At 62.5% G+C, this 112,727-nt stretch carries 114 protein-coding genes, 3 tRNA genes and 1 riboswitch (2 of these 118 only partly in view); of the genes, 61 read left to right on the top strand and 56 right to left on the bottom strand.

The features are described 5' to 3' along the window. The 4 genes from F7R11_RS06840 to F7R11_RS06825 form a co-directional block, all read left to right on the top strand. Window positions 1-341: the final stretch of a glutamine--tRNA ligase/YqeY domain fusion protein gene (locus tag F7R11_RS06840; protein WP_064802171.1), read on the top strand. 1,402 nt of this gene lie to the left of the window's left edge; only the last 341 of its 1,743 coding nucleotides appear in the window; its start codon lies beyond the left edge, outside the window; it ends in the stop codon at window positions 339-341. 55 nt (window positions 342-396) lie between these two features. Next, complete coding sequence (locus tag F7R11_RS06835; protein ID WP_064802169.1) at window positions 397-960, top strand: YceI family protein; 564 nt, start codon at window positions 397-399, stop codon at window positions 958-960. 32 nt (window positions 961-992) lie between these two features. Then, window positions 993-1,214 carry an RNA-binding S4 domain-containing protein gene (locus F7R11_RS06830; protein WP_021195183.1) on the top strand — a complete coding sequence of 74 codons (222 nt, stop codon included), beginning with the start codon at window positions 993-995 and terminating at the stop codon, window positions 1,212-1,214. Window positions 1,215-1,284: 70 nt separating this feature from the next. Beyond that, window positions 1,285-1,668 (top strand): MAPEG family protein, encoded by a 384-nt coding sequence (locus F7R11_RS06825; protein WP_021195184.1) that lies wholly within the window; start codon window positions 1,285-1,287, stop codon window positions 1,666-1,668. Between the two features lie 55 nt (window positions 1,669-1,723). Here the strand turns inward: F7R11_RS06825 and F7R11_RS06820 are convergent, their stop codons facing one another. Together F7R11_RS06820 and F7R11_RS06815 are read right to left on the bottom strand one after the other, a co-directional pair. Next, window positions 1,724-3,055 (bottom strand): DUF3999 domain-containing protein, encoded by a 1,332-nt coding sequence (locus F7R11_RS06820; protein WP_064802167.1) that lies wholly within the window; start codon window positions 3,053-3,055, stop codon window positions 1,724-1,726. Beyond that, window positions 3,052-5,898, bottom strand: a complete 2,847-nt coding sequence (locus F7R11_RS06815; RefSeq protein ID WP_064802165.1) for a DUF2339 domain-containing protein — start codon at window positions 5,896-5,898, stop codon at window positions 3,052-3,054. The genes F7R11_RS06820 and F7R11_RS06815 overlap by 4 nt, the downstream gene beginning before the upstream one ends. Before the next feature lie 204 nt (window positions 5,899-6,102). Here F7R11_RS06815 and F7R11_RS06810 point away from each other — a divergent pair, with 204 nt between their 5' ends. The 5 genes from F7R11_RS06810 to F7R11_RS06790 all read left to right on the top strand — a co-directional run bounded on the left by F7R11_RS06810 (window position 6,103) and on the right by F7R11_RS06790 (window position 8,848). Further along, the gene (locus F7R11_RS06810) at window positions 6,103-6,651 is read left to right on the top strand and encodes a YaeQ family protein (RefSeq protein WP_048931840.1); all 549 of its coding nucleotides are present in this window, start codon (window positions 6,103-6,105) and stop codon (window positions 6,649-6,651) included. A gap of 38 nt (window positions 6,652-6,689) precedes the next feature. Beyond that, window positions 6,690-7,043 carry an FKBP-type peptidyl-prolyl cis-trans isomerase gene (locus F7R11_RS06805; RefSeq protein ID WP_021195188.1) on the top strand — a complete coding sequence of 118 codons (354 nt, stop codon included), beginning with the start codon at window positions 6,690-6,692 and terminating at the stop codon, window positions 7,041-7,043. A gap of 64 nt (window positions 7,044-7,107) precedes the next feature. Then, window positions 7,108-7,183 (top strand) — tRNA-Cys (locus F7R11_RS06800). A 136-nt stretch (window positions 7,184-7,319) separates the two neighbouring features. Then, a complete protein-coding gene (locus F7R11_RS06795; protein WP_021195189.1) occupies window positions 7,320-8,048 on the top strand; it encodes a gamma-glutamylcyclotransferase in 729 nt (242 codons plus the stop codon). An 11-nt stretch (window positions 8,049-8,059) separates the two neighbouring features. Next, window positions 8,060-8,848, top strand: a complete 789-nt coding sequence (locus F7R11_RS06790) for an ankyrin repeat domain-containing protein (protein WP_064802164.1) — start codon at window positions 8,060-8,062, stop codon at window positions 8,846-8,848. A gap of 39 nt (window positions 8,849-8,887) precedes the next feature. Here F7R11_RS06790 and F7R11_RS06785 read toward each other — a convergent pair whose 3' ends face one another. Continuing rightward, window positions 8,888-10,594 carry a long-chain fatty acid--CoA ligase gene (locus tag F7R11_RS06785; protein ID WP_064802162.1) on the bottom strand — a complete coding sequence of 569 codons (1,707 nt, stop codon included), beginning with the start codon at window positions 10,592-10,594 and terminating at the stop codon, window positions 8,888-8,890. Window positions 10,595-10,793: 199 nt separating this feature from the next. Here F7R11_RS06785 and trxA point away from each other — a divergent pair, with 199 nt between their 5' ends. The 4 genes from trxA (at window position 10,794) to F7R11_RS06765 (ending at window position 13,243) form a co-directional block, all read left to right on the top strand. Then, window positions 10,794-11,639, top strand: coding sequence for a thioredoxin (trxA, locus tag F7R11_RS06780; RefSeq protein WP_064802160.1), 846 nt, complete (start codon window positions 10,794-10,796; stop codon window positions 11,637-11,639). Window positions 11,640-11,641: 2 nt separating this feature from the next. Further along, a complete protein-coding gene (locus F7R11_RS06775; protein WP_064802158.1) occupies window positions 11,642-12,307 on the top strand; it encodes a DsbA family protein in 666 nt (221 codons plus the stop codon). A gap of 94 nt (window positions 12,308-12,401) precedes the next feature. After that, entirely contained in the window at window positions 12,402-12,818 is a 417-nt protein-coding gene (locus F7R11_RS06770; RefSeq protein WP_064802156.1) for a bacteriohemerythrin, read from the top strand. Window positions 12,819-12,919: 101 nt separating this feature from the next. Beyond that, window positions 12,920-13,243: a thioredoxin family protein gene (locus F7R11_RS06765; protein ID WP_064802154.1), complete on the top strand. Its 324-nt coding sequence runs from the start codon at window positions 12,920-12,922 to the stop codon at window positions 13,241-13,243. A 6-nt stretch (window positions 13,244-13,249) separates the two neighbouring features. Here the strand turns inward: F7R11_RS06765 and tcdA are convergent, their stop codons facing one another. After that, on the bottom strand, window positions 13,250-14,152 hold the full coding sequence (gene tcdA, locus F7R11_RS06760) for a tRNA cyclic N6-threonylcarbamoyladenosine(37) synthase TcdA (RefSeq protein WP_064802152.1): 903 nt from the start codon (window positions 14,150-14,152) through the stop codon (window positions 13,250-13,252). Between the two features lie 83 nt (window positions 14,153-14,235). Between tcdA and F7R11_RS06755 the strand changes: the two genes are divergently transcribed. Next, complete coding sequence (locus F7R11_RS06755) at window positions 14,236-16,494, top strand: AsmA family protein (protein WP_064802150.1); 2,259 nt, start codon at window positions 14,236-14,238, stop codon at window positions 16,492-16,494. A 1-nt stretch (window position 16,495) separates the two neighbouring features. Here F7R11_RS06755 and F7R11_RS06750 read toward each other — a convergent pair whose 3' ends face one another. Genes F7R11_RS06750 through F7R11_RS06740 form a run of 3 tightly spaced genes read right to left on the bottom strand, consistent with a single transcriptional unit; the run spans window position 16,496 to window position 19,870 of the window. Continuing rightward, the gene (locus F7R11_RS06750; protein WP_064802148.1) at window positions 16,496-17,764 is read right to left on the bottom strand and encodes a c-type cytochrome; all 1,269 of its coding nucleotides are present in this window, start codon (window positions 17,762-17,764) and stop codon (window positions 16,496-16,498) included. Window position 17,765: 1 nt separating this feature from the next. Next, window positions 17,766-19,376, bottom strand: a complete 1,611-nt coding sequence (locus F7R11_RS06745; protein ID WP_064802146.1) for a GMC family oxidoreductase — start codon at window positions 19,374-19,376, stop codon at window positions 17,766-17,768. After that, the gene (locus tag F7R11_RS06740; protein WP_064802143.1) at window positions 19,376-19,870 is read right to left on the bottom strand and encodes a sugar dehydrogenase complex small subunit; all 495 of its coding nucleotides are present in this window, start codon (window positions 19,868-19,870) and stop codon (window positions 19,376-19,378) included. Before F7R11_RS06740 ends, F7R11_RS06745 begins: the two co-directional genes overlap by 1 nt. A gap of 204 nt (window positions 19,871-20,074) precedes the next feature. On the opposite strand from F7R11_RS06740, the gene pdxH reads away from it, so the two are divergent. The 3 genes from pdxH (at window position 20,075) to F7R11_RS06725 (ending at window position 23,244) form a co-directional block, all read left to right on the top strand. Then, entirely contained in the window at window positions 20,075-20,713 is a 639-nt protein-coding gene (gene pdxH / locus F7R11_RS06735) for a pyridoxamine 5'-phosphate oxidase (RefSeq protein ID WP_064802140.1), read from the top strand. Between the two features lie 220 nt (window positions 20,714-20,933). Further along, a complete protein-coding gene (locus tag F7R11_RS06730) occupies window positions 20,934-22,154 on the top strand; it encodes an SAM-dependent methyltransferase (RefSeq protein ID WP_064802138.1) in 1,221 nt (406 codons plus the stop codon). A gap of 4 nt (window positions 22,155-22,158) precedes the next feature. Then, the gene (locus F7R11_RS06725) at window positions 22,159-23,244 is read left to right on the top strand and encodes a DUF72 domain-containing protein (protein ID WP_064802137.1); all 1,086 of its coding nucleotides are present in this window, start codon (window positions 22,159-22,161) and stop codon (window positions 23,242-23,244) included. A 13-nt stretch (window positions 23,245-23,257) separates the two neighbouring features. Here the strand turns inward: F7R11_RS06725 and msrA are convergent, their stop codons facing one another. Beyond that, window positions 23,258-23,824 carry a peptide-methionine (S)-S-oxide reductase MsrA gene (msrA, locus tag F7R11_RS06720; protein ID WP_064802134.1) on the bottom strand — a complete coding sequence of 189 codons (567 nt, stop codon included), beginning with the start codon at window positions 23,822-23,824 and terminating at the stop codon, window positions 23,258-23,260. A gap of 68 nt (window positions 23,825-23,892) precedes the next feature. Then, window positions 23,893-24,765 carry a class A beta-lactamase gene (gene bla / locus F7R11_RS06715; RefSeq protein WP_064802132.1) on the bottom strand — a complete coding sequence of 291 codons (873 nt, stop codon included), beginning with the start codon at window positions 24,763-24,765 and terminating at the stop codon, window positions 23,893-23,895. Window positions 24,766-25,141: 376 nt separating this feature from the next. Here bla and F7R11_RS06710 point away from each other — a divergent pair, with 376 nt between their 5' ends. Then, window positions 25,142-25,720, top strand: a complete 579-nt coding sequence (locus F7R11_RS06710) for a flavin reductase family protein (RefSeq protein ID WP_021195206.1) — start codon at window positions 25,142-25,144, stop codon at window positions 25,718-25,720. Here the strand turns inward: F7R11_RS06710 and F7R11_RS06705 are convergent. Then, entirely contained in the window at window positions 25,717-26,247 is a 531-nt protein-coding gene (locus F7R11_RS06705; RefSeq protein WP_064802130.1) for an Lrp/AsnC family transcriptional regulator, read from the bottom strand. The genes F7R11_RS06710 and F7R11_RS06705 overlap by 4 nt on opposite strands. A 148-nt stretch (window positions 26,248-26,395) precedes the next feature. On the opposite strand from F7R11_RS06705, the gene kynB reads away from it, so the two are divergent. The 3 genes from kynB to kynA are packed head-to-tail and all read left to right on the top strand — an operon-like array spanning window position 26,396 to window position 29,208. Further along, window positions 26,396-27,025: an arylformamidase gene (kynB, locus tag F7R11_RS06700; protein WP_064802128.1), complete on the top strand. Its 630-nt coding sequence runs from the start codon at window positions 26,396-26,398 to the stop codon at window positions 27,023-27,025. Window positions 27,026-27,059: 34 nt separating this feature from the next. Continuing rightward, the gene (gene kynU, locus F7R11_RS06695; RefSeq protein ID WP_064802126.1) at window positions 27,060-28,313 is read left to right on the top strand and encodes a kynureninase; all 1,254 of its coding nucleotides are present in this window, start codon (window positions 27,060-27,062) and stop codon (window positions 28,311-28,313) included. Between the two features lies 1 nt (window position 28,314). Beyond that, the gene (gene kynA / locus F7R11_RS06690; protein WP_021195210.1) at window positions 28,315-29,208 is read left to right on the top strand and encodes a tryptophan 2,3-dioxygenase; all 894 of its coding nucleotides are present in this window, start codon (window positions 28,315-28,317) and stop codon (window positions 29,206-29,208) included. A 284-nt stretch (window positions 29,209-29,492) separates the two neighbouring features. On the opposite strand, the gene F7R11_RS06685 is transcribed toward kynA, so the two are convergent. After that, the gene (locus F7R11_RS06685; RefSeq protein WP_064802124.1) at window positions 29,493-30,323 is read right to left on the bottom strand and encodes an IclR family transcriptional regulator; all 831 of its coding nucleotides are present in this window, start codon (window positions 30,321-30,323) and stop codon (window positions 29,493-29,495) included. 103 nt (window positions 30,324-30,426) lie between these two features. Here F7R11_RS06685 and F7R11_RS06680 point away from each other — a divergent pair, with 103 nt between their 5' ends. Both F7R11_RS06680 and F7R11_RS06675 read left to right on the top strand, forming a co-directional pair. Then, window positions 30,427-31,620 (top strand): acyl-CoA dehydrogenase, encoded by a 1,194-nt coding sequence (locus F7R11_RS06680; RefSeq protein WP_064802122.1) that lies wholly within the window; start codon window positions 30,427-30,429, stop codon window positions 31,618-31,620. A 443-nt stretch (window positions 31,621-32,063) separates the two neighbouring features. Continuing rightward, window positions 32,064-33,455: an NCS2 family permease gene (locus F7R11_RS06675; RefSeq protein WP_064802120.1), complete on the top strand. Its 1,392-nt coding sequence runs from the start codon at window positions 32,064-32,066 to the stop codon at window positions 33,453-33,455. A 150-nt stretch (window positions 33,456-33,605) separates the two neighbouring features. Here F7R11_RS06675 and F7R11_RS06670 read toward each other — a convergent pair whose 3' ends face one another. Continuing rightward, complete coding sequence (locus F7R11_RS06670; RefSeq protein WP_031329446.1) at window positions 33,606-34,244, bottom strand: peroxiredoxin; 639 nt, start codon at window positions 34,242-34,244, stop codon at window positions 33,606-33,608. A gap of 280 nt (window positions 34,245-34,524) precedes the next feature. On the opposite strand from F7R11_RS06670, the gene F7R11_RS06665 reads away from it, so the two are divergent. The 3 genes from F7R11_RS06665 to F7R11_RS06655 all read left to right on the top strand — a co-directional run bounded on the left by F7R11_RS06665 (window position 34,525) and on the right by F7R11_RS06655 (window position 35,897). Continuing rightward, window positions 34,525-34,851: an ElaB/YgaM/YqjD family protein gene (locus F7R11_RS06665; protein WP_021195215.1), complete on the top strand. Its 327-nt coding sequence runs from the start codon at window positions 34,525-34,527 to the stop codon at window positions 34,849-34,851. Between the two features lie 141 nt (window positions 34,852-34,992). Continuing rightward, complete coding sequence (locus F7R11_RS06660) at window positions 34,993-35,370, top strand: phage holin family protein (RefSeq protein ID WP_021195216.1); 378 nt, start codon at window positions 34,993-34,995, stop codon at window positions 35,368-35,370. After that, window positions 35,367-35,897, top strand: coding sequence for a DUF3318 domain-containing protein (locus F7R11_RS06655; protein WP_064802118.1), 531 nt, complete (start codon window positions 35,367-35,369; stop codon window positions 35,895-35,897). Before F7R11_RS06660 ends, F7R11_RS06655 begins: the two co-directional genes overlap by 4 nt. Window positions 35,898-35,955: 58 nt before the next feature. Here the strand turns inward: F7R11_RS06655 and F7R11_RS06650 are convergent, their stop codons facing one another. Then, window positions 35,956-36,330 carry a hypothetical protein gene (locus F7R11_RS06650; RefSeq protein ID WP_021195218.1) on the bottom strand — a complete coding sequence of 125 codons (375 nt, stop codon included), beginning with the start codon at window positions 36,328-36,330 and terminating at the stop codon, window positions 35,956-35,958. Window positions 36,331-36,641: 311 nt separating this feature from the next. Here F7R11_RS06650 and F7R11_RS06645 point away from each other — a divergent pair, with 311 nt between their 5' ends. Genes F7R11_RS06645 through F7R11_RS06635 form a run of 3 tightly spaced genes read left to right on the top strand, consistent with a single transcriptional unit; the run spans window position 36,642 to window position 38,586 of the window. Then, window positions 36,642-37,316: an ABC transporter ATP-binding protein gene (locus F7R11_RS06645; protein ID WP_064802116.1), complete on the top strand. Its 675-nt coding sequence runs from the start codon at window positions 36,642-36,644 to the stop codon at window positions 37,314-37,316. Beyond that, window positions 37,313-38,122 (top strand): ABC transporter permease, encoded by an 810-nt coding sequence (locus F7R11_RS06640; RefSeq protein WP_064802114.1) that lies wholly within the window; start codon window positions 37,313-37,315, stop codon window positions 38,120-38,122. Before F7R11_RS06645 ends, F7R11_RS06640 begins: the two co-directional genes overlap by 4 nt. A gap of 2 nt (window positions 38,123-38,124) precedes the next feature. Beyond that, window positions 38,125-38,586: an NUDIX domain-containing protein gene (locus tag F7R11_RS06635; RefSeq protein ID WP_064802111.1), complete on the top strand. Its 462-nt coding sequence runs from the start codon at window positions 38,125-38,127 to the stop codon at window positions 38,584-38,586. Here the strand turns inward: F7R11_RS06635 and F7R11_RS06630 are convergent. The 14 genes from F7R11_RS06630 to ydfG form a co-directional block, all read right to left on the bottom strand. Then, window positions 38,583-39,497 (bottom strand): TauD/TfdA dioxygenase family protein, encoded by a 915-nt coding sequence (locus F7R11_RS06630; protein WP_064802109.1) that lies wholly within the window; start codon window positions 39,495-39,497, stop codon window positions 38,583-38,585. The genes F7R11_RS06635 and F7R11_RS06630 overlap by 4 nt on opposite strands. 102 nt (window positions 39,498-39,599) lie before the next feature. Next, the gene (locus tag F7R11_RS06625) at window positions 39,600-40,766 is read right to left on the bottom strand and encodes an acyl-CoA dehydrogenase family protein (protein WP_064802107.1); all 1,167 of its coding nucleotides are present in this window, start codon (window positions 40,764-40,766) and stop codon (window positions 39,600-39,602) included. A 118-nt stretch (window positions 40,767-40,884) separates the two neighbouring features. Continuing rightward, complete coding sequence (locus tag F7R11_RS06620) at window positions 40,885-41,376, bottom strand: nucleoside 2-deoxyribosyltransferase (RefSeq protein ID WP_064802105.1); 492 nt, start codon at window positions 41,374-41,376, stop codon at window positions 40,885-40,887. Between the two features lie 98 nt (window positions 41,377-41,474). After that, window positions 41,475-41,550 (bottom strand) — tRNA-Lys (locus tag F7R11_RS06615). 47 nt (window positions 41,551-41,597) lie between these two features. After that, window positions 41,598-42,713: a YeeE/YedE family protein gene (locus F7R11_RS06610; protein ID WP_064802102.1), complete on the bottom strand. Its 1,116-nt coding sequence runs from the start codon at window positions 42,711-42,713 to the stop codon at window positions 41,598-41,600. A 4-nt stretch (window positions 42,714-42,717) separates the two neighbouring features. After that, window positions 42,718-43,392, bottom strand: coding sequence for a 7-cyano-7-deazaguanine synthase QueC (gene queC, locus F7R11_RS06605; RefSeq protein WP_064802100.1), 675 nt, complete (start codon window positions 43,390-43,392; stop codon window positions 42,718-42,720). A 166-nt stretch (window positions 43,393-43,558) separates the two neighbouring features. Next, the gene (gene ybgF, locus F7R11_RS06600) at window positions 43,559-44,344 is read right to left on the bottom strand and encodes a tol-pal system protein YbgF (RefSeq protein WP_064802092.1); all 786 of its coding nucleotides are present in this window, start codon (window positions 44,342-44,344) and stop codon (window positions 43,559-43,561) included. Window positions 44,345-44,682: 338 nt separating this feature from the next. Next, window positions 44,683-45,201 carry a peptidoglycan-associated lipoprotein Pal gene (gene pal, locus F7R11_RS06595; protein WP_021195228.1) on the bottom strand — a complete coding sequence of 173 codons (519 nt, stop codon included), beginning with the start codon at window positions 45,199-45,201 and terminating at the stop codon, window positions 44,683-44,685. Window positions 45,202-45,230: 29 nt separating this feature from the next. Continuing rightward, window positions 45,231-46,532: a Tol-Pal system beta propeller repeat protein TolB gene (tolB, locus tag F7R11_RS06590; RefSeq protein ID WP_021195229.1), complete on the bottom strand. Its 1,302-nt coding sequence runs from the start codon at window positions 46,530-46,532 to the stop codon at window positions 45,231-45,233. A gap of 56 nt (window positions 46,533-46,588) precedes the next feature. Continuing rightward, complete coding sequence (tolA, locus tag F7R11_RS06585) at window positions 46,589-47,626, bottom strand: cell envelope integrity protein TolA (protein WP_064802090.1); 1,038 nt, start codon at window positions 47,624-47,626, stop codon at window positions 46,589-46,591. A gap of 37 nt (window positions 47,627-47,663) precedes the next feature. Beyond that, the gene (gene tolR, locus F7R11_RS06580) at window positions 47,664-48,098 is read right to left on the bottom strand and encodes a protein TolR (protein ID WP_048935074.1); all 435 of its coding nucleotides are present in this window, start codon (window positions 48,096-48,098) and stop codon (window positions 47,664-47,666) included. An 18-nt stretch (window positions 48,099-48,116) separates the two neighbouring features. After that, the gene (gene tolQ, locus F7R11_RS06575; RefSeq protein ID WP_021195232.1) at window positions 48,117-48,809 is read right to left on the bottom strand and encodes a protein TolQ; all 693 of its coding nucleotides are present in this window, start codon (window positions 48,807-48,809) and stop codon (window positions 48,117-48,119) included. Next, window positions 48,806-49,210 (bottom strand): tol-pal system-associated acyl-CoA thioesterase, encoded by a 405-nt coding sequence (gene ybgC / locus F7R11_RS06570; protein WP_021195233.1) that lies wholly within the window; start codon window positions 49,208-49,210, stop codon window positions 48,806-48,808. The genes tolQ and ybgC overlap by 4 nt, the downstream gene beginning before the upstream one ends. A gap of 90 nt (window positions 49,211-49,300) precedes the next feature. Further along, window positions 49,301-50,053 (bottom strand): bifunctional NADP-dependent 3-hydroxy acid dehydrogenase/3-hydroxypropionate dehydrogenase YdfG, encoded by a 753-nt coding sequence (ydfG, locus tag F7R11_RS06565; protein ID WP_064802088.1) that lies wholly within the window; start codon window positions 50,051-50,053, stop codon window positions 49,301-49,303. Window positions 50,054-50,192: 139 nt separating this feature from the next. Then, a riboswitch (ZMP/ZTP riboswitch) is annotated at window positions 50,193-50,328 on the top strand. Between the two features lie 136 nt (window positions 50,329-50,464). On the opposite strand from ydfG, the gene glyA reads away from it, so the two are divergent. After that, the gene (gene glyA, locus F7R11_RS06560) at window positions 50,465-51,712 is read left to right on the top strand and encodes a serine hydroxymethyltransferase (RefSeq protein ID WP_064802086.1); all 1,248 of its coding nucleotides are present in this window, start codon (window positions 50,465-50,467) and stop codon (window positions 51,710-51,712) included. Window positions 51,713-51,842: 130 nt separating this feature from the next. After that, a complete protein-coding gene (gene nrdR, locus F7R11_RS06555) occupies window positions 51,843-52,307 on the top strand; it encodes a transcriptional regulator NrdR (RefSeq protein WP_064802084.1) in 465 nt (154 codons plus the stop codon). Between the two features lie 27 nt (window positions 52,308-52,334). On the opposite strand, the gene F7R11_RS06550 is transcribed toward nrdR, so the two are convergent. The 6 genes from F7R11_RS06550 to F7R11_RS06525 are packed head-to-tail and all read right to left on the bottom strand — an operon-like array spanning window position 52,335 to window position 58,899. Further along, complete coding sequence (locus tag F7R11_RS06550) at window positions 52,335-52,817, bottom strand: type IV pilin protein (protein WP_082932787.1); 483 nt, start codon at window positions 52,815-52,817, stop codon at window positions 52,335-52,337. 2 nt (window positions 52,818-52,819) lie between these two features. After that, on the bottom strand, window positions 52,820-56,269 hold the full coding sequence (locus F7R11_RS06545; protein WP_104577547.1) for a PilC/PilY family type IV pilus protein: 3,450 nt from the start codon (window positions 56,267-56,269) through the stop codon (window positions 52,820-52,822). Beyond that, the gene (locus tag F7R11_RS06540; RefSeq protein WP_064802080.1) at window positions 56,269-56,859 is read right to left on the bottom strand and encodes a pilus assembly PilX family protein; all 591 of its coding nucleotides are present in this window, start codon (window positions 56,857-56,859) and stop codon (window positions 56,269-56,271) included. The genes F7R11_RS06545 and F7R11_RS06540 overlap by 1 nt, the downstream gene beginning before the upstream one ends. Beyond that, window positions 56,856-57,596, bottom strand: a complete 741-nt coding sequence (locus F7R11_RS06535) for a PilW family protein (RefSeq protein WP_064802078.1) — start codon at window positions 57,594-57,596, stop codon at window positions 56,856-56,858. The genes F7R11_RS06540 and F7R11_RS06535 overlap by 4 nt, the downstream gene beginning before the upstream one ends. Beyond that, window positions 57,593-58,156, bottom strand: a complete 564-nt coding sequence (gene pilV / locus F7R11_RS06530) for a type IV pilus modification protein PilV (RefSeq protein WP_064802076.1) — start codon at window positions 58,154-58,156, stop codon at window positions 57,593-57,595. Before pilV ends, F7R11_RS06535 begins: the two co-directional genes overlap by 4 nt. Further along, window positions 58,147-58,899: a GspH/FimT family pseudopilin gene (locus F7R11_RS06525; protein ID WP_082932786.1), complete on the bottom strand. Its 753-nt coding sequence runs from the start codon at window positions 58,897-58,899 to the stop codon at window positions 58,147-58,149. Before F7R11_RS06525 ends, pilV begins: the two co-directional genes overlap by 10 nt. 441 nt (window positions 58,900-59,340) lie before the next feature. Here F7R11_RS06525 and F7R11_RS06520 point away from each other — a divergent pair, with 441 nt between their 5' ends. The 12 genes from F7R11_RS06520 (at window position 59,341) to F7R11_RS06465 (ending at window position 69,214) form a co-directional block, all read left to right on the top strand. After that, window positions 59,341-59,535: a prepilin-type N-terminal cleavage/methylation domain-containing protein gene (locus tag F7R11_RS06520; RefSeq protein WP_064802074.1), complete on the top strand. Its 195-nt coding sequence runs from the start codon at window positions 59,341-59,343 to the stop codon at window positions 59,533-59,535. A gap of 1 nt (window position 59,536) precedes the next feature. After that, entirely contained in the window at window positions 59,537-60,481 is a 945-nt protein-coding gene (locus F7R11_RS06515; RefSeq protein WP_064802071.1) for a PilW family protein, read from the top strand. Continuing rightward, the gene (locus F7R11_RS06510) at window positions 60,475-61,086 is read left to right on the top strand and encodes a pilus assembly PilX family protein (RefSeq protein WP_064802069.1); all 612 of its coding nucleotides are present in this window, start codon (window positions 60,475-60,477) and stop codon (window positions 61,084-61,086) included. The genes F7R11_RS06515 and F7R11_RS06510 overlap by 7 nt, the downstream gene beginning before the upstream one ends. Further along, window positions 61,083-62,891 (top strand): pilus assembly protein, encoded by a 1,809-nt coding sequence (locus F7R11_RS06505; protein ID WP_064802066.1) that lies wholly within the window; start codon window positions 61,083-61,085, stop codon window positions 62,889-62,891. Before F7R11_RS06510 ends, F7R11_RS06505 begins: the two co-directional genes overlap by 4 nt. Continuing rightward, on the top strand, window positions 62,891-63,289 hold the full coding sequence (locus F7R11_RS06500) for a prepilin-type N-terminal cleavage/methylation domain-containing protein (RefSeq protein ID WP_064802064.1): 399 nt from the start codon (window positions 62,891-62,893) through the stop codon (window positions 63,287-63,289). Before F7R11_RS06505 ends, F7R11_RS06500 begins: the two co-directional genes overlap by 1 nt. Continuing rightward, a complete protein-coding gene (locus F7R11_RS06495) occupies window positions 63,277-63,861 on the top strand; it encodes a GspH/FimT family pseudopilin (RefSeq protein ID WP_231973163.1) in 585 nt (194 codons plus the stop codon). Before F7R11_RS06500 ends, F7R11_RS06495 begins: the two co-directional genes overlap by 13 nt. 24 nt (window positions 63,862-63,885) lie before the next feature. Continuing rightward, a complete protein-coding gene (gene ribD / locus F7R11_RS06490; RefSeq protein WP_064802062.1) occupies window positions 63,886-64,998 on the top strand; it encodes a bifunctional diaminohydroxyphosphoribosylaminopyrimidine deaminase/5-amino-6-(5-phosphoribosylamino)uracil reductase RibD in 1,113 nt (370 codons plus the stop codon). A gap of 5 nt (window positions 64,999-65,003) precedes the next feature. Further along, window positions 65,004-65,639, top strand: coding sequence for a riboflavin synthase (locus tag F7R11_RS06485; protein WP_064802060.1), 636 nt, complete (start codon window positions 65,004-65,006; stop codon window positions 65,637-65,639). Between the two features lie 117 nt (window positions 65,640-65,756). Continuing rightward, the gene (gene ribBA, locus F7R11_RS06480) at window positions 65,757-66,887 is read left to right on the top strand and encodes a bifunctional 3,4-dihydroxy-2-butanone-4-phosphate synthase/GTP cyclohydrolase II (protein WP_021195251.1); all 1,131 of its coding nucleotides are present in this window, start codon (window positions 65,757-65,759) and stop codon (window positions 66,885-66,887) included. Window positions 66,888-66,989: 102 nt separating this feature from the next. Continuing rightward, a complete protein-coding gene (gene ribH / locus F7R11_RS06475; RefSeq protein WP_021195252.1) occupies window positions 66,990-67,484 on the top strand; it encodes a 6,7-dimethyl-8-ribityllumazine synthase in 495 nt (164 codons plus the stop codon). A 29-nt stretch (window positions 67,485-67,513) separates the two neighbouring features. Continuing rightward, on the top strand, window positions 67,514-67,981 hold the full coding sequence (nusB, locus tag F7R11_RS06470; RefSeq protein ID WP_039597640.1) for a transcription antitermination factor NusB: 468 nt from the start codon (window positions 67,514-67,516) through the stop codon (window positions 67,979-67,981). A gap of 48 nt (window positions 67,982-68,029) precedes the next feature. Further along, window positions 68,030-69,214, top strand: coding sequence for a pyridoxal phosphate-dependent aminotransferase (locus F7R11_RS06465; RefSeq protein ID WP_064802058.1), 1,185 nt, complete (start codon window positions 68,030-68,032; stop codon window positions 69,212-69,214). A 92-nt stretch (window positions 69,215-69,306) separates the two neighbouring features. Here F7R11_RS06465 and F7R11_RS06460 read toward each other — a convergent pair whose 3' ends face one another. Next, window positions 69,307-70,497: a lytic transglycosylase domain-containing protein gene (locus F7R11_RS06460; protein WP_064802057.1), complete on the bottom strand. Its 1,191-nt coding sequence runs from the start codon at window positions 70,495-70,497 to the stop codon at window positions 69,307-69,309. Window positions 70,498-71,035: 538 nt separating this feature from the next. Here F7R11_RS06460 and ubiD point away from each other — a divergent pair. From ubiD to F7R11_RS06430, 6 genes are all read left to right on the top strand, one after another. Further along, a complete protein-coding gene (ubiD, locus tag F7R11_RS06455) occupies window positions 71,036-72,547 on the top strand; it encodes a 4-hydroxy-3-polyprenylbenzoate decarboxylase (protein WP_031329456.1) in 1,512 nt (503 codons plus the stop codon). Window positions 72,548-72,670: 123 nt separating this feature from the next. Then, complete coding sequence (locus tag F7R11_RS06450) at window positions 72,671-74,179, top strand: NAD-dependent succinate-semialdehyde dehydrogenase (RefSeq protein WP_064802055.1); 1,509 nt, start codon at window positions 72,671-72,673, stop codon at window positions 74,177-74,179. A 77-nt stretch (window positions 74,180-74,256) separates the two neighbouring features. Continuing rightward, window positions 74,257-76,311 (top strand): acetoacetate--CoA ligase, encoded by a 2,055-nt coding sequence (locus tag F7R11_RS06445; protein ID WP_064802053.1) that lies wholly within the window; start codon window positions 74,257-74,259, stop codon window positions 76,309-76,311. Window positions 76,312-76,439: 128 nt separating this feature from the next. Next, window positions 76,440-77,195, top strand: a complete 756-nt coding sequence (locus F7R11_RS06440; protein WP_064802051.1) for a hypothetical protein — start codon at window positions 76,440-76,442, stop codon at window positions 77,193-77,195. 128 nt (window positions 77,196-77,323) lie between these two features. Further along, on the top strand, window positions 77,324-78,175 hold the full coding sequence (locus tag F7R11_RS06435) for a hypothetical protein (protein WP_151180515.1): 852 nt from the start codon (window positions 77,324-77,326) through the stop codon (window positions 78,173-78,175). 91 nt (window positions 78,176-78,266) lie between these two features. After that, the gene (locus tag F7R11_RS06430) at window positions 78,267-78,863 is read left to right on the top strand and encodes a ParB-like protein (RefSeq protein WP_064802047.1); all 597 of its coding nucleotides are present in this window, start codon (window positions 78,267-78,269) and stop codon (window positions 78,861-78,863) included. Window positions 78,864-78,922: 59 nt separating this feature from the next. Here F7R11_RS06430 and F7R11_RS06425 read toward each other — a convergent pair whose 3' ends face one another. Then, on the bottom strand, window positions 78,923-80,128 hold the full coding sequence (locus F7R11_RS06425; protein WP_064802045.1) for an aromatic amino acid transaminase: 1,206 nt from the start codon (window positions 80,126-80,128) through the stop codon (window positions 78,923-78,925). 33 nt (window positions 80,129-80,161) lie between these two features. Further along, window positions 80,162-81,088, bottom strand: a complete 927-nt coding sequence (locus F7R11_RS06420; protein WP_082932785.1) for a DMT family transporter — start codon at window positions 81,086-81,088, stop codon at window positions 80,162-80,164. Between the two features lie 125 nt (window positions 81,089-81,213). Between F7R11_RS06420 and F7R11_RS06415 the strand changes: the two genes are divergently transcribed. The 3 genes from F7R11_RS06415 to F7R11_RS06405 all read left to right on the top strand — a co-directional run bounded on the left by F7R11_RS06415 (window position 81,214) and on the right by F7R11_RS06405 (window position 83,534). Then, a complete protein-coding gene (locus F7R11_RS06415) occupies window positions 81,214-81,720 on the top strand; it encodes an Lrp/AsnC family transcriptional regulator (RefSeq protein ID WP_021195264.1) in 507 nt (168 codons plus the stop codon). Window positions 81,721-81,844: 124 nt separating this feature from the next. After that, window positions 81,845-82,621 (top strand): TylF/MycF/NovP-related O-methyltransferase, encoded by a 777-nt coding sequence (locus F7R11_RS06410; protein WP_167317169.1) that lies wholly within the window; start codon window positions 81,845-81,847, stop codon window positions 82,619-82,621. A 16-nt stretch (window positions 82,622-82,637) separates the two neighbouring features. Next, window positions 82,638-83,534, top strand: a complete 897-nt coding sequence (locus tag F7R11_RS06405) for a phytanoyl-CoA dioxygenase family protein (RefSeq protein ID WP_151180514.1) — start codon at window positions 82,638-82,640, stop codon at window positions 83,532-83,534. Window positions 83,535-83,895: 361 nt separating this feature from the next. On the opposite strand, the gene F7R11_RS06400 is transcribed toward F7R11_RS06405, so the two are convergent. The 6 genes from F7R11_RS06400 to F7R11_RS06375 form a co-directional block, all read right to left on the bottom strand. Continuing rightward, the gene (locus tag F7R11_RS06400; protein WP_064802041.1) at window positions 83,896-84,888 is read right to left on the bottom strand and encodes an aromatic ring-hydroxylating oxygenase subunit alpha; all 993 of its coding nucleotides are present in this window, start codon (window positions 84,886-84,888) and stop codon (window positions 83,896-83,898) included. 110 nt (window positions 84,889-84,998) lie between these two features. Continuing rightward, complete coding sequence (locus F7R11_RS06395) at window positions 84,999-85,628, bottom strand: acetyltransferase (protein WP_082932783.1); 630 nt, start codon at window positions 85,626-85,628, stop codon at window positions 84,999-85,001. Beyond that, a complete protein-coding gene (locus tag F7R11_RS06390) occupies window positions 85,628-86,392 on the bottom strand; it encodes an SDR family NAD(P)-dependent oxidoreductase (protein ID WP_390624362.1) in 765 nt (254 codons plus the stop codon). The genes F7R11_RS06395 and F7R11_RS06390 overlap by 1 nt, the downstream gene beginning before the upstream one ends. Then, window positions 86,385-87,449, bottom strand: coding sequence for a ketoacyl-ACP synthase III (locus F7R11_RS06385; RefSeq protein ID WP_064802036.1), 1,065 nt, complete (start codon window positions 87,447-87,449; stop codon window positions 86,385-86,387). Before F7R11_RS06385 ends, F7R11_RS06390 begins: the two co-directional genes overlap by 8 nt. Further along, the gene (locus F7R11_RS06380) at window positions 87,446-87,667 is read right to left on the bottom strand and encodes an acyl carrier protein (RefSeq protein ID WP_064802035.1); all 222 of its coding nucleotides are present in this window, start codon (window positions 87,665-87,667) and stop codon (window positions 87,446-87,448) included. Before F7R11_RS06380 ends, F7R11_RS06385 begins: the two co-directional genes overlap by 4 nt. 31 nt (window positions 87,668-87,698) lie before the next feature. Then, window positions 87,699-88,709, bottom strand: coding sequence for a 3-oxoacyl-ACP synthase III family protein (locus tag F7R11_RS06375; RefSeq protein ID WP_064802032.1), 1,011 nt, complete (start codon window positions 88,707-88,709; stop codon window positions 87,699-87,701). A gap of 343 nt (window positions 88,710-89,052) precedes the next feature. Here F7R11_RS06375 and F7R11_RS06370 point away from each other — a divergent pair. The 4 genes from F7R11_RS06370 to trmB all read left to right on the top strand — a co-directional run bounded on the left by F7R11_RS06370 (window position 89,053) and on the right by trmB (window position 91,502). Then, window positions 89,053-89,126: transfer RNA gene (locus tag F7R11_RS06370), tRNA-Gly, on the top strand. Window positions 89,127-89,284: 158 nt separating this feature from the next. Then, window positions 89,285-89,605 carry a metalloregulator ArsR/SmtB family transcription factor gene (locus F7R11_RS06365; protein ID WP_064802030.1) on the top strand — a complete coding sequence of 107 codons (321 nt, stop codon included), beginning with the start codon at window positions 89,285-89,287 and terminating at the stop codon, window positions 89,603-89,605. Between the two features lie 76 nt (window positions 89,606-89,681). Then, on the top strand, window positions 89,682-90,686 hold the full coding sequence (locus F7R11_RS06360) for an acyl-CoA desaturase (RefSeq protein WP_231973161.1): 1,005 nt from the start codon (window positions 89,682-89,684) through the stop codon (window positions 90,684-90,686). Window positions 90,687-90,752: 66 nt separating this feature from the next. Continuing rightward, window positions 90,753-91,502, top strand: a complete 750-nt coding sequence (gene trmB, locus F7R11_RS06355; protein WP_064802028.1) for a tRNA (guanosine(46)-N7)-methyltransferase TrmB — start codon at window positions 90,753-90,755, stop codon at window positions 91,500-91,502. A 27-nt stretch (window positions 91,503-91,529) separates the two neighbouring features. Here trmB and F7R11_RS06350 read toward each other — a convergent pair whose 3' ends face one another. The 4 genes from F7R11_RS06350 to F7R11_RS06335 form a co-directional block, all read right to left on the bottom strand. Further along, window positions 91,530-92,642: an NADH:flavin oxidoreductase/NADH oxidase gene (locus tag F7R11_RS06350; protein WP_064802026.1), complete on the bottom strand. Its 1,113-nt coding sequence runs from the start codon at window positions 92,640-92,642 to the stop codon at window positions 91,530-91,532. 114 nt (window positions 92,643-92,756) lie between these two features. Next, a complete protein-coding gene (locus F7R11_RS06345) occupies window positions 92,757-93,638 on the bottom strand; it encodes an undecaprenyl-diphosphate phosphatase (RefSeq protein WP_021196793.1) in 882 nt (293 codons plus the stop codon). 64 nt (window positions 93,639-93,702) lie between these two features. Beyond that, window positions 93,703-94,296: a DUF1439 domain-containing protein gene (locus F7R11_RS06340; protein ID WP_064802024.1), complete on the bottom strand. Its 594-nt coding sequence runs from the start codon at window positions 94,294-94,296 to the stop codon at window positions 93,703-93,705. Window positions 94,297-94,302: 6 nt separating this feature from the next. Then, a complete protein-coding gene (locus tag F7R11_RS06335) occupies window positions 94,303-94,560 on the bottom strand; it encodes a YkgJ family cysteine cluster protein (RefSeq protein WP_064802022.1) in 258 nt (85 codons plus the stop codon). 193 nt (window positions 94,561-94,753) lie between these two features. Here F7R11_RS06335 and F7R11_RS06330 point away from each other — a divergent pair, with 193 nt between their 5' ends. The 4 genes from F7R11_RS06330 (at window position 94,754) to F7R11_RS06315 (ending at window position 98,187) form a co-directional block, all read left to right on the top strand. Next, entirely contained in the window at window positions 94,754-95,497 is a 744-nt protein-coding gene (locus F7R11_RS06330) for a TetR/AcrR family transcriptional regulator (RefSeq protein WP_064802020.1), read from the top strand. Between the two features lie 95 nt (window positions 95,498-95,592). Beyond that, window positions 95,593-96,243: a protein-L-isoaspartate O-methyltransferase family protein gene (locus F7R11_RS06325; protein ID WP_064806189.1), complete on the top strand. Its 651-nt coding sequence runs from the start codon at window positions 95,593-95,595 to the stop codon at window positions 96,241-96,243. 26 nt (window positions 96,244-96,269) lie between these two features. After that, window positions 96,270-96,602 carry a rhodanese-like domain-containing protein gene (locus F7R11_RS06320; protein WP_064802018.1) on the top strand — a complete coding sequence of 111 codons (333 nt, stop codon included), beginning with the start codon at window positions 96,270-96,272 and terminating at the stop codon, window positions 96,600-96,602. Window positions 96,603-96,708: 106 nt separating this feature from the next. Beyond that, the gene (locus F7R11_RS06315) at window positions 96,709-98,187 is read left to right on the top strand and encodes a TolC family outer membrane protein (protein WP_064802016.1); all 1,479 of its coding nucleotides are present in this window, start codon (window positions 96,709-96,711) and stop codon (window positions 98,185-98,187) included. Here the strand turns inward: F7R11_RS06315 and F7R11_RS06310 are convergent, their stop codons facing one another. The 4 genes from F7R11_RS06310 to F7R11_RS06295 all read right to left on the bottom strand — a co-directional run bounded on the left by F7R11_RS06310 (window position 98,188) and on the right by F7R11_RS06295 (window position 102,784). Then, entirely contained in the window at window positions 98,188-98,916 is a 729-nt protein-coding gene (locus F7R11_RS06310; protein WP_064802014.1) for an META domain-containing protein, read from the bottom strand. It abuts the gene before it with no gap. A 112-nt stretch (window positions 98,917-99,028) separates the two neighbouring features. Then, window positions 99,029-100,354: a lipid IV(A) 3-deoxy-D-manno-octulosonic acid transferase gene (gene waaA, locus F7R11_RS06305; protein WP_064802012.1), complete on the bottom strand. Its 1,326-nt coding sequence runs from the start codon at window positions 100,352-100,354 to the stop codon at window positions 99,029-99,031. After that, the gene (waaC, locus tag F7R11_RS06300; RefSeq protein WP_064802009.1) at window positions 100,354-101,352 is read right to left on the bottom strand and encodes a lipopolysaccharide heptosyltransferase I; all 999 of its coding nucleotides are present in this window, start codon (window positions 101,350-101,352) and stop codon (window positions 100,354-100,356) included. Before waaC ends, waaA begins: the two co-directional genes overlap by 1 nt. Before the next feature lie 43 nt (window positions 101,353-101,395). Continuing rightward, the gene (locus tag F7R11_RS06295; protein WP_064802006.1) at window positions 101,396-102,784 is read right to left on the bottom strand and encodes a phosphomannomutase/phosphoglucomutase; all 1,389 of its coding nucleotides are present in this window, start codon (window positions 102,782-102,784) and stop codon (window positions 101,396-101,398) included. A gap of 479 nt (window positions 102,785-103,263) precedes the next feature. On the opposite strand from F7R11_RS06295, the gene F7R11_RS06290 reads away from it, so the two are divergent. Next, window positions 103,264-104,127, top strand: a complete 864-nt coding sequence (locus F7R11_RS06290) for a GumC domain-containing protein (RefSeq protein ID WP_151180512.1) — start codon at window positions 103,264-103,266, stop codon at window positions 104,125-104,127. Here the strand turns inward: F7R11_RS06290 and F7R11_RS06285 are convergent. From F7R11_RS06285 to F7R11_RS06260, 6 genes are all read right to left on the bottom strand, one after another. After that, a complete protein-coding gene (locus F7R11_RS06285; protein WP_151180511.1) occupies window positions 104,124-107,252 on the bottom strand; it encodes a glycoside hydrolase family 78 protein in 3,129 nt (1,042 codons plus the stop codon). The genes F7R11_RS06290 and F7R11_RS06285 overlap by 4 nt on opposite strands. Window positions 107,253-107,562: 310 nt before the next feature. Further along, window positions 107,563-109,515, bottom strand: coding sequence for a polysaccharide biosynthesis protein (locus tag F7R11_RS06280; protein WP_104577544.1), 1,953 nt, complete (start codon window positions 109,513-109,515; stop codon window positions 107,563-107,565). Then, window positions 109,512-110,687: a DegT/DnrJ/EryC1/StrS family aminotransferase gene (locus tag F7R11_RS06275; protein WP_064802002.1), complete on the bottom strand. Its 1,176-nt coding sequence runs from the start codon at window positions 110,685-110,687 to the stop codon at window positions 109,512-109,514. The genes F7R11_RS06280 and F7R11_RS06275 overlap by 4 nt, the downstream gene beginning before the upstream one ends. 51 nt (window positions 110,688-110,738) lie before the next feature. Next, window positions 110,739-111,368: an acetyltransferase gene (locus tag F7R11_RS06270; protein ID WP_082932780.1), complete on the bottom strand. Its 630-nt coding sequence runs from the start codon at window positions 111,366-111,368 to the stop codon at window positions 110,739-110,741. Next, window positions 111,365-111,958 carry a sugar transferase gene (locus F7R11_RS06265; RefSeq protein ID WP_064801998.1) on the bottom strand — a complete coding sequence of 198 codons (594 nt, stop codon included), beginning with the start codon at window positions 111,956-111,958 and terminating at the stop codon, window positions 111,365-111,367. The genes F7R11_RS06270 and F7R11_RS06265 overlap by 4 nt, the downstream gene beginning before the upstream one ends. Further along, on the bottom strand, window positions 111,955-112,727 hold the 3' portion of the coding sequence (locus F7R11_RS06260; RefSeq protein ID WP_064801996.1) for a glycosyltransferase family 4 protein. Its footprint extends 346 nt past the window's final position; 773 of the gene's 1,119 nt are visible here — the last part of the coding sequence; its start codon lies off the right edge, out of view; it ends in the stop codon at window positions 111,955-111,957. The genes F7R11_RS06265 and F7R11_RS06260 overlap by 4 nt, the downstream gene beginning before the upstream one ends.

Genomic DNA, 112,727 nt, shown 5'->3' with positions numbered 1-112,727 from the left:
ACACCAAGAGTGGCACGCCGGGTGCTGACAGCGTGAAGGTGAAGGGCAACATCCATTGGGTGAGCGCCGCACACGCGCTGGAAGCTGAAGTGCGCCTGTACGACCGCCTGTTCAGCGACCCGCAGCCGGACTCGGGCGACAAGAACTTCCTGGATGCGCTCAACCCGGACTCGAAGAAGATCGTCACGGCCTACCTGGAGCCGACGCTGGCAACCGCCAAGCCGGAAGACCGCTTCCAGTTCGAGCGCCATGGCTACTTCGTGGCTGACCGTATCGACTCGCAACCGGGCAAGCCCGTGTTCAACCGCGTGGTCGGCCTGAAGGACAGCTGGGGCAAGTAAAGATCGGGGCAAAGGCAGGCCCATGCCTGCGTGGGCCTCTGCACAAGGAGGCAACATGCGTGCATGGTTTCTGATGCTGACAGGGGTGCTATGCACCTCTGCCTTTGCCGCGCCGTTCACGCCAGACCTGGCGCATACGTCGGTGGTCTTCGGCACGTCGCACTTCGATCGGTCTACGGTGCGTGGCCGCTTCGACAAGATCGACGGCGCCATCGACTTTGACGAGGCGACCAACCAAGGCGGTATCGATTTCACCATCGACGCTGCCTCCGTCAGTACGCGTCTGCCGGTGCTGGATGGTGTGCTGAAATCCGAGCAGTTTCTGGATGCCGCGCAGTTTCCGATCATCCGCCTGCGCAGCGATCGCTTTGTCGTACAGGACGGCAAGCTCGTCGCCATCGAAGGCAAGCTGACGCTGCGGGGAGTGACCCAACCGGTGCGATTAGATGTGCGCCGCTTCAACTGCGGCGACATGAAGCTGGCCGGCACCACACGCCACGTCTGCGGTGGCGATTTTCACCTCGCCATCGCCCGCAGCGCCTTCGGCATGACGCGGTTCCTGCCCGACGTGGGCGACCGCGTCGACCTCGACATCAGCGTGGAAGCCACCCCGCAATAAGTGACGCAATTCGCCACGCCATCCTTTCTGTTATGCCCAACATCGATTTCGCTCTGAACACCGAATACATCGAGCTGCACAAGCTGCTCAAGCTGACCGGCGTGGTCGACAGCGGCGGCGCCGGCAAGGCGGTCGTTGCCGATGGCGGTGTCACCGTCGACGGCCAGCCGGAATCGCGCAAGACCGCCAAGATCCGCGCGGGCCAGGTGGTCATGCTGGGTGACATCCGCATCGCCGTGCACGAGGCCGACTAGCACTTCTGGTGTTTGAAAACGCCGCCTGTGCTACGGTGCGGCACCTTCACAACTGTCCAGGAGACTGACCATGCCGATCGCCCTCTGGTGCGTTCTGGTGGCGGCGGTATTGCCGATCGTGTGCGTTGGCATTGCCAAAGCCAGCGGCCCGCGTTATGACAACCGCAACCCGCGCGCATGGCTCGCGCAGCAAACCGGTGTGGCAGGCCGCGCCGGTGCTGCGCAGCAAAACCACTTTGAAGCGTTTCCGTTCTTTGCGGTGGCCGTGCTGGTGGCTATCCTGGGCGGCGGCATGATCGACCGCGTCAACCTGCTCGCCATCGCATTCGTCGTGGCGCGCGTGCTGTACACGATCTGCTATCTGGCCGACTGGGCGGCATTGCGCTCGCTGATGTGGTTTACAGGCGTTGGCCTGTGCGTAGCGCTGTTTGTACAACCTGCCTTCGCGCACTGACGCTCCCATCTGCACGCAATAAAAAACGGCGCCTCGGTGGCGCCGTTTTACTTGGCTACTGCGATGCCCCTGGCGGCGTCGCCGACGTGCGGAACAACCGCCACGCCATGCCGCCCAGCACAACCACCGCTGCAACGAGCGCGCCCCACAGTACCCACTGACGCGTCCTGCCGCCAGGGGGCTCGGCCGTCATCGCATCGGAAGGCGAATCACTCATCGCCCCCAGCTGTGCAGGTGCAATTGCAGGCGAAGCACCCGCCAGCAGATCCGCCCGAGCGATTGGGTTGCCACGCGCCACCTCCCCTACCGCCACCACAAACGGCACGTTGCCGCGCGCCGCGTAGGTGACAGTGGCTGGACGCCAGCCGATCGCCAATTGCGGCGCGCCCGAACCCAAGCCGCCGCTGCGTGTGTCGACCTGCAGGCGCCAGTAACGCTCGCCGGTGGCTGGCACGCTGATCGCCGCGTTCTCCTGTTCGCCCTGCCCGCCAGCACCGGCCAGGCGGAACAGCCGTGTCGACGTGACCGGCCGCCACTGCGCCTGCGCATCCGCACGCGCATACAGCGTAGCCTGCACGACGGTATTGGCCTGCGGTAGGTGAATCTTCACGCGTTCCACCGGGAACGCACCGCCGGTATCGAACTGGTAGTCACCGGCGGCAGGTGTCTGCACCGGTGCCAGCCCCGTGCGCCACTGGATGGCGCTGTCCGCCGGCAACGGCGACGCACCGGCCGCCAGTTCCGCGCGCACGCTCTCAGGCACGGGCGGCTTGCCCTGCCACATCAGCCGCAGATATTTCGCGCGCAGCCCAGTGAACTCGATGCGATCCTGCACCAGCGTGCTGCCCTGGTTGGACAGACGGAACAGCGTCGCCTGGCCCACCGGGTTCCAGTGCTGCAGGTCGTCGCTGGTCTGCACGGTCACACCACTCTGAAATTCGGCAGCGGGCAAACCGACGACCAGCGCCGTCAGCGTGTCGTGCAACTGGCTCAGGTCGACCAGCCACGCGCGTGCCGATTCCTGCGCTGGCGGCGTACCGGTAGCACGCAACACGCCATCGGCGCCGAGCACGACACCAGCGGCCCCCGGCTTCTGCGCTTCGTCGATGGGCGTGGCAAACCAGCGCACATCCTGCAACGTGCGCGCCTGTGGCGCCGGATCGCGCGGAATCTCGATGGTGAACGGCACAGGCTCGCCGTCGCCATTGAGAACGCGCAGGTCGGTCAGGCCGCTGTCGCCGATGCTGCGCGCGTGGGCATACACGTCTTCGCTGAGCGTGACAGCGTAGTACGGCGCGCCGGGCGTGCCGGTCAGCGCGAAACGCTCGGCCCAGGCCGGCGCAGACAGCAGCGACGCCACGGCAATCGCAACAACAACCTTCTTCACACAACCTCCTTGGCCTCGGCGTCACCCGGCGTTTTGCCCTTGGGCGGCAGCGGCGACAGATAGCCGATCAACAGCAGCAACACGCCAATGCCGATGAACGAAACGATGCGCTCCACCCCCGTCACACGCGACAGGTCGAACAGGAACAGCTTGATCACCGTCACACCGAGCAGTGCCGCGCCGGTAAACCACAACGCACGACTGACGCGCCGCGTGGCAAACACCATCACGCCCAGCGCCAGCACCGTCCAGAACATCGACAACGACGCCTGCACCAGCATCGAGTCCCCCAGGTCGTCCAACGTGTACGGAATATGCGCCCAGTGGTGCAGCGTGCGCAGCAGTACCGCATTGGCCCAGATGAACAGCGTGGCGCCGACCGCGTAACCGATCACCATCGGCTCGGGCACGAGCTTCTGCAATGCCACGCGGCGCATCCACAGCGTGATGGCCAGGAAAACCAGCAACTGCGCCACATCCAGCGGATTGAGGATGGGCAGATAGAACAGCGGCGCGGCATCGCCGTTGCTGGCAGCGCTGACCACGCTCCACAGCCACAGCAGTGCAGCCAGTGGCGCAGCGCCCCACAGCAGATAGGCACGTTCGAAGCGGGCGATCGGCCAGCGGATGCGCCAGCCTGCGCCGGCCAGCAAGGCGAGCAATGCGCCGTAGCCATAGGCCCAGGCGGCAAAGCTCCATGTGCCTTCCGGCACGTAGGCGTCCAGGCGCCAGTAGCCCTCGGTGGCCAACATGCCGCAGATCAACCAAAACAGCACCGTATGCAGCGGCGCGAGGATGGCATCCCCAACATCGCGCTGCTGACGGCGCAGTAGCACGAAGGCCAACACGATCGATGCAATCCACACCGCCCCACCCCAGCTGGCCAGCGGCGACGGCGCCCAGTGTTCGATCGCCAACAATGCGATCAACGCAAGCGCGGGCGACAACGCCAGCGCAGGCCACTCCGCCAGCGCCCAGTCGAGCTTGCGGCGCAGGCCGTGCGCACCCCATGCGCTCAGCGCGGCAAAGGCGGCGTAGAGCGGAATGTCCGGCCGATCGACCGCCTTGGTGCCAAGGCGCCATGCATAGCGGTCGATCTCATCGCCGCCACTGCCAAGCCACCACAGCAAGCCCCACACCGACGCAGCCATGCCGAGCGCAGGTGCCACCTTCAGCCAATCGCGCGCCTCGGCCTTGCCGTGCAGGCGCCAGCCGCTGAAGATGCCCGCCGCCGCGATCAACACCCCGCCGATGTAGTGGCTGTTGAGCACCGGCCATTGCAGCGACGCCGACCACTCGAACAGCATTCCCAATACAAAGGCCACACCCGCCGCCAGTTGCAGCAACAAGCCGGCCGCCAGTGCCAGGCGACGCTTCTGGCGCACGCTGGCCCACACCACAGCGGCGCCTTCCACCGCCCAGACCGCACTGGTCGTGCGCCCATCGAAGGCCAGCGGAATCGCCAGCGTGATGAAGATCACGCCCAGCGCGAACATCGATTCAAACAGCAGCCCCAGGCGCGCACGCTTGCCCGCCAGCCACGCGGCAATGCCCAGATAGAACGCCGCCAGCGCTGCGGCACTCCACGCCATCGCAAACGGAATGTGGTGCACCAGCGCGGCCTGCAGGCCCATCGCCACCAGCGGTGTGCCGAACACCAGCGTGCCGTCTACGTAATGCTTGAGGCTGACTTGGCGGCGCAGCGCGTACAGCAGCGCAATGCCCACATACATCAGGAAGAACAAGATCAGGAACGGCTCGGTGCTCTTGAGCAGTGACGGTTCATAGCGCAGCGCACCCCAAGCCGTGGCAATGCCAAAGGTGAACACGAAGCCCAGCAGATTCAGCGCGCGCCATGCACGGAACCAGGCGATGGTGAAGATGCCCGCGTTCAGCAGCGCGTAGTAGCTAAACAGCGCCACATGGCTGCCCTGCCCCGTCGAAATCAGGATCGGCGCCAGGAAACCACCCGCGCTGCCGGTAAAGGCCAACGCCGGTGCGTTCTGCTTGACGGCCAACCCCGCTGCCAACGCACAGATCAGCACCAGCAGCGGAAACGCCATCCCCGGCGTCAGTAACGGCACCATGCGTGTTGCCGCAAAGACAGTCAGGTACAGCACCCCGACCCCGCCGCCCTGCAACACCAGCGCATAGCCGGGGCGCTTGTCGCGCAGGCGCCAGCCAATACCCAGAAGCACGATCGCCCCGACCGCCACACCCGCAAGGCGGAACTCGACCGGCAACAGGCTGTTGTCAGCCGCGTACTTGAGCAGAAAGGCCACGCCAAAGAACAGGATCAGGATGCCGACCCGCACCACGCTGTTGCCGCCCAGCAGCCAGTCGCGTGCAGCGCCAACCGCGCGTTCCACCCAATCGGGTTCGTGGGGAATCAGCGTGGGTTGAGCAACAGGCGGAGCAACCGGCACCGGCTGCGACACTGCAGGTACCTCCACCGGTGGCAACGATTCGGCCACGATAGGCTCCGGCACCGCTTCCGGCACGGGCGCCACCGTGGGCTCGACGGCCCCCGGCACTTCTGGCACTTCCGGCACTGGCGTTGCGAACGACTGCCCCTTCATCTCCGCGATCTGGCGGCGCAGCAGCGCCACCTCGTGCTCCAACCGCGTCACGCGCTCATTGATCGGCACGGCCAGCGGCACCTGCGCCGGTGCATTGCCCTGGGGGACATCCGGCGTCTTGGCCCATTGCGAACTGGCCCGCTTGTCCATGACCAGGATCAGCGAAGCTAACCCGACGCCGATCAGCGCGCCAAAAAACGCGCCAACCACACCCCCTGAGAAGGCCCCGAACACCAGGCCCACGATTCCGAAAATCCAACGCATCGTTCTGATTGTCCTGTTGGTATTGGAAAATGCGCGCGCATTCCCTGCGCCCTGGGCAACCCGACACCTGCCCAAGATGCACGCACCGCTTGCGTATACCGCAATCCGGCCCCGAATGGAATCGATCAAGTCTCAGAATGCTATGAGGATCGTGTCATCAAGCCGTGCGACAATGCGCGCTTTGCTGAAAAACCCGCTGTCCGAATGGCCCTCAAATCCACGATCTACAAGGTCGATCTACAGATCGCCGACATGGATCGCCACTACTACGGCAACCACGCGCTGACCGTCGCCCGCCACCCGAGCGAGAACGACGAGCGCATGATGGTGCGCGTGCTCGCCTTTGCGCGCCACGCCAGTGAAACGCTCGCCTTCACGCGCGGCCTGTCCGAACCCGATGAACCCGAACTCTGGCAACGCGACCTGACCGACGCCATCGAGCTCTGGATCGACCTCGGCAACCCCGACGACACCCGGGTGCGCAAGGCCAGCAACCGCGCCGAGCAGGTCGCTGTGTATACGTATAGCGGCAATGCCAGCCGTGTGTGGTGGCAACAGATCGAAACCAAGGTGGCCCGCTTTGCCAACCTGTCGGTCTACGAAGTGGCACCCGACACCGTGGCGGCACTGGCCGGCATGGTGGAACGCACCATGCGTCTGCAGGTCACCATCCAGGATGGCGACATCTGGATCGCCAACGACGCGGACAACGTCCACGTCCAGCTTGAAACGCTCAAGGCCGCGCAAGCCTGAGTTTGTCTCCCACCCCGTCATTACCCACGAGGCTCACCATGACCATCGAAACCACTGCAAGCGGTCTGCAATATGAAGACGTCGTCGTCGGCGACGGCGCTGAGGCCACGGCTGGCAAGCATGTCACCGTGCATTACACCGGCTGGCTGTACGACAACGGCCAGGCTGGCAAGAAGTTCGACTCCAGCAAGGACCGCAACGACCCGTTCGCTTTCCCGCTGGGCGCCGGCCACGTCATCAAGGGCTGGGACGAAGGCGTGCAAGGCATGAAGGTCGGGGGCAAGCGCAATCTGATCATCCCGGCAAGCCTCGGCTACGGTGCACGTGGCGCCGGCGGCGTGATCCCCCCGAACGCAACATTGCTTTTCGAAGTTGAACTGCTGAACGTCTGATCCTGCGATAGAATCCGCACCCGGCTTGCGATGCATCACACGACGCATCGCAACCGCCTCCCCCGGCGGGGTGGCAGAGTGGTCAATGCTGCGGCTTGCAAAGCCGTATAAGACGGTTCAATTCCGTTCCCCCGCCTCCAGTTTTCCGGCCTCGACATCGTTACCGTTGCGGCCGCGCCATAGTCAAACGTTCCCCAAGCCTCGCAACGCCCTGTTTCCGGGCCATCGGCTGTCCACTCGCGTGACCACTCGTAACGATTGCTCTATGCTTGCGACATGGCCGTCACCCGAGAGGATCTCGAACAGAACCGGTTGCGCGCCGCCCTGGGTGATTCACCCGTCGCGTCGTCGTTGCTAACCGAGGCTGCGCTGGAAGCGTCGCTTGCATCGACGCTCGCGCGGTTGTCGAGTTCGCCCTGCGAATGCCAGGACGCCTGGGTGTTCGGTTACGGCTCCCTCATCTGGAACCCCATGATCTTCCACACCGAAGCGGCGCCCGCCACGGTGCATGGATACCACCGCGGCTTCTACCTCTATTCCCGCATCAACCGCGGCACCTGGGACAACCCGGGGCTGGTGCTCGGCCTGGACCGTGGCGGCAGTTGCCGGGGCGTGGCCTTCCGTGTGCCGCGCGACCATGCCGAGCACGAATTCCGCGTGCTGTGGCGCCGCGAAATGCTGACCGGCGCCTACCAGCCGCGCTGGCTGCCCACCGAGATCAACGGCAAACGCGTCTTCGCACTCGCCTTTGTCATGAACCGTGCGCATGAAGCCTATGCCGGCCGCCTGCCCGATGAGCGCGTAGTCGGCTGCCTGCGCGATGCGGTGGGCCTGTATGGGCCGGCACGTGAATATCTGCAACGCACGCTGATCGGCCTGGCCAGCAACGGGCTGCACGATCCGTATCTGGACCGCCTGTGGACACGCCTGCAAGCCATGGACGCCGCCAACGCGCCCGTCGCCGGCGAGCCTGCAGAGCAGCCCGACCCTTACCTCAGCGCCTGAGCCCGCCTGCCATGCTCCTTGCCCGCCATCCCGCGCTCAACCAGCTGATCGGCGTCATGCTGGGGCTCGCGCTGGCAGTGGGCGACATGGCCAACGCCTGGCAGGAGCAGCATCTGCCGACGCTGCACGTGGCTGCCAGTACGAGCACCAAAGCCACGCCCGGTGCCGCGCCCGCCACGCGCCCAGCCCATCGCAGCGACCCTGCCACGCGTGACCGGGACCTGATTGCCGCCGCCCAAACCGGCAACACGATGGCCATCCAAGCGCTGTTGGCCGACGGCGCCAGCCTCAAGGCGCGCGACGCCGACGGCCGCACCGCGCTCATCGCCGCTGTGTCTGCACACATGGGTGCGGCGGCCCGTCTGCTCATCCAGGCCGGCGCCGACGTCAACGTGCAGGACAATGCCCAGAACAGCGCCTTCCTGCTCGCCGCGAGCCAGGGCGATGCGGAAACCGTACGTCTGGCGCTCTCGCACGGTGCCAACCTGCGCGCCACCAACGCCGAGGGCGACACCGCGCTGATCCCGGCTGCACGCCGTGGCTATGTGGAAGTGGTGAATGAACTGGCGAAAGCCGGTGTACCGCCCGATGCCACCAACAACCTGGGCCTGACGGCGCTGATCGAAGCCGTGGCCATGGGTGATGGCAGCGACAAGTACGAAAAGATCGTGCAGCTCCTGCTCGACGCCGGCGCCGATCCGAACATGCCCGACCGGGCCGGCGTCACGCCGATGCGGCATGCGCGCCAGCGCGGCTTCCACGGTATCGGCGCGTTGCTGTTCAAGGCACGCGGGCATTGAAAAAGGGGCCACTCGGGCCCCTTCTTCCGCTTCTTCGACTCAGGCTACCGCCGGTTTCTCGGCCGCCGCGTTCTTCGCGTTTTCCTGCTCCTGCAGCGTGCGCCACATCACCTTGCCTGTGCCGGACTTGGGCAACGCATCGACAAACTCCACCACACGCGGGTACTTGTACGCGGCCATGTTGTCGCGCGCCCAGTTGATGATGTCGTCTTCCGTGGTCTTGCCCTTGGCATGCGCCTTGAGCACCACCACCGCCTTGACCGACTCGCCGCGATACGCATCCCGCGTACCGATGATGCAGGCCTCCTGCACATCCGGATGCTTGTACAGCAGGCTTTCCACCTCGGCCGGCCAGACCTTGAAGCCCGAGGCGTTGATCATGCGCTTCAAGCGGTCTGTGAGGAAGAAATAGCCGTCTTCATCCATCTTGCCCAAGTCGCCCGTGCGGAAAAAGGTCTTGCCCTCGAACTCGATGAAGACTTCGGCAGTGGCCTGCGGCTTGCCCCAGTAGCCGAGGAAGACCTGCGGGCCGCTGACGATGATCTCGCCCACCTCGCCAATCGGCAACTCCTGCAACGTCTGCGGATCGACGATGCGTGCATCGGTGTTGAACACGGGAATGCCCAGGCACTGCTGCTTGGCCCGGTCGGCCGGATTGCTGTGCGTGGGCGCGATGGTTTCCGACAGGCCGTAGCCTTCCTGGTACGCCAGGTTGAAATCCTTCAGCAGGCGCTCGGCCACGGCCTGAGGCATCGCCGCGCCGCCGCCGCCGATATAGGCGAGGCTCGACAGGTCGAACTCCGCCAGCTGGGGGCTCGCCAGGAAGTCGATCACCATGGTCGGGATGTTCGTCCAGTGCGTGATCTTGTAGCGCGAGATCAACCGCCCCGCCACTTCGCGATCCCAGCGCGGCAGCATCACCACCGTGGAGCCCATGTAGATCGGCGCGTTCATCCCGTACTGCATGCCCGTCACGTGGAACAGCGGGATGATCGACAGGCTCACGCCCTCCTTCGTCCCATTCGACCACATCGAACCGCCGACGATGTTGTGCATCACCGTGCGGTGCGGGTGCATGCAGCCCTTCGGGAACCCGGTGGTGCCCGACGTGTAAGGCATCACGGCCAAGTCGTCCGGCCCGGCGGTGTGCGGGCCCGGCACGAGGCGCTGGGCGATCACATCGTTCCAGGCAACGGCGCCCGGCTGCGGCGGATGCTCGGCCGTGATCCACGCGGGCGGTGCATCTTCGGGGTATTCGTAGGTGGCCGGCAGCGCGTCAGCGTAGGACGTGACCAGCAGATGCTTCGTGCGTTGCGCTTCCGGCAGCTCGGCGTTGGAGGTCGTCACGTTGACGGCCAGATCGGCGCTGCAGATGACCGTGGCGGCGCCCGCATCGGTGATGTAGTGCTTGAACTCTTCCGGCCGGTTCATCGGGTTGACCGGCACGACCACCGCATCGGCACGCAGGATGCCGTAGTACGCGGCCATGAACTGCGGGCAGTTCTGCATGTACAGCAACACACGATCGCCCTTCTGCACGCCGGCCACCTGCTGCAGCCAGCCGGCCACGGCCACCGCATCGTCATGCAGCTCGCGGAAGGTGGTGTGGCGACCGTAGAAGATGATCGCGTCCTTGTCCGGATAGCGTCGCGCAGACACTTCCAGGTTGTACCAAAGGCTGGTTTGGGGCGACGTGATGTTGTGCGGCATACGTCGGGGCCAGAACTGGAAGTGCGGTCGTGTCATGCCATGTCTCCGAGAATCTGTGTGTTGTTTTTACCGGATGGTATCCGAACGATCGTTCTATTTTCAACCGTTGTCAGGACAGCCATTTTTAAGAACGCAAAAAACAGCCTGGAAGCGGCCCCAGGCACCCCCAAGTAGAATGCTCGACACACCGCCGGCAAACGCTGCCGGCCGCACTTTTCCCAGGAGAATCCCGCCGATGAGCGACGTCACCTCGCAAAGTTTCGCGCAGGAAGTGATCGAAACATCTCGCCAAGTCCCGGTACTGGTCGATTTCTGGGCGCCGTGGTGCGGGCCCTGCCGCACGCTGGGCCCGATGCTGGAAAAGCTCGAAGCCGAATACGCCGGCAAGTGGAAGCTCGCCAAGGTCAATTCGGATGAGAACCCCGAGCTGTCGGCGCACTTCAACGTGCGCAGCATTCCGTACGTGGTCGCCTTTGTGGACGGCAAGCCGGTCGACCAGTTTGTCGGCGTGCTGTCCGAAGGGCAGTTGCGCGGGTTTCTCGACCGCGTGATCCCGCAGCCGGCCGACGTGGCCTACCGCGAAGGGCTGGCCGCGCGCCAGGCCGGCGAGATCGCCCATGCACGCGAGGCGTTCCAGAATGCGTTGGCGTTCGACCCCGGCTTCGATGCGGCACGCTTTGAGCTGGTCAGCCTGCTGCTCGACAGCGGGGACGTGCGCGCCGCGCAGGGAGAGTTCGAGTTGCTCTCGCCCAAGGCGCCGCAGGACGCGCGCTACGGCCCGCTGCAAACGCGCCTGAAGGCCACGGAACGCGCCGATGCGCTGCCCGATGCCAACGCGCTGCGCCTGCGCATCGAGAGCGAACCGGACAACCTGCAGGCCCGCCTGGACCTGGCCGAGCAGTACATCGCGCAGCAGAACTACGAAGCCGCGCTTGAACAACTGATTGCCATCGTCGAGCGCGACCGCACCTTCCGCGACGACATTGCGCGCAAGACCATGGTGTCGGTGTTCGACATGATGTGCGATGCGCCGCAGGCGGTGTCGCACTGGCGCCGCCAGCTGGCCTCCAAACTGAACTGACCATGCGCCTCATCTACGTTGCTGATCCGATGTGCTCGTGGTGCTACGGTTTCGGCCCGCAGCTTGCCGATTTGCGTAAGCGGCTGGGCGAGCTGCTTGGCGCACCGGTGCCGGTCACGCTCATCACCGGTGGACTCCGCCCCGGCCAGCGCGAGCCCATGGCGGCCGACAAGCGCGACGAGATCCTCCACCACTGGCACGCCGTGGCCGAGCGCAGCGGCATGCCCTTCGACCAGTCGCCTGAGGTGGCCATGCGTCGCGATGGTTTCGTCTACGACACCGAGCCCGCCTGCCGCGTCGCGGTGCTGGCTCGCGAGCATTGGGGTGAAGACGACGAACGCGTGCTCACCCTCTTCCATGCCGTCCAGCATGCCTTTTATGCCGAAGGCCGTGACACGACGCAGGCCGGCGTGCTGCGCGAAGTCGCCATCGCCAACGGCATCGACGCCGCGCATTTCGATGCCGTGTTCGATACCGACGCGCTGCGCGAAGAAACACGCGAAGACTTCCGCCTCTCGCGCCGCTGGGGCATCAACGGCTTCCCGAGTCTGCTGGCCGAGCAGAACGGCACGCTGTACCAGATCGGACGCGGCTATGCGCCATCGGTAGCGCTGTATGCGCGGGCGGTGGAAGTGATGCAGCAGCATCCCGCGGCAGACGCTGAATAAGCGGCCCGACCCGGCGATTTGCCCGGCGTCAAACCAGACCACAAAGGCCGTCGCGTAAGCTGACGGCCTTGTCCATCCTGCCTATCCACCCACCATGCCCGTGATCGAATGGTCTGAGGCGCTCCAGCTTGGAGACGCCGCCACCGACGCCAACCACGCCGAGTTCTGCGCGCTGCTCAACACCGTGGCCGACGCGTCGGACGCCGACTTCATCGCCGCACTCGACGCCTTCATCGCGCATACCGAAGTCCACTTCGGCGAAGAAAATACCTGGATGGACGCAGCGGAGTTTCCTCCGCGCCATTGCCATCGCGGCGAGCACGACAACGTGCTGGCGCTGTGCCGTGAAGTGCGCAAGCGTGCCGCTGCGGGCGAGATGGAACTGGGGCGCCGTCTGGTGGCGGAGCTGCCCGAGTGGTTTGCCCAGCACGTGGATGTGATGGACCGCATGATGACGACGTATCTCGCACAAATGGGCAACCCGATGGGCACCATCGAGCACGCTGGCTGAACACGGGTTGTCGATCGGGTTCTGCCTGCCTAGAGTCAGAGTGGCCCGGCTCGCGCGCCCTTGCTGCGCGGGGGCCTCCCCACCCCGACGAAGGAGTGCCCATGAAGATCGTCAACGATGCTTCGTTTCAATCAGACGTGATCGACGCCTCGCAAAGCAAGCCCGTGGTGGTGTGCTTTGCCGCCGAGTGGAGCCACCCCAGCCAGTGTGCGGTGGCCAGCCTGGAAAAGATGGAGTCGAGCTACGCCGGGCGCGCCACGTTCGTCACCATGGACTTTGACGAGAACGAAGGCACCGCAGCCAAGTACGGCGTATCGGTCATGCCAGCGTTTGTGCTGTTCACCAACAGCCAGCCGCGCAGCGGATGGTCGGGGCGCTACGCGGATCAGATCCAGGAAAAACTGGACCAGCTCCTGCCCCACTAGGCCCAGTCAGATTGCGGCGATCGCACGCAGCGCCGTCGATGCCGCCACCATCCCGAACACCGCCGTCACGCACACCGACGAGCCGAAGCCCGCACAAGCCAACCCTTGCGGGCCTTGCGACGGCTGAGGTGCGGGCGGGGCGTTGACGACTTCGATTTCCCCGGCCGCGGCCAGATCATCAATGCCGGCGTGGCTCGATTCGACCGGCAGGTCGATCGCGCAGGCCTGCTGTTCGGGTTCCGGATAGCGCAGCGGCTCATCCGAGAACACGGCATCGATGCCGAATTTCGTCTTGGGATTCTTCGCAAAGCCATGCTGGCGGCGCAGGTTGCCGCGCACCTTGGCCAGCAGCGGGTCCTGAATCGTGCGCGTGAGATCGGTCACGCGAATGCGCGTCGGGTCCAGTTGCCCACCGGCAGCACCGCAGGTCACCACGCGTTTGCCGGTGCGCTTGCAGAACGCGAGGATGGCCGTCTTCACCTTCACCGCATCAATGGCGTCGATCACGTAGTCAAACGGGTGACCGAGCAAGGCCTCGACGTTTTCCACGGTGACGAAATCGTCGATGCGGCTGATCTCGGCACGTGGGTTGATCTGCAGGATGCGCTCGGCCATGGCGTCGACCTTGGCCATACCGTAGGCATCGCCCAGCGCGTGAATCTGGCGGTTGGTGTTGGACACGGCAATGTGGTCGAGGTCGATCAGCGTGAGCTTGCCGATGCCGCATCGCGCCAACGCTTCCGCCACCCACGAACCCACGCCGCCGATGCCGATCACACACACGTGTGCCGCCGCAAAGCGCTCCAGCGCGTTGGGGCCATACAGGCGCGCGACACCGCCAAAGCGGCGTGCATATTCGTCATCCAGGATGGGAGGGTGCGCGGGCGCGCTGATTGCTACTTGGCTCATGACACAATTGAATCGGAACTGCGCCGAACTATATATCAATGCGGCGAGTCGGATTTTTACGTGCCAAACCCATAACAAAACCCATGCGAACCTCCGGCAAACTTGCCCTCGGACTGGTCCTCTCGCCCGTTGTCATCGGGGCGGCAGCAGTCATCTTTGTGCTGACGTTCGACTGGAACCGCGCCAAACCGTACTTGAACGACCATGTCTCGCAAGCCATCGGCCGCGCATTCGCCATCAACGGCGACCTGATGCTGACGTGGAAGAAGCCCGAAGGCGAAACCGGTTGGCGTGCTTATGTGCCCTGGCCGCGCCTGATTGCCAACGACATCACCGTCGGCAATCCGGATTGGACCAAGCAGCCGCACGTGGCGACGATCCACCAGCTCACCTTCGTGCTGGAAGCACTGCCGCTGCTGGCGCACCGCATCGTCATCCCGAGTGTCACGCTGGATACGCCGGCCATTGCACTGGAGCGCGACAAGCAGAACCGCAACAACTGGACGTTCGACCTCGCTGGCGGCAACGATAACAAGCCATCTGACTGGAAGCTGGAACTGCGCGAGATTGCCTTCAGCAAGGGCGCGCTGGCGCTGGATGACGACCTCAAGCGCATCCACCTAGCCGCCACGATCGACACAGTCGACAACCAGGCGCTGTACACGGCTGCGAATGGCACGGCCATCCAGGGCAGCGAGCAACCGGCGATGGCACCGACGGCCCCGGGCATGGCTGCGTCAGGTGCGGCAGCCAATGCGCCTGTCACGCCCGATCCTGAACAGCCGTATGGCATCGCCTGGACGGTCAAGGGCACCTACAACAATGCCGCCATCAACGGCAGCGGCAAGGCCGGCGGCGTGCTGCGCCTGCAGGATGCCAAGCGCCCCTATCCGTTGCAGGCCGACGTGACGGTCGGCAAGACCCGCATCGACCTGGCCGGCACGCTGACCAACCCCTCCAGCCTTGCGGCACTGGACCTGCGGCTGCACCTGTCGGGCGCCAGCATGGCGCAACTGTATCCGCTCACGGGCGTGGTGCTGCCCGACACGCCGCCGTTCGACACGCGCGGCCGGCTGATCGGCGAATTGCGCAAGCAGGGTTCCAGCTGGCGCTACGAGAAATTCACCGGCCGCGTGGGCGGCTCGGACCTGGGCGGCACCCTCACCTTTGCGATGCGTGAGCCGCGCCCGCAACTGACCGGCGAGCTTGTCTCGCATCAGTTGCTGTTTGCCGACCTGGCCCCGATCATCGGCGCCGACTCCAACGCCAGCAAGGCCAAACGCGCTGACCCTAGCGCAGAACCAGGCGACAGTAAAACCGTCCGCCAGCCGGCTGACAAAGTGCTGCCGGTCGAGCCCTTCCGCACCGACCGCTGGAACGCCATCGACGCCGACGTGAAGTTCACCGGCGAGCGCATCGTCCACAGCGCCGACCTGCCAATCGACCACTTGGTCACGCACGTCAAGCTGCAAGACGCGGTGCTCACGCTCGACCCGCTCAACTTCGGCATTGCGGGCGGCACGCTCACCTCCAACATCCAGCTCGATGGTCACGCCACGCCGATGCAGGCACGCGCGGCATTGGCAGCGCGGCATTTCAAGATCAAGCAGCTGTTCCCGAACATCGAATCGATGCGCGCCAGCGTAGGCGAGATCAACGGCGATGCGCGCCTATCCGCTACCGGCAACTCGGTTGCCGCCCTGCTCGGCTCGTCCAACGGCGAGATGAAGGTGCTCGTGGAGCAAGGCACGATCAGCAAGTTCATCCTCGAAGCGATGGGGCTAAACGTCGGGAACGTGATCCTCACCAAGCTCTTTGGCGACAAGCAGGTCACCATCAACTGCGCGGCCGGCGACTTTGCGGTGAGCGACGGGTTGGCGCAGGCGCGAACCTTTGTGGTGGACACGCAGGATGCGGTGATCGACGTGACCGGCACGACGAACTTCAAGCAGGAGGCGCTGGACTTCACCATCCATCCGGACTCGAAGGGGTTGCGCGTGTTTTCGCTGCGTACGCCGCTGTACGTGAAGGGTACGTACAAGCATCCGGATGTGTCGATCAACCCGGCCGTGGTGGCGCTGCGCGCAGGCGGCGCGGTGGCGCTGGCGTTTGCGGCCCCCATTGCGGCAGTGTTGCCGGTGCTGGAACTCAAGCCTGCACCGGACAGCCCGTGCGGCAAACTGCTGGCAGACGTACGCCAGCGCCCCACGGCCCCGCCGCCGGGCAAGACCTATCGCAGCAAGAACCCGGGGCGTACACCCGATGGCGCGTTGAAATCCGCGCAGCCTGCCCCTCGCACAAGCACAACGCCATCGCGCGATCCGATGACGAGCGGCGGTTGATTCAGCGTCGCTTCGCAATCCCCTCTGCCGTCATCTGCGGCGTGGCCGGATCGCCAAACTGCCGCGTCACGTAGTTCGTGAGGGCGGCGAGTTGCGCGTCCGACAACGCGCGCCCGAACGCGGGCATGCCGATGTGCCGGTCCCCCGCTTTGCGCTCGATGCCATGCAGGATCACCTGCACCAGATTGCCCGTGTCCCGCGCCCCCACCGTGGAGTTATGCAGCAACGGCGGGTAGTAGCCGTCGGGGGTGCCACGCCCATCGGCTTGATGGCAGGTGGCGCAGTTGCCGAGATACAGGCGTGCGGCGTCGATGGTGGTTTCGATCGGCTTGCCGCGCAGCGCGGTCACATCGGTGGCGGGCTTGCCCCAGTCCTGCCGCGCGCGCTCCAGGTTGTTGCTGACGGCGGGCACGGTGCGCAGGTACTCCGCCATCGCCAGGATGTCGCGTTCAGTCATGCGCGAGAAGCTGTGCTGCACCGCCTCGCCCATCGGCCCGGCTGCCTGCGCCACGCCCGGCACGCTGCCAGTGCGCAGGTACTGCACGACCTGCTCGGGTTTCCACGCCCCAATGCCGCTGACGGGGTCAGACGTGATGTTGAACGCCGTCCAACCCGCCAGCGTCGAGCCCGACAGATACCCCTTGCCACGCTCGTCCATCGCCTTCTCCTGCATGGCGAAGCCGCGCGGCGTGTGGCACGTGCCGCAATGCGCGAGACCCTGCATCAGGTAGGCACCGCGATTCCACGTCGGCGTCTTGTCGCCCCTGGGGATGTACGGCTCGCTCTTGAGGAAGACCAGGTTCCATAGCTTGAGCGGCCACCGCATGTTCAGTGGCCAACGGATCGTGCTGGGCGGCGGTTCGTTCTGCACGGCCGTCACGCCATAGTGGAAATATGCATAGAGATCGCGCATGTCCGCATCGTTGATCTTCGCGTACGAGGGATACGGCATGGCCGGATACAGGTTGTCGCCATCGTCGTCCACGCCCTTGCGCACAGCCCGCTCGAAATCTTCATAGCTCCATTTGCCGATCCCGGTCTTCTCATCGGGCGTGATGTTGCTGGTGTAGATCGTGCCCAGCATCGGGATCGGCATGGGCAAGCCGCCGGCAAAGGGCTTGCCGCCCGGTGCGGTGTGGCAGGCGGCGCAGTCCGCGGCAATGGCAAGGTATTCGCCGCGCTTGATCTGCGCGGTGTCGGCCGGTGTGTCCTTGGCGGAAGCGACAGTCGCCACGCTGGCAAGCAACAGGAAAAAGGCGATCGCTTTCATCTCACGCCTCCTTTTTCAGTTGATCGGCAATGCGCAACGCCAGCGCCGCAATGGTCAGCGTTACGTTGACAGTGCCCACCGTGGGCATGGTGGAGCTGCTGCTGATGAACAGGTTCGGGTGGTCGAACGTGCGGCAGTCCTTGTCGACCACGGAGTCCTTCGGGTCCGCCCCCATGATGGTCGCGCCGGTGATGTGGTTGTTGGGCGCGAAGTCGTCGTTGAACTGCACGTCGGTGCCGCCCAGTACCTTGGCGGCTGTGGCATAGACCTCGCGCGTGTGCACGGCGCTGCGTTTGACGTAGTCGTCGATGCGGTAGGTGATCTCGGGGCGAGGAATGCCGATGGCGTCGACCTCGGTCGCGCTCGGCACGATGCGATTCTCGGGCAACGGCAGGATCTCGTGAAAGCTGTCGAACTCCACAAAGCGCGCGGCCTGGTCACGAATGCGCGCATCCAGTTCGGCAGGCTTGATGAGCTTGCCTTCCTTGAAGATGCGCTGCGTCTCCTGCTCAATGCGCGAGATGTTCGACAGGTGCAGCTTCTTGCCCGCCTGCGTGGCGCGGAACGGCCCGTCACGAAAGCCAATCAACGAGGTCATCTCCTGCGGCCCGCGGCCCGGCCACAGTTTGCGGTCGGCGTAGAAGCTCACGCCGGTGCCGGGGTGGTCCATCAGGTTGCGGCCCACCATGTCTGAGCTGTTGCCCACGCCCTTGGGATAGTCCTGGCTGGTGGACATGAGCATCAGCTTGGGCGTTTCGATACCGTTGGCAGCCAGCACGAACCACTTGCCTTCCACACGGTGCTCGGCGCCCTTCGCATCCTTGTAGCGTGCGGCCACGATGCGTTTGTTGGCGCCCACTTCCAGCTTGAAGACCACCGCGTTTTCGATCAGCCGCGCGCCGGCCTGCTCGGCTTTCTCCACATGGAAGATGCCGTTGTACATCGCCCCGATCGGGCAGATCGGCATGCAATTGTTGTTGCCGCAGCAGGTCGGTCGGCCGTCGTAGGGGCGGCTGTTGCGGGCGACCGGTTCGGTCACCACGTGGAAGTCCGGGTCGTACCCGTTGAGCGCTTCCTTGATGGTGCGTTCATTGAACGACAGCGGCAGCGGCGTCATCGGATACGGCTGGCTGCGTGGGGAGCCCAGTTCCTCATCATTCGGCCCCCACACGCCAAGCGCTTCTTCTGCGCGGCCGTAGTAGCGCTCCAGATCGCTGTACTGCAAGGGCCAGTCGCGCGCGATGCCATACACGCTGCGCAGCTTGAAATCATTCGGCAGAAAGCGCCAGGTGGATGCCGCCCAGTGCCAGGTCGTACCGCCCACCGCGCGGATGTACTGCGAGTTGAATTTGTGCTCGCCCTTAAGGATCAGGTAGTTGTTGGGCGGGCCATACTCCGGATGCGGCGCCCACGGCGTGGACGGATACGGCGCCATGAAATCCATCTTGTCGGCCTGATTGCGGAAGCGCTCGACGATCTCCCAGCGCGGCAGGCGCGGGCCGGCCTCGAGCATCAGCACCGACTTGCCGGCACGCGCCAGCTCGTACGCCACCAGCGCACCGGCCACGCCGGAACCCACCACAACGATATCGGCTTGTTGAGTATCGGGCATCAGGCTTGCCTCTCGACGGGGGGCTCAGCCCAGAAGCCGGGCTGGTTGGGGCAATACGTGCGGATGACCAGTGTGTCGGACACCACGCTGTACATCAGCGCCTGTTCGTACGTAACGACGTTACCGTCGACCACGCCCAGGTACCACGCCTCCAGAATGCGCAACGCGGTCTTCTGTTGGTCTTCCGAGAGCGCACCGGCTGCCAGCGATTGCGCCAGCGGCCGCAACTGCGCGACAAAGTCGCTGCCCGGCTTGCCCAACGCCGCCAGCAAGCGCGTGCCGACAGCACGGTCCAGCGCTGGCCGGGCCGTCAACGCCTGTGACAACGCCATGAACGCATCGAGCGGCTCACCTGGGGCCTGCGCCACCGCGTGCAGCACCTGCGCGCCGACCAGCCCGGCAGCCGCAACAGCCAGCGTGCCTTGCAACCACTGGCGGCGCGTCAACCCGAAAGGCGCATCTGCGGGTTCAGGGGAAGGAGAATGGGTCGCCATTTCGACATCCTCTTGCAACTTTTGCGGGGGATCGGGCGAGCGTGCTGCCGCGCAGCCCGAATTGCCAATATAGGTGGCGCATCACAGATCGCCAGAACCCCGGCACAAGCGCGAACCGTGCCAGGCACTCTTGCGTATGCGCAAATGGTGGTCGGCCGCGTTTGTCTATACTCGGCCCGTTCGCATGCCGCTTCTCCTTGCACCATGACTTCCATCGCCGATATCCGCACCGAATACGCCCGCGCCTCGCTCGACATTGCCGACGTCGACGCCAACCCTCTGCGCCAGTTCCGCCGCTGGTTTGACGAAGCACTCAAGGCCGAGGTGGCCGAGGTCAACGCCATGTCGCTCGCTACGGTCGACGCGCACGGCCAGCCGTCGGCGCGCATCGTCCTGCTCAAGAACCTGGACGAGCGCGGCTTCACCTTCTTCACCAACTACGCCAGCCACAAGGGCGAGGAACTGGCCGCCAACCCGCACGCGGCGCTGCTGTTCCACTGGATTGGGCTGGAGCGCCAGGTGCGCATCCAGGGCATCGTCGAGAAAGTGTCGGAAGCCGAGAGCGATGCCTACTACCACTCGCGCCCGCTGGGCTCGCGCCTGGGTGCTTGGGCATCGGAGCAAAGCAGCGAAGTGCCTGACCGCGCCACGCTGGAGGCCCGCGAGGCCGAATACCGCGAACGCTTTGGCGATGCACCGCCGCGCCCGCCGCACTGGGGCGGTTACCGCCTGCTGCCCGCGTGCCTGGAATTCTGGCAAGGCCGTCCGTCTCGCCTGCATGACCGGCTGGAATATCGCAAGCAAGCCGACGGCGCCTGGAAGATCGCCCGCCTGGCCCCCTGATCGGGTATGGCCCGAATGGAGCCCCGCGCGCAATGGGTTATTGCGCGCCGCGTCATCCCGGCACGGCGCTTGCTGCCACGTGGATAGGGCCTCGCGCCGCCCCTAAGACCCGCACAGCAGCATGGAAAAGTTTGTCGTAAGCTAATGTGATGCGTTGTGATCCGTTCGGGCGGCAATCCGATGGCCGCCCCGAATCTGTGCACATCTGGGAGGCCTCGACATGTTTTTTCAACAGGCGATTGACCGCAAGCTCGAGCAGTGGATCAAGGAGATCCGCGAATCTGCCAACCTCCCGGTGCGCCTGCGCCTATGGAACGGCGACCAGTACGAACTCGGCCGCTTCGACCAACCGCGCGTCACGCTCACCGTGCGCGAAGCCAGCGCCCTGCCGCTGCTGCTGTCCCCCACGCTTAACAACCTTGGTGAGGCCTACGTCCAGGAGAAGATCGACCTGGAAGGCAAACTGGCCGACATCATCAACGTGAGCTACGGCCTGGCCTCCGCGGCGGCCGCCAAGAGCGGCAACGCGCTGGCTCGCGTGGTACGCCACTTCGCGCACACGAAGGAAGGCGACAAGGAATCGATCCAGTACCACTACGACGTCTCCAACGACTTCTACCAGCTGTGGCTGGACCAGAACATGGTCTACTCCTGCGCCTACTTCGAGAACGGCGACGAAACACTCGACGAAGCGCAGCTCAAGAAGATCGACCACATCCTCACCAAAATCCGCTTGCAGCCTGGGCAAACGCTGCTCGACATCGGCTGTGGCTGGGGCGCGCTGGTGCTGCGCGCGGCGCAGAAGTACGGCGCGCGCTGTCTGGGCGTGACGCTGTCGCAAAACCAGTACGACCTCGCCACCGAACGCGTGCGCGCCGCCGGGCTGCAGGACCAGATCGAAATCCGCATCCAGGACTACCGCGACCTCGCCGGCCAGTTCGACCGCATCACCAGCGTCGGCATGTTCGAGCACGTCGGGCGCAAGAACCTGCCGGGGTACTTCCGCCGCATGCACGACCTGCTGGCCGATGGCGGTGTCGCCATGAACCACGGCATCACCTCCACCGACCCCGACGGCGGCGAGGCCGCGATGGGTGGCGGCGATTTCATCGATCGCTACGTCTTCCCGCAGGGCGAACTGCCGCATATCTCGCTGGCGCTCTCTGCCGCGCAGGACGGTGGCTTGGAAGCGCTTGACGTCGAAAGCCTGCGCCGCCACTATGCGCGCACGCTCGAGCACTGGGCCGAGCGCTTCGAGGCCAACGGCGACACCATCCGCGCGATGGTCGGCGAGAAGAAGTACCGCATCTGGCGCGTCTATCTGGCGGGCTGCGCACATGCCTTTGACGCCGACGAGATCTCGATCTTCCAGACCGTGCTGCAGAAGGCCGGCCAGTCGGCGACATCGATCCCGTGGTCGCGCCGCTTTATCTACGCGTGACCATTTGACCACCAGCCCGCCTATCGACGACCTGTTTGGCGCACCGCCCGCCCCCAGCGACGACGCGGCCGCCAAACCACCTGCCAAACCCAAGCGCTCCGCCACCCGCCAGGGTGTGCAGCCGGCCACGGTTTCACCCGAGGTGGCGGCGCTCGCGCAGCGCCTGCTGCGTGGGCTGCATGGGTTACGCATTGGCACGTCGTCGTGGTCGTACCCGGGGTGGGACGGGCTGGTGTATGCGGGCGAGTATTCGGATTCGATGCTCGCGCGCAAAGGGCTGTCGGCCTACGCACAGCATCCGCTGCTGCGCACGGTCAGCATTGACCGAGGCTTCTATTCGCCGATTCCGTTGGCGGACTACGTGGCCTACGCGGCCAGCGTGCCGGAAGATTTCCGCTTTGCCGTCAAGGCCACGTCCGCCGTATGCGATGCATGGATTCGCGAATCGGACGGACGCGGCCGCATGGCCAACCCCGCGTTCTTGAACGCAGAATTTGCGATCCGCGATTTTGTCGATCCGGCCACGCGTGGGCTCGGCGTGCGGTGCGGGCCGCTGGTGTTCCAGCTCTCGCCACTGGGCGCGCTGGCTGAAGACGCCACCGGTTTTGTGGAACGGCTCGAAGCGTTTCTGACCGCGCTGCCGCCGCTCGATCCGCAACTCAATCCGGATGCCGTTTACGCGGTGGAATTGCGCGACGCCACGCTCCTCACACCACGCTTCATCAAGATGCTGCGCGCGGCAGGCGTGCGCTACTGCGTGGGCCTGCACGAGCGCATGCCGGCGGCAGATCGGCAAGCCGCCGCCGTGGCGTTGTTGGATGAGGGTGCGGGCGGCCCGCTGGTGGTGCGCTGGAACCTGAACAGCCGCTACCGCTATGCGCAAGCCGAAGCGGCCTACAAGCCGTTCGACAAGCTCGTCGATGAAGACCCGTTCTCGCGCGAGACGCTGGCCGACATGGCGGTGGCCGCGCTGGCCGCCGGGCGCAAGGTGACGATCCTGGTCAGCAACAAGGCTGAGGGTTCGTCCCCACTGTCGTGCATCAAGCTGGCCGAAGCCATCGCCGCGCGCCTGCCGGCAGACGCGGCGTAGCCCCGGCCGCTCCTTACCCTTGCAGGCGGTGCGCGAACTGCTTGCGGAACTTCGCCACCTTGGGCGAGATGACGAACGCGCAGTAGCCCTGCGCCGGGTGATCGCGGAAGTAGTTCTGGTGCTCGTCTTCCGCGCGCCAGAAGGTCACCTTGCCGTCGGCGGCGTCCACCAGTTCCGTCACGATGGGGGCCTCGAAGATATCGCTGGCGCCCAGCTCGGCGATTGCGGTGCGCGCCGTCGCCAGTTGCTCGGGCGATTGCGCAAAGATGGCCGAGCGGTACTGCGGCCCCACATCGTTGCCCTGCCGATCCGGCGTGGTCGGGTCGTGGATGGCAAAGAAGATGTCGAGAATCTCGCGATACGGAATCACGGCAGGATCGAACTGCACGGCCACCACTTCGGCATGGCCCGTGTTGCCGTTGCACACGGCGCGGTAACTGGGATGATCGACGTGGCCGCCGGCATAGCCTGACACGACGCTGCGTACACCCTGCACCTGCTGGAACACGGCTTCCAGGCACCAGAAGCAGCCGCCGCCCAACACGGCGGTTTCAAGTTGACGGTCTTGTTGGTTTTCCAAGGTTTTTCTCCTGAGTCTGCTTCCAATTTTTGGGCAGAAAGACCCGCCACAAGGGTTGGCCTTTCGACTTACTGCATGCTCTTGAACAGGATGGCCCCCATCCTGGCGATAGCCGCATTGCTTTCACCAAGGGTCGCCTTCGTCTGGGTGATGTAGATCGAAACCAGCAGCGGTTTCTTGCCGCGCGGGTAGACGACGGCCACGATTGAGCGGGACCCATAGCCACCTGCCCCGGTCTTGTCGGCAATGTCCCAACCGGCCGGCAACGATTTCCTCAGCAGATCCGCTGCGACCTTGTCATTGACCATCCAAGTCTTCAGCTCAGATTTTGAGCTTCTGGATAGATGGTCGCTAAAGAAGATCTGATCCAGGCTGCGAACGGCCGCCACCGGCGTTGTGGTGTCCCGTGGGTCTCCGGGCGTGCCTTCGTTGAGTTCGGGCTCCTTCCGATCCAGCCGTGTTTTCTGGTCGCCAATCGATCGCATGAATCCGTTAAAACCATCCACGCCGCCAATCTTCTCCAGCACCTTGTTTGCTGCGGTGTTGTCGCTGTGGCTCACAGCGGCTTCGCACAGTTGTGCGTTGGAGGCCGTCTGTGGCGGCAGTAACGTTTCGGTAATCGGCGAGTAGGCCACCAAATCACGCTTGGAGAGAGTCGTTCGATCACTCAACGCGAGCTGTTTCTGATCGACCTTTTCAAGCAGCGCTGCGCAGAGATAGGCCTTGTGCGTGCTGTTGATCGGAAAAGCCTCATCGCCGCGATAGCTCCAGGTCATGCCGGATTCTTTGTCGATGACGGCAACGCCAATTCTGGCATTGAGTGCTTCCTCTTCGCGCTGGGTTGCTTGCTGCAGCCACTTGCCGTTGAAGGCGTACGCATTGGCACCTGCCACCAGCATGCCCGCCATCAGGATGAAGACCTTATTTTTTCTTGAAATCATCAGTGCAATGTTCCGAAGGCGATTGAGATGCAGCGGTGAGTGCCGCGCATGTCATTCCTGAGTGAGATTGAAGCCCCGCACGCGGAAAAGCGGCAGCGCAATTGCATTTGCCCAGGCCGCCCGCAAATCGTTCCGCCCAAAAATATGACGTGTTGATATCGCGCCCGTTTTTCATCCGGCCGCCCACGGCAACGGAAGCGTTGGCGTACTGGCCCCGCCAAATCGCCCCTCTGCCATTGGTCGGCCGACGAGGCACATCCTGACATGTGCGCCTTGTGCCATGCAAAGCCCTACCCGCGGGCGGCCCTATCGGCCGTCCGTTACAATTGGGGCATTACTTTCGGTCGTTTGCATGGATCAACACGGAGCCATTCCCATGGACGCGCGCGACAGCGAATCTTCTGCGCGCAAGCCGTCGGCACATCAACGTCAACAGCGCAGCGCCGCCCCGCCTGATTTTGATGCTGCGCATTTCCGGCGCGCGCTATCCCAGTTTGCCACCGGCGTGACCGTGGTCACCACGCGCGCGGAAGGTGGTCATGGCAAGCCGGCGTTCGTCGGCGTGACGGCCAGCTCGTTCAACTCGGTGTCGTTGGACCCGCCCCTGGTGCTCTGGAGCCTCGGCACGCAGGCGAACTCATTCCCGCTGTTCCACGCCGGCTCGCACTACGTCATCAACATCCTGTCCGCCGACCAGTTGGAGTTATGCAAGCGCTTCGCTACGCTCAAGGGCGACCGCTTTGCCAACGTCGACTACACCCTCAGCCCGACCGGCCTGCCCATCCTCGCGCAATCCCTGGCGTGGTTCGAGTGCCATAACCGCAGCCGCTACGACGAAGGCGACCACGTCATCTTCGTTGGCGAGGTGGAGCGCTGTGGCGTGGTCGATCCAGATGGCGCCCCGCTGGTATTCCATCGCGGCGCGTTTTCATCGCTCACGGCGATCGGCGGCTAGCCCCCCTGCGGGCGCTTGCCGGCGCCCGCCCCACTCTCCAGCGGCCGCACACCGCGTGACTCCATCAGCAGCGCGAGACCGCCTTCGCGGTCTTTGATCGTACGTAGCACGATGTTCGAGCGGATGTCCATCACGCCCGGCGTCTTGTACAGCCGCTCGATGATGAACTCCGAATAGTGCTGCAGCGTGGGCGCCTGCACGCGCAGGATGTAGTTGCAATCCCCGGTGATGATGTAGGCGGCCACGATCTCGGGCCAGCTCTGCACGGCGGCCATGAAGGTCTCGTGCCAGCCGGTCACGTCCTGCCGCATCGATACCTGCACGATGGCCTCCAGCTCCAGCCCCAGCGCCGCCCGGCCGAGTTGCGCCCGGTAACCGGTGATGGCGCCGCCCTCTTCCAGCATCCGCACTCGCCGCAGGCAGGCCGACGGCGACAGCGCCACGCGCTCGGCCAAGTCCTGGTTGCTAATGCGGCCATCCTCCTGCAACACCTGGAGAATGCGCAGATCTGTGGTGTCGAGTTGCATCTGTCGTGGTTCTTTGCGTGATTTCGTTGGTCTATTGAATTTTATGCGAATTCTGTAGAACGGCACGCACGAATATGCAAACCCATTGCGCGCGGATTTCCCTATCATTTCGGCACGGATTCACCGAGTTTTCTGCCCTGGAGCCGCCTTGGAACGCACTTTGTGGGACATCAGCCCCGCCCTCTCGACCGCCACGCCCACCTGGCCCGGCGACACGCCGTTTTCGCAGGAAATTGCGTGGAAGCTCGAAGGTGACTGCCCAGTCAACGTCGGGCGCATCACACTATCGCCGCACACGGGCGCGCATGCTGATGCGCCGCTGCACTATCACGCGGACGGCGCTGCCATCGGGCAAGTGCCGCTGGACGCTTATCTCGGACCCTGCCGCGTCATTCACTGTGTAGGCGTCGCGCGTGTTGAGCCGGAACACGTGCGTGATGCGTTGACTGGCACGCCGCCCCGCGTGCTGCTGCGCACGTACGCCCAGATGCCGCAGACCACGTGGGACGATAACTTTGCCGCCGTCGCGCCCGAAACGATTGAACTGCTGGCCGCGCATGGCGTGCGCCTGATTGGCGTCGACACCGCCTCGCTCGACCCGCAGACCTCCAAGACCATGGACGCGCACCACGCCGTCGGCAAACACGGCCTGGCCATCCTCGAAGGACTCGTGCTCGACGAAGTGCCCGCCGGTGACTACGAACTGATCGCCCTACCGCTCAAGTTCGCCACGCTCGATGCGAGCCCGGTGCGCGCCGTACTGCGCCGCCTCCCCTAATCCTCAAAACGAATTCAACGCCCCCACGCTCACCATGACTTTGACCCGCAACTCCTGCCTCGAACGCGACGCGGCCGACCCGATCGCCCCGCTGCGCGATGCCTTTGCGCTGCCCGGCGGCGTGATCTACCTGGACGGTAATTCGCTCGGCGCCCGCCCCAAGGCTGCGCTGGCCCGTGCACAGGAAGTCGTCGCCGATGAATGGGGCGACGGCCTGATCCGCAGCTGGAATTCGGCTGGCTGGTTCGAACTGCCGCGCCGCCTTGGCAACAAGCTCGCCCCGCTAATCGGTGCACGCGAAGACGAAGTGGTCGTCACCGACACCACGTCGATCAACCTGTTCAAGGTGCTGGCCGCCGCAATCCGCGTGCAGCGGGAAGACGCGCCGAATCGCAAGATCATTGTCTCGGAAACGCACAACTTCCCGACCGACCTGTACATCGCAGAAGGCCTGGCCGATCTGCTGCGCGACGGCTACAAGCTGCGCCTGATCAATTCGCCGGACGAGCTGGAAGGCGCGCTGGGCGACGATGTAGCCATCACCATGCTCACGCACGTCAACTACAAGAGCGGGCACATGTACGACATGGCGGCCGTCTCTGCGCTGGCGCACAAGCATGGCGCGCTGGCGATCTGGGATCTGGCGCACTCGGCCGGCGCGGTGCCGGTGGACCTACACGCAGGCGGGGCGGATTACGCCATCGGCTGCACCTACAAATATCTGAACGGTGGCCCGGGTTCGCCGGCCTTTGTGTGGGTCGCACCGGCTCTGCGTGATCGCTTCTGGCAGCCACTGTCGGGCTGGTGGGGTCATGCTCGCCCGTTCGCCATGGAATCACGCTACGACGCGGATGCCGGCATCGGCCACTTCCTGTGCGGCACGCAGCCGATCACGTCGATGGCGATGGTGGAATGCGGGCTCGACATCTTTGCGCAGACGTCGATGGCCGCGCTGCGCACCAAATCGCTCGCGCTGACCGACCTCTTCATCACGCTGGTGGAAACGCGTTGCGCGGGCTTCCCGCTTACGCTGGCCACGCCGCGTGACCACGCCATCCGTGGCAGCCACGTCAGCTACGAGCACCCGAACGGCTACGCCGTGGTGCAGGCACTGATCGCACGCGGCGTGATCGGCGACTACCGCGAGCCACAGATCATGCGCTTCGGCTTTACGCCGCTGTACACGAGCTTTGCTGATGTGTGGGACGCCGTGGAAATCCTGCGCGACGTGCTGGAAACCGGCGCGTGGCAATCGGCCCAATTCAACGAACGTACGCTGGTGACCTGAGATGTCGAATCCGATTGAACCGATCAAGCCCGTGGCATCGGGCTGCCCCATGCACGCAGCGCAAGGCAACGAAGGCGAAGGCTGGCACAACGCGCAGCTCGATTTCTCGAAGTCGATGAGCTATGGCGACTACCTCGCGCTCGACCAGATCCTGAACGCGCAGCACCCGCGCTCGCCGGATCACAACGAGATGCTCTTCATCGTGCAGCACCAGACCACCGAGTTGTGGATGAAGCTGATGCTGCATGAACTGCGTGCCGCGCGTGACTGCGTGCGCAACGACAACCTGCCGCCCGCGTTCAAGATGCTGGCGCGCGTGTCGCGCATCATGGATCAGCTCGTGCAGGCGTGGAATGTGCTCGCCACGATGACGCCGCCGGAGTACTCGGCCATGCGTCCGCACCTGGGGCAGTCGTCGGGGTTTCAGTCGTATCAGTATCGCGAGATCGAGTTCATTCTCGGCAACAAGAATGCGGCGATGTTGAAGCCGCATGCGCATCGGCCGGAGCATTACGAGCAGGTGAAGGCTGCGCTGGAGACGCCGTCGCTGTATGACGAGGCGGTGCGCTACATGGCACGCCATGGCTTTGCGTTTGATGCGGATTGCATTGAGCGTGATTGGTCGCGGCCGGTGACGTACAACGCGTCAGTGGAAGCGGCTTGGCTGGAGGTGTATCGCGATCCGACGCACCACTGGGAACTGTATGAACTGGCTGAGAAATTCGTCGATCTGGAAGATGCGTTCCGGCAATGGCGCTTCCGGCATGTGACTACGGTTGAGCGCGTGATTGGCTTTAAGCGTGGCACGGGCGGTACCGAAGGCGTGGGCTACCTGCGCAAGATGCTGGATGTGGTGTTGTTTCCGGAGCTTTGGAAGTTGCGGACGGATCTTTGATTTTTGCTGTTGGTCGATCCCCTGTTTCATCCCCTGCCGGGGCTGACTCACTTTCTTTGTCTTGCCAAAGAAAGTAAGCAAAGAAAGGCGCGCCCGAGATGGCGACCCCCTCCTTGAATTTATGTCGCAAGGAGGGGAAGGGAAAAACTCGCTGCGCTCAGACAGTTTCCCTTCCTTTTCCTCCTTGCAACAGAAATTCAAGGCGCCATCTAGGGCATCAACGGCCAAACCGTCGTGGTGCAGGTGCTGTCGTTGGAGCGATCTCCGGTAGATCGCGCTGGAGACTACATGGCGGGTTCGATCACCTGGCCAAGCCTTGCCGCGAACTCGCGTAGCGCAGGCGCCAGCTCGTCGCGGATGCGCTCTGCATCAGCCGACGCGTACGGCGCGCTGCAACTCACTACGTACGGCTCGCGCTGGCTCGGCGCGAAGAACGCCACGGCACACGCGTGGATGGCTGGATGCCAGTCGCGCAGCGATACTGCATAGCCGTCGCGCACGCCGGCTTTCACTGCATCGTCTGCTGCCGCACCTTCTGCCGCCCACTGCGCGGGCTGTTGCGTGCGCAGTGCCTCGTACAGGCGCTCACGCTTTGCTGGAGATAGCGACGCCAGATACGCCCGCCCCATCGAGCTCGACAGCAGCGACAGCCGCGAACCCACGCCCAACCCCGCCGATCCGCTCATCGACGGGCTGTCGTGGCGAATCGTTTCTAGATAAACCATGTCCAGACGGTCACGCTTGCCCAGCGAGATCGATACGCCAAAACGCTGCGCAAACGCGCTCATGTGCGGTCGCGCGAGCTGCACCACGTCGCTCGATGCCAGGTAGGCAAAACCGAGCGCCAGCACGCCTGCATCCAACCCGTATTTGCCGAGCGCATCGTCGTAGCGCAGATAGCCGAGAGAGACCAGCGTGCCCGCCAATCGGCTGACGGTCGCTTTGGGAAAACCGGTGCGGCGGACGAACTCCTGGTTGCCGAGCAGCGTGTCGCCGGGGCGGAATGCGCGCAGCAGCTCCAGCCCACGGGCGAGCGCCGTGACGAAGTTCGGATCACCTTCGCGGTTGGTGTCGCTGGTATCGAATTCGGGATCGGGGAGACGTGTGATGCTCATGGCAAAAAAGGCCTGGAAATCGTCATCGGTTGCGCTATCATAGCTCTAAATTTCGAAACTGTGTTCCGTATAACGGAACAACAATGACTCGGAGACTACTGCTGTGACTGCTCGCAATGCCTTCAACTGGGCCGATCCCCTGCTGCTCGACCAACAACTGACCGACGACGAGCGCATGGTGCACGACGCCGCCGCGTCGTACTGCCAGGACAAGCTGCTGCCGCGCGTGCTGGAGTCGTTCCGGCATGAGAAGACCGACGCGTCGATCTTCCGCGAGATGGGCGAACTCGGCCTGCTGGGCCCGACGATTCCCGAGCAGTACGGCGGCCCCGGTCTGAACTACGTCAGCTACGGCCTGATTGCGCGTGAGGTGGAGCGTGTGGACTCGGGCTACCGCTCGATGATGAGCGTGCAGTCGTCGCTGGTGATGGTGCCGATCTTCGAATTCGGCAGCGAAGCGCAAAAGCAGAAATACCTGCCCAAGCTGGCCACCGGTGAATGGATCGGCTGCTTCGGCCTGACCGAGCCCAACCACGGCTCCGACCCGGCGTCCATGATCACGCGCGCCAAGAAGGTCGACGGCGGCTACTCGCTGTCGGGCGCGAAGATGTGGATCACCAATTCGCCCATCGCCGATGTGTTTGTCGTGTGGGGCAAGCTGCCGAATGACAACGGCGAGGACGAAATCCGCGGCTTCATCCTGGAGAAGGGCTGGAAGGGCCTGAGCGCGCCCGCCATTCACGGCAAGGTCGGCCTGCGCACCTCCATCACCGGCGAGATCGTGCTGGACGAAGTGTTCGTGCCGGAAGAGAACCTGATGCCCGGCGTACGCGGCCTGAAGGGCCCGTTCACCTGCCTGAACTCGGCACGCTATGGCATCGCATGGGGTGCACTGGGCGCGGCGGAAGACTGCTGGCACCGCGCGCGCCAGTACGTGCTGGACCGCAAGCAGTTCGGCCGCCCGCTCGCCGCCAACCAGCTCGTGCAGAAGAAGCTGGCCGACATGCAGACCGAAATCACGCTCGGCCTGCAAGGCTGCCTGCGTCTGGGCCGCATGAAGGATGAAGGCACGGCCGCAGTGGAAATCACCTCGATCATGAAGCGCAACTCGTGCGGCAAGTCGCTCGATATCGCCCGCGTGGCGCGCGACATGCTCGGCGGCAACGGCATCTCCGATGAATTCGGCGTGATCCGCCACGTGGTGAACCTGGAAGTGGTGAATACGTACGAAGGCACGCATGACATCCATGCGCTGATCCTGGGTCGCGCACAAACGGGGATTCAAGCGTTCTTCTGATCGGGTTTACCTCCGATTGCGCTTTGCGTTTTTGGGCGGGTTGGTGCACACTCGTGCACGACTCGCCACACCCGCCGCCGCATCCTCTCGCCCGTCCTGGGCACTGTCGTTCTCTCCCCCCGTGGTCTCCCCAGCGTTATACAAATTTGCAAATGATCGGGATACGTCTCGCCGCATGAATCGGCCGTGGGCGCCCGTCTATGCTTCGCTCCAAGTGCCAGCGGATCGAATCACTGGCACCGCCCTCACACCGATAAAACGTGCGCGCGATCCATCCGTAGATTGCAGCGCCACGCGACAAAACCAATCGCGAGACAACGGTCTGGAGAATGCCAGCGCGCGTACGCAGGCACCCGAGCCGAACCAAAACCAGAACAGGGCGCCTCACGTTGTCGGTTCCGCAAAACCGATCAGCGCGGAGCTCTGCCAGGAGACAACCCACCATGGCTGAACAGTCCATTCCGTCGACGACGGAACTTGGCGCCGCTGGCATCGCGGATGCGCCTACCCAAGATCATGTTGATCGCTATTTCCAGATTTCTGCACGCGGCAGCACCCAGAAGCGCGAGGTCGTGGCTGGCATCACCACCTTCATGGCAATGGTCTACGCCGTGTTTGTCGTGCCCGGCATGCTGGGCAAGGCAGGCTTCGATAGCAGCGCCGTCTTCGTTGCAGTGTGTCTGACCACGGCCTTCGGCTCACTGCTGATGGGCCTGTGGGCCAAGCTGCCGATCGCTATCGGCTGCGCGATTTCGCTGACTGCCTTCATGGCCTTCGGCTTGGTGCTGGGCCAGAAGCTCACGCCGGAAGTGGCGCTGGGCGCGGTCTTCCTCATGGGGGTTGTCTTCACCGCCATTTCGGCCACGGGCGTGCGCTCGTGGATCCTGCGCAACCTGCCCTCGGGCGTGGCGCACGGCACCGGTATCGGTATCGGCCTGTTCCTGCTGCTGATCGCGTCCAACGACGTGGGTCTGGTGGTCAAGAACGCCGGTGCCGGCCTGCCCGTTGCGCTGGGTCATGTCACCGCCTTCCCGGTGATGATGTCGGTGCTGGGCCTGGCAGCCATCTTCGGTATGGAGCGTCGTCGTGTACCGGGCGGCATCCTGATCGTGATCATCGCCATCTCGGCGCTGGGCCTGATCTTTGACCCGGCCGTGAAGTTCACGGGTGTGTTCGCCCTGCCGTCGCTCAGCTCGCCGGGCCATGCCTCGCTGATTGGCGCGATGGATATTCGCGGTGCGCTTTCTGCAGCCGTGCTGCCCGCGGTGCTGGCGCTGGTGATGACCGCTGTGTTCGATGCCACAGGCACGATCCGCGCGGTGGCCGGTCAAGCTGGCCTGCTCAATGACAAGGGCCAGATCATCAACGGTGGTCGCGCCCTGACGGCCGATTCGATCAGCTCGATCTTCTCAGCGTTCTTCGGTGGGGCGCCGGCTGCGGCCTACATCGAGTCGACGGTGGGCGTGGCTGCCGGCGGCAAGACGGGCCTGACGGCTGTCGTGGTCGGCGTGCTGTTCCTGGCGGTGATGTTCTTCTCGCCGCTGGCTGGCCTGGTGCCGTCATATGCAACGGCCCCTGCGCTGATGTACGTCGGTCTGCTGATGCTGTCGAGCGTGAGCAAGCTGCACATGGACGACATGGTCGACGCGCTGGCTGGCCTGGTTTGCGCCGTGTTCATCGTGCTGACGTGCAACATCGTCACCGGCATCATGCTCGGCTTCGCAACGCTGGTGATCGGCCGCCTGGTGGCCGGCGAATGGCGCAAGCTGAACGTCGGTACCGTGGGCATTGCTGTGGCGCTGGTCGCGTTCTACGCCGGCGGCTGGGCGATCTGATCGCACGCTGAACCGTCTTCACAAAAGACAAACCGGCCAGACCCGTAAAGGCTGGCCGGTTTTGTTTTTGCACCGCACGTTATCGTTTGTACAAATGCAAAAAACGCCCGGCACGAGGGCCGGGCGGCAATCACACTACCAAGGAGCCGGTTACTTATTGGGCTGCGGCGTCAGGCGCAGATACGGGCGCAACGCCTTGTAGCCCTTCGGGAATTTCTGCTTGATGACCTCTTCATCCTTAAGCGACGGCACGATGACAACGTCATCGCCGTCTTGCCAGTTACCCGGCGTGGCCACGCTGTGATACTCGGTCAGCTGCAGCGAATCGATGACGCGCAGCACCTCGTTGAAGTTGCGCCCCGTCGACGCCGGATACGTAATCGTCAGGCGAACCTTCTTGTTCGGATCGATCACGAACAGCGAACGCACGGTAAAGGTCTCGCTCGCATTCGGGTGAATCATGTCGTACAGCTGCGAAACCTTGCGATCCGGATCAGCAATGATCGGGAAGTTGACCGTGGTGTTCTGCGTCTCGTTGATGTCGTTGATCCAGCCCTTGTGCGACTCGACCGAATCCACCGACAAGGCGATCGCCTTGACATTGCGCTTGGCAAACTCTTCCTTGAGCTTGGCGGTCAGGCCCAGTTCCGTGGTGCAAACCGGCGTGTAGTCGGCCGGGTGCGAAAACAGCACGCCCCAGCTGTTACCCAGCCATTCATGAAACTTGATGCGGCCTTCGCTCGAATCCTGCTCGAAATCGGGGGCGATATCGCCCAAACGTAAAGACATCGTGTCCTCCATGCACTGGTTGGGAACCACTATAGCCAGATTGCCATCCAACCAAAACGACTATAAATTCACAACAACATCACTTTTTGTCATTTGGCGCGGCAATTGCTGGCAGAACGGTGGAAGGCACGCGCACATTGCCGGACAATGACCGGGGCCTTGATCCATCGCAGCGTGCGCGACATGAGCGCTTGAAGTTTCGCAACGCCCACACATATGCTAGCGAATAAGCGCGTCGACCGATTGACGATTGAACCACCCCAATACCAAGGACCCGACCATGACGAACACCTCACCCAACCTGGCCGAATCCGTCAATAAGGAGAAACTGATGACCGACGTGAAGACCGTTCTGTCCGACGCCGAAACCCTGCTCAAACAAGCTGCCTCCTCCAGCGGCGAAAAAGCCGCCGAGCTGCGTGAGCGCGGCATGGGCATGCTGCGCCAAGCCAAGGAAAAGGCGCAGGACCTGCAAGATGCTGTCGTCCACAAGAGCAAGGCGGCAGCACGCGCCACCGATGACTACGTTCACGATCATCCGTGGCAAGCCGTGGGCGTAGCAGCGGGCGTGGGCTTGCTGATCGGTCTGCTGCTCAACCGCAAGTAATCCGAAGTCCTCTTTCTGGCCGATGGCGCGCTCTTGAGTGGATCGCGCCATCGGCCAGTTGCATTCTGGCGGTCCCGCCATGGGCGTGGCGCGTGCTGTATTGGCAGTCACGTGCCTTGCCTCGTACCCTTCGGAACCTTCATGACCGACGACACCAGCCCGAAGCTGTTCGCCTCCCTGAAGAAACTGGCCGGCACGGTCGTCTCGATGCTGCAAACGCGGCTCGAACTGGCGAGCGTCGAACTGGCCGAAGAAAAAGACCGGCTACTCGGTGCAGCCTTCCTTGGCATGCTGGCAGTGAGCCTGATTGCGCTGTCCATCATGACGCTCACGGCGCTCATCGCCATCCTGTTCTGGGACACCTACCGCTGGCAGGCACTGGCCGTCATGGCCGTGCTCTACGCGCTGGGCGCGGCAGGCTGCCTGTGGAAGGTGCGCACGTCGCTGCGCAACGCGCCGCCGCTGTTCGAAGCCACGCTGGCCGAACTCGATAAAGACCGGGAGATCCTGCGCCGATGACCGATCCGACCCAACCGACGCCATCTCCAGTGCCCGAACACGATCCCGCGAGCAGCGCGCGACATCATGTGCGGCCATCCCGCCGTGGCGCCGAGGGCCGCCTGCCGCTGGCGGTACGCAAGGAACTACTGCTCACGCGTGCTGCGCTGGAACGCTACGACTACGCGCAAGCTCGCAACGACGTGAGCCGCGCCACCAGCCGCACGTTCAGCCTGGGTGGCTTTGGCGCACTGCTGCCGAGCCTGATCCGCCCATTGGCCCGCCCGAACGGCCTGATGCGCGCGCTGGGCATTGCACGTGAGTACCCGCTGGTCGGTACGGCACTCTCGCTGGCCTATGCCGGCCTGCGCCGTACCGTGATTGGCCGCATGACACGCCGGCTCGGCAAAGTGGGGCTGGTGGCCGGGGCGGCATGGTGGGGCTACCGCAAGTGGCAGGAAGCGCAAGGCGAACAACCCGGCGATGCCTCTGCCGCTGCCACACCCGACGACGAAGCAAACGAGATCATCCCGGGCAGCACCTCCTGAAGACGCCCAACGAAAAGGCCGGATCACTCCGGCCGTTTTTATTTGCGACAGACCCGTGTCAGTGCAACGGGATCGGATGCCGTATGCGTTCCAGGCGACGGGCCATGCTTTGGCGCAAACCGGCCAGACCATGCGGATGCGCTACCGGCTCCGATACGGAACCCGCTTCTGTCGCCGCTGGCGCCGTCACCTCAGCGTCATGCGCAACGTGCCGCCGGCCATGCCACATCAGCGCGCCGCTGGCCGTCCAGCCGATCACGAATAGCGTATCGCCCACATGCGCGAGCGAGTCGGGCGAGGTGCCCGCATGAAAAATTTCGCCGAGCATATCGGCAGGCAGTTGGGCACAGATCCACAGGAAAATCGCCGGGGCCGATGCAAAAACCCCAGGCTGCCACCACGGATGCGCCACCTGAATCTTGTCGGTCTCCATGGCGCCCTCCCATCGCTTCTTGTGATGATTCGATCCTATGCCCGGCGTGCGTAAATGGCGACCCTCCCGTCACTGAATGCCATGTCGGATTCGTCCGACATCCACCAGGCGCCAGCGCCTGCAGCACCGTCCGTTCGGGTTAGGGGCCGCCCCGCATGGCACGCGAATCGCGCAGTGGCGCGGCAAGCGCAGATCGTGCGAGCCAGCGCTCCAGGGATTTCGATGGAGGATCGCCCCACCCGCTCATATGCATAATGCATAAAAGCGCTGCATTGATGCCGTACCGTACGCAACACGCTCTACCCCACGCCATGCTGACCGCCACCGACCTCCACCGCCGCGACGCACGCACCGGTGCCACGCTGTTGCACCCGACTTCGCTAGCCGTGCGGCCGGGCGAACGCATTGCGCTCACCGGTCCGTCGGGCGCCGGCAAGAGTGTGTTGCTGCGTGCGTTGGCCCTGCTGGACCCGGTCGATGACGGTCATGTGACATGGCGCGGCGAGACGATAGCCGCGCGGGCCGTCCCGGCCTATCGCTGTCAGGTCGCCTACTTGCGTCAGCGCCCCGCGCTGCTGCCAGGTACGGTGGAAGACAACCTCCGACTGCCCTATCAACTGCATGCACGTCAGGGGCACGCATCGTTTGACCGCGACGCCGCCATCACCATGCTGGCCCGCGCCGAACGCGATGCAAGCTTTCTCGACAAGACCGCCACCGACCTTTCCGGCGGCGAGGCGCAGATTGCCGCGCTTGTCCGGACCTTGCAAACCGGCCCCACCGTCCTGCTGCTCGACGAGCCGACCGCGGCCCTGGACCCCGCCTCCGCGCACGCCATTGAAACACTGCTGCAGCATTGGTTTGCCCAGGCACCCGACCGGTGCGCCTGGGTGTGGATCACGCACGATCCGGAACAGGCCGCGCGCATCGGCCAACAGCACTGGCGCATGGAAGCCGGCCGACTGCGTACCGGGGCGACACGATGAATGGCCAAGAACTGACGCTCTCCGCCTGGCAGGTCGGCGTCGCAGCGGCGCTGATCCTCGTGAACGGCGCGCTGTCGATCGGGCTGGGTCTCGGGCTGGAGCGACGCCTCGCGTGGGCTGCCGTACGCACCGTCGTGCAATTGCTGGCCATCGGCTTCGTGCTCGAATGGGTGTTCGCCCATGCGTACTGGATGGTGGTGCTGGGCGTGGTTGCCGTCATGACGCTGATTGCGGGGCACGCCACTGGCAGCCGCGGCGCACGTGGCTATGCGGGGCTGCGAATCGACGGGACGCTGTCCGTGTTCGGCAGCACGTGGCTGATCGGTGCGATCGGGTTGATCGTCGTGCTGCATGCCCGGCCGTGGTATGAACCGCAGTACGCGATTCCGATCATGGGGATGATTCTCGGCAACACGCTCACGGGCGTCGGCCTGGCGCTGGAACGCATGACCGGCGAGCTGATCGCGACACGTGACCAGGTGGAAACGGTGCTCGCACTGGGCGGCACGCGCTGGGAGGCGGCACGCAACGCCGCACGAACCGCCGTGCGCGCCGGCTTGACGCCAATCATCAACCAGATGTCTGTCGTGGGTGTGGTGAGCCTGCCAGGCATGATGACGGGCCAGGTGCTGGCCGGGCAGTCGCCGCTGGAGGCCGTGCGCTACCAGATCGTCATCATGTTTTTGCTGGCGGCCTCCTCCGGGCTCGGCACGGTGGCGGCAGTGCTGCTCGCCTACCGGCGCCTGTTCAGCCGTGATCACCAGTTGCTGGCCGCGCGCATCGTGCAGCGCGGTGGGGGCAAGTAGCCATGCCGATCGCCCTGTCCTGTGGCCTCGTGCTGCTCAATGAAGATGCCGAAGTCCTGCTCGCCCATGCCACGGAAACACGCCACTGGGACATCCCCAAGGGGGCCCCTGAACAGGGCGAAAGCTACCGCGATACCGCATTACGCGAGACGCGTGAAGAAACCGGCCTCGACCTCGATGGCCACGCGCTGGTCGAACTCGGCCGCGTTCCGTTCCGGCGCGACAAGGAGTTGCATCTGTTCGCCACACGCCTGCGCCGCGCCGAGGTCGCGCTCGACGCACTGACCTGCACCTCGATGTTCAACAGCTATCACACGGGGCGCCTGATCCCCGAGATGGATGCGTACCGCTGGGCCAACGCAGACGCGGTCTCACAGCACGCCAGCCAGTCCCTCGCACGGCTCTTCGCACAGACACTCACGCTCGCCAGCATTGATGCGCGCCTGCGCGAGGCAGGGCTTTAGACAGGAACGTCGCCCTCGATCGTCGTGCGATGCAGCGTGCGGCGATAGGTGTCGGGGCAGCCTGGCGCGAAATGGATGGTCGAGCGGTTGTCCCAGAACAGCATGTCGCCCGCGCGCCATTGGTGCGTGTAGACGTTGTCTGCGCGGACGCTGTGGGCGAAGAGTTGCTCCAGCACGCTGGCGCTTTCGTCTTCCGGAAGACCAAGGATGTGCGAGGTAAAGCCTTCGTTGACGAAGAGCGCGCGCTTGCCCGTCTCCGGGTGCGTGCGCACGACCGGATGATCGACCGGTGGCACGGCATCGATCTGCGCCTGCGACAGCGGCGGACGCCAGGTCGATAGCACCCGCAATCGCTCGTAGCGGTACACGTATGAGTGCACCGCACGGCGGCCCTCGATCACGCGCTTGAGTTCTGCGGGCAGCGTCTCGAATGCGCGGACCATGTTGGCAAACAGCGTATCGCCGCCCTCCTCCGGCAGTTCGCGCGTCAGCAGCAGCGAGCCCAGGCTCGGCAGCGGCTTGTACGAGAGATCCGAGTGCCAGTCGCGCCCTGCATCTCCCAGGCCGATCGGCTTGCCGTTCTCCACCACGTTGGAGACCACCAGGATTTCCGGATGCCCCGCCAGATGAAACTGGTTGAGCACGTGCACCTGGAGCGGGCCAAAGCGGCGGCTGAACTCGACTTGCGACTCCGGTGTGAGCTGTACGTCGCGAAAGACCAGCAAGCCATCGTGCGCAAGCCACGCCTGGCGGATGGCGGCGATGTCGGCATCGGACAGGTCAGCCGCATCGGCGAGCCCCAGAATCTCGGCGCCGAGCGGCGCGTCAGGCAGACGACGAACGTGGAAACGGGTGGTGTGAACGGCAGGCGCCTCAGGGGCAGCCGGGGTAGCGAGGGCAACGTCAGACATGATGTAAGTAGACAGTTCACGGCAGCGAACGAATTCCACATTACACCGCCCGCGCGGGCCATGTGCCAACGAAGGAAAGCGCAGATCGATACGCGCTCAGCCTTAAACCGTGGCATCCGGCAGGATGCCTTCCAGCGCGTAGCGGCCGATGGCGCGCAGTTTGTAGTCGAGCGGATCGTGCAGCGTGTGCGTGCGCGCGTTGCGCCAGAAGCGGTCCAGTGCGAGTGCGGCCTTGGTAGAGCGCGCGCCCGTCGCCTCAAACATTTCCTGGCTGATGAACAGCGCCGCACGATGTGCCGCCACCTTGGCTTCGGCCGTGAAGAGCGAGACCTCGGCGCGCTCGTCAGCGGTGAGCGCAGCCCCCTTGCGCCACGCGCGGTCCAGCCGCTGAATGGCGCGATCAGCCAGGGCTTCAGCAGCGAGCCATTGCACGCGCATCTCGCCGAAACGTTGAATCTGATAGGGGTCGTCCGCCGCGCGCTCAACGCCGGAGGTGAGCCACGGCCGCGATGCATGCAGCGTGACCTTGCGCGCCTCATCCAGCGCACCCGCAGCAATGCCGGTGTACAGATTGACCAGCACGTTCTGCGCAACGCACGAGCGCAAGGTCTGATACGGCGTGAAGACGTTGTCGGGCCCAGCCAGCACTTCGTCTTCGCTCACCTGCACATGGCGAAACTGCACGGTGGCGCTATCGGTCTGGCGCTGGCCGATGGGATGCCAGTCGTCGCGCACCGTGATGCCGTAGCGGGCCGTCGGCACCACGGCGACTACGGTCTTGCCACTCGCCTCATCATGGGCGGACACCACCATCATGTTCGAACCCAGCGTGCCCGAACAGAAACCCTTTTCCCCGTCGAGCACCCAGCCACTACCGGAGCGCTGCGCGCGCAGCCGATGATCCAGCGGGTTGACGGCGTTGCCCCACCACCAGCCCAGTTCCGCAGTCGGGCGCAGAAAGCGTTCGCGTTGCGCGTCGGAGCCGTACAGATACACCGTGGTGGTCTGCAGGTACTGGAAGGCCAGCAAATGCCCGAGGGAGCTGTCGACCGCAGCGATGGCACGCACGGCGGCAAAGGCATCGGCCCAGCCTACACCTGCGCCCCCGTACTGGGTGGGGATGACCAACGGCAGTAAACCTGCGCGCGCAATTGCTGCCTTCTCATGCGCAGCATGACCACCTTGCTGATCGCGTTGCGCAGCGGTGGAGGCCAGTTCGGCCAACAGGTGTGTGAGATCAGGAAGTTGATGCAGGTCGTCGAGCTTCATGCGGTGCCTCGTCCGGCGGGTTATCCGGTGCACGCACTATACGGACAGCCTCTGCCGCCCTGAAGGAAGCAATCCGCATACGCTTATCGGCCGCGCGACTATGCGCAACTACGCGCAACTACGCGCCCGCATAGTGTGCGCGCATCTGCTCCAGGCATGCGCGTGCATCGCCCACCACCAGGCGGCTGCTGCACGCGATCATCAGGTTGCGCGGCAAGCCGAAGTCTTCCACGGTCCAGCCGTCGGCATCACTGCCTTGGGTGTTCGGCACCTGCGCGAGGAGTGGCACGGCGGGCACGTTGTAGCACCACACGTCTTTGCCGCGCGCGACGGCATAGCCGATTTCGAAGCACGTGCCAGAGTCGGGCTCATGGCCGCGGAAGTCCGCCACGTTGGCGATCACGGCGTCCGCCGAATCGATCAGTGCGATGTTTTGTCGGTAGATCTCGGCGGCGGTCGCCGGACCGTTGGCTTGTGGGGCGATTGCGTTGTCGAGCGGATACAGGCCGGTGAAGCCGAACTCCGCGCACAGTTGCTTCAGCGCTTCGCCATGGGCAACCGGTTGCGGGCGGAAGACATCGGGACCAGCGAGGTAGAGGTGCAGAGGCATGAGCGTAGACCGGTGAATGACACGCGCAGGGACGACGCACAGGATAGCGCCGCACAAAAGACAAAGGGCCCGACATTGCTGTCGAGCCCTCTGAAATTTGGTGGGTCCTGCGGGATTCGAACCCGCGACCAATAGATTAAAAGTCTACTGCTCTACCGACTGAGCTAAAGACCCCAAAGACCGCGATTATAGGAAGATAACTGCGGTTCTGTCAACGCCCCTCAGACCAGGCGTTCCATCCGCCACATCTGATAGCGGAACGCCAGCACCGCGCCGATCACAATGCCCGCCAGCGCGATGAACGAACCGATCGCCAGCGTCGACACGCCCGACAGCCCCTGCCCGATCGTGCAGCCCAGGGCCGTCACGCCGCCAGCGCCCATCAAGATGCCGCCGATGATGTGGTTGCCGGTGTCTTCGGCATTGGCAAAGCCTTCCCAGCGGAACGTGCGCGTGGCCAGCGCCACCACGGCCGAGCCAGCAATCACGCCCAGCACACTCACGATGCCCACCGTCAGCACGCGCGACGTATCGCTGAAGAACATCAACCACTCCAGCGTGTACGACACGGGGGCGACGAAGCTCAGCGCCTCCATGCGGCCGCTGTTGGTGGCGACAAACGCCTCCTGCAGCGTGTTCGGATCTTCCTGCACATAGCCGAGGTGGCCCGACACGTACCACATGGCCACGATGATGAGCCCGACGCCAACACCGCCGAGTAGGTTGTCGACCGTGCGGAAGTCACGTCCAAGCAGCGCCCACAGCGACAGCGCCCCGCCAATCACCAGCGCAAGCGCCAGACGCAGCGTACGCACATCGACCGACAGCGCATGACCCAGCACGCTCGGCAGATCCTGCGAGGTTGGCAACGTGACCGCGACATTGTCGACGGTTGCCACGCGCACCACGCCAAACACGCCCTTGAGTGTCATGTACGCCGACAACCCGAGGAACACGAATACCACCACCGACTTGAGATTGCCGCCGCCGATGCGCACCAGCGTCTTGCTGCCGCAACCCGAGCCCAGCACCATCCCGAAGCCGAACAGCAGCCCACCCACCAGCGACGACAGCCACAGCAGCTTGTTGGCCGTGTAGAGGGTCTTGCTCGTATCGATCAGGCCCAGCCAACTCAGTACACCCGTGCCGATCATGGCCACGCCAATGGCCAGCACCCACATGCGCACGCGGCTCCAATCACCGATGTTGATGGCGTCGGACACCGCACCCATCGTGCAGAAGTGCGTGCGCTGCAGAAGCGCGCCAAACACAAAGGTGAGCGCAAAGGTCGCCCACAGCACCGTGTGGGAGAGCGCGTTGAGATCGAGTTCTGGCATGGCGTCAGACGTAGCGCGTCGGGTCGGGTACGCCGGCAGCCTCAAAACCAGCCTTGCGGATACGGCACGAATCGCATACGCCGCAGGCGCGGCCTTCGTCGTCCGCCTTGTAGCACGACACCGTCATGCCATAGTCGACGCCCAGTCGCACACCGGCCTGGATGATCTCCGCCTTGGTCATGGCGATGATGGGCGCGTTCACGCGGATGCGTTCGCCTTCCACGCCAGCCTTGGTGGCCAGGTTGGCCAGCGTCTCGTACGCAGCAACGTATTCGGGGCGGCAATCCGGGTAGCCGGAGTAGTCGACTGCATTGGCGCCGAAGAACAGGTCACGCGCACCCACGGCCTCGGCCCAGCCAAGTGCGAGCGACAGCATGATGGTGTTGCGCGCCGGTACATAGGTGATGGGAATGCCGTCGTGCGCACCCTCGGTCGGCACGTCGAGCGTGTCGTCGGTCAGCGCGGAGCCACCGAACTTGCGCAGGTCCAGATCGACGATCTCGTGGCGCACGGCACCGAGTGCCGCCGCCACCTTCTTGGCGGCTTCCAGCTCGGACGAGTGGCGCTGGCCGTAGCGCATCGACAGCGCGTAGGTCTCAAAGCCATCGGCATTGGCCATGGCGAGCACGGTGGCGGAGTCCAGCCCGCCGGACAGCAGGACGATGGCGCGTTTTTTCATGAGCGAAGTCTTGTGGAGCACATCAGGGGAAGGCCCGCATTTTAGCGCGCTGCCACGCTGGCCGCGCCCCTTGCCGCACATACCGCGCATTGGCGCGCTGGCATGAAAAACGCCCGCCGGTGCAGCCACGGGCGGGCGTCGATCAACCACAGGAGCAATTCACCGATCAGCGCATCGTCTTCAGACGGCTTTCCGCAGTCTTGGCCTGCTCGCTGCCCGGGTACTGAGCAACCACCGCTTCCAGCGTCTTGCGTGCGGCGGCCTTCTGACCCGATTCACCCTGGTTGGTTGCCACCTGCAGCAATGCGTCGGCCGCCTTCGGGTGCTGCGGGTTGGCGCGCGCCATGCTCTCCAGCACGTAGCTCGACCCCTTGTAGTCACGCTGCGCATACAGCGCGTTGCCCAGCCAGAACTGCGCCAGCGGCAGATACGGGCTCTGCGGATATTTCTTCACGAAGGCCGAGAACTGGTTGCCCGCCCCCTTGAAATCACCGCCCTGGAACCGCTTGAGCGCGGCGTCGTACTCGTCCTTCTCACCGGGCTGGACCGTGCCTTCGCGGCCTTCCACCGTGGCCTGTTGCGGCTCGAATTTCTTCAGACGCGCGTCGAGGTCGGCGTAGTAATCCTTCTGCTGCTTGGTCAGCGTGTCGACAGAATTCTGCAGCACCTCGTTCTGGCCACGCAGGCGCGCCACCTCGGACTTGAGCGTCTCGATCTGGTTCTGCGCGTCGATCAGGTTTTTGCTGTTCTGGTCGATACGCTGCGCGGCGCTCGACTGGAAGGTGTTGAATTTCTCGCGCATGTCGATGATGGCGCGACGCGCCTCATCGTCGTCAAACACCCCTGCTGCCGCCGGGCCGGCCATGGTCAGGGCGCCACCCGCGACAAGCGTCGCCATCAGGATGGCCCGACGCATGGCGTCATACGCGCGCTGTTTCATCATCGTAGTCATGGGTCTGTTGGTACCAAAAACGTGCGCACGTTGGCCCGAGCGGGGGCCAGATGCGCGAAGGATGCCGCCGCAAAGGGTCATTCCCTTTGCAAGGCACGCCGACAAAGCAGATGGCCCCCGCTCGAGCCAACCCGAAGAGCAAGGGGCAGATGAGCCGCATGGCGTCGTTGCGGCCAGCTTGCTTGGAATAACCAAGCGGTGCTGCCCACACCTAGCCCTGCGGCTCATCTGTCCCTTGCGTGCGTACGTTTTTGGTACCAACAGACCCATATGATTGCCAACGTAAGAACGCCGGCCGCAGCATCGCAGCCGGCGCGTCCAACCTCAAACCGTGCCGATCAGTAAACGATGTCGGCGCGGCGGTTCTGTGCCCACGACTCTTCGTCGTGACCGGTGGCCTGCGGCTTTTCCTTGCCCAGGCTCACAGCTTCCATCTGGCTGTCAGGCACGCCCATCGACGACAGCGCACGGCGCACGGCTTCAGCACGCTTCTGGCCCAGGGCCAGGTTGTACTCGCTCGTGCCGCGCTCGTCGGTGTTGCCCTGGATCAGGACCTTGCGCTGGTTGTGCGACTGCAGGTAGCGCGAGTGCTGGCCCAGCAGGCCTTGGTATTCCGACTTGACCGAGTAGCTGTCGAAATCGAAATAGATGCTGCGCTTGGCCAGCGGGCTGTTCGGGTCAGTCAACTCGTCACGGCCCACGTCCACCGGGGTGACCGTGCGGGTGTCAGCACCCGTGCCTGCACCGCCCGTGCCGTTCTTGGCGGTGTCATCCAGCTTCACGCCCGAGCTGCAAGCGCCCAGGGCCAGCAGCGTGGCAATGGCTGCGAGTTTGATCATGGTTTGGGACTTCGACATGTCCGATTTCTCCTAGAGGAACTGCTTCGTTACTGCATGAAAGGACCCCACGCCGGCTCACGAACTTCGCCGGCCTGGAGGGAAAGAATCTGACGCGTACGGCCATCGGTCGACACCGCTGCCAGCACCGTCTTGCCGCCCACGCGCGTGGAATACAGGATGAACTTGCCGTTGGCGGCAAAGCTCGGGGATTCGTCGTAGGAAGTGTCCGTCAGCGCGTTCACATCGCCGTTGGTCAGGTCCTGCGTGTACAGACGGAACCCACCGCCCACGCGCGAGATATAGGCCAGCAGCTTGCCGTCTGGCGACACGCGCGGGCTTGTGTTGTAGCCACCCTTGAAGGTCACGCGCTGCGCGCCCCCCGCTTCTTCGCCATCGGCAGACATGCGATAGATCTGCGGTGCGCCACCACGGTCGCTGGTGAAGTAGATCGAGCGGCCATCCGGCGAGAACGACGGCTCGGTGTCGATCGCGCTGCTACGGGTCAGGCGGCGCAGGCCCGAGCCATCGGCGTTGACCACATAGACCTGCGTATTGCCGTCACGCGAGAGCGCCACCGCCACGCGGCGGCCATCCGGCGACCACGACGGCGCCGAGTTGTTGCCCTTCTGGTTCGAAATCACCGTGCGGCGACCGGCCACCAAGTCGTGCACGTACACCACCGGCTTCTTGAGCTCGAACGACACATACGCGACCTTGGTGCCGTCCGGCGACCACGCCGGCGAGATGATCGGCTCGTTGCTCGTCAGCGCAACCTGCGGGTTGGCGCCATCCGAATCGGAAATTTGCAGCTGATAGCGACGGCCCACCTTCGACACATACGACAGACGCGTCGCAAACACGCCGCGCTCACCGATCAGCTTCTGATAGATGTAATCGGCAATTTCATGCGCAGCCAGACGCAATTGCCCAGGGCCGCGCGTGAGCGACAGACCGCCCAGGCTCTCACCCTTGGCGGTGTCGTACAGGCGGAAGCGGATTTCGTAGCGGTCGCCATTGCGGGTCACGGTGCCGCCCACGAAGGCAGCAGCACCGCGGGTTTTCCAGGCACCCAGATCCGGGGCCGGATTATCCGGCACCACGGCGCCGGCGACATCCACGTTGGAGAAGCGGCCGCTGCGCACCAAGTCAGCCCGCACGATAGCCGAGAGGTTCTGCGGCGCTTCTGCCTCACCCTGGAAGTTGGCGATGGCAATCGGGTACTGGCTCGATCCGACCCCCGAAATCTCCACGTTGAGCTGGGCGTGGGCCACGCCGGCGCATGCTGCCGTCAGCAGCAGCGCCTGCGCAGCGCGTCGGAAGATCGGAATCCACATCTTCATCATGTTCATCGTCCGTATCAAATCTGTGAACCGGAAGCCGGCGCCGCCGAGGCGACGCCAGCGCGTTATTCCTTGGGCCGGAAGGTCAGGTTGACGCTTGACGGGGCCTTGCCGTTGGTATCGCGCGGCAGCGGATCGGAGCGCTCCACCGCACGCATCACGGCTTCGTCATAGGCGCCGTTGCCGCTCGATTTGGTCAGCCGCTTGGACAGGATCGAGCCGTCCGGCGCCATCGTCACCGCCACCACTGCCGCCGGGTTGCCGCTGATGGCGCCCGGGTCGAACACGATGTTCGGTTTGACCTTCGCGCGCACGCGCTCGGCATACCCGGCCGATGCCGTACCGCCCGTACCCTGTGCGTTGCCAACGCCACCACCCGAGCCCTCTGCCTTGCCGGCACCCCCCGCCAGGGCCTGCATGCGCGCCAGATTGGCGTTGCGCTGGGCATTGGCCTTCGATTCGGCCGCCTTGCGTTCCGCATCAGCCTTGGCCTTGGCATCTGCCGCAGCCTTCGCCTTCAACTCTTTCTGCTTCGCTTCGGCTTCCGCCTTGGCCTTGGCCTCTGCCTGGGCTTGCAGTTGCGCATTCTTGCGGGCCTGCGCCTCAGCAGCGGCCGCCTTTTCCTTGGCCTGCTGTTCGGCCTGGGCCTTGCGTTGAAGTTCCGCCTGGCGGGCCTGCTGTTCTTTCTGCACTTTCAGCTGCGCCTGGCGCTGGGCTTCAGCGCGGTCCTCGGCGGCCCGGCGGGCGAGTTCAGCCTCGCGCGCGGCAGTTGCTGCGGCCGCGGCTTCCCTCTCGCGCTTGCGCTTCTGCTCCAGCGCGATGTCGGCTTCCTCTTCCACCTTGGTCGGCGGCGCCTTGATAACGGGTTCCGGTTTCACCTCGGGCGGAGGAGGCGCCGTCTGCACGGCCTGCTGAACCGCCGCCTCATCCCACAACTCGGCTTCTTCGCCGCGCGGCGTACTGCTCTGCCACTGCACGCCAAAGTACAGGAAAGTGATCAGCAACAGATGCGTGAGGACTGCCAGCCCGAACGCGCGCAGCGTGCCGCGCTCGCGGACAGGCTCGTAACGATGCAACGCAGGGCTCAACGACCTTGTAGCCATGACGTTCAGGTTGCCTCGCCCGGAAACATCTTCGCGTTCATTGCGACTTCACCATCAGGCCGACGCGCTTGACGCCGTCGCCCTTCAACACGCTCATCACCGTCAGCACGCGGTCGTACTGCACGGCCTTGTCGGCGGCAATGACGACCGGCTGATCGGGGTTCTCATCGGTACGCTGCTTGACGAAGGCACGCAGCTCATTGTTATTGGCGAGCTTCTGTTCGGTGGCACCCGAGCCCGTCTTGATGCGAGCAAGGATTGTGCCGTCGCCCTTGATGGTCACGACGATGGGCGGCTGGGTCTGTTGCGGCGTGGCGTTGGCCACCGACGGCAGGTTGACCACACCGGGGTTCACCACGGGCGCCGCCACCATGAAGATGACCAGCAGCACCAGCATCACGTCGATGTACGGAACGACGTTGATGTCGGCCTTGGCCCGTCGGGCGCGGCGCGTTCGCTGGATGGTAGCCATGACGATGCTCCTTAGCGCTTAACGTGTTTGGCGCTGGAGGATGTTCGAAAACTCTTCCATGAAGCTCTCGAACCGGTTGGCCAGGCGGTCCAACTCGGTGGCATAGCGGTTGTAGGCGATCACCGCCGGAATGGCCGCGAACAGGCCGATGGCCGTGGCCACCAGCGCTTCAGCAATACCGGGCGCCACAGCCGACAGCGTGGCCTGCTGCACGTTGGACAAGCCGCGGAAGGCGTTCATGATCCCCCACACCGTGCCGAACAGGCCGATGTACGGGCTGACCGAGCCGACCGACGCCAGGAACGGCAGGTGCGATTCGAGCGAATCCATCTCGCGCTGGTAGGCGGCGCGCATGGCGCGACGGGCCGCGTCGAGGATGGCGCTTGGGTCGCCACCGCCGCGCTGCTGCTCGCGCGTTTTGAGGTATTCGCGCATGCCGGCTTCGAATATGCGCTCCAGCGCACCCGTCTTGTGGCGGTTGTTGGCTGCGCTCTGGTACAGCGCCTGCAAATCACCGCCGGCCCAGAAATCGCGTTCGAACGTTTCGGTCTGGCTGCGCGCGGCGCGCAGTGCAAAGGCTTTGCGGAAGATGTACGTCCAGGAGAACAGCGACATCACCAGCAGCAGGCCCATGACAAACTGGACCAAGAGACTGGCGTGCAGCACCAGCGATACGATCGACAGATCTTGTGTGACCTCGACGGGATTCATGCGGCAGCTTTGATGGTTGCGAGTACGGGAGCGGGGATCGGGGTCGGACGGAATGTGAGCCGGTCGACACATCCAACACGAATCGTGCCTGAGGCGAGCAGAACGTCTCCGCGCCAGCCTTCCTGGGCAAATTGGACTGACGCCGGACCAACCCGTTCCATACGCGAACGGATCTGGACCAGATCATCCAGGCGGGCAGGTGCGCGGTAGTCCACAGCGGTGCTGCGCACCACAAAAATGGCCCCGGTCGTGTCGGCCAGCGCCTGCTGGTCGACCCCGAGCGCGCGGAGCCACTCGGTGCGGGCGCGCTCAAAGAATTTCAGATAGTTGGCGTAGAACACTACACCGCCTGCGTCGGTATCTTCCCAATACACGCGCAGGTTCCAGTCAAAAGAAGACATCCAGCAATTTTACCAAGGCTCATGTGACAGCCAGCCATCCACCGGCCGGCCGAGGGCTTGCGCGGTGTGGCAAACCCTGCATGACACGATTCAAGCCATGTCTCGCGTCAAGCTCGTGGCCGAGAATGACTGGCAAACGGGCATGAGCTCGATTGCGTTGACATTGAAGTGCGGCGGCAGCGCTGCCATCCAGTAGACGGCTTCGGCGATGTCGTCAGCGGTGAGGGCCTCCGTGCCTTCGTAGACCTTGTCCACGCGGGCATCGTCGCCCTTGAAACGGACGTTGGAGAACTCAGTGCCGGAGCACAGGCCCGGCTCGATGTTCGATACGCGCACGCGGGTGCCGGTCAGGTCAGCGCGCAGGTTCAGCGAGAACTGGCGCACGAACGCCTTGGTCGCGCCATACACGTTGCCGCCCGGGTACGGGTACGTCCCGGCAATCGAGCCGATGTTGATGACATGGCCACGATTGCGCTCGACCATGGCCGGAAGCAACGCGCGCGTCATATGGACCAGGCCGGAGCAGTTGGTGCCGATCATGCGGTCCCAGTCGGTCAGATCCGCACGTTGAGCGGGTTCCAGGCCGAGCGCCAAGCCGGCGTTGTTGACCAGCACGTCGACCTCGCGCCAGCCTTCCGGCAGCGAGCCCGGCAGCGCGGCAACCGCGGTGGCATCCAGCACATCCAGCACGACCGGCAGGAGTGCATCACCCAGCTCGGCCTTGAGCGCATCCAGACGATCCTGACGACGACCGGCCGCGATCACGCGATGGCCTTCCCGCACGAAACGTCGGGCGATAGCTGCACCGAAGCCGGCGGTTGCGCCGGTCACGAATACGATCATGGAGTGTCTCCAAGCCTGAAAAAATGCGAAAAACAGAGTTTACCTGAAGCATTGCCGCCTGTTGCGCCGCAATGTGCTTGGGCAAGCGCCCCGCGCCTTGCGGCAGTCAAGGGCCTGTCGTACACTCGCGGGCAACCATTCCACCTTGCGCGACTGGCGAATCCCGGGCCTGCAGCAACACACCGCAGACCTCGGCAGTGGGCACCGACCACGAGGAAGCGCAAGGTTTCTGGCGTCATGCACAACGACGCCTGCCGCTCGCCTGGGCAGCGAATGGGAAGCAAAGGGTGACTTGGGCACCCGCTGCAATCGGCCAACACCGGGAGCAGCGTCCAAGCCGCGCGCATGTTTCCCGAAGCCCGCCTCGCCCGATCTCCGTTTTTCCGTTTCGTTTCAGACCAGACACTCGCCATGTTCGAACGCAGCCGCTATACGATCGACCAGATCGACCCCGAAATCTTCGCCGCCATCCAGAAGGAAAATCAGCGTCAGGAAGACCATATCGAGCTGATTGCCTCCGAGAACTACACCTCGCCGGCCGTGATGGCCGCGCAAGGCTCGCAACTGACCAACAAGTACGCCGAAGGCTACCCCGGCAAGCGCTACTACGGCGGTTGTGAATATGTGGACGTGGTTGAGCAACTCGCCATCGACCGCGTGAAGCAGCTCTTCGGCGCGGAAGCCGCCAACGTGCAACCGAACTCGGGCTCGCAGGCCAACCAGGGCGTGTTCTTCGCCGTGCTCAAGCCGGGCGACACGATCATGGGCATGAGCCTGGCCGAAGGCGGCCACCTGACGCACGGCATGGCGCTCAACATGAGCGGCAAGTGGTTCAACGTGGTCAGCTACGGCCTGAACGCCCAAGAAGACATCGATTACGACGCGCTGGAAGCCCTGGCGCAAGAGAAGAAGCCGAAGCTGATCATCGCTGGCGCATCGGCATTCGCGCTGCGCATCGATTTCGAACGCATTGGCAAGATCGCCAAGTCGATCGGCGCGTACTTCATGGTGGACATGGCCCACTACGCCGGCCTGATCGCCGCGGGTGTGTACCCGAACCCGGTGCCGCACGCTGACTTCGTCACCACGACCACGCACAAGAGCCTGCGCGGCCCGCGCGGCGGCGTGATCCTGATGAAGGCAGAACACGAGAAGGCCATCAACTCGGCGATCTTCCCGGGTATCCAGGGCGGCCCGCTGATGCACGTGATCGCCGGCAAGGCGGTGGCGTTCAAGGAAGCGCTGTCGCCGGAGTTCAAGGCTTACCAAGAGCAAGTGGTCAAGAACGCCCGCGCCATGGCCGAAACGCTGATGGCCCGTGGCCTGCGCATCGTGTCGGGCCGCACCGAGAGCCACGTGATGCTGGTCGATCTGCGCGCCAAGAACATCACCGGCAAGGAAGCTGAGAAGGTGCTGGGCGACGCGCATATCACCGTCAACAAGAACGCGATTCCGAATGATCCGGAAAAGCCGTTCGTGACCTCGGGCGTGCGCCTCGGTTCGCCGGCCATGACCACGCGCGGCTTCAAGGAAGCGGAGGCCGTGAAGGTGGCGCACCTGATCGCCGACGTGCTGGACAACCCGCACGACGAAGCGAACATCGCTGCCGTGCGCGCCAAGGTGGCTGAGCTGACCAAGCAGTTCCCGGTCTACGCTTAAGCGGTTGGCAATAGCCGTGGCACACATGCCAGCGGCCACGTAGTACCCTGCCGCGATGCGCCCCAAGCGGGCCATCGCGGCGTTGTTCTTTTAGCGCAGCGCGTTCTTTTGGGTTTCGTTGGAGACCGGCATGAAATGCCCTTTTTGCGGCCACGCGGCCACCCAGGTGATTGAGACTCGCATGTCGGAGGAAGGCGACACCGTGCGCCGTCGCCGCAAGTGCGAAGCCTGCGACCGCCGCTTCACGACCTACGAACGCATCGAGCTGTTCTTCCCCGCTGTCGTCAAGAAGAACGGCAGCCGCGTCGATTACGACCGCAACAAGGTCAAGGATTCCATGCGATTGGCGCTGCGCAAGCGCCCTGTCTCCGCCGAGGCCATCGACGAGGCCATCGCCCGCATCGAAGAAAAACTCCTCAGCCACGGTGAGAAGGAAATCGGCAGCGACCGCGTGGGTGAGCTGGTCATGCGCGAACTGAAGCGGCTGGACAAGATCGGGTATATCCGGTTTGCGTCGGTGTACCGGAGTTTTGAGGATTTGGCGGAGTTTCGTGATGTGCTGGATGAGGTTTCGGCACCCAGCGTGCGCAAATGAGAAAGGCCCCCGAGGGGCCCTTTTTTGTTACCAGCATTGGGCTGGCGTGTTGCCATTGACTGCGGTGGGATTGCCTTGAACACCAAGCTGGTTGATGGTGTATGTCCCGCACGCGTCTGCAACCTGCGCGTTGACCGGAACAGCAGAAGCAGCAAAACCAGGAGCAGCCGTACCGCTAGCGCCTGCCGTCCCCGTTACGCCGACATACAGTTGGTAGTACGACTGCGTACCGGACTGAATGGCCAGTGGGAAGCTGGCGCCGCTAGCATAGCCAAGCGCGGTTGGCGAGCTGGTGTAGTTGTTCTGCAGCGTAAAGAACCGCTCCTGCCGCGTAGCCAGATCCAACAACGCCGTCTTCGCATCCGCGCGATGTGACTTGAGCACGTACTGCTGGTAAGACGGATAAGCGATCCGCGCTAGGATGGCAATGATGGCCACTGTGATCATCAACTCCATCAATGAAAAGCCGGTTTGGCGGCGCAACACAGCGGGTATGGTCATTCGGTTCATGATTAGCGCAGCTTGGTCCAGTTCAGGCGCGAGCCAACGCCGGCAGCACTCGGATTGATCTGGTTGACCGTACCCGTGCCGTTCACCGTCTGCTGCACCAGATATGGCAACTTGTTGGCGGTCACGAGCGACGGCGTACCGGTACCGCTCAGACCAATGCCGCTGACAATACCGCCGTTGTAGGTCGGGAAGTTGTTGTTGTTGTCACCAAAGAACGAAGCAGTGCCTGCACCGCCGGATGCAACAGAGATCGCCATGGTGTAACCGGACGCAGGAGTCGAAGTGCACGACAGAATCTGCTGCACGGCCGGAACCGTCGTATTGACGATGAACATGCCGTAAGCCAGCGTCGGGTTATAGACGACCTGTTCATAGTTGGTAACTGCGCTCGAACCCGAACCCGTTGTCGTGCTGGGCAGCATGAGCTTCCAGCCATACTGGGTATTTGCGTTAGCTGCACTGCCACAAGCGGTAGAGCCCACCCAGCAGACTTTGCCGTTACTCACCGTCCGGTACGACGGTGTCGTTCCAGAACTGGTAGACGTGGCCGTGATTGTCTGCGTCAGCAGCGTCGATGCAGTGACGGTTTGCGTTGGGTTGAGCGTCGCATACTGAGCCGCTGAAGCGGCGCCCCGGTTCCAGGCATTCATATTCCAATCCCAAACGCCGTAAAGCCACTGTGCCGAGCCACTTGCGTAGGTGGCCGCATTTGTTTGCGTCTGCGGGAAAGCCTGCCCGGTGCCGAAGCTGACCAGTACGCGCGGCGCGCCAGTACCGGTACCAGGGATCGCCGCCACTGCCACCTTGCTGGTAATCGGCTGCCCTGCAGGCGTCGAGAACAGCGGTGTAGTGGACACGTTCCACTGCGTCGGATTTTGCGAGGTCAGGTCAAAACGCCAGACGTTGCCGAAAGCATCGCCTGCGTAGACATAGTCCGTGATGTGGTCACCATCCAAATCAGCGGGTGTCACGTAGGCAATACCGTTCTTGTTGTTCTTGCCGAGTGGGTCCTTACTTGGACCGTAGCCGGTGTCGAGGTAATAGAACGACGTAGTACCGTCATTTGCGACCAAGAGAACGTACAGACCGGCCGAGCCATTCGGGCTGTTCAGGCCATTGCCAAACAGAACTGCCCAGTTACCGTTATGCAGACGGCGGATGACCGGCGTGCCGTAGGTGTTGCCGAGGTAGCCGGCACAACTGTTTGTCCCGGTGTAGTTGGTACACGAGAGGTTTGAGGGCGACCACTCCTTGATGACCAGTGAGCTGGCATTGCTCTCACTGAAGTTCGCCGGGTTGGTGATATCAAGCGCATAGATTGCGCCTGTGCCCGCAGTGGTGTTGTCACCGATGACGCCGTTCGCATTGCCGCCGCCACCCAGACCGCCCACCAGCCACGTATGCCAGGCGTTGCCGTAATAGAGCTCGCCGGTACCGGGGGTAGCGTCTACAAACAAATTGTGCGCGTACGAAGGTGAACTGAAATCCAGATTCCCGTTGGCGTTATAGATGGTATTCAGGGCAGCGGCCGGCATATAGGCCAGCACCTCTTGTCCATCGTTCGGCGTCGTTGCAGTAGTGAAATTGCCATTGGTGTCGTAACCGCCGGCGCGGAAACCATGCAGCATGCCGTCGTTGGCACCCACATACACCACGTTTGCACGCGTCGCGTTGTTGGTCTTGAAAAGCGCGTAGCTGCCAGCCGGCTCGGGTGGCGTTGCCGTCGGGTAGAGAGCGTCGACCCACGGACCGTTGTACGGTGCCGACGGTGCACCAACCCAAGTGGGGCTGGAGTTCATGATGTCACCCAGCACACCATTGCGGGTGCGGAAGGAGCCTCCATTGCTGACCTCATAAGTGCGGGCTCCACGCAGATACTGCTGACGAGGGCTGCTGGCACTGTTGGCGGAACCGCTGTCCAATGCAGTCTTTTGCGCGGACGTCAGATTGGCCCATTGAAAGGGAACCCCGCTGGAGCCGTTCCAGGTCAGAATGCTGCGCGCCGTCGGCCCTTGTGCTGTCACGGTTGCCGTCGAGCTGATTGCAGGGCAAGCGCCGCCCGTCAGGTTACAACTGGCATTCCAATTGGCGTTGGTAGCAATGGACACAATCCCCGTCGTGGGATCCATCACCAAATTCTGCGCAGTCAGCTCACCCCACCAGTTCGTCGGGTGGTAATAAGCCAGGTACACCTGGGTGCCTGCCTGCACACGCGCCGACTGTTGCACGTTAGTACCGGCAGAACTACTGGCCTGACCGACTGGTGCGGCCTTGAAGCAGGTGATTTCGTGGACATTGCTGCCGCCGCCGGTACCCGCAGAGAAACCAAATCGGAAAGAGGAAGGCAACGGCCCATTCGAAGCGGTAATACTCTGCTTGTTCAGCACCGTCTGCGCAGTCCCGCCATTCACGCTATACGACAAACTCAGCAAGCCATCTTGCGTGATTGTGAGTGCATAAGTAATCGGTGTTGCGTTCCCACGCACCGCCTTACTCCCGCCCGAGGAATTCGTTCCAGCCGCCTCCTGGCTGTAGATCGTGACGTTGTTGCCGAGCGTGCTGCCGGTAATGTAGTTGTAGTTGTAGGGGATCTGCTCGGTGGTTTGATTGCCGTCGTAGATCGTATTCCCGTGCGCGTCTTTTTGAGACTTGCCGCTGAAGTTATAGAGATATCCCGCAGCGCACGTGCTCTGGACGGCGTTGGCTTGCGACGTACTCAGATTCGACGCGGGATAGTACTTCGAATAGTTGGTGGACAGGTTCGCCCAATTGGTGTTGCCCGCGCCCCGCAAGCTGATACGACTGGGGATTGCACCGGCACCCCCATTAGCATTCGCGCCACTACTGGTGTTGTCATTCGAGTTCGAGAAATTGCCGAACTCGTCGATCCCCACACCGATGTAGCCACCCTGAACACCATCATAGGTAGGGTTACCGTTGGAGCAACTGTAGCCAAGGCTCCCACCGAGCGCCCCCACCGTTGCCGGCTTCGAACCATCGGCCAGGAAGAAACTGATGCCATCGGCACCGGATGCCTGTTTTGAGGCGTTCTTATAGGCGTTACCGCCGTAAGTCACGGTCGTAAATGTGACCTGCAACCCTTGATTGGTAGGGAAAGTAAAGTTTGAGACAACCGCACCGGTTTGGTTGTTACCGTTACTTCCGGTAGTGGTGTCACCGTTGGTCAGCCGCAAAGCCCCCTGCCCAACGGCGTCGGGCAATGTCCCGTTCACACCGCCTACCAGTGTTGTACCGCTGTAATAGCTCAATCCTGAGCACGCTGGGATCGAACCAGTGTTATTGCCTGCCGTCAGGCACGCGCCATTCAGGCTTTGCCAGTTGTAGGAGGAAGACACCCCGGTCAGGTTGTCGCTAATCACCAGCTGCGCCCGCGCAGCCTCAGGCAGCAGCGCCGCAGTCGCCAACAGAACAATTCGTTGATTTTTCTTCATCACTGTTGCCCCAGATCCTTGGCGCCGGACGTAATTTGATAAGTGCTCTGCACCACTGCCGCTGTTGTTGCGTCACCGCCATAGCCGTAAGCAGTGACTTGATAGAGTTGAGCGAGCCCGTTCGGGGTCAAGCCGAGGTAGTTGATGTACATGCCCGGAACACCCGCGTAATTGATATCCCCGGCGGGCGAGCTCGCCCCGGCCATGCCACCACCACCGTTCGCCGTCATGAATGGCGGCAGGTACGTGGTCCCAACGCCCCAAGGCAACGTCGCGGGCGTCAACAAACCGATATTGCAGACCCGCATGTTGGCCAGCGTGTTGCCATTGTTGACCCCAGTGCACGTCGTGCCGGTCGAGCCGTTGCCTTGCCCCAGCCACCACTCACCGTACTGGAGCGCGCTCTGCGCAGCCTCGAGCGCGCGTTGCTTGTCGCGTGTGTTGGCCGCAATCTTCTCTTGCAAGCCGAAGCTGCGAAACATCCCCACGGCAAACAAGGTGAGCACGAGCAGCAGCAAGAGCCCAACGATGAGGGTGTAGCCTCGCTCGCGCTGCCCTGGCACCTTGGAAAAACGCATCGTCGTGCTCATTGCTGGTTCTTCAAGCTGATGGTCTGTACCCAGGTTGAGTTGTTTGTCTGCCCAACCTGGTTACCAAACTGCGTCGCAAACTGGAGTTTGACTTGAACGGAGTGCACCGAAGACCAGTAGCCCCCCGCCGTCACCTGAGCGGCTGTCAAATACGTGTCGCTGTATCCATTGCCATTGGTATCGGTGCCGTATAAAACCGTGAGCCCACTCACCCCACTCACCAGTGGTACCGTGGTCGGCGTTCCGCCGGAAACGGTCAACGTGCATTGCAGCTCGTTGTTCGGGCTGATGGATAGCGTGTTGACGTAGACCTGCTGGCTGCCTGTCGTGTTCGCCTGGCCGAGGCAGTTCATGTTGCCGTCGCCGCTGGCGGTGGCGAACTGCGTCGTCAGCGTGTCCTTGCCAGCGCTGGCACCCGACGTACCGGTAATCACCTGCCCTGCCGCCAACGAACCGGAAGCCGGCAGCGCTCCCAGCGCGGTATTGACCAGCGGGTTCGGAAAGAATCCCGCCTGTTGTACGACATTGGTGAGAATGGTCAGCGTCAGTCGCTCACTGTCCTGCAGTTGCGCAAGTTGATCTTGGCTCGTAAACGTCTTCTGCATGTTCACGAACATCACCACCACGCCACTCATGATGAACAGCGCGATCACCATCGCGATCAAGATCTCAACCAAGCTCGTACCAGCCTGCCGGCGACCCAATCGCATACGGGGAGTCATCGGTTTGGCGTTCATGGCTGGACGTAGACCGTAAAGCTCTGCTGCGTTGTCGGCGCTGCTGCAGCAGCAGCCGATGCTGTCGGCGTGTTGACGGCGATGTACTTCTCGTTCCAGGTCACCGTGATGTTGCAGTTCACCGGCACGCCTACCGTTGTGGTGCAGTTGACCGTGGCGCCATAGCCGGGGAAGTTCCCATTCATCGTGCTGGCCCATTGCTGAACGTCATACGCAGCCAATTGCTGTGGCGTACACGGGCTCCCAGTCAAACACTGGCCGGGAGCCAGCGTCTGGTTCAGCACGTTCGAGCTATCCGTAACGGTTTGGCCAGCGACACTGAACGTCGCCGGAGCAGTACCACCTGCCGCCCAGAACGCACGGTTGCCGTGCATGGCTGCCGCCAAACTTTCTGTCTGCAACGCCACCAACGAACGCACCCGCGAAATCTGCGTATTACCGACGGCTGCGGCCTGAATCTTTGCCAAACCCAACAGGCCAACGCCAACCACCACCATGGTGATCAGCGCCTCAATCAGCGAGAAGCCAGCGGCTTGACGCCGGTGCATCGTCAACTGCATGCGCGTGTCCCCGGTGTTAAAACCGCCTGCCGCCCAACCAAATTGATCTCCACACAACGCGTCGCGTTGTTGTTTGGAGGCGAGGTACGAAGGGCCATCGTGACTGTCCCACTAGCCAAATTCATCGCGAAACCGTCTCGGCTATATGTCACAGCGGAAGCCGCTGGACTTGATGCAGTAGCCCTGAATGTGTCGTTGTTCGTAAGCGGTGCACGCACACGCAACGGCACATCGCTGGCGGAATCGGTCGTGCCGGAGCCGTTGACATCGTTGAACACGATCCAACCTTTTTCCCAGTACGTGGGGTTAACCGTATTGCACGAAGTACCGTTGGACGACGGGCACAAACTGACCGGCAGCCCCCGCTTGATTGCCTCGCTACGCGCAAACTGCAGATCGTTGACCAACGAGTTAGCTTCAGCCTGCAAGCGGACCTGTTGCGTGAGCCCGACATACGACGGCGTCGCAATGATTGCCAGCACCGCCACGATGGCCAGCGTCACCAGCAGTTCAATCAGCGAAATACCGCCCATGCGGCTCGAACGAATGCAACCGGCGCGCCCCCGCACGCCGCTTCGCTCATTCGGATGCGACATATCTGTATGAATTTGGCTGTGAAGCGACACGATGTCGGCACGAACGCCGACACCATCGACACGCCGCTCTGTCTGACTCAGAGGCCAGCGGCTGCGTGACGATCGAAATTGATGCGCGGTAATGTATTTGCGTACCGCGGCCGCCATGTCAGTACGACAGTGAACCGACTGGAAACCCGCATCGCCCGATAGGCGAAGTCCCGTTTTGCATATTTACCCCCGACATTTTGTTATGCGGCAGTCACGGCGCCATTGCTGTCGCGCGCGCTGCTGATTCCTGAACTTCCCGAGTTCTTTTGTTGGGCCGCACTCAACCCCCGTTGAACACGACGATCTGCCAACAACAAAAGCGTAGGCAGACGCACCCCCCGAAATAGTGGGGAATTAGTCAAAAAGTGTCAACAACCCCCTCCCTCAACAGCAAGGCTCAGCAAGGTCGGTTTTGACAAAAAACCAACGATCTTTAGCGAAACTCAGTCAGGGAGTCGTTTTATGCTTGACGACCAGAGAGGGTATTGACCAGATATGACACTTATACGGCCAAATTCACACTAACTTGAGGCGGTTTCGCTAAGCGTCAGCCGCCTCATGTCCTCCCGCTCCTACCGCCCCCGCCAACGCGGCGCCATCCTGATCGAATCCCTCATCGCCCTGGCGCTGCTCTCCCTGGGTGCAGCGGCCATGTTTCATGCGCTCGAGCACCTCGAGGCCACGAGTCACGCGGCCCGCCAACTCGGCAAAGAGGTCCTTGATCTGCTCACCGAATCAGAAAAAAGCCGCTGATATGGCGCGCCCGTTCATCCGACCCGCGCGCGGCGTCTCGTTGGTCGAGTTGCTGGTTGGTATGGTCATCGCGCTGCTAGTGCTGGGCATTGCGCTGCAGTTGACACTGGTCGCACGAGAGCGCTATCTGCGTCTGGCCGATGCAGCCCTCATTGAAGATCGAGGCATGCAGGCGCTGGAGTTGATAGGCCGGGCGGTGCGCCAAGCCGGGTGGATCACCGACACCCCGGCCCTATCATCCACGCGTCGCTGGCCCAATGCCAGCGCGCCACCGTCGCTCGTCGGTGCCGACGACTGTGGCGGCCCAAAGATGGAGCCAGGGACCACACTGGCGTGTAGCGACAGACACGGCATACAAGGCAGCGATGCCCTATTGGTGCGCTTTGCCGGCCGCAGCAAGTCTGCATCCGACGGTGCAGGAGACGGCGCCATGCTCGACTGCGCTAGCTTGGCCGTATCAGAGCGTGACGGCGGCAATGAAGATCCGCGCCTGGGCGGCATGCTGCTGTATGTCTCGCTCAGCACGACGAATAAGGCAGAGAGGGTGCCGCAACTCATGTGCAAGTCCTTCGTGCGCAATACCAATGCCCCCGTAGCAGCAAGAACCGGTTACGGCATGGTGCGTGGCGTCGAAACCCTCCAACTGCTCTACACGCTGGCCCCCACCGCTACGGCACCGGCAGAAACCCTGCCGGCGCGCATGATGAAGGACGACGATTGGTATCGTGTACGACAGGTGCATGCGGCAGTCGTGGTGCGCGGTGATCGGTGGTCGCCCAGAATTCCGCCTTCGATCAAGACCGCGCTATTTCCAGGGCTCGACGCCCCACGGGCGCAAGCACAAGATCTGGAATTCACACCGCAAGATGCGCGCCGCAATCGCGCCCGCTTCACCGTCACGCTGGCCGTGCGCAACCCGCTGCATTGCGAGGCGGATGCATGTTGATACCGCACACACGTCAACACGGCTTCTCGATCATCGCCGTCACCGGGGCTTTGATCATCATCGGCCTGCTGATGATGGCCGCGCTACATATGGTGCAAGACCACCGCCGTCGCGCCACGCTCTCGGCTGATCGTGCACTCGCCTTGCAGGAAGCCGAAACCGCGTTGACGGAGGCCGAGTGCCAGTTGGCGATCGCCACGCGCACGCCAAGTTATTCCGCTTGCCGCGCCCCAATCAGCAATGCGCACATCACCGAGGAAGACCTTGTCATGCTGGCAGGTTTCACTCCGGGTAGCTGCGGAAACCGTAAGGGACTGTGTTGGCCACTGGAAGGGCAATCCGCCCAGTCGCTTGCCAAGCTGCTCGACACGTCGACCGACGCCTTTGTTCTTCGCAAGCTCTCCACCATGGGTCAGCGTAGGCCGCCTCAGGGTGCCCGCTACGTCATTGAGCCGATTCCAGATACCCAGCCCGGCCAATGGATACAAGCCGGCACGGCAAGTTTGCCTACCCTTTTTCGCATCACTGCGGTCGGCTTTGGTGTCGATCCAGGCATCAACGTGGTGCTGCAAACGGTCTACCGCCCTCAAGCAAACACGCAATGACCGCACTACGCCTCGGTGCCTGGCTAATCGCTACACTGGCCGCTTCAACGCCTGCCGCCACCGGTGACCATCCAGCAGGAGACTTGCCCACGCACCTCGTCATCACTCCCGGTGGCGACGCATGGAGTGGCCGGCTGCGCGCACTGCAATTTCTGCCAACACTCGGCACACCGGATGCCCCCACACCGCCCGACCTTTGGGAAGCCGGTCACCTGATCGACACAACACCGCCGGACACACGGCAGCTTTGGACATTCCGCCGCGATACCACTGCACGCACACCAATAGCATTGCGCTGGGAAGGACTGTCGCCCATGCAACAGACCGAGCTAGATGGTAACAACGGGCTTGGCGCCGCGCGCGTCGACTATTTGCGCGGCGTGCGGCAGCATGAGCATGACGCAATACGCCTGCGGCCGCGCACGTCAATCCTGGGGGGCATGCGCAGCGCGCACGCGCAGTTGGTCGGCCCACCAGGGTTCATACTTGACCCGCGCCATAACAGCTTCCGCCTGCAACATGCCCAGCGCCCCTGGATGGTCTACATCGGGGCCAATGATGGCTTGCTACATGGCTTCGACGCACGCACCGGCGCAGAACGCTTTGCGGTTGTGTCCGACACCACTCTCCCGACGGCCGCGCGCAATGCATCTCCCGGCCAGCCGGTACCCCCTCCCGTCTGTCCCCGTCCCTTTGTCGCCGATGCATGGATGGGCGCGCAATGGCATTCCGTGCTCGCCTGCGGCAACGGTGAGATGGGGACCGGCCTCTTCCTGGTGGACATCACCGACCCCACCGCCTCCACACCGCCGCCGATGCTGGCTTATGACGCCAGCGACGACCCGACCATCGGCCACATCGACGGCCCGATCCCCATCGTGCCGCTGGCTGACCGCAGTGGCACGCAATCAAGGTGGTTTGCCATCAGCGGCAACGGCAAGGGGGATGCTCGTGTGACGAGCCGCCTGCTGTTGCTGGCGTTGGATCACCCACGCACGGCCGATGCGATCAGCGTGCCGGCTGTAGCGAGCCGTGGCGGGCTGGGCGCGCCCGCCATAGTGTTGGGGCCTCAGGGGCACGCTACGCTTGCCTACGCTGCCGACGCCCAAGGCCAGATCTGGCGCTTCGATCTCAGTGGCACCGCTCCTTGGCAAGACGCGCTCGGCACGAACGCGACGCAAAGGCGCACACCTTTTTTCACCGCCACTTCACTCAGCGGACTCACGCAGCGCATCCTCGGCCCCATCTTGTTGGCTGCCACGGCCGGTGGGCCACTGCTGGTCTTTGTCGCCGCGGACACAAATGGCGATGCCACCTTGTATGGCGTGGCCGATGCGCACAGCCTGCCACGCGGCCTCTCTCGCACAGATCTAACCGGCCACCGCGCAGTCGATAACGTGGACAGCGTGCGCATCCAATCCGACGGCAGCACAGGCGCACGCGGCTGGCGCATCGATCTGCCACAGGGGCAGATACCCGATGATCTTGTCAGCGCAGGCACGCACAGCCTGCTACTCACCACACGCGACACCACTGGCCACGAACGCGCTTACTTGCTTGACCCGCGCACAGGCCTGCCTACCAACAAAGATGGTCGCTCTGGCCAGAGACTCTTCGGCACACCACTCATCACGTCACTTGACGCGCCATCCGTGCAGACTCCCGGCGGCGGTGCCACGCAAGCCATGCAGACCGGCCTATGGCAGATCGACGGAGCGCACATCCGCCAGGCCGACACCCTCACCTACACGCGCCAACTCGGCCGACTTAGCTGGCGTGAAGTGACCGAAGGGAGCGCACGCTGATGCGCCGCCACCTACGCGCGTTCACGCTGCTGGAACTCATGGTTGTGCTGGTCGTTGTTGCTGCGCTGGCCTTCGTTGCCACTTCAAGCTGGCCGGCATACTGGCAGCGCATGCGCCGCGCCGCGGCTGGCGCGGCCCTGGTTTCCGCCGTAGCCCAACTGGAGTTGCGACATGCGCGCACGGGCTCGTTCGAGCCATCCACACTACTGACCCCGCCTCCTCCGTTGCCACAAGCCGACGGCTACAAGCTGTACTCCCAGCCATGCGGCAACGACAGAAACGAAGAGAGATGCGTGGAAATGGCCGCGATGCCCCTTCATCCAGACCCACTCTGCGGCACGCTTACGCTGACCACCACAGGCGAACGCAGGCCGGCCATTCCAGCATGCTGGCCATGACCCGACGCGCATGGCCAATCCGCCAAGCGGGCGTGACACTCTTGGAATTGGCGATCGTGATCGCCATCATCGGCGTGCTGGCGACCGCGGCCGTCCCGTCAATCGTCGACCGCTGGCAGCGCGAAACCGTAATCTTGCTCGCCGAACGCTTTGCCAGCGCCGCTTCCGTGGCGCAGGAGACAGCCCAATACCGGCATGTGCCCACTCAACTCCGCCCGACGAAGAACCCAGCATCGGGCCAAGGCGAGAGCTGGATGCTGACGATGGCACCCTCCCCGCCTGCGTCTGGTGCTTCGTCAGCGACAGAGGATGTGCCTGTGCTCGCCATCACGCTGCCCACCATGCCCACCGTAAAGATCACCCCCTCCAACATGCCGAACGACACGCTCTCCTACTCGTCTGTGGGATACTTGCAGACGTCCAGCCCGCTATTTGGTGCGACCCTTAAGATCTCTAGCGGACGGCATCAGCGCCTCGTGCGGATCAACAACGCTGGCCGCGCCCGCATCTGCAACCCTGACACGGACGGGGACAGTTGCAAGCCGACCGGCGACGACACCGCCGACTCCTAACTTAACGCGTTCGCTTTCTCACCCATGTTCTCCGACTTCGACCACGCCATGATGCAGCGCGCCCTGGCGCTGGCCGAGAAGGGACTCTTCACCACCACGCCCAACCCACGCGTCGGCTGTGTGCTCGTGCATGGCGACACCGTCATCGGCGAAGGCTATACGCAGCCCGCCGGCCAGGACCACGCCGAAATCCAAGCCATCAAGGATGCCCAATCGCGCGGCCAGGACGTGCGCGGCGCGACGGCTTATGTGACGCTGGAGCCGTGCAGCCACTTTGGCCGCACGCCTCCCTGCGCAGACCGTCTGGTCGAAGCCGGCATCACACGCGTGGTGGCTGCCATGGAAGACCCGAACCCTGCCGTTTCCGGACGCGGCCTGCAGAAGCTGCGCGATGCCGGCGTCGACGTACGCTGCGGCCTGCTGGAACGCGAGGCGCGCGAACTCAACATCGGCTTTGTCTCGCGCATGACGCGCGGCACGCCCTGGGTGCGCGTGAAGGTGGGGGCATCGCTGGACGGCCGCACCGCGTTGGACAATGGCGTCAGCCAATGGATTACCGAAACCGAAGCGCGTAACGACGGCCATCGCTGGCGCGCGCGCGCCTGCGCCATCCTCACCGGCATCGGCACGGTGCGTGAAGACAACCCGCGCCTGACCGTGCGCGCCGTGACCACGCCACGCCAGCCACGTCGCATATTGGTCGACTCAGCGCTGGATGTCCCACTCGACGCGCACATCCTGACCGCGGACGGCCACCACGAGCCGACGCTGATCTTTGCCGCGCAGCCCGAAGCCGGCCGCATGCGCGCCCTGGCTGAGCGCGGCGCAGAAGTCGTCCTCCTGCCCAATGCAGCGGGCAAGGTAGACCTGCCCGCCATGCTGCGCGAGCTTGGCCGCCGCGAAATCAACGAACTGCACGTCGAGGCTGGCTTCAAGCTCAACGGCTCCTTGCTGCGCGAAGGGCTGGTTGACGAGATCCTCGTCTATCTGGCGCCCAAGGTGCTCGGCTCGGGCCAGGGCATGTTCAATATGGGGCCGCTGCAAACGCTGGAAGGCGCGGCCGAATTCTTCTTTCACGATATCTCGCGCATCGGGGGCGATCTCCGCATCCTGGCGCGCCGCAACCCGACAGACTGATCGCTATGTTTACTGGAATCGTCGCCGCAGTTGGCCGCATTGAAACCGTGACGCCCCTTGGCTCCAACGCAGATGCGGGCGTACGCCTGTCCATCGACTCGGGCGGCCTGCCACTGGCCGACGTTGCTCTGGGCGATTCGATCGCCATCCAGGGCGCATGCATGACGGTCGTCGCCAAGACCGACACCCAGTTCGACGTGGATGTCTCCCGCGAATCGCTGTCGAAAACCGTCGGCCTGGAGCACCCGGGCGAGGTGAATCTGGAGAAGGCGCTGCGCCTGGCCGACCACATCGGTGGGCACCTCGTATCGGGCCATGTGGACGGTCTGGGTACCGTCACGCATTTCGCACCGGTCAACGAATCGCACGAGCTGCGCGTGCGTGCCGCGCCAGCGCTGGGCAAATATCTGGCCTACAAGGGCTCGGTGGTGGTCAATGGCGTATCGCTCACCGTCAACAGCGTGCGCGACGATGCCGACGGCTGCGAGTTCTCGATCAACCTGATCCCGCACACAGTGGCCGTGACCACGCTCAAGCACTTGAAGGCCGGTAGCCAGGTCAACCTGGAAATTGACCTGATCGCCCGCTATGTCGAGCGCATGCTGAGCCACACCACACTCGCCCAGCCCACGACCGTTTAAACCCCGAGAGCCGAGGATCGCCTCGGCCACCTTGGCGTACAATAGCGGGCTTCCCATTTACGCAGTCGCAGGGCCACCAAACGGGGGTGACCAGCGGCGCGCTTCCCTTGCTACGCCATGTCGATCGCCACAGTCGAAGAAATCATTGCCGAAATCCGCGCCGGCCGCATGGTCATCCTGGTCGACGAGGAAGACCGTGAGAACGAAGGCGACCTGATCCTGGCGGCCGATTTCGTCACACCGGAAGCCATCAACTTCATGGTCACGCATGCGCGCGGCCTGGTGTGCCTGACGCTCACCGAAGAGCACTGCGACCAGCTCGATCTACCGATGATGGCGAGCCGCAACGGTACGCAGTTCGGCACGAACTTCACCGTGTCGATCGAAGCGGCCGAAGGGGTGACGACCGGCATTTCCGCCGCCGACCGCGCCCGTACCATCCAGGTGGCCGCAGCCAAGAACGCCAAGCCGGCAGACCTGGTGAATCCGGGCCACATCTTCCCGCTGCGTGCCCGCAAGGGTGGCGTGCTGATGCGCGCCGGTCACACCGAAGCCGGTTGCGACCTGACCGCGATGGCTGGCCTGACACCGGCCGGCGTGATCTGCGAGATTCTGAAAGACGACGGCACCATGGCCCGCCTGCCGGATCTGGTGGAGTTTGCCAAGAAGCACGGCCTGAAGATCGGCACGATTGCCGACCTGATCCAATACCGCAGCCGCACCGAGAGCATCGTCGAGCGCGTGGGTGAACGCGCGATGGAAACCCAGTTCGGTACCTTCCGCGCCGTCGCATTCCGCGACCGCGCCGCCGGCCATGCCCACTTGGCACTGGTCAAGGGTGACCCGACACCGGGTACCGAGACGCTGGTGCGCGTGCACGAGCCGCTGTCGGTGCTGGATTTGCTCGAATGCCAGCGCACCACACACTCGTGGAGCGTGCCGGCTGCCTTGCGCGCCGTGCAGGCCGCCCCGACCGGCGTGGTCGTGCTGCTCAATTGCGGCGATTCGCCGGACCGCCTGTTCACCCAGTTCACCGCGTTGGATGCCCCGCACGAGCGCCCACGCAGCAAACCCGATCCACGCATCTACGGTATTGGCGCGCAGATCCTCAAGGATGTGGGTGTCGGCAAGATGCGTGTGCTGGCTTCGCCACTCAAGCTGCCGAGCATGACCGGCTACGATCTGGAAGTGACGGCCTATCAATCGATGGCCGACATACCGGATGCAACGACGGCGGCCACGCACTGATGCTTTCCTGCGGCAGCTCCGGCTGCCGCGCTGGTTTTCTCCTTTTCGCTTTCTTCTCAATTTCTGACGTTGCCTGACGGGCAACCCCAACCGGAACACACCATGGAACACGGCTTCTACCCGACCAATCTCGACGGCGAAGGTCTGCGCATCGGCATCGTTCAGGCACGCTTTAACGAACCCGTGTGCGAAGCGCTGCGCGAAGCCTGCGTCGCTGAACTTGAACAGCTCGGCGTGGCCGGCGAAGACGTGCTGCTGGTAACCGTGCCGGGCGCGCTGGAAGCCCCGCTGGCACTGCAGAAGATGGCCGAATCGGGCCAGTTCGACGCACTGATCGCACTGGGCGCCGTGATCCGCGGCGAGACGTACCACTTCGAGCTGGTGTCCAACGAATCCGCCGCCGGCATCACGCGCGTTGGCCTGGACTTCAACATCGCCATCGCCAACGGCATCCTGACCACCGACACCGACGCCCAGGCCCACGCCCGTACCCGCGAAAAGGGCCGCGACTGCGCCCGTGCCGCCGTTGAAATGGCCAACCTGACCAGCGACCTCGACGGTCTGCAGGATCACGGCCAAGACGAAGAGAACGAATAAGCGCGGCTGTTCGCGCAAAGGCTTTTCCCATGACGCAAGACAATTCCCAGGCCAAGACCAAGGCCCCCGCCAAGAGCGCGCGCCGCCGTGCGCGCGAGCTGGCGCTGCAGGGCCTGTACCAATGGCTGCTCAACCGCAACGACCCGGGTGTGGTCGAGGCGCATCTGCAAGATGCACAAGGCTTCAACAAGGCCGACCGTGCGCACTTCGATGCGCTGCTGCACGGTGCGATCCGTGAAGAAACCACGCTGACGGAAAGTTTCACGCCGTTCCTCGACCGCCCGGTTGCCGAGCTGTCGCCGGTGGAGCGCGCGGCACTGCTGGTCGGCGCGTACGAACTCGTGCACTGCGTCGACATCCCGTACAAGGTTGTGATCAACGAGGCGGTGGAACTGACCAAGACCTTCGGCGGTGTGGAAGGCTACAAGTACGTCAACGGCGTGCTGGACAAGCTGGCCGCTCAGGTGCGTGCTGTTGAGGTTGCTGCCCGCCGGTAAATCTGGCGTTTGCTGTTCGCTGTACCCCTTTAGCTTCTTCGCTTCAAGATGGACGCCCACCGCCTGCAGACAGCCGCCCGGCTGGCCAATATCCGCGCTTTTCACGTGATGGAGCTGGCCAAGCAGGCCCGCGAGCTGGAACTGGCGGGGCGCAGCATCATCCACATGGGCATCGGCGAGCCGGATTTCACCGCCGCCGAGCCCGTCGTGCAGGCCGCCGCCGATGCCATGCGGCGCGGTGTGACGCAATACACCGGCGCGCTGGGCATCCGCCCGCTGCGCGAGGCCATCGCCCGCTACTACCAGACCACCTACGGCCTAAACATTGCGCCCGAGCGCATCATCGTCACGGCCGGCGCGTCGGCAGCGCTGCTGCTGGCATGTGCGGTGCTGGTGGAAATTGGCGGCGAGGTGCTGATGCCCGACCCGAGCTACCCGTGCAACCGGCATTTCGTTGCCGCCTTCAATGGCGTGGCGAAGCTGATTCCATCGGGGCCGGAACAGCGCTTTCAATTGACCACTGAGCAGGTAGAAACCAATTGGGGGGCGCGCACGCAGGGTGTGCTGCTGGCCTCACCGTCCAACCCGACTGGTACGTCGATCCTGCCAGACGAGCTGCAGCGCATCGTACAGACGGTGCGTGCACGCGGCGGTTTCTCGATCGTCGACGAAATCTACCAGGGCCTGTCGTACGACCAGGCGCCGGTCTCTGCACTATCGTTCGGCGACGATGTCGTCACGATCAATAGCTTTTCGAAGTATTTCAACATGACCGGCTGGCGCCTCGGCTGGCTGGTGGCGCCTGCCGAACTGGTACCCGAGTTCGAGAAGGTCGCGCAGAACCTGTTCATCTGTGCGTCGGCCGTGGCACAGCACGCGGCGCTGGCGTGCTTCGAACCCGAAGCGCTGGCCATCTACGACAGTCGCAAGGCCGAATTCCGCCGCCGCCGCGATTTCATCGTGCCGGCACTGGAGTCGCTCGGCTTCAAGGTGCCGGTCAAGCCGGATGGCGCGTTCTATGTCTACGCCGACTGCCGTGGCGTGAACCATCCGCATGCGGCGGATGCAGATGCCCTCACCCAATCGATGCTGCAAGAAGCGGGCGTCGTACTCGTTCCGGGGCTGGATTTCGGGCCATACACGGCGCGCCACTACATCCGCCTGTCCTACGCCACGGCGATGGATCATCTTGAGGAAGCCGTCACGCGACTTGGCAAGCTGTTCGGGCGCTAAGCCACCGGCTCCGGACACCCAAGCAAAAAGGCCGCCCCGAAGGACGGCCTTTTTTTCACCCTCTTATATATAGAGGGCGGAGCGTCTGCCGATCAGGCTTGGCCCTGCAACTTGTTGTCCAGACGCGCTTCTTCCTGCTGTCCGGCAACCGGTTGCTTGTCGGCAGGCTTCACAGCCTGTGCCTTCGCATCGGCCTGAGCCACAGGCGTCGCTGCCGCGACCGGCTTGGCCGACTCACGCTCGGACGCCATGGTCACCGGCGACTTGTGGCCCGTCGCCACCATGCGCAAACGCGAACGTTCTGCCAGCACCTTGCTACCGTAGCCGCCATCACCTTGCGTCACGGCGCCAACGTACAGCTTCAGGCCGCCTTCGATCGAACCACCGCGGGCGATGCAATCCTTCAGCACCAGCGCACCGACCTTGATGTTGGCGTACGGGTTGAGCGCAGCGTTCACGCCACCCATCACCTCATACTTATCCTGGTGGACCTTGGTCATCACCTGCATCAGGCCCTGCGCACCCATGCCGCTTTCGGCAAACGGGTTGAAGCTGGACTCAATGGCCATCACGCCCAGGATCAGCAGCGGGTCGATGCCGACTTCCTTGCCTGTTTGATAGGCCGCCTTCACCAGTTGACCGGTAGCGGTGGCCGCCACGCGATACTTGCGGGCGATGTACTCAGCCACGGCGGCCTGCTCACGCGGCGTACCGGCAGTCGCCGACTCACGCGCGTCGCGAGCGACCTGCGTGTTCGGAATCTGCGCAGCCAGCTCAGCCACGGAAGGCACCTTGGACAGCGAATCCCAACCCGCAGCCGCCACCGTGCCACCCGTTTGGGTAGGCGCAGCAGACGCCACAGCCTGGGCGGCGCCCATGCCGGCCGACGGTGCGGTCGGTGCAAATGCGACCGGCTCAACACCAGCCGAGACGGCGGGCGGCGTAGCCGAAGCCACGTTGGTGTCCGCACCCGGTGTGAAATGCAGCACGCGTTGAGCGACCATGGCACGCCACTCGCCATTGAGCGAGAGCGCGACCGCAGCCACAACGGCCAGCACGCCGACGCTGTTCAGCACGACATGCCCGCTGCGGAACACCAGCAGGACGCCAGGATGCAACTCATTGCGGGACGCGGCGGCGCTCCCTGCGTTCAATTCCATGCGCAGCTTACGAGGCAGCGCAATTTGGCCAGCACGCGCGAGGCGGCGGCCGACCGGGGTGACGAGCCGGCGTTGCAGCGCCGAACCGATCCCGGAAGAATGAAGGGTTTTCCAACCGTTCATACTTACCTCCGTCCGCTGCGCTGATTCGGTAGGCGCCTTTCTTTTGCATGGCGCCGTGCGTTTCGAATCGCAACGGTTTTTAGTAAGGATGCCGCGCTGTTGCAGTCAGCCGGCATCTGTTGGGGGCACTCCCCGTGTGCCCAGACAAAAGCGAGGCGCGTCCTTGGGGAGGTCACGTCTCGCAGCGATGCTGAAGTGCTCTGGTGTCGCCCCTCATACGAATGAGAGCAGGGCGAAGGCAATAGCCGAAAACATGTTGCAACGCAACAATTACCAGATCGGAATGGATTGTAGGAAGCGCGTTATGCCAAGTCAATCATAAAGAATACGTTTTTCATATCAAAAAGTTATGATGAAGCCCCCATTGTTGGGACTAGCTGACCCGCGGTTCGTTCTGTCATCAGGGTGCCGCGAAGTTTTGGCCGTACAATCCCGGCCACCTCGCCTACACCAAAAAAATCGTGCTGAGCCGGCCGTCTGACCGCCCCGCGATGTGCGCAATAGGTGCCCTACCCCTTACCTTTAGTTACAAAAATCCATGCAATACAGGGACTTACGTGACTTCCTCACCCAACTGGAGCGCGCCGGTGAGCTGCGCCGGGTGCGCCAACCGGTCTCGCCGCGGCTGGAAATGACCGAAGTCTGCGATCGTCTGCTGCGTGCCGAGGGCCCAGCGGTGCTCTTCGAACAGCCGGTGGACGGCACGCGCAAGTACGACATACCTGTGCTCGCCAACCTGTTTGGCACAACGCGCCGCGTGGCGCTGGGCATGGGCGCCGAGTCGCTCGACGAACTGCGCGACGTGGGTCGTCTGCTCTCTGCATTGAAGGAACCCGAGCCGCCGCGTGGCCTGCGCGAGGCCGGCAAGCTGTGGACGATGGCCAAGGCCGTGTGGGACATGGCCCCGCGCAAGGTGTCGTCGCCGGCATGCCAGGAGATCGTGTGGGAGGGCAATGACGTCGACCTCTCGCGCATTCCCGTGCAGACGTGCTGGCCGGGCGATGCAGCACCGCTCGTCACGTGGGGGCTGGTCATCACGCGCGGGCCGCACAAGAAGCGGCAGAACCTGGGCATCTATCGCCAGCAGGTGATCAACCGCAATCAGGTCATCATGCGCTGGCTGGCGCACCGGGGCGGCGCGCTGGATTTCCGCGAGCACGCCATCGCCAATCCGGGCCAGCCGTTTCCGATTGCCGTGGCGCTGGGCGCGGACCCGGCCACGATCCTCGGCGCGGTGACGCCGGTGCCGGATACGCTCTCTGAGTACCAATTCGCGGGCTTGCTGCGCGGCAGCAGAACGGAACTCGCGACGTGCCTCACACCATCCTTGGCGCAGGCGCAACTGCAGGTACCGGCCGGCGCAGAAATCGTCCTCGAAGGCCACATCCAGCCGGACCCGACGCACCCGAGTGGCTATCAGCACGCGCTCGAAGGCCCGTTCGGCGATCACACTGGCTATTACAACGAGCAAGACTGGTTCCCGGTCTTCACGGTCGAGCGCATCACCATGCGGCGCGACCCGATCTATCACTCCACGTATACAGGCAAGCCGCCCGATGAGCCGGCCGTGCTGGGCGTGGCACTCAACGAAGTGTTCGTGCCGCTGCTGCAGAAGCAGTTTCCGGAGATTGCGGATTTCTACCTGCCGCCCGAAGGCTGCAGCTATCGCATGGCGCTGGTCAGCATGAAGAAGCAGTACGCCGGCCACGCCAAGCGCGTGATGTTTGGCGTGTGGAGCTTCCTGCGGCAGTTCATGTATACGAAGTTCATCGTGGTGGTGGACGACGACGTGAACCTGCGCGACTGGAAGGAAGTGATCTGGGCGATCACCACCCGAGTCGACCCGGCGCGCGACACGGTGATGGTCGAGAACACGCCGATCGACTACCTCGACTTCGCCTCGCCGGTGTCGGGCCTGGGCTCCAAGATGGGCATCGACGCCACCAATAAGTGGCCCGGCGAAACCACACGCGAATGGGGTCAGCCCATCGTCATGGATGCCGCCGTCAAGGCCAAGGTCGACACCATGTGGGACACGCTCTTCCAATAGCCACAAGGCTTGGCGGCTCAGTCTGCGAGCGAACGGTCGTTCGGTTATTCTTAGCGAGTTAAGCGACTGCTGCATCTAAAAGGCAGGCCTCCCGGTCTGCCTTCTTTCCTTTCGGAGACCGCCATGGCCGAAGCACTCGACTCCCACACCACCGCCAACGCGCTGGAACGCATCAAAGATCGCACCCTCGTCAAGACGCAGTCCTATGTGGACGGCACCTGGGTAGGCGCAGCGGACGGCGCTACCTTCGCCGTTCACGACCCGGCCACTAACGCGCACCTGGCTGACGTCGCTAATCTGGGCCACGCCGAAACGCTGCGGGCCATCGACGCCGCCAACGCGGCATGGCTGGCCTGGCGCGAACTGACCGGCAAGGATCGCGCAATCATCCTGCGCCGTTGGTTCGACTTGCTCATCGCCAACGCCGACGACCTCGCTGCGCTGATGACCGCCGAGCAAGGCAAGCCGCTGGCCGAAGCCAAGGGCGAAATCGTCTACGGCGCGTCGTTCATCGAATGGTTTGCCGAAGAAGCCAAGCGCGTCTCGGGCGACGTGATGGCCAGCACCTGGCGCGACAAGCGCATGGTGGTGCTCAAACAGCCGGTGGGCGTGTGTGCGTCCATTACGCCGTGGAACTTCCCGCTGGCGATGATCACCCGTAAAGTGGCGCCGGCATTGGCGGCGGGCTGCACCATCGTCATCAAGCCGGCCGAGCAGACACCGCTGTCTGCACTGGCGATGGCCGAACTGGCGCACCGCGCGGGCATTCCCAAGGGCGTGGTCAATGTGGTGACGGGCGATGCCGACCGTTCAATCGCCATCGGTAAAGCGCTGTGCGAATCGCCGATCGTGCGGCATCTGTCGTTCACGGGGTCGACGCCGGTGGGCCGCATCCTGATGCAACAGTGCTCGCCGACGGTGAAGAAGGTGGCGCTGGAGCTGGGTGGCCACGCGCCGTTCATCGTGTTTGACGATGCGGACATCGATGCCGCCGTCGAAGGCGCAGTGCAATCGAAGTACCGCAACGCGGGCCAGACCTGCGTGTGTACGAACCGCTTCTACGTGCACGCCTCGGTGTACGACGCGTTTGTCGAAAAGCTCTCGGCCAAGGTCAAAGGCATCAAGGTCGGCAATGGGTTCGACACCGGCGTGGTGCAGGGCCCGCTGATCGACGACCAGGCCGTGGAGAAGGTGCAACGCCACATCAACGACGCCACGCAGAAAGGCGCGCGCCTGACCGCCGGTGGCAAGCTGATGCAGGGCTTCGGCTCGCAGCGCTTTGTGGAGCCGACCGTGCTGGCCGACGCCACGCCCGACATGCTGATCGCACGCGAAGAGACTTTCGGGCCCGTCTCCGCCATCTTCAAATTCCAGGACGAAGCGGAAGTCGTGCGCCTGGCCAACGACACCGAATTCGGCCTCGCCTCGTACTTCTTCAGCCGCGACATCGGCCGCATCTGGCGCGTGGCTGAGCAGCTCGAATACGGCATGGTCGGCATCAATACCGGGCTGATCTCGAACGAGGTGGCGCCGTTCGGCGGCATCAAGCAATCGGGCCTCGGCCGTGAAGGTTCGGTCTACGGCATCGACGAATACCTCGAACTCAAATACCTGTGCATGGGCGGCATCTAAGCCGCAAACCCACACGGCCGACCCGCCGCATAGATAGAGCGGGCGGCCTCCCCCTTGCCTAGCGGCGGAGGAGACACATGAGCACCATCCAGGAAGGCGCCCTGCTGTGGACGCCATCGGCTGACTTCATTGCGCGCTCGCGCCTGACGCATTACCTCGACTGGCTCGCGCGCGAACGCGGGCTGCACTTCTCTGCCAACACGCCCGAGGGCTACGCCAAGCTCTGGGAGTGGTCCACCACCGAACTCGAAGCGTTCTGGACTTCCGTCTGGGACTACCTCGACCTGCGCGCCTCCACGCCCTTCACCAAGATGCTCGGCGACCGCACGATGCCTGGCGCGCAATGGCTGGTGGGCGCCAAGCTCAACTACGTCGATCAGGTGATGCGGCACGTGGAAGAAGGCGGCAGCCCCGACCGCACCGCCATCCGCTACGCGAGCGAGACCAAACCCCTGGCAGACCTGTCGTGGCGCGAGCTGCGCCAGCGCGTCGCTTCGCTGGCCGATGCCTTGCGCAAGATGGGCGTGGAGCCCGGCGACCGCGTGGCCGCGTACCTGTCGAACACGCCGGACGCGATCATCGCGTTTCTCGCTACGGCCAGCGTGGGGGCGATCTGGTCCGTCTGCGCGCCCGATATGGGCCAGGTGGCCGTCACCGATCGCTTCCGGCAGATCGAGCCCAAGGTGCTGATCGCGGTGGATGGCTATCACTATGGTGGCCGCGCGTTCGACCGTTTCGACGTGGTCGCAGAGATGGTCGCTGCGCTGCCGACCGTCGAACACCTCGTCCTCGTGCCGCAACTGCTCGGCGACATCAACCGCGCACGCTTCCCGCAAGCCAAGGACTGGCGCGACCTCACAAGCAACGACGTGCCGCTCGTCATCACTCCCGTGGCGGCCGACCACCCACTGTGGATTCTGTATTCGTCCGGCACCACCGGCATGCCCAAGCCCATCGTGCACGGCCACGGCGGCCTGCTGCTGGTGCAAACGATGATGGGCGCGCTGCACCTCGACCTCGGCCCCAACGACGTCTACCACTGGTACAGCAGCACCGGCTGGGTCATGTGGAATTCGCAGGCGAGCGGGCTGCTCGGTGGCGTCACGCTCGCGATCTACGACGGCAATCCCGGCACGCCCGATCTCAATACGCTGTGGCGCTTCGCCCAGGATGCGGGCGTAACGTTCTTTGGCGCCGGTGCGGCGTTCTTCGCCAATTGCCTGAAGGCCGGCATCGAACCCGGGCGGGATTTTGATCTATCGAAACTACGCGCAATCGGCTCGACCGGCTCGCCGCTCTCGGCCGAGGCGTACGACTGGATCTACTGCCACGTGAAGGCCGACGTCTGGCTCAACCCGATTTCCGGCGGCACCGACTTTGCCGGCTGCTTTGTGGGTGGCGTGGCCACCCTGCCCGTCTATGCGGGTGAAATGCAATGCCGCAACCTCGGCTCGCGCGTGGAAGCGCTGGACGAAGCCGGCCAACCGCTCATTGATGCCGTGGGCGAACTGGTCTGCACTGCGCCCATCCCATCGATGCCGCTCTTCTTCTGGGGCGACACCGACGGCAGCCGCTACCGCGACAGCTACTTCGACATGTACCCCGGCCAGTGGCGCCACGGCGACTGGATCAAGATCACCCCGCGCGGCGGCGCCATCATCTATGGCCGCTCGGATGCGACCATCAACCGCCACGGCATCCGCATGGGCACCGCCGAGCTGTACCGCGTGGTGGAGGATCTGCCCGAAGTGCTCGACAGCTTGGTCGTTGATCTGGAGTTTCTCGGGCGCGAGTCGTTCATGCCGCTGTTCGTCATTCTGCGCGAAGGGTCCGTGCTGGACGATGCGCTGCGCGCCACGATCAATGCCCGCATCAAGGCTGGGCTGTCGGCGCGGCACGTGCCCAACGTCATCGTGCAGGCACCGGGGGTGCCGCGCACGCTGTCCGGCAAGAAGATGGAGGTGCCGATCAAGAAGCTGTTGCTGGGCGCCCCGCCCGAGCGCATTGCCAACCCCGACGCCATGGCCAATCCGGACGTGCTGGCGTGGTATGTGAGCTACGCCCGCACGCTGGCCGCACAAAACAGCACCCCTGGAGAAGCCGCGCCAGCGCTGGAATCCTGGCGGAGCTAGACCAATCGTTCGCCTCGGGTTTAACAATCTCCGCCAATCGTACGATGGCATCGCTCGAAAGTGCTGACTAACGTACAGCTTGCACCGGCACACAAGAGGCCGGGCTTGCTGCTTAACGGGGAGTCAACATGCTTGCTACGACGAGCGTCCTGATCAAGACGGAGGACGGGCGCGAGGCCCTGGCCGCGCACCGCCATGACATGCAGATGCGCCAGCGGCATCTGCTCATCCTCATCGATGGTGCCCGCACGGTCGGGCAACTGCACCAGTTGCTGGGCGACTGGGCCGATCTGGATGAACTGCTTGCGGGGCTGCAACTGGCTGGGATGGTCGACGTGCTGCCCGGCATCGCGCGGGAAGACGTGCCCGCCCCAGCGGTACCCGTTGATGCCTTCGACCCCATCGCCTACTTCAACCGCCCGCTGCTGGACGATGACGCCGAACACGGGCACGGCGCCCTATCGTCCATATCGTCCATATCGCCCATCTACGACGAACTACCGCCGCTGACCGGCATGACACTCGGCCTGCAAGCCGTAGCCGCACCCGTTGACGTGCCAGCGGCCAACGAGCCGCGTCTCGCACCCGTTGCGCCTCCCAAAGCGCTGCCCTCGCTCGCGCCAACAGTTCAGACGCCCATTTCGCCCGAGTTGGCCGACGTGCTGCCCAACGTGGTCAAGGTAGAGCTGATGCGATTGGCGGTCATCCATTTCGGCTCGGCCGCTGGGGCTGCCATGCCGCTGCTGCGCGCCTGCCGGGAAGACACGGAATCGCTGTGCCACGTGATTGCCGACTGCGCCAAGGCCGCCACACCCATGGCTGGCGAACTTGCCGCGGCAAGGTTTGTCGATGCGGCCATGCAGGCGATGGCGCGACGGCAGTAGCCTTCCTCACAACGGAGGATCGCCGCTCAAAACGGCCAGCGCTACGATCCGCAAGGTCTGGATGCGCACAGGAGGCCGCCATGCGTCGACGCCAGTTTCTTGTACTCGGGTGTGCAGCAGGCTTGGTCGTGGCCGGGCCCACCGCCGCGACCGACCTGATCGGCGATGCGCTCAATGGCTATTGGCTGGTCACCGTCATCGGTGAAGCCAAGGAGCGGTTGTTGCTGCTCGACGGCGCGGCATTGCAGGATGGCAAGCTCGTGGTCGGCAAGATGCGCTACGGGCTCGTAGAGGCAGCAGCCCTGTCTGACGTGCATGACGTTGCTGGCTTTGTCGAGGGTGACCATCTGCAGTTGGAGTTTTCATCTATCGTGAACTCCAGAATCCGTGTGGTGCTGACCGCCGGCGACACATCATTGCTAGGCGAGCTTCGCTATCCGAACGGCCGCACGGTCAATGTGCGCATGACACGCATCACTGCGGACGAAGCTGCCGCAACACAGGCCGCCGCACGAAAGATGCTCCAGGACGGCGCACAAGGCGTCCTCGGCAAAGGCAGCGTGGGTAGCTTCAGTGCCAGCGGAAAGCTGCAGGCGCGTGCCAACTCGCGCATCGCGCTGGTCTATGCAGGTGCGATCAATTGCCCTGCCTGCCGGGGCTACCAAGCCGAATACTTCGGCCGCATGGCAAAGATGAAGACCGCGCTGCCCGAGTTGGATCAGATCGACTATGTGCAGCTGAAGCTGGGCGGCTTCACAGCAAGAATCCGGCCCGAAGATCTGCCGCCCACGCTTGCATGGGCCGGCGGCGAGCGTCCGGATGGGCGCCGGATTCTGCTGAATCACGGCGTTCCGTTCTTCTTTGCAGCGATCGACGAACAGATCTGGGGGCAGGCACACGCGGTTTCCGGGCTTGAGGGCATCGTCCTGCCGCAGATCAGGCTCGCCCTCCAGGAACGGGCTCGCGCGCGGGCCACGTGAACGCGCGCTGAACACTACACGCGCCCTCGCTTGCTATGCTGCTGTGGGATGGCCGGCGTCGGGCGCCGGCAGCAACCATAGAGGAACCACCATGCCCAAGATCCACGAATCGCCCATCCACGACCTGCGCCCTACGCAACTCACCGTGGGCATGATCGAAGTCCAGGACAAGAAGAAGCATCTCCAGTCGCTTGCGCCCCAAGACCAGCAGGCCTTCATGCAGGCGCATCCGATTCCCGCTGTGCTCGGGCCAGGCAGCAAGTTGTACATCACGGATCACCACCACCTCGGGCGCGCCGCGCTGGAAGCCGGCGTGAGCATCGGCTACTTCGAGGTCGAAGCGGATCTATCCGATCACGCCATCGAGGATTTCTGGAAAGCCATGGACAAGAGCTGCTGGGTCCATCCTCTCGATGAGCATGGCGTGCGGCACTACTACGCGTCCGTTCCTGACAGCCTGGAGAAGCTGATCGACGATCCCTATCGATCGCTCGCCGGATACGTGCGCAATGCGGGCGGCTATGACAAGACGCCCACGGCGTTTGCAGAGTTCGTGTGGGCTGACTTCTTCCGCCGCAGCATTCCGGTTGAAGATCTGCACGGCGATTTCCAGACCGCTGTGCAGAACGCGGTCGCGCTGGCGCATAGCAAGCTGGCGAGCGGATTGCCGGGGTTCAAAGCGAAGTAACGGCGGCTACGCAACGCAACAGGGGCCGCGTCGATCGCGGCCCCTGCCTTTGATGCTGGTCACGCAGGCGTACCTGCCGTTTCAGAGGCCACGGCGACCAGCGCATCGGCCACCCGGCCGATCTGCTCCGGCGCCAGCCCTGCGATGTTGATGCGACCACCCTGGGTGCCATAGATGGCGTGATCCACGCGCAGGCGCTCCATGGCATCGGCATCCAGCGGCAGCATGGAAAACATGCCCTTGTGCCGCGACAGGTTCTGCAGCGCGGCAGGCGCTCCCAGGCTGGCCAGTGCGTCGTCAAGCCGACGCCGGTTGCCGACGATGCGCTGACGCATGTGCTCCAGCTCGTCGCGCCAGCACGCTGTCAGCGTGGCATCGGCAAGGATGGCGGCGACGATGGCGGCGCCGTGGTCCGGCGGCATCGAATAGTTGCTGCGCGTGATGCGCTCCAGCACACCGCCTACCGGTTGCAGCGTGGCCATGTTCTTGCCGATCACCATCGCAGCGCCGGTGCGCTCGCAATACAGTCCCATGCTCTTCGAGCAACTCGCCGCCACCAACACTGTGTCCAGCGCATCGACGAGTTGCCGCAAGCCCTGGGTGTCCGGCTCCAGGCCTTCAGCAAGCCCGAGATAGGCCATGTCGACCAGTGGCACCAGCCCCTGCTTCGCGCAGCGCTCCGCCACGGCCTGCCAAACCCCGAGCCCCATGTCGATGCCGGTCGGGTTGTGGCAGCAACCGTGCAGCAGCACGATATCGCCTGCACGGGCGGCGGCAAGATCCGCGAGAACGGCGTCAGCGTCGAGCACACCACCGTCGGCCTGCCAGCGGTAGCGTTCGACCATCAGTCCTGCCGCCCGCATGATGGGCACGTGGTTGACGTAGCCGGGGTCGGACACCCACACGCGCGCGCCGGGCGACGCCACGGCGATGAAGTCGGCCAGCAGTCGCAGTGCGCCGGTCCCGCCCACGGTCTGCATCGTGGTCTGGCGCGCCAGGCGCCCCGCGTCGTGCCCGAGCAGCAGGGCTGCCAGACCGGCGTTGAACTCGGTATTGCCCGCCAACCCGCGGTAGGCCTTGGAGGTCCCGGCAGCGGCCAAGCGCTCCTCTGCCATCTTCACAGCGGCCATGACCGGCGTCCGCCCGGTTTCATCGCGGTAGACGCCCACCACGAGATCGACCTTGTTGGGTCGTGGGTCAGCACGGAAAGCGGCAGTCAGCCCCCACAGCGGGTCCGGGGTAACAGTGGCAAGCGTCGTAAGCATGGGTGTGGTCTCCAGAAGAACGAGGCGATGCGCTTAAGCGCGGTTTGCGAGGATCACGCCTGCGGTGATCGCAGCAATGCCGCACACAACGGTCAGGGTCAGCGATTCACCAAGCAGGGGCACAGCCCCAAGGCACGCCAGCGCGGGCGCCATCGAGCCAATCGCGGAACAGCGCGGCGTATCCAGATGACGGATCGCGAGCGCATACGACACGCTGGAAATCACGCCAACCCCCAGGCCCTGGGCCAGCAGGAACGGCATGGCGCTGGTCATGGAGAACTGTCCAATGTGGCTGTCGACCACGCCCAGGCTCACCAGCAACACGAGCAGCACGAACGAAGGCACGCTCAGCAGCAGCGCACAACCGATGGCGTCGAGCCCGGCACGGCGCAGCCCCAGCGTGTAGCTGCCCCAGAGCAGGCTGGCCAGCAACAGCAGCGCGGCCCCGCCGACGAACGCACCGTGTGACGCATGCGTTTGCGACACCAGCAACAGCACCACGCCCGCGAGGATGATCGCGATGGCCCGCCCCCGCGCCGCGCCGATGCGCTGGCCATCCAGCGCGTAGGCGATCAGCGCTACCGACAACGGCGTGGTGCCCGCGATCAGCGCAGCCACGTGAGCGGCGGAGGTCACCTTGCCGCCGGCAGACGCCATGAAGAAGAACGGCAGGCCACCGCCCACCAGGACCATCAGCGCGCTAAGCGGCTTCACACGCCGCAGCATCGGCCAGCGTGACGGCAGAAACGGCAGCAGCAACAAGGTCGGCAGACCGAATCGGATGAGCGCCACATCGGCCGGTGCCAGCGGCGAGGCACCAATGGCGCGAATCGACAGCGCAAACCCAGCCCAGATCAGCACCGTCAGCACCATCGCCGCATACCCGATCAGCGGACTGGTTTGGGTGGCGTCCCGTCCAGCCAGACCACCCGTTCCTGCCGTCAATGTCGAACCGCGCATGTCGTCATCCTCGATTTCTGAATGACGACAGAATGCCCCAGCATAAAAAGTAGTATCTTGTTATTTCCGCCAATACTGCGGCTCAAATTGGCAGAGTCTGCCAATCCAGGATCTAGGAGAATCGCGTGGACAAGAAGGATAGGCAGATCATCGCCGCTCTCCAGAAGGAGGGCCGGTTGACCAATCAGGAGTTGTCGGAGCGGGTCAACCTGTCACCCTCCCCCTGCCTGCGACGGCTGCGGCTGCTGGAAGAGGCAGGCGTGATCCGTGGCTATACGGCCATCGTCGATGAAGAAGCGTACGGTCTGCCGGTGACGGCATTCGTGCATATCCGCCTGCAGCAGCACACGCGGGAGGTGGTCGCAACCTTCGAGAACCGCATCCGCGCCATCGATGCGATCCTGGACTGCTACGTGCTGACCGGAGAAGCGGACTACCTGCTGCGCGTGCTGGTGGAAAGCCTGCAGGACTACGAGCAATTCGTGCGCAGCCAACTGCATGCCATTCCGGGCATTGCCGCCATCGACACGAGCTTTGCCTATGGTGTAGTGAAGCGCTCGACCGTGTTTCCGGCGTGGGATGAGAACCGCAGGAGCGCTGGGCGGCGTCGTGAAACGCCACCAAGCCGATAGCCTTCTGCACCGGCTACGCACAGCCACCTCGTCAAGCTGCCTCAAGAATCCTGGGTGCGGACCGATACTACCGCTGCATCATGCGGCATCGCTGCATGCGCCCAGAAACCCAATGGACAGAACCATGGAACGAAAGAAGCCAGCACCTTGCCCCGACAACAACTTTGTCGAAGAGGCCATGTTCTCTCTGGTCGCAAGGCAGGTCGAAGACAAGAACCGCGACGCATTCCGATTCGGCGGTCTGCTGCGGTATGTCAACCGCCGCGCACTTGCCAAGCTCATCTGCCATTACGAGATCTACAAGCTGGTCAACGACCTGCCTGGCCATATCGTCGAATTTGGTGTCTTCAAAGGCGAATCGCTGCTCCGATTTGCGCAGTTCACTGAAATCTTTGCGCCCTACGACAGAAGCTTCGATGTCATCGGGTTCGACAACTTCGCTGGCTTTCCTGATTTTCATGAGAAGGACGGCGCACGCAAGGCCATCAACGACAAGGTCGAAGGCGGATGGTCTTCTGCCCAGTATCGCGAAGAACTCTTGGATCTGATCAACGTCTTCGACCATGACCGGTTTGCCCCGCACAAGCCGCGGATCAAACTCATCGAAGGCGACATCCGGCAAACCGTCCCGCAGTATGCGAGCGACAACCCGGGCACCAAGATCAAGCTCCTTCACCTGGACGCTGATCTGTATGAGCCCACCAAGGTTGGCCTGGAGCACCTGTGGGATCGACTGGTCAGAGGCGGCGTCCTACTGCTGGATGAATACGGCTTCGATGTCTTCCCCGGTGAAGCCTCTGCCGTGGACGAGTTCTTCAGGGCGCGTGGGATTGCGCCGAAGATTCAGAAATTCCCGTTCTCCGATAACCCGGGCGGTTACATCGTCAAAGAGACCTACTGAGCCGCGCGCGAAGAAAATGCCCCAGACCATGACAACGGGTTCACTGGCCGAAGAGGGATGGGAACGGGTCGTCCCAACCGACACCCTGCAAAGCGACATCGAAGCGCTGTTCTTCGATATCTGCAACTACCTGTTGGTGCTGGTGAAGGATGACACGCGGTTTGACAGCACGCCCCAACGCCTGCTGCGGGAGGCCATCATCAATCGGGACGCGATCACGGCGGAGCGCCATCTCCAACAGGTGATGCTGGAAATCAACGCCAAGGATCGCAAGCTGCTAGGCCGGGTCTATGACATTGGGACCCGACCGATGCGGCTCATGTCGGGCATGCGCCTGTTCTTCAACCCGCAGATTCAGCAGATCGCGGAACGCTTCTTCGGCAAGCCCGAAGACCCTTCCATTCTGGTCCGCCCTTACAACGGCGAGACCCTGCATGTATTTCCCCCGGGCGAGGAAAACTACCGGTACAACCTCCCCATCCATCAAGACTTCCCCTATCTGCTGCAGAGCGAAAAACAGCTCACGTTCTGGCTCAACCTCACCAACAATCTGAACGGCGAGGCTGGCGGCGTCCGCATCTACCCGCGCACGCACAAGCTGGGGTTGCCAAAGACAACGAAGAACGCGTTTGGCCATTACGAGGTCGTCACCGAACACTATCCAGAGTTCGATCAGAACGATTACGTGGAATCGGAATCTGGGTTGTTCGAGCTCTACGCGATCGACTCCCTGACCTGGCACAGCTCCCTGCCGAGCATTGCCAAGGACAGCACGCGCCTGACCTATATCTTTCGCATCTCCGACATTGGCGCGCAGGATCGCGTGCCCTATGGTGCCGACCGCTCAAATCCCAAAGGGAAGAGCTTTGAGGATCTGTATCCCGAGTTTTATATCGAGCTGGTGACGCAGTAACTTCGCCAAGGATCGAAATAGGTTAGCAGGAGAGTTACGTCGCTCGCCCACGCCGAACGGTGTAGTGCCGCACTTGACCGATCGGACGCGCTCTTTGTGATACGAGGCTACCGGCATATCTGTGGAGGAGCGATGGCAACTGGAAGCCAAGACACGACTAGCAGCCCCGCGGGGAAACGCGCGAAGAGTCTTACTAAGCGACTACTCTGGGCGCTGTCTTTCATTGCCGCATTTGCAGCCTCACGTGTTGCAACGCAATGGTACTCTGATGATCAGAGACTAAAGACTGCGTCGGGTAGCCGGATGGTGGGGGGACTGCGAGATAAAGCAGTCGGCACCCCAACTGACCCTAGCGAGAAAATCAGGATGCTGCGATTGACGCCCGGAAGTGTCGGATCTTCTCTTCGTTGTCCGCCAGAATGGTGTGCGTATCAATCGCTTCACTAGGTACTCTGCGGCAGATCTCATGGTCCTCCTCGAATACCTGCCGATTTACAGCAGCCGTAGACTGGAAGAATACGTCTGCGAGTGCTTGTTTGCCCGGCAACGAAGGCGCCGTCAACAAACGGCTTGAGAAATGAGTGAGATTCGCGGCTGAAGCGGGAAAGAAATTTTGGAGCGAATAGGAGAACCCATAGGTCGATGACAGCATTGCATATGGGAAAACATACAAACTCAAGTAACCTTCATACTGAAAGTCCACAGAAAAAAGCCGACTCATTGACTTGAGGCGCTTGTCCAACCTCGCATCACCCAATTCGGCTCGCCAGACCGAGTTCAAACCATGGAAAGTGTTCGCACCATCAGTCAAACGCAATGCGCCCAACGACTCCGGATGAATCAGGTCGATGTGGTAGGGTTCTAGCGCGTTCTCGAGAGCGATCCGCCAATTACATTGATAATCGTACTGGCTGAAATCGAAACGGCCGGCAATGTTGAAGGAGATATCTTCCAAAAGAGGCATTACCTCACCCAACTGCTCGGGCAACGACATTTTTGGCTCGATGCCAATGAATAGGAAATCGCCCGCCCAGTCCATCTGAAAAGCATTCAAGCGTGCAGAAGAAAGATCACAAGGCTTAAATCTGTCTGGATTTGGCACGTGAACCTTGCCGCCTCGATAGCTCCATCCGTGATAAGGACAATGCGCGGGCGCGTTGCCACTCTCATCAACAAAGAAACGCGTTCCTCTGTGCGGGCAGAGATTGTCAAAAGCGACAAGATCACCACCGTCGTTGAAAACCACGACGTCGCCGGCGGCCCATTTCAACTTGAGATAGTCATTGTTGGCCGGCAGCTCGCGTCGGTGTGCCACCAAATGCCAGTACTGGCGGGAAAGTTTGTTCTCTAGCACGGCGTCTCCGTGGCGAAATGTATTCGATTGCCGCCCAGAATAGGCAGCTCTGCCAACGAGGCGTCCATAAAAGAGCGTGCCCACGGATCAGACAGGGCACGCGGCGCCGGCTACATCTTCTTGGAAGGCGAAGTGTAGAGGGTCATGCCATCAGGAAGGCGACGCATGGCGATGGCACCCGCCCCAACCGTACACCGAGTGCCAACCGTCACCTTTGGCATAACGCGTGCACCAGAGCCTAGGAAACAGGCGTCGCCCAGTGTGGCGAACCCCATTATGTCTACGTGAGCGCTAAGCGTGCCATATTGCCCGACACACGCATCATGACCGACTGAAGAACAAGCATTGATCGTCACGAAATCCCCCACCTGGGCATCGGCCGAAACGAGTGATTGTGGGCAAACAATTACCCCTTCGCCCAATCTGGCAGTTGCGGCAATCACTGAGCTAGGATGAATGATGGTCGCGAATTTTCCGCCCCGGGTACGCAGTTGTTCCACGAGTGCACATTTCGTAGCCGGGCTTCCCACCGCCAGCACAAGCTCGACATCCTCGGAATGCTGGTATTCCTGTGGTGTCCCCAGATAAGGGACACCATAGTTGAAACCATCGAGGCACGCGGGATTGCTATCAAGAACACCAACAACATCCCCTTGTCCCTCTCCTGCCACAATCTGGCGGATCCACGAGATGACTTCGCGACCGAATCCGCCGCCCCCCACGATCACATATCGTTTCATCAGCGCACCGTAAATCCGCCGTCTACAACCATCGTCGTGCCGGTAATCCAACGTGCGGCTGGCGAGAGCAGAAATACTGCGGCTGAAGCCACATCTTCCGGACGCCCGAAACCAAGCAGATGCTTTGCCTCGTAAGCCTCCATAGCTGCCGAGGGAAGTGTGTTCGCAAGACGACCATGCATTGCTGTCTCAACCGCACCGGCAGCAATGCTGTTCACTCGGATGCCGCGAGGTGCCAACTCGACAGCTAGCGAACGCATCATGCCGTCCACGGCGGCCTTGGCTGCAGAATATGCCGTCATGCCAGACTGCCCACGCAATCCAGCCGCGGAAGACATGATCACGAAGGCCCCGCCCTCTTCCCGCACAACCCCTTTCAATGAGAGCGCACGAGCAATCCCGAAAGCGGAGAAAACACTCGACGCGAACATTTTGTCGAGGCTCGAGCGCTTCGTCATCTTGATAGGAAGCAGCAGTTCAAGACCTGCACCATGAAACACCCCGTCAACACCACCGGCCGCAACCGCAGCCTCTTTGACCGCGTCCGCCGTAGTATCAGCGTCTTGGAAATCGACGACAACGGGCGTGTGAGGCGCATCTGTACCCAACATCGCCACAGTTTCACGCGTACGGGCCTCATCTCGCCCCATCACTACCAGCGACGCGCCACACGCAGCCAAGGCCACTGCAGTCGCCCGACCGATACCCGATGATCCACCGGTAATCAAATAACGCTTCCCAACAAGTGCTTGGTGATCAAACAGCATCGTAGAACTCAATTTCATTGCAAGAGAGTGGCCCAACGTCCATCAAAGCAGAACCCCACGAATAGCCCACACCAAACCCAGCCATTAACAACGTCATGCGTGACGCAGCAAGTTGCTCGCTTAGATTGGTGGTCATGAGCAGCGGAATCGACGCGCAACTCGTATTGCCATATTGGTCGATGTTGGTATGAAACTTCTCTGCGGAAATCTTTGATTTGCGCGCGAGGTGCTTCAGCATGAACTCGTTTGCTTGGTGATACAGGAAACCATCAACGTCATCGATTGCGCGTCCAGCAAACGACAACGTATCGGCGGTCAAAGGCGGTACCGAGCGCAACGTGAAGTTGAATATCTCTCCTCCATCCATGAAGAGACATGTCGGGTCGCGACCCTCAAGCCGCTCATCATGAGCCTCACTCTTCCGATATGCGCCTTGGGGAATCATGAGGTTGGTCGCGCCGCGACCATCGGTGCCCAAGACAAATACGCTCGAACCTGCATGCTCGTCGAACTCGACCGCGGTTGCGGTACCTGCGTCGCCAAAAAGCATCGCGGTAGCGCGATCCGAAGGCGATACTGTTCGACTGATCGTGTCGCCCGCCAACAGCAACACTCTGCGCGAACCTCCTTTGATAAGGCTAGATGCCAACCACAGACCGTAGGTGTAGCCGGAGCACCCCAAGTTGACATCAAACGCTGCGCAAGCGGTGCCCAAACCCAGACGCCCTTGTAATACGCAAGCCGTCGCGGGAAGCCGATAGTCAGGCGTCTGAGAAACAAAAATCAAGGCATCGACCGTCGATTTATCCCAGCTCAACCGCGCCAGCAACTTATCCGCCGCTTGAAAACACAAATCCGCGGCTGTCACCCCTTCTTCGACCCAGTAGCGCCTGCGCACACCGATCATCTTGACGACGTCGCGAACCGACTCCTCACCGAACTCTGCTTCGAAACGTTGATTGTCAATCTCACGGCGCGGCAACACGGATGCCACGCCACGAATGGCGACACCGTCAAGACGATGAGCGCGGCCAGACGCTACCCGATTACTCATGCCGTAGCTCGAGTGATCAGCGCTTCAATATCGGCAACCGTAGCGCACTTGCCCAGCGCCGCACCGTCCAGCGTGACGTCGAACAGCTCATCCACGATCGCGATGGTCGACACCACAGCAAGCGAATCCCAACCATGATCATGCAGCGACAGTTGCGGGCCAACGGCCGAGGGATCAATCTCTAAAATTTCGGCCAGTTCTGCGTATAGCTTTTCCAATTTTCTCTCCAATCAATAAAAAGGTAATTCGTCAGTAATCGATGATAGTACCGGCCCAGGACAAGCCAACGCCAAACCCCACGACCAAGATTCTGCGACGACGCCCCGCAGCCTGCGGCAAAGAGCTAAGCGCGATCGGGATAGTTGACGACACGGTGTTGCCACAGTGCTCCATGTGAATGACAAACTTGTCCTCAGGAATCTTGCACTTCTTGCGCAAGCTCTCCAGGATGAACGTGTTTGCTTGGTGAAAAACGACATGATCAAGATCGTCCACCGCAAGTCCTGCCGTATCCAGCAAATCCTTGACCAAGGCGGGTACCGCCTTCAACGTAAAGGCCATCACCGCAGCACCATCCATTTTCAGATGGTCTTCGGTACGAACGTTGCCGGAGGTATCTTCATACTCGACGGCGGAGCCCTCGGTACGAGCATGGCGAGCTCCGCCCGTCTTGACGATGAGATCTTCAGCCCCACCGCCATTCGTGCCAAAAATGAACGGCCCGATAGCGTCACTCTCACTCCGTTGAGCTTCAATCAAGGTCGCAGCTGCCCCATCGCCAAAAATGGTGCGCACGCTCTTGTCACGCGGATGAATGAACTTTGTGTAGGTGTCAGCCGTTAGCAAAAGGACCCTACGAACGCTACCGGCCTCGATCAAACCTTTTGCAAGGGACAGTCCATAGACGAATCCTGAGCACCCAAGGTTGAAATCCAGCGCACCGATATCCTGACGCAGGTCTAGCCGACTCTGCAGAACACATGCCGTTGTTGGCAGAATGTAGTCAGGGGATTGCGAGCAGAACAGCAGGAAGTCGATCGACTTCCGATCAATTCCATGCTCAGTAAACATGGCCTCTGCCGCACTAAACGCCAGATCTGCCGCCGTTTCGTCCGGCGCAGCCACTCGACGCTCAGCGATGCCCGTCTTACTCAGAATCTTCTCTGCCGTCCACTCAGGAAACAAAGCAGCAAGCTCCTCATTGTGAACAACCGGGGTCGGTAGGTAGGTACTGACGGCCGCGACTTTAGCTTTGATCATCTCTCATCTTCATGGGCACGGGGCCGAGCGTCACGCCTTGGAGCGTAAAGGACACCCGCCGTTGCAAGTCCTCAAAGAGCTTGCGGAAACCTCGCGTACCAGAGGCTCACTGGCCCCAGCGCGAATCTAGTATCCGGGCAATCGGCGGCTGTCGATTCACTCGACAGAACAACTGCGACACTGCTTGCTGCCGTAGGCCCCAACGCACTTGCATGGCCCGTTATCAAGGGCGTCATTATAAATGATCCATACTCGCGTTGGCCTGCGTTGCCGCTCGATAAGCGCACTGAGCATCACCTACACTTGCCACAGCTTGATCACCCCGCATAGAATGTGGAGTTACGCGGGCGTCGTATAATGGTAATACCCTAGCTTCCCAAGCTAGAGCCGTGGGTTCGATTCCCATCGCCCGCTCCAGATACCCCTTCATCGCGCTGCTTTTCACCGCGATGCCTCTTCGAAAAAACCGGACACTGCTCCGGTTTTTTTTTGTGCCTGCCCTCTCCCACATTCGCCTTGACACCAGATGCGTCGTCGACAAACAATAAATTAACAAATTTTCTAATCCTTGAATCATGACCAACATCGACAAGATCTTTGAAGCGTTGGCGTCCACACCACGTCGGCAGATCCTGGCCTATCTGTCGGAAGCCGAACTCACGACGTCTGAGCTTGCCGAGCGTTTTGCCATGAGCGCACCGGCGATCTCGCGCCATCTGTCGGTACTGGAGAACGCCGGGTTGGTCATCAGCGAGCGGCGCGGCCAGTTCGTCCTGTACAAGCTCAATGGCGACAGCCTCGTCAACAGCCTGACCAGCTATGCCTTCGAGCTGTGTCCGGTTGCTCGCCCGCTCAAGGCCGAATCCCGCAAGAAGGCCACAGAAAAACCCGGTTGACGTCTCGCGCAGCCGCGCAACCCACCCTAGCAACCACCGCAGTCATGCATTCCCACCATCGGGAAGGAGACCTGTTGTGCAAAATTTTGCCGAGAGTCTGAAAACACACCGCGTGCAAGCCGCCGATGTGCAGAGCGTGGTCCGTGGTGAAGTCCGCTATGCGCCGGTCAAATCGCTTTGGTTGACCGGCATGGCGGTGGCAGGGGTGGTTGGTGGCATCTGGACGTTCAGTTGGGCAGCCTTCGCTGTCTTCGTCCTGACGACCGGCAGCGTTCTGCTGCTGGGGCATTCGCTGGGCAGCCACCGCAAGCTGATTCACGATAGCTATCAATGCCCCAAATGGCTGGAGTACACGCTGGTGTACTTTGGCGTACAGGTCGGCTTGGCCGGCCCCATCGGCTTGCTACGCCAGCATGATCTGCGTGACTATGCGCAGCGGCTCCCGGACTGCCACGACTACCTACGGCATGGCCGCTCGTTCTGGCAGGATGCCTGGTGGCAACTGCACTGTGAGTTGCAACTCACCGATCCGCCCCTGATCGCATTGGAACCCCGAATCGCCAACGACCGCGTCTATCAGTTCCTGGAGCGTACGTGGATGCTGCAGCAATTACCTATCGCGTTGCTGCTGTACGGGTTGGGCGGGTGGAGCTTCGTGTTCTGGGGGACCTGCGCGCGTGTGACGGCCGGGGTGTTCGGCCACTGGCTGATCGGCTACTTCGCGCACCACCACGGCGGCATGCACTACGAGGTGCAAGGCGCTGCGGTGCAAGGCCACAACATCCGCTTTGCGTCGCTGCTGACCATGGGCGAGTGCTGGCACAACAATCATCACGCCTACCCGGGCTCGGCTCGCCTGGGCCTGTTTGCCGGCGAGTGGGACCCGGGCTGGTGGATGCTGATCGCCTTGCGCAGGGTCGGCCTGGTTTGGAACCTCCGTCTGCCGTCGGACCTGCCTGCCCGCCCGGAACTGGTCCGCCTGCGGGACGAGCCCGCGCCCCCGATCGAACCGCCTACTCGCCGCTGGCACCTGCCGTGTCCGTGCCGACGCCTGCGGGCCGATAGGGCTGCGCTGCTATAATCCGGGCATCTCCCAAGCCGCCCTCGGCGGCTTTTTTATTGCCGCCACGTCCGTGGTGAATCCGCCATGCAGTCCACCGAACACACCAACGACGGCACGCCCGTCGAGCCGTCTGACGACGATCAATCCGGTACGCCGGAAACCGGCCACCCGCGCCGCATCCGCTCTTACGTACGCCGCGCCGGCCGCACGTCTACCGGTCAGCAGCGCGCCATCGACGAACTCGGCCCGCGCTTCCAATTGCCCTACGCCGCCGAGCCGCTCGACTGGGAAGCCGCCTTCGGGCGCGCCAGCGCCAAGCGTATCTTCGAGATCGGCTTCGGCATGGGCGAGACCACGGCCCACATCGCGCAACTGCGTCCGGACGACGATTTCCTGGGCGTGGAAGTGCACGAGCCGGGCGTGGGTGCACTGCTCAAGCTGATCGGCGAACGCGAGATCGGCAACATCCGCATCTGCTCGCACGATGCGGTGGAAGTGCTGGCGCACATGATTCCGGAAGGCACGCTGGATGGCATCCACGTGTTCTTCCCGGATCCATGGCACAAGAAGCGCCACAACAAGCGACGCCTGATCCAGAGCCCGTTCGTGGCGCGCCTGGCCGCCCACCTGAAACCGGGCGGCTATCTGCACTGTGCAACGGATTGGGAGGAATACGCCCACCAGATGCTGGAGGTGCTCTCTGCCGAGCCGACGCTTGAGAACACCGCCGACGGCTTCGCGCCGCGCCCCGATTATCGCCCCGTCACCAAGTTCGAGAAGCGCGGCCTGCGCCTTGGGCATGGCGTATGGGATGTGGTCTTCCGCAAGCGCTGACCACACCCACGCGCGATTGGTCGTGGATTAGCGCGCGCCGAAATGCGTCTCGCCAAAGAGGTTCTTGGCATGACGCGGGAAAGCGCGCCAATACTGCGGCGGCGCCTTGACGGTGGCGCCCAGTTCCGCTGCCGCAGCCCAGGCCCAGTGCGGGTTGTAGAGAAAGGCGCGGCCGACCGCGACCAGGTCCGCACGCCCCTCCGCAACGATGGCCTCGGCTTCATGCGCCTCGTTGATGAGGCCGACGGCAATGGTCGGGATATCCGCTTCGTTGCGGATCTTCTCGGCAAACGGCACTTGGTAACCCGTCGACAACGGAATCTGCTGCAGCGGCGACACGCCGCCTGACGACGCATCGATCCAGTCGCAACCACGCGCGCGCAGCGCCTGTGCAAACACCACCGAATCCTCCGGCGTCCAGCCGCCCTCCACCCAATCGGTGGCCGACACACGCACGCCCACCGGAATGTTGTCCGGCACCACGGCCCGCACAGCATCGAAAATTTCCAGCGGATAACGCATGCGGTTCTCGCGTGAGCCGCCGTACGCATCGGTGCGCTGATTGGCAATCGGCGAGAGGAATTCGTGCAACAGATAGCCGTGCGCGGCGTGCAATTCGATGGCCGCCAACCCCAGGCGCACAGCGCGGCGCGCGGTGGCGACAAACGCATCACGTACGCGGGCAAGGTCGGCGTCGGTCATTTCGCGCGGCGCACGCTCTTCAGGGCGTTGCGATAGCGCGGACGGGCCCATCGTCTCCCAGCCGCCGGCATCGAGCGGCAACAGCGCACCACCCTCCCACGGCCGCGCACTCGACGCCTTGCGGCCCGCATGCGCGATCTGCATACCGATCGGCACCAGCGCGTTCTGGCGAATGGCGGAAAGTGTGCGCGCAAGCGCGGCTTCCGTCGCGTCGTCCCACAAACCTAGGCAGCCATTGGTGATGCGCCCTTCCGGCGATACGGCGGTCGCCTCGATCATCAGCAACCCCGCACCGGAAAGCGACAAGCTACCTAGGTGCGTGTGATGCCACGCCGTCGCCTGGCCGTTGTCAGCTGAGTACTGGCACATCGGCGAGATGACGATGCGGTTCTCAAGCGTGAGACCGCGCAGGGAAAAAGGCTGGAAGAGTGCACTCATGATCGGGGGACCGGCTGTCAGCGGCTGGCAGAAGAAACCACCAGTGTGTCCGAATCCGCCCGATCGTGCAGACGGCGCGAAGACCCGCGCCGAGGAAGGGAAATGCTGACTGGCTTAAGCCTGCCAGGCGATGAGATGCGTATAGGCCGTCACCAGCACGATGATGCCGAAGATGATCCGGTACCACGCAAAGCCGCGGAAATCGTGCGTAGCAATGAACTTCAGCAGCCAACGCACGCAGAAGAATGCGGAGATGAATGCCGCCACAAAACCCACCGCAAAGATCGACAGGTCATCGGCCGACAGCAACGCACGCGACTTGTACAGCTCGTACACCGTCGCCCCAAAGATCACGGGGATGGCGAGGAAGAACGAGAACTCCGTGGCCACCTTGCGCGACAGCCCAAACAGCAGGCCGCCGATGATGGTCGAGCCCGAGCGCGACGTGCCCGGAATCAGCGCAAAACACTGCGCGAAGCCCACCTTGATCGCATCCGAAATACGCAGGTCGTCGAGCGTTTCGATGCGCGGCGCACCGGCCTTGGCGGCCTCAAGCAGCGCATTGGCACGCGGGTCATGCGTCTGACCGCGATGGCGCTCGCGCCATTCGGCCCACAGGATCACGAAGCCGCCGATGATGAACGCCGACGCCACCACGATCGGGTTGAACAGATGCGCCTTGATCGCCTTGCCGAAGATCAGCGCCAGCGTGATCGCGGGAATCGTCGCCACGATCACGTTGATGGCGAAGCGCTGCTGGCGCGGGTCGCTGGGCAAGCCCTTTACGACCTCGATGATCTTGTGGCGGAACTCCCAGCACACCGCCAGGATGGCGCCGAATTGGATCACGATTTCAAAGATCTTGCCCTTCTCGTCATTGAAGTCGAGCAACTGGCCGGCCAGGATCAGGTGGCCCGTGCTGGAGATAGGAAGAAACTCGGTCAGACCTTCGACGATGCCGAGAATCAGCGCTTTGATGACGAGTGCAATGTCCATGCAGTAAGCAGAGGAGGAGAAGAAAGACGAGGCGCAGGGCGTGCTGCGTACAACAGCAAATGCTTCAAGGCCGCTTGGCCTGAACGTGCACGCCTTCGGGCAAAACCGTGATTGTACCGGGCTCTACAGCGATGCCGGCCACTTTCAACTGCTCCGGCTTGAACGTGTAGACCGCGTAATCGTTAAGCAATTGGCCTGCAATCAACGAGCCGATCGCGCTGATCTGTTGGCCCAGTCCGCCTGGCACGTTCTGCAGATCGAAGCGGTCGACGCTGGGTTGATCCAGGCGGATCGAACGCGTGGGCGAGTCGTAGTGCAAGCCGCTGGAGATGGCCAGCGGCCCGATCAGCGGTTGGCGCAGCAGGCCGCTTTCCACGCTCGCATCCGCCTGGATGGCGATGCGGTTGCGTGCAGGGTCCAGCGAAATCTGCGGGTTGGTCAGTGTGACGTCGAAGAAGCCGAGAAAGCGCCGCTGGAATGGAAACTTGCGTGCCAGCGCTTCCTGCATCTGGCCGCGCGAGAAGGTATAGCCGCTACCCGTCCAGCCGGTCGGCATGCAGGCGACCAGCACGACAGCGACGGCCACCGCAACAGCTGCCGCGCCGGCCCACCAGCGGAAACGGTTCGAGCGAGTGGCAGGTTTCGTGGAGTCAGTCATGAAGGATCAATGCGCCGCAGTGGCGATCTCAAGTCGAGTCAGGAACTGCATGGCGTGCGCCGCCGTGGCGCCACACATGTCGGGTTCGGGCTGCAGACTGCCGCACACCGCCGGACGCTCCGGGTGGCCGAAGATGCGACAGCGGTTGGTGTCATCCAGCTGCGCACAGCGCACGCCGGCCGGCTTGCCGTCGGGCATACCGGGAATCGGGCTGGAGATGGAAGGCGCGATGCAACACGCACCACACTGGGGTCGGCAGTCCATGGCCGTCCTGGTCAACGAATTGGCTTGGAAAGCCGCTATTGTGCACCAGCACATTCGAGGCCCAATCTGATTGACCGTTCCGATGTTACTTGACCCACCCTCGCACCATGCGTACATTAATGACCGGAAAGTAAGTTATCCGTGAGTCAGTGGCCAAAGTGCGCCGGCTGACACCACTTTTGCAGTTGCTGCCGTGACCGATCGAGAACCCGAGTCTTCCGCCAAACGCTGGACCCGCCGCAAGGAAGCCCGCCCACAGGAGCTGGTGGCGGCGGCGCTCAACCTGTTCGTGGCGCGCGGCTATGCGGCCACGCGGCTGGAAGATGTGGCCTCGGCGGCAGGCGTGTCCAAGGGCACGGTCTACCTGTACTTCGCTAACAAGGAAGAACTGTTCAAGGCCGTGGTGCAGGAAAATCTGCTGCCCGCCCTGGCCGAGGGCGAAGCCCTGATCGACACGTTTGAAGGCTCCAGCGAAGCGCTTCTGCACGAAATCCTGATGGGCTGGTGGGAGCTGATTGGCGAATCACCTGCCTCGGGCCTGACCAAGCTGCTGATGGCCGAATCGGGCAACTTTCCCGATCTGGCGCAGTACTACAACGAAGAAGTCATCGAACGCTGCGATCGCCTGTTCGCGCGCATCCTGGCACGCGGCGTGGCCCAGGGCGAGTTCCGCGAAACCGATGTGGACCTGACCACGCTGGCGCTGACCGCCCCGATGCTCTTCCTGATGATGTGGAAGCACTCGTTCGGCCCGTGCGCCTCCAAGGTGCTGGAGCCGAAGGCGTTCATCACGCATGTGGTGGCGCTGGTGCTGCATGGCCTGTTGCGCAATCCGGTGCCCGGCGCTGTGATTCCGCCGCCACCTCCGCTCACGGCGCAGCCGTGGCGCACCCCGTCCGATGTCGATGGTGATGCCAACGGGGGCACCCAGTCGTGAGGTTCTCTGCCGGAATGTCCTCCGGACTTGCTAAAATGCCGGGTTTGTCGTCAAACCCTTATCCGCATTACGCGCTCCACATGGAAGGCATGCCCATGGACATCGAAAAATCCCGGTTCAACATGATCGAGCAGCAAATTCGTCCGTGGGACGTGCTCGATACCGACGTGCTCGACCTGCTGACGGTCGTCAAGCGCGAGCACTACGTGCCCGAGGCCTACCGCGCGCTGGCCTTCGTCGACATGGAAATCCCGCTGGCCGGCGGCCAGAACATGCTGGCCCCGCGCGTGGAAGCCCGCGTGCTGCAGGAGCTGGCCGTGCGCAAGCACGAAGACGTGCTGGAAATCGGTGCGGGTTCGGGCTACATGGCTGCCCTGCTGGCGCATCGCGGCCGCCAGGTCACCACGCTGGACATCGTGCCGGAACTGATCGCCTTTGCCCGCGACAACCTCACGCGCAACAGCGTCACCAATGTCGACGTGGTTGGGGCCAGCGGCGCCAATGGCTGGGGCGATGGCCTGTACGACGTGATCTGCGTGTCGGGTTCGGTGCCGGCCGTGCCGGAAGCGCTGCTCAAGCAGCTCAAGGTGGGTGGCCGCCTGTCGATCTTCGTGGGCGGTGCGCCGGTCATGGAAGCGCAGCTCATCACGCGCATCTCCAACACCGAATACCAGACGCGCAACCTGTTCGAGACCTACGTGACGCCGCTGGTGGGCATTCCCGTCCCGTCGCAGTTCCGCTTCTGACACACCCCGGCCCGTCCCCAATCATCATGCAACAGCTCGCTCCCACCGCCCTCGCCCAATGGCTCGCCGACGCATCGCGCGCGAAGCCCGTCCTGCTCGACGTGCGCTGGGCTGAAGAGGTGGAGATCTGTGCGCTGCCTGGCATCACACACATTCCGATGAATGAGATCCAGATACGTGCCGGCGAGCTGCAAGCTGACCAAGACATCGTCTGCATCTGCCACCACGGCGGACGCAGCGCGCAGGTTGCGCAGTATCTGATCGTGCATGCCGGCTTTGATCCGGCCCGCGTCTACAACCTGCAAGGCGGCGTCCATGCCTGGGCCAACCAGGTGGACACGCAGATGGCGACGTACTGATTGGGGAAGCCGCCGCCGGGCAATAACCCGTTCACAACCTGACTCGTATGAGCAGGTTCTGACGTGCCCGCGCTGCCTTCCGACGTTTTCCTCGTCCGGGGGCTTTATGAGTGTTGCTCGCAGTCACTGCGCGCGGTTTGCCGTGTGCGGTTCGCTTGTTGTGCTGTGCTGGTCGATAACGCCGCTACTGGCATGGGCGCAAACGCCTGCGCCTGAAGTACCGGCCGCAACCGATCTCCTCTCCGCTTACCGCGCCGCGCTGGCCAACGATCCGCAGTTCGCATCGGCCCGCGCGCAATCGCTCGCGCAGCGCGAAAAGCTCACGCAAGGCCGCGCCGGCCTGCTGCCACAAGTTGGTGGTGCCTGGAGCTCCACGCGCGTCATCTTCGATCAGAAGGCGCCGGCCGAATTCAACAAGACGTTCTCATCGACGGGCTGGACGCTGTCACTCTCGCAACCGCTGTTCCGTTGGGACCGCTGGGAGACGTACAAGCAAGGCGAGATCGCCGCGCAAGCCGCTGAGGCCTCGCTCGCGCAGGCACAGCTCGACCTCATCACCCGTACGGCGCAGGCCTACTTCGACGTGCTCAACGCACAGGACACGCTACAGCTCGCCACCGCGCAGCGCGACGCCATCCAACAACAGTACGAGCAGGCGCGTCGCAACTTTGACGTCGGCAACGCCAACATCACCGATGCCAATGACGCGCAAGCGCGGCGCGATTCCATCGATGCAACCGTCATCGCTGCGCGCAGTGACCTTGAAGTCAAACAGTCAGCGCTCAAGCAAATCGTCGGCGAGCCGGTTGGCACGTTGGCGGGGGTACGCACCGGCGTGGCGCTGCCGCAGCCGGAACCGGCAACCCCCGAGCCCTGGGTCGACCAGGCACGCAGCGGCAACCTGCAGGTGGCGCTGGCCCAGTACAACCTGCAAAGCGCTGAACGCGACGTGAAGAAGGCCAACGCCGGCCATCTGCCCTCCGTCGACCTCGTCGCGCAGACGGGTCATACCAACGCCAGCGGCAATCAGTACCTACCGTCACTGCCGGGCGGCGCGCGCTTTGAGAGTTCGCAGATCGGCGTGCAGGTGTCGATTCCGATCTTCGCGGGCGGCGCAATCCAGTCGCGCGTGCGCGAGAACATCGCGCTGGAGACCAAAGCTGCGAGCGACCTGGAGTACGCCCGCCGCGCTGCCGAACAAGGCGCACGGCAAGCGTATATCGGCGTGATTGCAGGGCTGGCGCAGGTGAAGGCGCTGGAAGCGGCCGAACTGTCGGCGCGCACGGCGTATGACTCCAACCAGCTCGCCTATGGCGTGGGCGTGCGCATCGGCACCGACGTGCTGAATGCGCAAGCACAGCTATTCCAGGCGCGGCGCGACTTGGCACGCGCGCGCTACGACACCATCGTCAATGGCTTGCGTCTGAAATCTGCCGCCGGCTCGCTCAACGAGGCGGATGTGATTCAGGTGAACACGCTGCTCACGGCCAACGGCTCGAGCGATATCACCGCCCTGCCGCCACGCGCTGCGAAGCCAGCACTAGCGAAATCAGCACCTACCGCTGCCAAGCCCGCCAAGCACTGATCAGTGGTTCTGGCCGCTCGGTGACGACGCCGGCGCCGGTGCTGGCATCGTCAGCGGCCGCTCTGCAAACTGCAGCAGTGCGCCGCTGGCAGTCTTCCAGATCACCTGGCGCCCCTGTCGCCCCGAAGCCGACGGCTGCATGCCGACGGTCGCCAACGGCGATTTCAATGCTTCCAGGAAAGCCGTTTCCAACTCCATGCGCGCCGGGTCACATGCCATGCGTGTCGTTGCGAGGCTACCGAAGCGCATGCCCGAGACGAGCTTCTCGTACGGACCGGTAAAGCGGTTGCAGCCCGAGTAACCCGATGCAACACCGTTGGCAGCCTCCAGGCCTGCACTGAACTCGATGGCAATCGGCTGTGCGTTCGGATCGGCCCCCTCTTCCTCCGCCGCGGGCAGTTCCTTGGGCGCCGCCCCCGGCTCTTGCCAGCGTACCAACACAAAGCGTGAGCGGCCCTCGCCTTGCGCCTGGGTCAAGGTGGCCTGACCGGGGTTGGGTAGGGCGCTGGCGGGAGCAGGCTTCGCTTCAGGCGTCGACGCGGCTTGCGCGACCGGGGCGGAAGCCGCGATGCTTGTCACTACGGTAGCGGGCTTGCCAGTGGGTGCGGGCGTCATGCAGCCGGCGCCGATGATGGTGGCTGCGGTCAGCACGGCCAAGGCCGCTGCCGTCAATACCACACGGCGTGGCGTCTGCAGCAGGCTTGGCTTAGGACGATTCGATTGAGACATGAACGGGTCGTGAACAGTGGCGAATGCAAACTACAGCAAACTGCGCAAAGAGCCGTTAGTCTGCGCCGCGCGGATTGAGTTCGCAGTTTTCGTGCCGAACATGGCTTGCACGTTACAGCGTCGGCAATACAAGCGATGCCACCGCCTCCACCGTACGTGCCGTCGCCCCGCCATGCGTGGCAGCAAAGGCCAGCGCGGCGCGTGATGCGGTCTCGCGCGCATCGGCGTCGGACAGCCACACATCGATCACGCGCATCACCGCTGCCGCATCATCCACCTGCATACAGGCACCTGCGGCCACAGCATCGCGCGTGGCCTGCGCAAAGTTGAACGTGTGCGGGCCGATGACCACCGGCGTGCCGACAGCACATGCCTCGATCAGGTTCTGCCCACCCAGCGGCAACAGACTGCCGCCGATGAATGCCGCTTCGGCGGCGGCGTAGTACAGCGCCATCTCGCCCATCGAATCACCAAGCAGGACATCCGCTTCGCCCAAACCAGCGTCGTCCGCCATGCCGGCGGCCGAGACGGTCATCGCGCTGCGACGCGCAACACGCAAGCCCACGCGCTCGGCAAGCTGTGCCACCTCATCAAAGCGCTGCGGATGGCGCGGCACGAGAATCAACAGCGGGTGCCGGCGCCCAACGTGCTGTGCGCGATAGGCTTGCCAGGCATCCAGCAGCAACGCCTCTTCGCCTTCGCGCGTGCTGGCCGCCACCCAGGCCACACGCCCATACCGCCCGTGCAAGGCTTCGCGCAGCACGCGGCCCGCCATGATCTGGTCGACGTGCGGTGTGATGTCGAACTTCAGGTTGCCCGTCACGCGCACACGCGGCACACCAAGCGAGCGATAGCGATCGGCATCGTCCGGCGTCTGTGCGAGCACGGCGGCCAACTGTGCATACGTCTCGCGTGCGGCATCGCCCAGACGCGCGGTGCGGCGATGGCTGCGCGCCGACAGACGCCCATTGACGAGCACCATCGGTACGCCTGCGGCGTAGGCACGCTCGATCAACACCGGCCAGATCTCCGTCTCCATCAACAAGCCTAGACGCGGCTGGAAGTGGCGCAAGAACCGGTCAACGGCCCCAGTCAGGTCATACGGCAGATACGCCTGGATGACGCGACCATTACGCTGCGCCGCGAACTCGGCACCCGTGCGGCGGCCGGTTGGCGTCATATGCGTCAGCAGCACAGCGTGGTGCGGAAAGCGCGCGAGCAGCGCATCGATAAGCGGCTGCGCGGCACGCGTCTCTCCCACCGACACGGCATGCACCCACAGCAGCGGGCGATCAGGATTCGCGCGCGAGGGGTAGAAGCCGAGCCGCTCGCCAACGTGCTGGCGATAACCGGGCTCCTTGCGGCCACGCCACCACAGACGCAGCAATGCAACAGGTAGCGCAATGCGCCACAGCAGGCGATACAGGAAGCGCAACATCAGAGCACACCCAGCGCGCGCAGCGCATCGAGCGCCTGGGCGCTGGTGGGGTGGGCCTCGGCGCTGCCGAGGTCATGTACGTTGGGCGTCCAATAACCGCCCGTGCGCCACGCGGTCGTGAAGTTATAGAGCGCCACTGTCGGCTTGCACAGTGCTGCGGCAATGTGCACGAGCCCTGTGTCCACGCCCACCACGGCCGTCGCTTGATTGAGGAACGCCGTCACGTCCGGCAGCGACATCCGCGGTGGAATCACCACGCGCCCCACCGTGCCCGGCACCGCCGCGATGATGGCCTCACGGATGGCCTCGCTGGTACGGCGCTCGGTTTCGCTGCCCCACGGCAGTGCGATGGCGTAGTCGCGCGCCAATAGCTCGCGCGCAACGTCCACCCAGGCTGCCTGCGGCCAGCCCTTGTCAGCGCGCGAAGTCGCATGCACCAGTGCAACGTACGGACGCGGCATCGCAAACGACAACGCTGCGGACGGCTGCAGACCAAAATCGATCGACGCGGGCAGCGTGTAGCCAAGCGCCTCAGCCACCATGCGGCGCGAGCGCTCGACCACGTGCACGCGCGGCTCCATCGTGATCTTGCGCTGGTAGAACAGCTTGGCGAGCGGCTCATAGCCAGCGCCATCGGTACGGTTGCCGAAACCGGCCACGAAGCCGCTCGGGGTCAGCCTGGCCTGGGCCGCAACCAGCGCAGTCTTGATGAGACCTTGCGTATCGAGCACCGCGTCGTACGACTTGGCGCGCAGCGCGCGGCGAAAGGCGGCCATCTCGCCCCATGTCTTCCCGGAACCCAGCGACTTGCGCCAGCGACGCAGCGCAAACGGAATCACACCCTGAACACCGCGCACGATGCGCACCATGCCGGCAAAGCCCTCTTCGACCACCCAGTCGATCTCGGCATCCGGATAGGCACGCAGGATATCGGCCACGACCGGCGTGCAATGCACTACATCGCCAAGCGACGATACCTTGACGATCAGCACACGCATGCCATTACTCCTTCCCCCAACTTCATGAGTACGGACCGTGCGATCAGAACGGCAGTTGCGCGTCCGGCTTCTCAGCCAGGATCACGCGGCGGAACTCGCTCTGGATGCGCGCCATGGCGACATCATTGTCGGCCTCGAAACGCATCACCACCACCGGCGTGGTGTTGGACGGGCGTGCCAGACCGAAACCGTCTTCGTACTCCACGCGCACGCCATCGATGCGATTGACTTCCTTCGCGTCCGCAAACGTGGCGTTCGCCTTGATCTTGTCGAGCAGCGTGAAGGCTTCACCCTCGGCGCATTTCAGTTGCAACTCCGGTGTGCAATGCGAGTTCGGCAATGCGTTAAGCGTGGCGCTGGGATCCGCCAGACGCGAGACGATCTCCAGCAGGCGCGCGCCCGTGTATAGACCGTCGTCAAAACCGTACCAGCGATCCTTGAAGAAGATGTGGCCGCTCATTTCACCAGCCAGCGGTGCGCCGGTTTCCTTCAGCTTGGCCTTGACCAGCGAATGGCCCGTCTTCCACATCGTCGCCTTGCCGCCGTGCTCGCGGATGAACGGTGCCAGCTTGCCCGTGCACTTCACATCGAAGATGATTTCGCCGCCCGGATTGCGCGACAGCACTTCCTGCGCGAACAGCATCAGCTGACGGTCGGGGAAGATCACCTGGCCATCCTTGGTGACGACGCCCAGGCGGTCGCCATCGCCATCAAAGGCGAGGCCGAGTTCGCAATCGGTGGTCTGCAGCGTGCGGACGAGGTCTTGCAGGTTCTCGACGTGCGCGGGGTCCGGATGGTGGTTCGGGAAGTGGCCGTCCACCTCGCAGAACAGCTCCGTCACCTCGCAGCCCATCGCGCGGAAAAGCTCCGGCGCAAAAGCACCTGCCACACCGTTGCCGCAGTCCACGGCAATTTTCATCGGGCGGCTCAGCTTGACGTCCGACACGATGCGGTCGATGTACTGTTGGCGGATGTCCACCTGGACGTAGCTGCCAGAGCCCTCGGCGAAGTCGCCTTGCTCGATGCGAGTGCGCAGTGCTTGAATCTGTTCACCGTAGATGGCTTGGCCTGCCAGCACCATCTTGAAGCCGTTGTAGTCGGGCGGGTTGTGGCTGCCGGTTACCATCACGCCTGAGGTGGCACGACGCCCTGCCAATTCGATGTTCGTGCCGAAGTAGACCATGGGCGTGGCAACCAGGCCGAGGTCGATCACGTCCACGCCGCTGGCGCGCAGACCGTCAGCCAGTGCTGCCAGCAGATCGGGGCCCGACAGGCGGCCATCGCGACCGATCACCACGGCGGATTCGCCCTTGGCGCGGGCTGCGGAGCCGAATGCTTGGCCGATCAGACGTGCGACTTCCGCATCGACGGTTTTGCCGACGATGCCACGGATGTCGTAGGCTTTGAAGATGGTGGGAGTGATGCTGCGCATGAAGCAATCCGTGAGAAGGTCGAATTGGTGCCATTGTAAATGGTCGATACGGCTCTGATCGCCGCTGTACCAAATTTGCCTGCAGCGGTTCGTCCAACGAGCATGCTGCTTCATGTAGCAACAAATTGCGCTGCAAGTTGGGACTGCCAGCCGGCTTGCCGGCCTCGTCACATCCGCGTCTCCCCGCCGCGAAGTGCAAGCAAAATTCATCGCTGTTCGACGATGCGGCAATGCCTTGGACCCACGCAATTGAACAAGCCTTCAGCTACCGTCTACGGCCGGCATTCAAGTAGCTTAAGGTTTCGCGCGTTGGCAGGCTGGGCCCAACCTGATCTAGGCAAGCCGGTGCGCTGAGTCCCGCCACAGGTATAGATCACCCGCGCTTGCCCGGCCACAGAGCATTCCGCTCGCGGAGTACCTCAAGGATCGCGTCCAAACCAAGTTACAATTCACGATCGTTCGTTCTAGAAGCACCATGTATGTCCATCAATTCCACAGACGCGCAAACCCCCAACTTGGATCCCGTACGTATTTTGGCGAAGTCATTTAAGACCATCCTCTTGGCGGGTGTCGTGGGAGCCGTTGCAGGATTGTTGGCGTCCATCGTTGTTCTCCCTCGCTGGTCGGCGAAGATGACAATCCAGCTTGGCCAGGTGTGGATCCCTGACGCAAGAGGTTCATTCCCCCCCCAACCCCAATCCCTTGAGAATCAGTCAACAGCGACCGAGCGATACAATCTGCCGAGTTTCCGACTCCAGGTACTTGGCGCCCTGGGGCTCCCAGCCCCAGACTCTGGCAATAAGGACGCAGATCTGATCTTCAAATCGCTGAAAGCAACGGCCGGTCGGAGCCAGAACGTGATCACCGCCGAGGTATCGGCCTACTCACGGGAATCTGCGGAGGCAACGCTGAACGAGGCACTGAAAATTTTTGCGGTTCCGCATCAAAAGCTGTTCGACCAAACCATTAAAGATCTGCAAGGCAATCTGGCGATTGCGCAAAGCAAGCTGACAGGCACACAAAACGACTATGCCCGGATTGGCGATGCACTGAAACTCGCGGTGACCTCAGGAGCCACCACCCCAAGCGCGCGTGATATTTTGGCCTCCAACACCGCCACGCTGATCAATGCACAGCTTCTTACGCTGCAGCAACAAGTTGGAGCTTATCAGGATGCATTGACGCCGCTGCGTACCTACCCAACTGCAGCATTGGGGCCAACATATGTTCCGAAGCAGTCCAGCACACCCAGCACCACGGTCTTCATTGTTTCGGGCGCTGTGGTGGGCCTGATGTTCGCGGCAGGCCTCACCCTCCTCAAGAATTCAGCTCGCGCCGCCTAATCGCGGCTTCCCCGGCATTGCCGCCCCTGAGCGGTGGCGCCCACAGCAGAAAAGCGATAGCGGCCTGACCCCACGCTATAAACGGAATAGCCCTCGCGTGAATAGAGAAAGCGAGCGCTATCCCTTTGGCCGCGTTGCCCCTTTGCCACAGGCAACCACACTTGAGCTCGCGTGTTTACAGGGATTTCGACATCAAGATCAAATCTGCTGTTACTCGCAAGCCAACGGACTCCTATCGGCCCATAAGGTGAATCATAGCGACCAGCAACACTGCACAGTCGCTTCTCCGGCAAAGGTTTAATGATAATGATCTTAAAGCCTGGACTCCCCGGACGAATACCTGCGACATTCTGATACATCCATTCACCGACAGATCCATATGCATAGTGATTGAAGGAATTCATGCCTGGATCTTGGAAGGAGCCATTAGGACGGATTGCGTCCCAGCGCTCCCACATGGTCGTACCACCCTTAGCAATTTGATATCCCCACGACGGGAAACTCGTTTGCAGCAGCAAGCGATATGCCACATCCGCGCGCCCGTTTTCCGACAAAGTCGACAACAATCGAGGTGTCCCGAGAAACCCGGTCGAGAGGTGCCAATTCCTAGCTTTAATCAATTCAACTAAGCGCTCAACAGCCAGCTTACGCTGAGATGCCGAGGGGATGAGATCCAGAGAAATGGCAAGCACATAAGCCGTCTGGGTATCCCCCTTTATTCGACCGGAGGATTCGACGTACGCGCTATTGAACGCCGATCTGATAGCACTGAACAGTGCTCTGTACTCGGTTGCATCCTTACCCAATACCTCAGCCGCTTGAGCAACCACTGCCGCGCTATGAGCGAAGAAGGCCGTCGCGATTAGATCCTTCGGAGTCTCATCGTTGAGGTTGAGCCAATCCCCATATCCATCGGCCGGCCGCAAGTATCCTGCACTATTATTCTTCAGATATGAGAGCCAGCGCGCCATGCTCTCAAAGTTTTGCTCAAGAACCCGGCGATCACCGTAACGCTCATAGAGCGTCCACGGCACTATAACCCCTGCATCGCCCCAACCAGCTTTCGCGCGATCAACACCCTCCAAGGCCGGTGCAGCCTCCGCATAAACACCATCTGATGATTGCGTATCACGCAGATCTACAAGCCATTTACCGAGAAATCTCACGGAATTCATGTTGTAGGTTGCTGTACCAACAAACGCTGCAATATCCCCAGTCCAACCGGATCTTTCGTCGCGAGCAGGAGTATCTGTGGGAATCGAGACGAAATTGCTGCGTTGTCCCCACAGCACGTTACTGTGCAATTTATTTAACGTAGGGACATTGCTCGAAAAATTCATAGTAATCGGCATCGAACTATGAATAACCCGACCAACCAACTCAACGGAATTTCTCGCACCTGAAACCTCAACATATCGGAAACCATGAAGAGTAAAAAGCGGTTCAAAAATCTCTCGCCCTCGCCCTTTCATAATAAAGACATCAGTCGCCTTGGCCGTCCTCAGATTATCGGTGTAAAGCTTACCATCTCGCCTTAAAACCTCTCCGTGCCGTATCGAAATTACTTGCCCCACAGAGCCGGAAGTACTTAATCGCACGGTACCAGAAAAATTCTGCCCGAAATCATAAATATAGGTTTTCGCACCGACCCTTCGCGTGGAAATCGGCTTTAATTCCTTTTCTACGCGAACAGGCGGGTCCACCTGCGAAACCAGTGAAGCCGAGACATCGGCTTTAACAAGCACACTCCTCCATCCGCTATCGCGAAGCTTAGGAGAACTCCAACCAGATATCTCCCGACGCGCGTCATATCGCTCGCCCATGATTAAGTCTGCCTGTATTACAGGGCCCAACTTACTTTTCCAGCTACCGTCGGTCACAATTCTGTCCGTATGACCATCGGTGTAAGCCAACTCCAGCTGCAGCAGCAAATAGGGTCTTTCACCATATTGACTCGGTCCGAGGGCTCCAACGTTTCCCGCATACCAACCAGGCGCTAGTGAAACACCCAATGCGTTCTCTCCCGACGAAACAAGGTCCGTAACGTCGTAAGTTTGATACTGGATACGCTTGTTGTAGTCAGTCCAACCAGGAGCCATCAAGTCGCGCCCGACTCGCTTACCATTAATTTCGACCTGATACAAACCGAGTGCTGCCGCATAAAGCCTTGCCGAAACGATCCCATTGCCTAAGTTGAACTCCTTTCGTAGCAACGGACTTAAACCCTCTTCATATGTTTTTCCAGCGACAGGCTCCCAGATAATTGACCGAGAAGTCGCAAGCGGACGCCCATTAAGATAGGCTCGACCGTGACCATACCCACCCTGCTTATTGGTCCACCACCCAACCTCCCCCACCGGATTTGATTCTTCCAGATAGTATGTCCCCGGCCCCTCTGGCTTGGGGAGCTTGAGTTTGGCCCAAGTGTTATCTACGTGGTTGGAAAATTGCTGACGAAGAACCAACTCCCCTCCCGGCCCTCCTCGATACAGTGAAAGCGTCATACCAGAATTGGTCTTGGAGAACGTTGGGACCTGTATGGCGACAGATGAAAAAGTTTTATCTGTCGCGAAACTTTGACCTTGTGAATCCCCTCCCTTAAGGAGCTCTGGTATTTTCTGAGCAATCGGCATGTCTAGCTTGCCGAACGAGGTGGGTAGCGGTGTAGGTTGATCATGACCAATCCACTGCGCACGCCAATCTTGCCGTGACAGCAACCCCATTTCCCACCATGATGGCGCACTCCATTCAGAAGGCTTACCAGAGGCATCCCAGACGCGAACTGTCCAATAGTAGCGAGTGCGTGACAGCAGCGGCGCTCCACCATATTCGACCAGCACTGACTGATTAGAACGAACCTTGCCGCTATCCCAAATGTCGGGGCTCCCAAGTAATGGAATACTACTTGCTACCCGTATTTGATAGGCAACCTGCACTTGATCTTTATCGCCGGACTCGAGAATCCAACTTAACCTTGGTCGCAGCGCGTCAATTCCTAGTGGATTGGATGCATATTCAACAGTGACGCTCCCGACCCTGACATCAGCCACTGCGGCATTTGACTCAAACAGCAGAAGGATCACCGCAAGAGTAATTAAAATTGCATGCAGTCGTTCGAATTTCATGTTTTTTCTCATCGAAATTTCCTAACATCCCTCACCAAAGTCAAGTGCCAAAGCTATCGTCAGGCTGCACAGCTACAGGTCACACTTACGAGGTACGTATGATAAAAATTTCGATTGCTCGCTCCAGCCCATCCGGTTGTTCACACTCGCTGATCAGCCCGCTCTGCAAGGTCACTGTCCACGGCATGCGTTGGGCACGACCGCTCCGGCAACCGTGCTTAAATATTCGGGTAGCAATAGTCGCCAGAAAAGAAAAATATCGGGCTTTACCCGATATTTTTCTTTGCGCGCGCATCGCTATTTTCGACGACTAGACGTTAGCCTCGTCGCACGTGGCATCCACTACCTGTGGCCCATATCCGTGAACATGCTGCCTTAGAATTTCCTTAATTGCGTCTTCATCGCCCTCTTCAGCAATCAATCGCAGCTTGGTTAAGACGGGAGCGAATTGGGCCCAAGGCACATACTGCTCATGCGCCTTCATAATCCGTTCATGCACGGTGCCCTCGGGGTTATCACCAATCAGCAATTCCTCGTACAGTTTTTCGCCCGGACGTAGTCCAGTGATCTTGATTTCAATATCACCCGCGGGGTGGTGATCATCACGAAGAGTCAGGCCGGAGAGCTGCACTATGCGCCGCGCCAGATCCATAACCTTGACTGGCTGTCCCATGTCAAGCACAAAAACTTCGCCGCCATGCGCCATGGCTCCCGCCTGCAGCACTAACTGCGCCGCCTCCGGGATTGTCATGAAATACCGCGTGACTTCGGAATGCGTGACAGTAAGTGGACCACCTTCTTGCAGCTGCCGTCGGAAAAGCGGTACGACGCTACCACTGCTGCCCAGCACGTTACCAAACCGTACCATTGCAAACACCGTACGGTTTTGGATCACATCGCCAGGATTGCCGTGCACGAGACCAAAATCGATGACATCGCTAGCCGCCAGTGCCTGCAACACCAACTCAGCCATTCGCTTTGATGCACCCATGACATTTGTCGGGCGGACAGCTTTGTCGGTTGAAACAAGAACAAAATACTCTGCACCGCTTTCCATAGCTGCGCGTGCCATGTTCAACGTACCGAAGATATTGTTCAGCACACCTTCGGATGGGTTGCACTCGACGAGCGGAACATGCTTATAGGCTGCAGCGTGATACACAGTCGCCGGCCGATGTGTGCGGCAGATGTCTTGCAAACGCTCCAAATTCCCCACGCTTGCGAGTAACGGCACAATCTCAACAGACAGGCGGTGCTCTGCATGCAGCCCTTCCAACTCTCGATGAATGCTATACAGGCCAAATTCGCTATGGTCGACAAGCACAAGCTTGTGCGGCCTCTCAAACATGATCTGGCGGCATAGTTCGCTGCCAATACTACCGCCCGCGCCGGTAACTAGAACTGTCTTGTTGGCAAGGTTCCGTGCCAGCAGTGCTTCGTCAGGTGGCACTGGAGCGCGCCCCAATAAATCCTCGACATCCAGCTCCTGGAAATCGCGCACCGTGACGCGCCCAGAAGCAAGATCAACCATGCCGGGTAGCGTACGAACATGAACCGGCAGCTCCCGCAGCTTCGTGATAATCGCATTGCGGCGTGCCCTCCCCATTGAAGGCACTGCCAGCAGGATATCGGTAACGCCCATGCGCTCTACCGCATCAGGCACATCCTCCGATCCGATGATATCAAGGCCGTTGATGGTGCGACCGATCTTGGATGTGTCGTCATCAATGAAACCCAGTAATACGAATTGACGCACTACAGCGAGCGCTAGCGCGGTCTGCACGCCTGCTTCGCCTGCGCCGTAGATCAACAACCGACCAATGCCATGATGGTGCCCTTTACTCAGCTGCCCGGCCAACCAAAACCGTGCCATCGCGCGGGTCGTGCTAACCAGCAATAAAAACAAAATGGGCTGTATCAGGCCAACACTACGCGGCACCCCATCCCACTTGAACAAAAGAAGGGCAAGAAAAAAAACCACACCGTAAAGACTCACCGCTTTGGCGGTACTCACCAAAGCGGACATGCCTGTGTAGCGAAAGATCGCCCGATACAGGCCGAAACGCACAAACAGGGGGAAAGCTAGCAGCGGCGCAAGTAGGTAGACGTACTTTTGCTGCAGCTGCGGGAGTCCCGTTTGATCAATCCGCAAATAAAACGCGATCCAAACGGCCACCACGGACAGACATATGTCCAATAGGACAACTACCGCCCGCTTCGCGGGTCGAGGAAGCGCCAGCAGAGGAATCGTAAGCTTGTTCACCGAGTGGCTCGCCTCAGTACATCAGTCAGCACGGCACAAGTTTTGGCAATCTCCGCATCGGTCAGCGTCGGGTGCACAAGGAACATGATGCTGGTCTCGCCAAGCGCGCGCGCCACCGGCAAACGCTCCGTCGGCCGCCAACCCGTGTTGTCAAAGGCCTTCTCCAGATAGACTTCCGAACACGAACCCTGATAACAAGGAACCCCGGCGGCACAGATTTCATCAATGATGCGATCACGAGTCCAGCCGTCGGCCAGTTGACTCGACTCAACGTAGACGTAGCACTTGTAGTGTGCGTGAATATTCTCGGCTGAGATCTCCGGCACACGCACCACGCCAAATGGGCGGCAGGCACCCCAGATCGCCTCAGCGCTGGCGGTGCGCCGTGCCGTCCAATCGGCCATACGGTGCAGTTGAATACGACCAATCACGCCCTGCATTTCAAGCATGCGCCAGTTAGTACCGAAGCTCTCGTGCAGCCAGCGGAACCCAGGCGGATGCTGCCGCTCATACACAGCCTCGTAGCTTTTTCCGTGATCCTTGAACGACCACATTGCCCGCCACAGTACTTCATCATTGGTCGTGACCATGCCACCTTCGCCCCCCGTGGTCATGATCTTGTCCTGACAGAAGCTCCAAGCACCGATATGGCCGATGGAGCCAACACTGCGACCGCGATAGCGTGCGCCATGTGCTTGTGCGCAGTCTTCGATGACTTTGAAACTGTGCTGGTCCGCTAGTGCCATGATGGGATCCATGTCACACGGCCAACCTGCCAGATGCACGCAAATCACGGCCTTTGTCCGTGGCGTAATCGCACGCGCTATTGTTGCGGCAGACAGGTTGCCGCTCTCCATTTCTACGTCAGCAAAGACCGGCGTTGCACCGGCATTGACCACGCACGAGATACTTGCAATGAAAGTGCGGGGCGTCACAATAACCTCGTCGCCCACGCCAACACCCAACGCCTTGAGGGCGACATCCAGTGCCAACGTGCCATTGGCGAGTGCAATGGCATGACGTGTTCCAACCCACTGGGCAAATTCTTTTTCAAAGTCGCGACATTCAGTCCCAGTCCAGTAATTCACCTTATTGGACAAAAGCACTCGCTTTACCGACTCAGCTTCTTCATCCGTGAAACTGGGCCAAGGGGAGAAAGACGTATTCAACATGAGTATCGAGTGAACCTTAACTAAGTTTCCACATATGTCACAGCTCGCAATCTATAAGCGCTGACGCATAGGCGTTGCAGGAAAGCCGACCATAGTCAAACCATCGCCTACGGCTTTCACGATAACGGCCCCAGCTCCAATCATTGTATCGGCTCCGATGGAGATACCTTGCCGCACAACTGCACCAACACCAATCCATGAGCGCGCCCCAACCGTAACGCCTCCACTTAGATGCGCTCCAGGGCAAACATGTACCCCTGCCGCAAGATGGCAGTCATGATCGACGGTAACACCCGTATTGATTATGCAAGCCTCGCCAATCACGGTATCTACATTGACAACCGCTCCGGCCATCACGACGGAGCCCGCGCCGATCTGCGCGAATTGGCTGACGCACGCCTGGGGGTGAACAACAGTAGCAAGCGTCACTCCTGCTGCCCGAAGCTCCTGCTGTTTCCGCCAGCGCACAGAACAATTGCCAATCGATACATGCACTGACTCGAAGAGATGCGCATGACCCATCAGCGCGTCAAAATTCCCAGCCACAGGCCAGTGACCATTGATCGTTCGTTGAGGCCAAGCATCGTCAAAGAAGACGATGTCACTCCACCCTGCCTTAAGTGCTGCATCGGCTACAACCTTGCCATGGCCGCCGGCACCGAAGAGCGCGAGTCGAGTCATGGCTTCTTGCCCGTGAACTTGGACATTGTCGCTTCACCTGATGCGCTGATACCTTCGCGTACGATGACTTTGCGCACTGTAAGCCACAGAATTTTCAGATCAACCCAGAAGGACCGATTGTCAACGTACCAGACGTCTAACGCGAACCTTTCATCCCAGCTAAGCGCATTGCGCCCGTTCACCTGCGCCCATCCAGTAACACCGGGTCGGATCTCGTGGCGGCGAGCCTGCTCCGGGGAATACAAGGGTAGATATTCCATCAACAGCGGACGTGGCCCAACCAAACTCATCTCACCCTTGAGCACATTCCACAACTCAGGCAGCTCGTCCAAGCTTGTCGACCGCAAAAATTTCCCAAATCCGGTCAGGCGCTCCGCGTCGGGTAGGAGTTCGCCGCCTGGACCACGCTCATCGGTCATCGTCCGGAATTTGACCATCTGAAATGGTCGACCGCGCAGCCCGGGCCGAACTTGGCGGAAGAAGACAGGGGAGCCCAGCTTACGCCGCACCAACCACACAAGTATCAGCAATGGCACAGCCAAAACCAGGAGGCTGAAGCAGGAAACAACAATATCGAAGGTACGCTTCACAAAAACCCCATCCCTTGCAGCATGCTCGCATTGACTTTGCGCACGTCGTACTTCTCCTCAGCCTGCTTGCGCGATTGCAGCCCCATCTTCGCCGCCAACGCTGGAGTCTCAACAAAACGGAGCATGGCTTCCTCCAAAGCCTCCACTGACTTCACTGGAATGAGAAAACCATTTTCGTAGTCCACCACCGTCTCCCTGCACCCCGGCGCGTCAGTGGTGATGATTGGCCGCCCCATGGCCATGGCCTCGAGCACAGTCCGAGGTGTCCCCTCCCGGTAGGAGGGAAGAACGTAAACCGTCGCATCTGCAATGGCCGGTCGCACGTCACTCAATCGACCAAGATAGGTCACACAGCCGTCGGCCGTCCACTCATCCAACTCTGCCTGTGTAATTGCTCCCGGATTCGAATCAATCCACCCGACCAGCGCAAACTCGGTATTGGGATACCTCGCCCGAACCCGCTTGGCCGCCTGCGCGTACTCCCGCACACCTTTGTCGCCGATCAAGCGCGCAATCAGCAAGAAGCGCACGCTTCCCACCGGAATAGGGGTGACTTGAAAAGCGCTCACATCGATACCCGAACCGTTGACCACACATGACGGCACCGCTGGTTTCAGGATGGCCCGCTCACGAAACAACGTCTGGTCATCAGGATTTTGAAAAAAAACCTTGTCAACGCGAGCCAATGAAAGCGCGTACAACCGCTGCACCAGTCTTTGCAGCCGGCTTCGCTCTTCGTCTTGCTGGAATGCATAACCGAGCCCGGTAA

This window comes from Ralstonia insidiosa (assembly GCF_008801405.1).
In the GTDB taxonomy this organism is placed as follows: domain Bacteria; phylum Pseudomonadota; class Gammaproteobacteria; order Burkholderiales; family Burkholderiaceae; genus Ralstonia; species Ralstonia insidiosa.
This window is presented reverse-complemented; position numbering and strand designations above follow the sequence as displayed.

Coding starts and splice junctions, on each gene's coding strand:
- ribH (WP_021195252.1), top strand. CDS start 66,990: ATGGAACACGGCTTCTACCCGACCAATCTCGACGGCGAAGGTCTGCGC.
- F7R11_RS06685 (WP_064802124.1), bottom strand. CDS start 30,323: ATGAGCATCACACGTCTCCCCGATCCCGAATTCGATACCAGCGACACC.
- F7R11_RS06790 (WP_064802164.1), top strand. CDS start 8,060: ATGCTCCTTGCCCGCCATCCCGCGCTCAACCAGCTGATCGGCGTCATG.
- F7R11_RS06610 (WP_064802102.1), bottom strand. CDS start 42,713: ATGCCAGAACTCGATCTCAACGCGCTCTCCCACACGGTGCTGTGGGCG.
- F7R11_RS06775 (WP_064802158.1), top strand. CDS start 11,642: ATGCGCCTCATCTACGTTGCTGATCCGATGTGCTCGTGGTGCTACGGT.
- F7R11_RS06745 (WP_064802146.1), bottom strand. CDS start 19,376: ATGCCCGATACTCAACAAGCCGATATCGTTGTGGTGGGTTCCGGCGTG.
- F7R11_RS06420 (WP_082932785.1), bottom strand. CDS start 81,088: ATGCGCGGTTCGACATTGACGGCAGGAACGGGTGGTCTGGCTGGACGG.
- F7R11_RS06635 (WP_064802111.1), top strand. CDS start 38,125: ATGCCGATCGCCCTGTCCTGTGGCCTCGTGCTGCTCAATGAAGATGCC.
- F7R11_RS06520 (WP_064802074.1), top strand. CDS start 59,341: ATGTCCTCCCGCTCCTACCGCCCCCGCCAACGCGGCGCCATCCTGATC.
- F7R11_RS06535 (WP_064802078.1), bottom strand. CDS start 57,596: ATGAACGCCAAACCGATGACTCCCCGTATGCGATTGGGTCGCCGGCAG.
- F7R11_RS06425 (WP_064802045.1), bottom strand. CDS start 80,128: ATGCTTACGACGCTTGCCACTGTTACCCCGGACCCGCTGTGGGGGCTG.
- F7R11_RS06645 (WP_064802116.1), top strand. CDS start 36,642: ATGCTGACCGCCACCGACCTCCACCGCCGCGACGCACGCACCGGTGCC.
- ydfG (WP_064802088.1), bottom strand. CDS start 50,053: ATGATCGTATTCGTGACCGGCGCAACCGCCGGCTTCGGTGCAGCTATC.
- ubiD (WP_031329456.1), top strand. CDS start 71,036: ATGCAATACAGGGACTTACGTGACTTCCTCACCCAACTGGAGCGCGCC.
- F7R11_RS06510 (WP_064802069.1), top strand. CDS start 60,475: ATGTTGATACCGCACACACGTCAACACGGCTTCTCGATCATCGCCGTC.
- tolQ (WP_021195232.1), bottom strand. CDS start 48,809: ATGAATCCCGTCGAGGTCACACAAGATCTGTCGATCGTATCGCTGGTG.
- pdxH (WP_064802140.1), top strand. CDS start 20,075: ATGACTTCCATCGCCGATATCCGCACCGAATACGCCCGCGCCTCGCTC.
- F7R11_RS06830 (WP_021195183.1), top strand. CDS start 993: ATGCCCAACATCGATTTCGCTCTGAACACCGAATACATCGAGCTGCAC.
- F7R11_RS06770 (WP_064802156.1), top strand. CDS start 12,402: ATGCCCGTGATCGAATGGTCTGAGGCGCTCCAGCTTGGAGACGCCGCC.
- F7R11_RS06310 (WP_064802014.1), bottom strand. CDS start 98,916: ATGTCTCAATCGAATCGTCCTAAGCCAAGCCTGCTGCAGACGCCACGC.
- F7R11_RS06375 (WP_064802032.1), bottom strand. CDS start 88,709: ATGATCAAAGCTAAAGTCGCGGCCGTCAGTACCTACCTACCGACCCCG.
- F7R11_RS06290 (WP_151180512.1), top strand. CDS start 103,264: ATGTCCATCAATTCCACAGACGCGCAAACCCCCAACTTGGATCCCGTA.
- F7R11_RS06625 (WP_064802107.1), bottom strand. CDS start 40,766: ATGAAGCTCGACGACCTGCATCAACTTCCTGATCTCACACACCTGTTG.
- F7R11_RS06285 (WP_151180511.1), bottom strand. CDS start 107,252: ATGAAATTCGAACGACTGCATGCAATTTTAATTACTCTTGCGGTGATC.
- F7R11_RS06640 (WP_064802114.1), top strand. CDS start 37,313: ATGAATGGCCAAGAACTGACGCTCTCCGCCTGGCAGGTCGGCGTCGCA.
- F7R11_RS06365 (WP_064802030.1), top strand. CDS start 89,285: ATGACCAACATCGACAAGATCTTTGAAGCGTTGGCGTCCACACCACGT.
- pilV (WP_064802076.1), bottom strand. CDS start 58,156: ATGCAGTTGACGATGCACCGGCGTCAAGCCGCTGGCTTCTCGCTGATT.
- trxA (WP_064802160.1), top strand. CDS start 10,794: ATGAGCGACGTCACCTCGCAAAGTTTCGCGCAGGAAGTGATCGAAACA.
- F7R11_RS06705 (WP_064802130.1), bottom strand. CDS start 26,247: ATGCAACTCGACACCACAGATCTGCGCATTCTCCAGGTGTTGCAGGAG.
- F7R11_RS06525 (WP_082932786.1), bottom strand. CDS start 58,899: ATGGCGGCCGCGGTACGCAAATACATTACCGCGCATCAATTTCGATCG.
- F7R11_RS06450 (WP_064802055.1), top strand. CDS start 72,671: ATGGCCGAAGCACTCGACTCCCACACCACCGCCAACGCGCTGGAACGC.
- bla (WP_064802132.1), bottom strand. CDS start 24,765: ATGATTTCAAGAAAAAATAAGGTCTTCATCCTGATGGCGGGCATGCTG.
- F7R11_RS06795 (WP_021195189.1), top strand. CDS start 7,320: ATGGCCGTCACCCGAGAGGATCTCGAACAGAACCGGTTGCGCGCCGCC.
- F7R11_RS06660 (WP_021195216.1), top strand. CDS start 34,993: ATGACCGACGACACCAGCCCGAAGCTGTTCGCCTCCCTGAAGAAACTG.
- tolB (WP_021195229.1), bottom strand. CDS start 46,532: ATGAACATGATGAAGATGTGGATTCCGATCTTCCGACGCGCTGCGCAG.
- kynU (WP_064802126.1), top strand. CDS start 27,060: ATGACTTTGACCCGCAACTCCTGCCTCGAACGCGACGCGGCCGACCCG.
- waaC (WP_064802009.1), bottom strand. CDS start 101,352: ATGCGTGTGCTGATCGTCAAGGTATCGTCGCTTGGCGATGTAGTGCAT.
- F7R11_RS06430 (WP_064802047.1), top strand. CDS start 78,267: ATGCCCAAGATCCACGAATCGCCCATCCACGACCTGCGCCCTACGCAA.
- F7R11_RS06495 (WP_231973163.1), top strand. CDS start 63,277: ATGCTGGCCATGACCCGACGCGCATGGCCAATCCGCCAAGCGGGCGTG.
- F7R11_RS06460 (WP_064802057.1), bottom strand. CDS start 70,497: ATGAACGGTTGGAAAACCCTTCATTCTTCCGGGATCGGTTCGGCGCTG.
- F7R11_RS06500 (WP_064802064.1), top strand. CDS start 62,891: ATGCGCCGCCACCTACGCGCGTTCACGCTGCTGGAACTCATGGTTGTG.
- F7R11_RS06815 (WP_064802165.1), bottom strand. CDS start 5,898: ATGCGTTGGATTTTCGGAATCGTGGGCCTGGTGTTCGGGGCCTTCTCA.
- ribD (WP_064802062.1), top strand. CDS start 63,886: ATGTTCTCCGACTTCGACCACGCCATGATGCAGCGCGCCCTGGCGCTG.
- F7R11_RS06670 (WP_031329446.1), bottom strand. CDS start 34,244: ATGTCTTTACGTTTGGGCGATATCGCCCCCGATTTCGAGCAGGATTCG.
- F7R11_RS06825 (WP_021195184.1), top strand. CDS start 1,285: ATGCCGATCGCCCTCTGGTGCGTTCTGGTGGCGGCGGTATTGCCGATC.
- F7R11_RS06810 (WP_048931840.1), top strand. CDS start 6,103: ATGGCCCTCAAATCCACGATCTACAAGGTCGATCTACAGATCGCCGAC.
- F7R11_RS06485 (WP_064802060.1), top strand. CDS start 65,004: ATGTTTACTGGAATCGTCGCCGCAGTTGGCCGCATTGAAACCGTGACG.
- nrdR (WP_064802084.1), top strand. CDS start 51,843: ATGAAATGCCCTTTTTGCGGCCACGCGGCCACCCAGGTGATTGAGACT.
- ybgF (WP_064802092.1), bottom strand. CDS start 44,344: ATGACTACGATGATGAAACAGCGCGCGTATGACGCCATGCGTCGGGCC.
- F7R11_RS06675 (WP_064802120.1), top strand. CDS start 32,064: ATGGCTGAACAGTCCATTCCGTCGACGACGGAACTTGGCGCCGCTGGC.
- F7R11_RS06730 (WP_064802138.1), top strand. CDS start 20,934: ATGTTTTTTCAACAGGCGATTGACCGCAAGCTCGAGCAGTGGATCAAG.
- F7R11_RS06505 (WP_064802066.1), top strand. CDS start 61,083: ATGACCGCACTACGCCTCGGTGCCTGGCTAATCGCTACACTGGCCGCT.
- nusB (WP_039597640.1), top strand. CDS start 67,514: ATGACGCAAGACAATTCCCAGGCCAAGACCAAGGCCCCCGCCAAGAGC.
- F7R11_RS06835 (WP_064802169.1), top strand. CDS start 397: ATGCGTGCATGGTTTCTGATGCTGACAGGGGTGCTATGCACCTCTGCC.
- F7R11_RS06445 (WP_064802053.1), top strand. CDS start 74,257: ATGAGCACCATCCAGGAAGGCGCCCTGCTGTGGACGCCATCGGCTGAC.
- F7R11_RS06785 (WP_064802162.1), bottom strand. CDS start 10,594: ATGACACGACCGCACTTCCAGTTCTGGCCCCGACGTATGCCGCACAAC.
- F7R11_RS06405 (WP_151180514.1), top strand. CDS start 82,638: ATGCCCCAGACCATGACAACGGGTTCACTGGCCGAAGAGGGATGGGAA.
- F7R11_RS06710 (WP_021195206.1), top strand. CDS start 25,142: ATGGACGCGCGCGACAGCGAATCTTCTGCGCGCAAGCCGTCGGCACAT.
- F7R11_RS06385 (WP_064802036.1), bottom strand. CDS start 87,449: ATGAGTAATCGGGTAGCGTCTGGCCGCGCTCATCGTCTTGACGGTGTC.
- F7R11_RS06550 (WP_082932787.1), bottom strand. CDS start 52,817: ATGAACCGAATGACCATACCCGCTGTGTTGCGCCGCCAAACCGGCTTT.
- F7R11_RS06335 (WP_064802022.1), bottom strand. CDS start 94,560: ATGGACTGCCGACCCCAGTGTGGTGCGTGTTGCATCGCGCCTTCCATC.
- F7R11_RS06440 (WP_064802051.1), top strand. CDS start 76,440: ATGCTTGCTACGACGAGCGTCCTGATCAAGACGGAGGACGGGCGCGAG.
- F7R11_RS06750 (WP_064802148.1), bottom strand. CDS start 17,764: ATGAAAGCGATCGCCTTTTTCCTGTTGCTTGCCAGCGTGGCGACTGTC.
- F7R11_RS06410 (WP_167317169.1), top strand. CDS start 81,845: ATGGAACGAAAGAAGCCAGCACCTTGCCCCGACAACAACTTTGTCGAA.
- F7R11_RS06320 (WP_064802018.1), top strand. CDS start 96,270: ATGCAACAGCTCGCTCCCACCGCCCTCGCCCAATGGCTCGCCGACGCA.
- F7R11_RS06545 (WP_104577547.1), bottom strand. CDS start 56,269: ATGAAGAAAAATCAACGAATTGTTCTGTTGGCGACTGCGGCGCTGCTG.
- F7R11_RS06540 (WP_064802080.1), bottom strand. CDS start 56,859: ATGAGCACGACGATGCGTTTTTCCAAGGTGCCAGGGCAGCGCGAGCGA.
- F7R11_RS06665 (WP_021195215.1), top strand. CDS start 34,525: ATGACGAACACCTCACCCAACCTGGCCGAATCCGTCAATAAGGAGAAA.
- F7R11_RS06295 (WP_064802006.1), bottom strand. CDS start 102,784: ATGCGCAGCATCACTCCCACCATCTTCAAAGCCTACGACATCCGTGGC.
- tolR (WP_048935074.1), bottom strand. CDS start 48,098: ATGGCTACCATCCAGCGAACGCGCCGCGCCCGACGGGCCAAGGCCGAC.
- F7R11_RS06325 (WP_064806189.1), top strand. CDS start 95,593: ATGGACATCGAAAAATCCCGGTTCAACATGATCGAGCAGCAAATTCGT.
- F7R11_RS06515 (WP_064802071.1), top strand. CDS start 59,537: ATGGCGCGCCCGTTCATCCGACCCGCGCGCGGCGTCTCGTTGGTCGAG.
- F7R11_RS06275 (WP_064802002.1), bottom strand. CDS start 110,687: ATGTTGAATACGTCTTTCTCCCCTTGGCCCAGTTTCACGGATGAAGAA.
- tcdA (WP_064802152.1), bottom strand. CDS start 14,152: ATGAGCCAAGTAGCAATCAGCGCGCCCGCGCACCCTCCCATCCTGGAT.
- kynA (WP_021195210.1), top strand. CDS start 28,315: ATGTCGAATCCGATTGAACCGATCAAGCCCGTGGCATCGGGCTGCCCC.
- F7R11_RS06395 (WP_082932783.1), bottom strand. CDS start 85,628: ATGAAACGATATGTGATCGTGGGGGGCGGCGGATTCGGTCGCGAAGTC.
- trmB (WP_064802028.1), top strand. CDS start 90,753: ATGCAGTCCACCGAACACACCAACGACGGCACGCCCGTCGAGCCGTCT.
- F7R11_RS06655 (WP_064802118.1), top strand. CDS start 35,367: ATGACCGATCCGACCCAACCGACGCCATCTCCAGTGCCCGAACACGAT.
- F7R11_RS06650 (WP_021195218.1), bottom strand. CDS start 36,330: ATGGAGACCGACAAGATTCAGGTGGCGCATCCGTGGTGGCAGCCTGGG.
- F7R11_RS06630 (WP_064802109.1), bottom strand. CDS start 39,497: ATGTCTGACGTTGCCCTCGCTACCCCGGCTGCCCCTGAGGCGCCTGCC.
- tolA (WP_064802090.1), bottom strand. CDS start 47,626: ATGGCTACAAGGTCGTTGAGCCCTGCGTTGCATCGTTACGAGCCTGTC.
- ybgC (WP_021195233.1), bottom strand. CDS start 49,210: ATGTCTTCTTTTGACTGGAACCTGCGCGTGTATTGGGAAGATACCGAC.
- glyA (WP_064802086.1), top strand. CDS start 50,465: ATGTTCGAACGCAGCCGCTATACGATCGACCAGATCGACCCCGAAATC.
- F7R11_RS06340 (WP_064802024.1), bottom strand. CDS start 94,296: ATGACTGACTCCACGAAACCTGCCACTCGCTCGAACCGTTTCCGCTGG.
- F7R11_RS06350 (WP_064802026.1), bottom strand. CDS start 92,642: ATGAGTGCACTCTTCCAGCCTTTTTCCCTGCGCGGTCTCACGCTTGAG.
- F7R11_RS06315 (WP_064802016.1), top strand. CDS start 96,709: ATGAGTGTTGCTCGCAGTCACTGCGCGCGGTTTGCCGTGTGCGGTTCG.
- waaA (WP_064802012.1), bottom strand. CDS start 100,354: ATGTTGCGCTTCCTGTATCGCCTGCTGTGGCGCATTGCGCTACCTGTT.
- F7R11_RS06765 (WP_064802154.1), top strand. CDS start 12,920: ATGAAGATCGTCAACGATGCTTCGTTTCAATCAGACGTGATCGACGCC.
- F7R11_RS06740 (WP_064802143.1), bottom strand. CDS start 19,870: ATGGCGACCCATTCTCCTTCCCCTGAACCCGCAGATGCGCCTTTCGGG.
- ribBA (WP_021195251.1), top strand. CDS start 65,757: ATGTCGATCGCCACAGTCGAAGAAATCATTGCCGAAATCCGCGCCGGC.
- pal (WP_021195228.1), bottom strand. CDS start 45,201: ATGTCGAAGTCCCAAACCATGATCAAACTCGCAGCCATTGCCACGCTG.
- queC (WP_064802100.1), bottom strand. CDS start 43,392: ATGAAAAAACGCGCCATCGTCCTGCTGTCCGGCGGGCTGGACTCCGCC.
- F7R11_RS06345 (WP_021196793.1), bottom strand. CDS start 93,638: ATGGACATTGCACTCGTCATCAAAGCGCTGATTCTCGGCATCGTCGAA.
- F7R11_RS06755 (WP_064802150.1), top strand. CDS start 14,236: ATGCGAACCTCCGGCAAACTTGCCCTCGGACTGGTCCTCTCGCCCGTT.
- F7R11_RS06805 (WP_021195188.1), top strand. CDS start 6,690: ATGACCATCGAAACCACTGCAAGCGGTCTGCAATATGAAGACGTCGTC.
- F7R11_RS06270 (WP_082932780.1), bottom strand. CDS start 111,368: ATGACTCGACTCGCGCTCTTCGGTGCCGGCGGCCATGGCAAGGTTGTA.
- F7R11_RS06620 (WP_064802105.1), bottom strand. CDS start 41,376: ATGCCTCTGCACCTCTACCTCGCTGGTCCCGATGTCTTCCGCCCGCAA.
- F7R11_RS06465 (WP_064802058.1), top strand. CDS start 68,030: ATGGACGCCCACCGCCTGCAGACAGCCGCCCGGCTGGCCAATATCCGC.